Below are 115,343 nucleotides of genomic sequence, written 5' to 3'. Positions count from 1 at the left end.
TGCTTCACCACGGCCCCTTTCGGGCCGTTGCCCACGTGCGTAGCCTTACCCACCGGCAGCCGGAAGGTAGCCACGGCCTGGTGGTTCAACGACAGCACAAACAGCAGCGTGGCTGTGAGCAGCGTGAAGCGCAGGCGAGGGAAAAATGAGGTGATGAAAGCGGACATCGGGGGCGGCAATGGTGACAAATATAGCCAAAGCAGCCGGCCGCCGCAACGCCCGCCAGGTATTCGGCCCACCAACGGCCGACTGCCGGGCCTTTTTGTTCGCTGAGCTGTAGCGCGAAACAGATTTTCGCGCTACGCTGTACGCTGGCCATTTCCAACCAGAGCGGCGGGCCGGAAACGAAAATTGCCCCGGCATTCTCCGCAAAGCGGAGCGCACCAGGGCAATTGAAAAGGGGGAAGCCGGGCTATTTGCGGGCGGGAGCTATTTTGCCTTGCAGGAAGCCTACCAACACTTCCAGACCCTTATCAAAATGCCGGTTGTTGGGGATGATAATGTCCGCGTCCTGTTTGAAGGGCTGAATGTATTTTTCGTAGGTCGGGGCCACGTGGTTAGTGTAGCGGTAGAGCACGTCTTCCAGGTCGTAGCCCCGCTCGTCCCGGTCGCGCACGATGCGGCGCTGCAGTTTCACATGTTCCTGGGCATCGATGTACACCTTCAGGTCGAGCAGCTTGGCCACTTCCTCGAAGTAAAACACGAAAATACCTTCCACTACCACAATCGGGGCGGGCCGGAACACCAGCTCCTTGGGCACCACGTTCGGGTTGTTGAACGTGTACTCGGGGCGGCGCACCTCGCGGCCCTGGCTGATCTGCAGCACATCAGCCGCGTAGGAGGCCGAGTCGATCGACGAGGGCAGGTCGAAGTTGGTGACGCCGTTCAGGTCGATAAACTGATTTTCGCGCGGGTGGTAATAGTTGTCCTGCGAAATCAGACAGATGTCTTCTTCGGGAAACGAGGCCAGCAGGCGGCGCAAAAACGTGGTTTTGCCCGAAGCGCTGCCGCCCGTAATACCGACGATGAAAGGGTGTTGCATGGGGTGGGGAAGTGGCCCGTACCGGCGGGGCCAACCGTGCAAAAGTAAGCAAATGCCCGCTGCGTAAAGTGCTCCAGGGTAATATTGCCGTAATATTCCCCGCAAAGCGGCGCTTACTTCTCCGTTTCCTGCAAAAACGTCACCAGCTGCTCCACCGCCCGCGCCCGGTGGCTCATCGTGTTTTTCCGGCTCAGGGGCATCTGGGCAAATGTTTCGGCGTGGCCGGCGGGCTCAAATATGGGGTCGTAGCCAAAGCCGTCGGCGCCGCGCGGCTCCTCCGTGATGCGGCCCTCCACTGCGCCATCGAACTCGTGCCACGCGCCGGAGGGGAGCACCAGCGCCACCACGGTGCGGAACTGGGCGCTGCGGTCGGAGGCCCCGCGTAGCTCGCGCAGGAGCTTCTGCACGTTGTCGGCGGCCGAGCGCTGGGGGCCGGCATACCGCGCCGAATACACGCCCGGCTCGCCGTGCAGGGCCGTCACTTCCAAGCCGGTATCGTCGGCAAAACAGGCCGTGTGGTAGTGCTCCCACACGTATTCGGCCTTCTGCCGGGCGTTGCCGGCCAGCGTGTCCCGGGTTTCGGGCAGCTCTTCGTAGCAGCCAATGTCGCGCAGGCTCACCAGTTCAATGGAAGCCGGCAGCAGCGCCCGCACTTCGGTCAGCTTGTGCTCATTATTAGTAGCAAAACAGAGGCGCATATGGTGAAATAGTGAGATGGTGAAATGGTGAGTTTTTGTTCTGGTGGCGTTAGTGGCGCAAGTTGAACATCAAACTCACTATTTCACCATCTCACTATTTCACCACCTAGCGAAACATCGACTTAATGCTGCCCCAGGAGCGCTGTACGGCGCTAGGCGTGGGGTTCAGTACGGTGGTGTAGTTCTGGTCGCCGGTGGTGGTGCGCACGGTGAGGCGGTAGGTGAACGGGCCGCCGCTGGTGGTGCCCGCCACTCCGCGGTACACGTTGGTATCCAGGAACTGGTAGCGGCGCTGGGCGGTGGGGGCCACGGTGGTGAGGCGGCCGAAGGAAGGCTCGTTGTTGGCCTTGCGCCAGATTTCGTAGCTGTCGACGCCGGCCTCGTTGGTCACTTCCCAATCTACGCGCACGTTGGTGCCGTCGAAGCTGGCCTGGAAGAGCGTGATGGTAGCGCCCAGGGCCAGGGAAACCCCCAGCAACAGTAGCAATACGGCGGCAAGCGAAGTCTTCCGGACCATCAGTGGGGAGGATAAAAACGAATAACTAATTAGTAAAAAACAAGAACCAAAACTAAACAATTTTCCCTGGCCGTACTAGCAGCGCGCATAAATCTGGAAAAGACGCGCTCAGGTTTTTGAAATCCGCAGCTAACGTGTACTTTTGCAGTCCCTTCCGCAAAATCGGCAGGGCCCGCAGGTTTTAACTCCCCGATCATGAAAAAAGACATCCACCCCGAGTACCGCGAAGTTGTGTTCCAGGATTCGTCCAGCGACTTCAAATTCATCACTCGCTCCACGATGACCTCCAGCGAAACCATCACCATGGAGGACGGCAAGACCTATCCTGTCATCAAGGTGGAAGTTAGCAGCAAGTCGCACCCCTTCTACACAGGCAAAAACGTGTTGCTCGACACCGCCGGCCGCGTGGAGAAGTTCCGCACCCGCTACCAGAAAAAATAGTTGTAAGCCACTGGCTTTCAGCTTTCCAATTCAGGCAAAGCTCCTTTCCGCCCCGGAAGGAGCTTTTGCTTTTTAAGTGGATTCAGTCGGCCGCAATAATTTTTTTCGGCCGCCAAGGCCTGCCAAGGTAACTTCGCGGCCGCAGGTATACTGGCTACCCCAGCCCGCCTGTTTTCTCCAACGCCAACGGCACTCGCGCCCAGCCTTCCTTATGACCGTTCTGCTCTTCGACGACCCGGCCATCCGGCCCAATCTGCTGCCCTTTACCTTCACGCGGCCCGTGGCGGCGCTACGGTGCGGCATTCTCACTATTGCTGAAAAGTGGCAGCATCGCCTCGGCGCAGACGTGCATTACCTCACGGAGCAGTATCTGCAGGCCAAATATCCGGCGGGCAACGTAGCGGGGCCGGCCCTGGTCATCAACGGAGCCGTGTGCCCCGATGAGGTGCTAACCCGGCAGGTACAGGCCCTGCGGCCCGGCGAGGCGCTGCTGGATGGCGAACTGCTGGTAGCGGCCCACCTGGCCGACGCCGCCAACGTGGCCGAGCTGATTCAGGATGGCCTCGCCGACACCCGGCAAGTGGCCGAGCCGGTCACGGTCATCAGCGAGCTGTGGCACCTGTTTCTGCGCAACGGCGCCGAAATCCGCCGCGACTTCGACTTGCTCACCCGCGGTCGGCAGTCGGCGCCCATCGGCGATGCCCACACCATCGTGTATGCCACGGAAAACATCTTCATCGAGCCCGGCGTGAAGATTCGGGCGGCTATTCTCAACGCCGAGGACGGCCCGATTTATCTGGGTAAAAACTCGCAGGTGCACGAGGGAGCCATCATTAAAGGCCCGTTGGCGCTGTGCGAAGGCTCGCACATCAATGCCGGGGCCAAAATGCGCGGCGACAACACCGTGGGGCCGTTCAGCAAAGTGGGCGGCGAAGTGGGCAACAGCATCTTTCTGGGCTACGCCAACAAGGGCCACGACGGCTACTTGGGCAACTCCGTCATTGGGGAGTGGTGCAACCTGGGAGCCGACACGAACACCTCGAACCTGAAGAACAACTACGCGCCGGTCAAAATCTGGAGCCACGCCAAAGGCCGCTTCGTGAGCACCGGCCAGCAGTTCTGCGGCCTGATGCTGGGCGACCACAGCAAGTGCGGCATCAACACCATGTTCAATACCGGCACGGTGGTGGGCGTGGGGGCCAATATCTTCGGGGCCGGTTTTCCGCGCACGTTCATCCCGTCGTTCAGCTGGGGCGGCGCGGCCGGCTTCGAAACCTTCAAGCTGCCGAAAGTGACCGAAGTAGCGGAGCGCGTAATGGCCCGCCGCCAGCTGGCCTACGATGCCACGGAGCAGGCCATCATGCAGCACGTGTTCGACGCTACGGCCAAGGATAGAGTTTGGGAAAAATCAATTAGTAATGAGCAATGATGAATGAGCAGTTTGCAGAGCAGTCGGTCAGCTGCTCATTCGTCATTGCTCCTCATTAATTATTCAGCGGATGCGTTTCTCCGAAATTCCCAACCAAGCCGCCGTCAAGCAGCTGCTGCGGCAGTCGGTGCGGCGGCAGCACGTGGCGCACGCGCAGCTGTTTCGTGGGGCCGAGGGCTCGGCGGCGCTGGCGCTGGCGCTGGCCTACGCTACGTTTCTGAACTGCGAAAACCGCCAGCCCGAGGCCGAGGACTCGTGCGGGAAGTGCGCCAGCTGTCAGAAAACCGACAAGCTGATTCATCCCGACCTGAACTTCATCGTGCCCGTGACGACGACCAAGGCCGTGGCCAAGGAAGCCGTCAGCAGTAAGTTCATGGCCGAGTGGCGCGGCTTCGTGCTCGAAAACCCTTACCAGGGCCTCAACGACTGGATGCAGCACATCGGAGCCGAAAATAAGCAGGGCAGCATCTCGAAGGAAGAAAGCCTGCAACTGCTCAAGCTGGTGTCGCTGAAGGCGTTTGAGGCGCGGTTCAAAATTGTGATTGTCTGGCTGCCCGAGCTGATGCACCCGGCCGCCGCCAACGCCGTGCTCAAGCTGCTGGAAGAGCCACCGGCCGACACCATATTTCTGCTGGTGAGCTTCGCGCCCGAGCAGCTGCTGCCCACCATTATCAGCCGCGTGCAGCCGGTGGTGGTGCGCCCGTATTCCGAAAATGACCTCACCGCCTACCTGCGCGACCAGCATCAGGTGCCCGAAGTGAAAGCCCGGCAGCTGGCTCAGCTGGCCGAAGGCAACCTGGGCTTCGCGCTGGCTGCCCGCACTGCCGCCGGCTCCTCCGACAACGACTATTTCGCCTTCTTCGTGGAGTGGATGCGCCAGTGCTACGGCTACAAAGTAGACAAGCTACTCAGCCAGAGCGACGAGTTTCAGAAGCTGGGCCGCGAAAACCAAAAGGAGTTTCTGCACTACGCGCTGGGCGTGCTGCGCAAAGTGCTGCTGTTCGGCATTGATGCGCAGTTTGTGCCGCACCTGCCCGCGGCCGAGCAGCCGTTCGTGCAGGGGTTCAGCCGCTTCGTGCACCGCCGCAACGCCGACTCGCTCACCACCGAAATCAACGACGCGCACTACCACATCGAGCGCAACGCCAACCCGCGCATGGTGTTCGTGGATATCTCGCTACGCATCGCTGAGCTGCTGCAAATACCCGCCTGAGCGCTGGAAACGTAGAAAATACAGTTTGCTAAACAGCTATAGCTTCTGCTAAAAAGCCTATAGCCGCGCCCGCCGGGTCGGGTATTTGTACCTTTGCCGGGAGCAAACAAAAGCCAATTGCGGCCAATTCGCAAACGCTCCGCCGCTCCGGCTGCTGGCCCGGCCATCTTTTTCTTCACCCTAATCGTCCTGCTACTTCCTTGAAAACTATCCGCATCGGTACTCGTGGCAGCAAGCTGGCGCTGTGGCAAGCCAACCATGTAGCGGCGTGCCTGGCGCACGCCGGCCTGCCCACCGAAATCGTCATCATCACCACCACCGGCGACCTGGTGCTCGACCGTTCGCTGGATAAGATTGGGGCCAAGGGCGTGTTCACCGAGGAGCTGGAGCAGAGCCTGCGTTCGGGCCACATCGATATTGCCGTGCACAGCGCCAAAGACGTGCAAAGTACCATCCCCGATGATCTGGAGCTGCTGGCCTTTATGAAGCGCGAGCGGGTGAACGATGTGATAGTAAGCTACGCGCCCACCCTCGACCTGCACCGCCCCGACCTCGTGCTGGGCACCAGCAGCACCCGCCGCAAGGCCATGCTGAAGCGCTACTACCCCAATGCCACCACTGCCGAGGCCCGCGGCAACCTGCAGACGCGCCTGCGCAAGCTGGAAGAAGGGCAATACCACGGCCTGGTGCTGGCCTACGCCGGCGTACACCGCATGAACTACGATTCGCTGATCCGCTACATTCTGCCCGAAACGCAGTTTGTGCCCGCCACCGGGCAGGGCAGCGTGGCCATTGAGTGCGCCCGCAGCCTCGAGCCGGAGCTGAAATTCGATCTGCGCCGTACCCTCGACCACCCAGCTACGCACCTGTGCCTGCTGGCCGAGCGCGCCTTTTTGCGCACCATGGAAGGCGGGTGCAGCATTCCGTCGTTTGCCCTGGCCAAGCTGCATCCCGATGGCTTTCTGCAACTCCACGGCGGCCTCATCAGCCTTGATGGCCAGCAGTACATCGAGGAAAAGATAATTACTTCCGACTCCCGGCAGGCCGAAGCCATTGGGGTGAAGGTGGCCGAAAACGTGCTCAGTCGCGGCGGAACCGAGATTCTGGCGGCCATCCGCAGCCACCGCGACGAGGAATAGCACTGCGGAGCAACCCCGAATAGCGTGCCCGGCCCGGCTGCTGCGTTGCAGGGCCGGGCTTTTCATGCCGCCGCCCTACTGCTTGGCCTTTGATTTTCTGGCCCCGACCAAAGAAACCGCGTAATTTCGCCCGGCTTCAGTCCTAACTTTATTTTCGCCGATGAAAACTGTTTCCCGCGTTTCGCTGCTGATCTGGGTGTTTTTGCTGCTGACGGTAGCGCAGCTGCACGCCGCCAAAGCGCCCAAAAAGAGCAAGAAAGATGAGGTCGTCACCATCAGCACCTCGCTGGGCGACATCCGCCTGATTCTGTTCGACCAAACCCCGCTGCACAAGGCCAACTTTCTGAAGCTGGCCAAAAGCGGCTTCTATACCGGCACCACGTTTCACCGCATCATCCAGAACTTTATGGTGCAGGGCGGCGATGCCAACTCCAAAGACACCGACCCCACCAACGACGGTCAGGGCCAGCCCAACGAAGCCACCATTCCGGCCGAAATTCGGCCCGAGTTGCAGCACAAGTTCGGGGCCGTGGCCGCCGCCCGCCAGGGCGACTTCGTGAACCCGACCCGCGCCAGCAGCGCCACGCAGTTCTACATCGTGCAAAATCACAACGGCACGCCCCATCTCAATGCGGCCTACACCGTTTTCGGGCAGGTAATCAGTGGTCTTGAGGTGGTGGATAAAATTGCCGCGCAGCCCAAAAACGACAGCGACCGGCCCACTACCGACATCAAGATGACGGTGAAAGTAGAGAAGCTGAAGAAGAAGAAGATAACCGCGCTCTACGGCTACAAGTACGAGTAGCGCATGGCCTGCCGCCTCCTCATCACGGGTTCCAATGGCCTGCTGGGCCAGAAACTGGTAGCCCTGCTGCACCAGCACTCCGCCGTGACGCTGATAGCCACCTCCCGCGGCCCCAACAAGTTGGCCGCGCTCTACCCGCACGTGCGCTTCGTGCCGCTCGACGTGACCAGCGCAGAGCAGGTAAACCAGGTGCTGGACCAGGAGCGCCCCACCCACCTGATTCATACCGCCGCCATGACCCAGGTGGACGAGTGTGAGCTGAACCGCGAAGCGTGCTGGCTGCAAAATGTGACGGCCACGCAGCACCTGGTAGCAGCCTGCGCCCGGCTGGCCGTGCACCTCACCCACGTCAGCACCGACTTTATTTTTAGCGGCGAAGAAGGCCCGCTGGCTGAGGAAGCCGTGCCCGCGCCCGTCAATTTCTACGGCGAAAGTAAGCTGGCCGCCGAGCTGCTTGTGCGGGCCAGCCGCGGCCCCTGGGCCATCGTGCGCACGGTGCTGGTCTACGGTACTGCCCACAACTACGGCCGCACCAACATCGTGCAGTGGGTGCGCGACTCGCTGCGGGCTGGCCAGCACATTGAGGTGGTTGATGACCAGTTTCGCACGCCCACGCTGGCCGAAGACTTGGCCCAGGGCTGCTGGCTGGTGGCCCAGCAAAACGCTACTGGCATCTACCACATCAGCAGCAGCGAGCTGCTCACGCCCTACCAGATGGCCCGGCAGGTAGCCGACTATTTCGGGCTGGATCAGACGCTTATCGAGCGGGTAGATGCCAGCACCTTCACGCAGCCGGCGCGGCGGCCGGCCCGCACGGGCTTCATCATCAGCAAGGCGCAGCGCGAACTGGGCTATCAGCCGCATTCCTTTGCCGAAGGCATTGCGCTGCTGGCCCGCCAGACGGAGTCTGCCTGAGTGTTCCGCCGGGAATGGGAGAAACGCAAAAAAACCGCCGGCAGGACCAGCGGTTTTTCACACACCTATTGCAACAACCTTGTGTGGCTTGCTGCCGCGAGCAACTGCGGCCGCGCAAACCCAATTCTCTTTTATTGACTACTGCTTATTACATACCGTTTTCCGGGGCCACCACGCCTACGAGCAGGCCGCCTATTAACACGGCACTGCCGCTGTGCAGGGCCGCTTGCCCCGCCGCGTGTGATACCCACTCGCCATCGATCATCTGAAACCCCAGCGTACTGGCAGCTACTGCCTGATAAGCCGCCATTTCAAGCACTAAGTACTGTAGAGCGTATCCCTGACGACGTTTGACGGAAAGCGGATTCATACTGGTAGCTGCGGAGCAGCTTTTGTAAAGCGACTACGCCTTGTGGAGAGCCGTTTCTTATGACAATATTAGGCGCTAAAAGCAGTGTTGTAAAGGACAGTATTGCTGTAATTGTGACATAGTGAAAAAGCTGCCTAAAACCTGCCTGGTTGCGGCCTAGCGGTGATAAAGAAGCGATTTAAGCTTTTGAAATCGGTTTTTATCGTTTGGGTCAGCTGGAGCTTGCCCAGAAATTCGATCTGCAAGCAAAAAACGTAGCGCTATAGTGCTTTAAGGGCACGCTTTTGTGACGGAGGAATACGGTTAGTGGGCCGGCTCACGGACAGCCAACTGGCGCAACGCGACGGTGGTGCCGATGATGGCCGCGGCGGGCCCTAGCACAAGCCACCAGGCCGTGGGGGCCAGTCGCGCGGCGGCCAGCAGGCGGCCCCAGCTGGCTGTTTCAGGAGGGAGGCCAACCCCCAGGAAAGAAAGTGTGGTTTCCAGTCCGATGAGGGTAGCTACGCTCAGGGGAAAAGTCGCGCTGAGCGTGTGCCAGCAGTTGGGCAAGGCGTGCCGCCACAGAATACGCACCGCCGGCAGCCCCAGCGCCCACCCAGACTCGATGTAGGGCAACGCGCGGATCCGCAGAATTTCGGCGCGCACCAGACGGGCCGGACCGGGCCAGTAGGTGAGCACCAGCACCGCCAGCAGGCCCGGCCAAGAGGGCGGATACAGCGCCGCCAGGGCCAGCACCAGCACCAGTAAGGGAATGGAAGCCAGCAACGCCATAAGCGCCAGCGCCAGCGCATCGAACGGGACGGCTACGGTGCGGCGGTAGCCCCGCCGCCCCAGCAGGGCCACCCCACCCGCCAAACCGGCTGCCACGGCGCTGGCTCCGGCCCAAACTATTGTCGGCGAACCGTGAAAGCCGAGCAGGAAGAGGCCGGTGCCCGCGGCCGCGGCGGCGTAGCTCAGCGGCAGGCGCAGGCCGGTATTGCCCCAAAAACCCGCTATGCCGCCAATCAGCCCGCCCAGTAGCGTGGCCAGCGCGGCGGCCGGCAGGCTGACAAGCAAAGCGGTGCGGGCCCCGAATAGCAGCCCGGCCAGCAGGTCGCGGCCCAGCGGATCGGTGCCCAACCAGTGTGAGCCGGTGAGCGGGGCCTCGGCAATGGCGGTCAGGTCGGTGGTATCGGGAGCGTAGGGCAGGGGCAGCACCGGGGCCAGCAGCGCGGCGAACAGCAGCGCCAGCAGCCAGCCCAGGGCCAGCCACCAGCGCCTGGGGCGGGAGCGAAACGGCCGGCTCATACGGGCAGCCGAATGCGTGGATCGGCCAGGGTATAGAGCCAGTCGGCCAGCAGCTGGCCCAGCAGCCGCACCAGCGCAATGAGCAGCACGCCCCCCAGCAGCACCGGATAATCGTGGGCGGCGGCGGCTTCGGCCAGCAGCCGGCCCATACCGGGCAACGAGTACACCAGCTCCACCACGACCGAACCCGCCACCAGCCCCGGCAGCAGCTCCGTGAGCAGCGTGAGGGCCGGCAGCAGGGCGTTGCGGAGCGCGTGGTGCCGAATCACGAGGGAGTCGGGCAGACCCTTGGCCCGCGCGGTCAGCACGTAGTCGGCCCGCAGTTCGTGGCGCAGGGCCGCATCCAGCGGCACGGCCAGCGCGGGCAAGCTAGCCAGCGTCAGCGTCAGCAAGGGCAAAGCCAGATGGTAGGCCAGCGCCTGGAGCCGAACCGGCCACGGAGCCGCCGCATCTTCGGGGCCCAGCCCATACGCCGGAAACCAGGCCAGCGCATCCGGATTGGCCAGCAGCAGGAGTAGCAGCAGCGCCACCACGAACAGCGGCACCGCATCTACCACGAAAAACAGCCCCAGCAAAAAGCGCCGCCGCCAGCTGGGGCGGCCCAGGTGCGGAGCCACCAGCCAGACCAGACCAATGGAGCACACGGCCGCGCCCACCGTGAGCGGCAGCGTGTAGCGCAACGACTGGCCCAACAGCAGCGTCACCGGCTGCCCGTCCCGAAAGGATACGCCCAGATTGGCATGTACCAGCCGGCGCAGCCATTGATGGTACTGATTTGCCCGCCCGTTCCAGTGCCAGCGCCAGCCCAGGCCGGCGGCGGGAGCCGGGGCCGCCGAAACGTAGAAAAGCGGCCCGGTGAGCCCCAGCCGCCGCTGCTGCAGCTGCCCGGCCTGCCGGCGCTGCACCGGCGAGGCAGTGGTAGCCGACAGGCTGCCCTCAGCTAACCGGCTGGCCGGCGGCCGCTCCTGCGCCCCCGCCCGGCTCAGCAAAAAGATGACGGATATAATGGCCCAGGCTGCCAGCAGCGCCCGTAGCAGCCGATGCAGCAGAAAACGCCCCATGCGCTACGGCCGCACAGCCCCGGCCGGCTGACTTTTGATGGCGGCGGCCTCGTAGCCCGGCCGGATCCCCGTGACGTGCAGATTGGTGAGGCGGCGGGCGGCGGCCAGCCGGTAGCGCAGGAAATAAAGCACCACCAGCGGGCAGTCCTGGCGCAGCACGCGCTGAAACTTGCGGAGCAGCTGCGCCTGCCGGGCTGGGTCTTCCTCCGCGGCAATGGCCTCGATCAGCTGGTCGGTGGTGGCGGTGCCGAACCCGGTGAAATTGCCCCAGCCGGTGCTCTGCGAGTGCAGAATGGGGGCGAAGTTGTACACGAAAGGGTTGCCGCTCAACGATTGCAGATAGATTTCCAGGCGGCCGGCCCGCAGCTGCTGGCTGAACAAAGAGGCTTCCATGGGCCGCGGCTGCACCTGAATACCGATTTTGGCGGCCGCCGCCCGAAATTGCAGGGCTACGGCCTCGTAGGCCGGTTCGCCGGCCCGATAGCTGAACGTGGGTTCGAGGCGTTGCGGGGCGGCCCCGGCCGGGTGGCGCGTCCAGCCCTGGGAGTTGCGGGTCCAGCCGGCCTGAGTTAGTAAGGCCTGGGCTTTTTGCGGGTCGAAGGTGAGCAGCGGCAGGCTGTCGTTGTAGAGCGGGCCGGCCGTGGGGCTCACCAGGCTCACGCTCGGGTAAGCCAGACCTTGCTGGCTGGCCTGAATCAGTCCTGGAATATCGAATAAGTGGCTGAACGCCTGGCGGGTAAGCGCGTCGCGCAGGGCGGGCTGGCGCATATTAAAGCCCGCGGCCAGCATCTCGTACGAGTCGGCGGTGTAGAACGCCAGGTCGCCGGCTTTCTGATTCTGGCGCAGCCGCACAAACTCCTTGGCCGGCATCATGGGGTAAACATCAATATCACCGCGACGCAGGGCCAGTAGGGCCGTTGCATCGTCGGTGATTATCTGATAGTCAAGGGTTTTGGGGTGAGCCCGGAGTTGCGGCGGAGCCGCGGGCACCCGGTCGCCCCACCATTGCTTCTTGCGCTGCAGCAGCACATGGCGGCCGGCCCGCCATTCTTTAAGGACGTAAGGACCGCTGCCCGGCAGGTTTTCCGGATGCCGGCCCAGGTTTTTCTGCGCGTAGCCCCTGGCAAACGCCGTTACAGAAGCGCTGCGGCGGGGGGTTGCCTGGACCGTATCGGCCCGCAGTGCCGCGAGCGAAATGTGCCGCAATTGCCCCCGTGGATCCAGCTGATGCTCGGCCAGAATGGGATAATCGCCGGAAGCCTGCACCAGGTCCGGCGACTTGCCCCGGAAAGCAAGCGTAAACCGCCGCCGGTCCAGCGAATCGAGCTGAATAGACTCAATGAAGGCGAATTGCGCCCGCGCCGCCTCGTTGGGCAGGCCGGGGCAGCTCATCACTTTCAGCGTAAACGCCACGTCGCTGGCCAGTATCGGCTGCCCGTTGTCCCAGGCGGCTTCCGGCCGCAGCCGGTAGGTCACCAGCGTCAGCGAGTCGGTGCGGCGCACGGTGGGCATGGTCTCGGCCAGCCACGGCACAAACTTCTTTTGCGCGTAGTCAACCGTGAGCAGGCTGCAGTGCAGCAGGTTGGTTGTCTCAACGGCCTGGGCGTTGGGGAGCACCAGCGGATCCAGGTTTTCGGGGTCGCGCGCCCACCGAATCCGGACTGTATCAGCGTGGTTGGGGGTAGGCGATGAGCAAACGCTCAAGCCCAGGAGGCAGCCTAAGCCCAGTAAATATCGCTTCATGGAAAGGAAACCGTACAGAAGTAGGGCCCGGGCAAGTTAGCCAAGTTTCTGCAGGATGCCGGAATCTTGCCGGAAGCGCGGCCGCTTTAGATGATGCCGCCGCCCCAGCCGCCGTGGCCCGAGCCGTCGGTGTTGTTGGTAGTGGTGGTGGTAGTAGTAGCAGCAGGCGCAAGCGAGGCGGCGCTGGCAGGAGCAGTGGCGGAAGTATTGAGGCTGGCGATTTGCAGCAGGGCGATGGTGATAAGCTCTAGCATGACGAGGGTTGTTTGTGGTTCAGGTGATTGACTGATACAAAGGTGGGCGGGTGCGGCCCTCGTCGAAAGGCAAGAGTTGTTGTAAACGTGACTTGAATATTTCTAATATTTTTTGTAAAATTCCGTGCTAAAATGTGGCCGTGCGCTCTCTGGTTTCAGTATCGGAGCCGCGAAAATCAATCGAACGCCGACGTAAGCCAGGTATTTGTGACAAATGGCTTGCAAAAAAGATGAAATTTACCCATTGCAAAGGTGGGGGCAAAGCGGGTCAAGAATAAAGGCCACATCCTGTTTTTTTGTGACAGGCTTTTATTCGCTTTATTTAGGCGCCGGATAGCTCAGAATAAGAGCCAGCGTACTTTTTATATGGAGAAACTTAGTAATCTGGCTAAAATTGTGACGGACCGCAGGCTGAAAGAGGCACCATTATTCGACTTTTCTGCCCGCGCCGCCAAACATAAAGACTACCAGCTCATTCAGCTGCTGGAAGCTGACCCGGATAGCACGCAGCTCCAGCTTACCAAGGGCCTGTATGGCAAAGCCAGCCCGGCCAGCCTGATTACCTTCCGCAAGCTTAAGTCGCGGGTGCAGCAGAAGCTGCTCAACCATCTCTACTTCCTGGATCAGGCCGATCCGCGCCACCTGGTTTCGCGGCGCTACGAGCTGCAGTGCCTGAGCCTGTATCATCAGGTGACGGTGCTGTATGGCGAAGGCGAGTATGCGCTGGCCGAACAGCTGCTGCGCAAATGCCTCCGGCAGGCGCTGGACGGCGAATTTACGCAGTATGCCGTGCTGGCCGCCCGCCTGCTCTGCACGCTTTATGCCGATTTGCGCCAGCCCGCCCGCTACAAGGCCATGAGCACCCAGCTGCTCAAGTACCAGCAGCTGCTGCTGCTGGAAGACGAAGCCGGCCAGATATACGGCAGCAGCAAGCTGGCTTTGGCCCACACCGTGCGCACGCGGCGCACGCTGCTGAATGAGATTCCGGCCTACCAGGAAAAGCTGCAGCGCCTCCACGACAAGGCGAAGAGCTTTACCACTTTCAACTACCTGTACCTGATCCGGCTCACCCAGCAGGAGCTGACGGGCAACTACGCCGAGATTATCCGGCTCACCTCGGCCACGGCCCGGCAGGCGGCCCAGGGCAAGCTGAACCGCAAGCGCTTCGACAAGCGCTTCAACAACTACATGAATGCCTATGCGCACCTGCGCAGCAAGCAGGCCGAAAAGGGGTTGGCGCTAGCCGAGGAGTACTTCAAGGACTTTCACCCCTCGTCGGGCAACTGGTTTTTCTTTCTGGAAAACTACGTGCTGCTGGCCCTGCACGCGGGGCAATACGGCAAGGCGCTGCAGCTGCTGGAGCTGGCGCTCAAAAACCCGTATTTCCGCAAGCAGCGGGTGGCGGCGCGGCAGCGCTGGGACCTGTTCCGGGCCTACATTCACTTCGTGCAGCCCGAAGTGTCGCCGTTGCGGCTGCGGCACTTCAACCAGTTCGTGCAGACCCTGCCCGACTACAGCCGCGACAAGCAGGGCTACAACGTGGCCATCCTGATTCTGCAATTCCTGCATTATCTGCGGCAGCAGGATGTAGACGGGCTGCTGTCGCGCCTGGAGGGCTTGCGCAAATATGAGCGCCGGCACCTGCGCGACGCGGCTACGCTCCGCAGTCAGCTGTTTTTCCGGCTGCTGGTGCTCACCGTGAAGGAGCACTTCAATCCTCAGGCCTGCGAGAAAAAGGCGCAGCCCCTGCTAAAGCGCCTGCGCGAAGCGCCCCAGCCCGGCGAGGCCTTTGCCGAGATAGAAATCATCCCGTATGAGGCGCTCTGGCAACTGGCACTGGATATTCTGGCCGCCAACGCGGCGCGGGAGCAAGCCCGGGAAGTGGCCGCCCGCCAGCGAGTTGGCTAAGGAGCGGTTTTGATCTGGCGAAAGAGCCGCCGGAACGCGGATGAGGCGCATATTTGCGCCTCATCCCTGAGCGAAACTTACTTTGCGGCGCGGCCGACAAGACCGTCGCTATGCATCTCGTCTATCCCTCTTTGGTAAGCCAAAAAATCAACTCAAAACAGCTCCCAAGCGCTCTACTTGCGCGAGGCCGAGGGCGTGGCGGCAGTGCCGGGCGTAGGAGCCGTGGCCGCGCTCAGCGCCATGTAGCGCTGAAACTGGGCCGGCGACAGCACCGCCTGAAGCTTGGTGGCGTATTCTTCGCCCACTACCCGCAGCTTGTTCTGGCGCATGGCGGCATCGACGGCATACTGGCGGCTCACCTCATTTTCCTGGGTCAGGCGCTCATACGTGAGCCGGCGCACCTGCACGCTACGGGCATCGTCGAGGGAAATCTGCTGGGCCAGCTTGCGGGTGGCTTCCGCGGCCTGCGCCCGCAGGTCGGGGGCTTGCTGGGCGTGGGCGGCGGTGGTCAGGCTGAAGGCGAGCAGCAGCAGAATAGAAGCTTTATTCATGACAAAAAGGGCAGGAAGGAATACTAATTGGCTAACCTGCGTGCAAATAAAGCAACTTTTTAAACGATAAGTACTGTGTCAAATCGTTTTTCTAGTAATATACTAAGTAAAAATAGGCTGCCTAGCCTTTGATAGATACTACTGGCTCTGCTCAAGGCTGCACCACCAGCACCCGACTCACGCAGTGACTGTCGGGGCAGGGGTCGGGGCCGTTGGCCCGCAGGCTCATGCGCACGGCATAGCGGCCAGGTCGGCGGAAGGTGTGCTGCACGCGGCGGCCATTGGTCACGTAGCCGTCGCGAAAATCCCAGAGCACCACCATATTTTCGCAGGTCGGCAGCTGCGAGTCGACGGCATCGAAGGCCACGGGCTGGCCCACGCGCACGGTATCAGGCATGAGAAAGTTGACTACCGTTTCCTGGGTGAAATCGACGGGAATGACCTTTTGATCGGGGCGCACTTCGCCGGTTTCGTCCTCCACCACGTCGAGGCGTACGAGGTAGCGCTGGCGGGTGGCGTAGCAGTGCGCCACGGTGAGGCCAGTGAGCGTGGTGCCATCGCCCATATCCCAGCGGTAGGTGAGCGGGCCGCTGCCGGAGTCTACGGAGCGGATGGCATCCAGCTCGACGCACAGCTCAACCACGCGCGGCGGCGGGCAGGCCACGCTGAGCGTATCGCCGGCCCGCTGGGCGTGGCCCGGCAGCTGGGCCAGCAGCAGCACGCAGAGCAGCACCAAGCCCGCCCCGCAGCGCCCGAAAAAGGTAGAAAATCCGGATGGTTGCACTTAAAACTTGTTCAGCCGCTGCAGCACGTCGCGCAGGTAGGTCTGCCCGATGGGAATGTGCTTGTTTTCGATGATGATGGTATTGTCTTCGATGGCCTGCACGCGCTTAATGTTCACAATGAAGGAGCGGTGAACGCGGGCGAACAGCGCGGTCGGAAATTTCTCCTCCACGGCCTTCATGGTGCTATACACGATGAGCTTGCTCTGCCCCGTCACGATGTGTACGTAGTCGCCGAGGGCTTCCACGTAGCGCACCTCATCAAAGAGCACCTTCACCAGCCGGGTGTCCACTTTCACGAAGGTGAAATCGGCATCGGCCTCAGTCGGCGCGGTGGCGGGCGTGAGGCGGCTTTCGGCTAGCTCCAGCGCTTTTTGGGCGGCCTGCAGAAACCGCGCATAGCTGACGGGCTTTACCAGATAATCAACCACCGACTGCTCGAAGGCCTGTACCGCGTAGCTCTGGCTGCTGGTGATGAGCACCACCAGCGGCGGATGCTGGAGCGTGCGCAGCAAATCGATGCCGGACATGAGCGGCATTTCCACATCCAGAAACAGCAAATCGACGGGCTGCACGCGCAGCACCTCAGCGGCGGCAATGGCGCTGTCGCAGGTGCCGGTAGAAACTAGAAAAGGCGTGTTGGCAATGCAATTTTCCACAATCTGGATCGAAAGTGGGTCATCGTCAACTACCAGGCAGCGCAACGGAACGGTTGAATTTGGCATAGCGGCAAAGGTATAGGAAGCCTTGGTAAAAGCCAGTAAAGTGACTGGGTGAATATTGCCTGGGAGCAGGGGCGAAATGCCGACCGCCTCAGCCGGTAAATTGCGCAGCCCGTCAGGGTGTGAGGCGTGCCTGGAGCACGGCGCACAGCTGCCGGAGCAGACTGCCGGTGGTGGCTATCTGCTCCGGAAGGTCAGGAGGAAGAGGTTTTTTTTCGCGGAACTGTTCGAGCTGGCCGAGGTGCGCGTGTAGCTGCGGCACACCAAAGTAGGCCACCTGCCCTTTCAGCTTGTGGGCCGTCTGGGCTAGGGCAGTGGTATCAGCGGCGTGGGCGGCAGCTTGCAGCGCCTCGTGCAGCGCGTGAGCCTGGTCCAGAAACGTTGTGATTATCTGCGTGATAAACGCCTCGTTGCCGCCGGCCAACTCTTCCAGCACGGTCCAATCGGGTCGGAAAGGAGCTTCGACGACGGGCTGGGGCGGCACGGCCGCGGACTGCGGCGCAGGCTGCGTCAGGGCGGTGCGGCCGGTGTAGTGGGCCAGGCGGGCGTAGAGCACGGCCGGGTCGAAGGGCTTGGCCAGCGTGTCGTTCATGCCGGCTTCCAGCGCCAGGGCGCGGTCTTCGGGCAGGGCCGAGGCCGTGAGGCCGATGATAGGCAGCCGGCGTGGGTCGGGGAAGTGGGTACGCAGCTGGCGGGTGGCCTCGTAGCCGTCCATTTCCGGCATCTGCACGTCCATCAGCACCGCGTCGAAGGGTTGCTGCCGGGCGGCTTCCACGGCCAGGCGGCCGTTGGCGGCCACGGTCACGGTCACATTCCAGGCCTCCAGGGTTTTGCGGGCCACCAGCTGGTTCAGGTCGTTGTCTTCGGCCACCAGCACGCGCAGGGCCGGCTCGAAGCGGGTGAGCGGGCCGGTGGTTTCGGGGCGCATCAGGGCCGCGTCGGCGGCGTGGTAGGGGATTTCGAAGATGAACTCGGAGCCCCGGCCCAGCTCACTTTCCACCCACAGGCGGCCCTGGTGCAGCGCCACCAGGCTGCGGGCAATGCTCAGACCCAGACCGGTGCCGCCAAACTCGCGGGTGGTGCTGGTATTGGCCTGAGAGAAATCCTCGAAGATGGCTTCCAGCTTATCGGCGGCAATGCCGATGCCGGTATCGACCACGGCAAAGCGCACCAGCGTGGCCCCATCCGGCCCGCCTTCGGCCGCTGATACGCGCACCGTGACCCCGCCGCGGGCCGTGAACTTCAGCGCGTTGCCCACCAGGTTCACCAACACCTGATTCAGCCGCACGGAGTCGCCAAGCACGGCCTCGGGCACGGTGGGGGCTATATCCAAGTGAAAGTACAGGCCCTTGGACTCGGTGGTAAACTGGAACATGCGCTGCACCCGGCGCAGCAGCTCGGGCAGATGAAACGGGGCCTGCTCCAGGGTGAGGCGGCCGGCTTCCATCTTGGAGCTGTCCAGAATATCGTTGATGATGACCAGCAGATTCTGCGACGACGACTGCACGGCCTGCAAGTATTCGAGCTGCTCGGGCGTGGTGCGCGTCTGGCGCAGCAGGTGCGTGAGGCCGATAACGGCGTTCATCGGGGTCCGGATTTCGTGGCTCATGTTGGCCAGAAACTGCGCCTTGGCCTTGCGCGAGGCCTCGGCCGCATCGCGCGCCACCACCAGCTCCGCGTTCATGTGCTCGATGTCGGCGTTGCGCTGGCGCAGCTCGGCAGTTCGCTCGCGCACGGTGGTTTCGAGCTGGCGCTGCTGCCGGCGCAGCGTGGCTTCGCGGGCCCGCATGAGCAGATACCCGGCCGCCCCGGCCATCAGCAGCGCCAGCGCCCCAAACCACCCGGTGCGCCAGAAAGGCGTGGCAATGCCAAACGCCGCCCGCGCCGGCCCCGACCACGCGCCCCGCTCGCCCAGCCGCGCCCGCGCCTCAAATACGTAGGAGCCCGCATCGAGCCGCGGAAACTGAGCCTCGGCCACGGCGCTGGGCGTGCTCCAGGCCTCCTGGTAGCCGCGCAGCCGATACTGGTACTGCACCGCCCCGGCCCGCGCCAGACTGATGCCGCGAAACCGGAACGCCAGCCGGTGCCGCGTGGCCGCAAGCTGCCCCAGCTGCGCCACCGGGCGGCGCGCATCGTCTACATCCGCGCCCGTCAGCACGGCGGTGGGCACGGCGGGCGCGGCCGGCCACTGGCGCGGGTCCACGCGCAGCACGCCGGTGCGGGTGCGCACCCACAGCAGCCCCCGCGCCGAATCCGGGGCCAGCTGGGGCAGGCAGCCCCGCACCAGCGGGTTGTCGGGGGCGGACAGCGCGGCCACGCGGCCGGTGGCCGGCTGCAGGGCACTCAGCTGATTCTGGTGCACGATGAGCAGGTAGTCAGCTGCTGGCCGGGCGGCCGGGCGGGTGGGCACCCGGAACGGAGCCAGTGCGTAGCAGTAGTTGGAAGGCAGGCCCTGGGCGGTGGTATACTGACGGAAGCGGCCATTAGCATAGCCGTAGAGCCCCGCCCCCTCGGTCCCGATCCAGACGCGGCCGGCGGGGTCGGTGGCCAGGGCGGTGGCATTCAGGCCGCCGCGCCCGAGGCGGAAGTGCCGGAAGCGACCCTGCTCCCACACTGCCAGCCCGGTGCCGTGCGTGGCCACCCACACGCGCCCGGCCGCATCGGCCAGCAGGGCATAAATGGCGTTGTGCAGCAGCCCGTTGGCAGTGGTGAAGTGCTGCGCGGGGCCGGCCGCGGCGGCGGGCTGCCGGTACACGCCATCGGTGGCAGTGCCCACCCACAGCGCCGCCGGGGTGCGGATGGCGGCCGTGACGGGGGCCGGCAGGCGCAGCGCGGCGGCGGCCCGCCGCAGGGCGTTAGGGCCGGCATTTACCGTGGCCCACAGGCGGCCGTCCGCGTCGGGGAAAAAGGTAATATGCTGGTCAGAAACGCGCCACAGGCCCTGGCCGGCGGTGCCCAGCCAGAGGTTGCCCTCGCGGTCAGCCAGGAAGCAGCTTAGCTCGGTGTGGGCCGGCAATTGGGCCTGGTAGCGCTGGCGTAGGCGGCGCAGGGCGGCCGTATCGGGAGCAGCGGCGGGGCCGGCGGGGAGCGGGGCGGGACCGAAGCGCTGCCCCTGCCACCCCGACCGGCGGCCCTGCGGATGGTCGGCCCAGAGGCGACCGGCGGCATCTTCGCCGAGGCGCGTCACGAAGTTATCGGCCAGGCCCTGGCGGGTGGTGAAGAGCACGAAAGCGGTGCCGTCGTAGCGCACCAGGCCCTCGGCGGTGCCTAGCCAAAGGTAACCGGCGCGGTCCTGGTGCAGGGCGTAGATGAAGGTTTGGGGCAGACCTTCGGCTGCCCCAAACGGCTTCAGAAACTGCCGCCCCGGTCCCGATTGGGCCGCACCCGGCCGGGGCAGCATAAGCAGCAGGGCCAGCAGGCCGCGAATGAGCAGGGTGGAAGGAAGGGGCAGCACAAAAATGCCAAAAGGTGAAGGCCGCGAAAAGCCCAGGCCCGGCAAGATAGCCCGCGGGCACTGGTTCAGCGCGGTTTGCACCGGCAACCCCGCCAAATCCTCGGTGAACCGGGCCGAATGCCGGATTACCGCTAACCTCAACTATGGCCGTGGATAAGCGTACCTTTCCTGAGTTCCGGCCCGTGCCGGGGCCGTTGGCCGCCCGGTCCGCGCCTTCTGCTCCTGCTTCTTCGCGCCTCCGCCATGCCCGCCCCCGCTGCCCCGTTTCCACCCGATGCCGTGCCCGATGAGCTGCTGCGCACGCTGCTGGACGTTCTGCCGACGGCAGTGCAGCTCTGGCGGCCGCTGTATGCACTGGCCGGTGGCGAGTTAGTGGATTTCAGCCTGGAATACCTCAACCCCGCCGGCCAGCAGCAGCGCCGGCTGCCGGGCCGCACGCTGCTCAGCTTCTTTGCGCCGCTGCAGGCCCCGGTCATTCTAGCGCGATGCCGGCAGGCCTTCGAAACCAACACCGCCGCCCACCACGACTTCGCCGACCCGGCCGCCGGGGCTGATAGGCGGTGCCAGCTCGTGGCCCGGCGCAGCGGCCCGCTGCTGGTGGTCAGCCTCACCTCTCACGCGGCCCGCCCCGACCCGCGCGGGGAGCTGGCCGGCAGTGCCGTGGCCGAGGTGGAGCTGGGTGAGCTGCGGCGGGCGTTCGAGCAGGCCCCGGTGGGGTTTGCCGTGCTGCGGGGCCCGCGCTACGTCATTGAGCTGGCCAACCCGACCGTGTGCACCATGTGGGGCCGCTCCCAGGCCCAGGCGCTGCACACGCCCTTATTTGAGCTGCTGCCCGAGGTGGCCGGACAGGGCTTCGAGGAGCTGATGGATGGGGTGCTGGCCACGGGTGTGCCCTTTGTAGCCCACGAGCTGCCTTCGTTCATCGACCGGCAGGGCCGCCGCCAGACCGTATACTGGAGCTTCGTGTATCATCCGTTGCGCGAGGCCGATGGGCGCATCACGGGGATAATTATGGTGGCTACCGACGTGAGCGAGCCGGTGGAAGCCCGCCGGCAGGTGCAGCACCTGAACGATGCCCTGGCCGCTACCAACGAGGAGCTGCGCGTGGCCAACGAGGAGGGCCTGGCCAACTACGCCGAGCTGCGAGAGTCGCAGCAGCAGCTGCTGATACTGGCCCAGGAGCTGGAGGCCCGCGTGCAGGACCGCACCGCCCAGCTGCTGGCGGCCCGCACCGGGGCCGAGCAGCAGCGCACCCGCCTAGAGCGCCTGTTTATGGCCGCGCCGGCCGCCATCTGCATTCTCAGTGGCCCCGAGCTGGTGTATGAGCTGGTGAACCCTGGCTATCAGGAGCTGTTTGCCGGCCGCGAGCTGCTGGGCCGCCGCCTGGCCGAGGCGTTTCCGGAACTCGCGGGCCACGACGTGCTCCATACGTTCCGGCGGGTGTATGAAACCGGCCGCACCAACCGGGAAGAAAACCTGCTGATTCCGTTTCTGAACCCCACCAGCGGCCAGCTGCAAGACCGCTACTTCAACTTCATTCAGCAGGCCCGCTTCGATGAGCACGGCTGCATCGACGGCGTGGTGGTGTTTGGCTACGAGGTGACCGAGCAGGTGGAAGCCCGCCAGGAAATAGAGCAGCAGCGCCAGGTGCTGCACTCGCTGTTTATGGAGGCCCCTATTCCCATCGTGATTCTGGCCGGCCCTGAGATGGTGTACCAGCTGGTCAATCCGGCATATCAGCAGCTGTTTCCAGGCCGCGAGCTGCTGGGCAAAGCCCTAATGGATGCCCTGCCCGAGCTGGCCGACAGCCCCATTCCGGCCCTGCTGCGCCAAGTGTACGGCACCGGCACCACCGCCACCGCCCAGGAGCTGCCCGTGCGGCTGGCCCGTCACCACGGCGGCCCCCTGGAAAACATCTACTGGACCTTCACCTGCCAGGCCCGCCGCGACGCGCACGGGGCAGTGGATGGCGTGCTGATCTTCGCCCACGACATGACCGACCAGGTGCGGGCCCGGCAGGGGGTGCTGGAAAGCGAGGAAAAAGCCCGCCGCCCTGGCCACCGCCAACAGCGAGCTGGGCCTGGCCAACACCCAGCTAACGCGCACCAACGTGGACCTGGATACCTTCGTCTACACCGCCTCACACGACCTGAAAGCGCCCATCACCAACATCGAAGGGCTGCTTAGCGAGCTGCTGCAAGAGCTGCCCCCGCCCACTCGGGTGGGCGAGGTGAGCCACATTCTGGCCCTGATGCAGGACTCCGTGGACCGCTTCAAGCTCACCATCGGGCACCTCACCAGCAGCGGGGCCAGGTCCAGGCGCACGTCGCGGACGATGGCGGCCAGCGCGGTGGCGCTGGCCGCCATCGTCCGCGACGTGCGCCTGGACCTGGCCCCGCTGCTGGCCCGCACGGCCGGGCAGCTCACGGTAGAGGTGCAGGACTGCGCCACGCTCACGTTTTCCGAGAAAAACCTGCGCTCGGTGGTCTATAACCTGCTCAGCAACGCCCTGAAGTACCACCATCCGGCGCGGGTGCCGCGGGTCAGCATCCGGTGCCGGGCCCAGGAGCAGTACTGGGCCCTGGAAGTGCAGGACAACGGTCTGGGCGTGCCCCTGAGCCCCGAGCGGCCGCTGTTTGCCCTGTTTCAGCGCTTCCATACCCACGTCGAGGGCTCGGGCGTGGGGCTGTATATGGTGAAGAAGATGCTGGAAAACGCCGGCGGCCGCATCGAGGTGCAGAGCCAGCTCGGGGTGGGCTCCACGTTCACGGCCTATTTCCGGCGCTGAGAAGTGGTCTGACGCGGCCCGCTTTTACTTGCCCGTCACCTTGAATTCGGTGCGGCGGTTGAGCTGGCGGCCGCCTTTGGTAGTGTTCGGGGCCACGGGCTGGTTGTCGCCGTAGCCGGCGAAGGTGAGGCGGGCTTTGTCGGTGCCTTTGGCTACGAGGTAATCCACCACGGCTTTGGCGCGGCGCTGGCTGAGGTCTTTGTTGTAGGCGGCGTTGCCCACGTTGTCGGTGTGGCCGGATATTTCCAGGCGCAGGGCCGGGGTTTCGACCAGCAGCTTCTGCAGGCGCTCCAGCTCGGCGGTGCTTTCCTTGCGCAGCGTAGCCTTGTCGAAGTCGAAGAAAATGTTGTTGAGCACCACCTTCACGCCCACGTCGAGCTTCTTGAGGGCAATGTCCTTGATGACTTCCGAATAGGCCGCGCCGGCCGGCACGTCGAAGTTCTCGGAGTGAAACAGGTAGCCTTCCTGCCGCACCACAATGCCGTAGTTCACGCCCGAGGGCAGCGAAACCAGGTAGCGGCCCGACTGCGCATTGGAGCGGAAGGAGGCAATCAGCTCGTTGCGGGAATTGTCGACTACGTCGATGGTGGCTTCCAGGGGCTGCTTCGAGGCTTCATCGGTCACCACACCCTTCAGAATGGTAACCTGGGCGGTGGCAATGGCCACGGGCGGCGCGAGCTGGGTTTCCTTCACCGGCTGAATGCGCGAGGCCAGCAGCTGGTCTTCCTGGCTGAGCATGGGCTGCTTTTCGGCTCCCAGAAACGTAATCTGGTAGATGTCCTTCGAGCCCAGCCCATCATCCCGGAACGAGGAATAATAGCCGTGGCGGCCCGAGGCCGAAATCACGAAAAACACGTCGTCGTCGGGGGTGTTGATGGGCCAGCCCAGATTTTCGGGCGTGCTCCACTTGCCGTTCTCAAACACCGATTTGAAGATGTCGTAGCCGCCCATCGAGTTGTGGCCTTCCGAGCTGAAATACATCGTCTTGCCATCGGGGTGCAGGAAAACGCCCTCCTCGCCGTAGGGCGTGTTAATGACGGAGCCCAGATTCACGGCCGGGCCGCGGCCCTCAATTTCCACCTTGTAGATGTCGCGGCTGCCGAGGCCGCCGGGCTTGTCGCTCACGAAGTAGAGCGTGCGCCCATCGGGCGTGTAGGCCGCCGACGACTCGTGGCTTTTGCCGGTGTTGATGCGGCCGCCCATCTTCTGGGGCTTGCGCCAGGCCACCCCGCGCAGGTCCGACTCGTCCAGGTCGCCGCCGTTGTCTTCCGAATACACCAGCATCCGCTGGCCGTCGGGGGCCAGGCCCACGGTGGCATCGTGGCCGTCGGTGTTCACCGGGGCCCCCAGGTTGCGCGCCGCCGACCACTGGCCGTTGCTGCCGCGGGTGCTCTGATAAATGTCCTCGAAAAAGCCGCCGGTTTCGGGGTCGCGCTGCTTGCCGGTGGAGTTGTCGCGGCGCGAGGTGAACAGCATCACCGACTCATCGGCCGAAATCACCGGCCCGTAGTCGGCGTAGGCCGAGTTCACGGCCGGCCCGGCGTTGTCGATGAAGGCGCGCACGGGGCGGGCCATCAGCTCGCGGCCGTTTTCGCACTCCTTTATCTTGCGCTGAATGGCGGCCACCTGGGCGGCGGCGTTTTTGCCGCTGGTGGCCGGCGTGGCAGCCTTGTATTCGGCAATGGCCTCGGTCCACTTGGCGTTCAGCTGCAGGCCCCGGCCCAGGTAATAATGGATGTTGGGGTCCACGTCGGCATTGAGCTGGTAGGCTTTCTGCAGATAAGTGAGGGCGCGGGGCTTGAAGCCGGAGTGCAGGTAGGAGTTGCCGATGCGCAGGTTGAGGCGGGCGTTGTTGGGGTTAAACTTCTGGGCCGCCAGATAGTGGGGCAGGGCCTGCTCGTAGCGCGGCGGGTCGAGGTCGTACCACTCGTCGCCGAGCTTTATTTCGCGCTGAGCTTCTTTCAGGCCGTCCTTGTCGGAGCCAAACTGGTCCTTGCTGAACTCCACGTTTTGCCCATTGGCCAGAATGGCCCACAGCAGCGTGCCCAGCAGAAAAAGGATGCGTAAGAGAGTTTGCATCGGGAGAGAGGCGTAGATAAAAGTTTAAGTAAGAACGTCATGCCGAGCGAAGCCGAGGTATCTCGCGTGCTGACGTCTGATTGCTAATTCAGCGAAGCGGTAGAGGTCCTTCGCTGGGCTCAGGATGACAGTTGGTTTGGCAACGTCAGCACGCGAGATGCCTCGGCTTCGCTCGGCATGACGTTCTTTTTCGCCTGACGGTCTGATGACACGGTCTTACTCGCTGCCGCAGCCGGAGGCGGCGGCGTAGCTGGAGCCGGCTTCCAGGCCCAGCTCGGCGGCTTTGCGCCAATCCTGGCAGGCCTGGTCGTCGCGAAGCATTTCGCGGGCGTGGCCGCGGTTCAGGTAGGCTTCGGCGTACTGCGGGTTCAGGGCAATGGCTTTGGAGGCATCGGCGGCGGCTTTTGGGTAGTCTTCCAGCTTGAGGTAGGCAGCGGCGCGGTTGTTCCAGGCATAGGCGTACTGGTCGTTCAGCTCAATGGCTTTGCTAAAATCTTCCACCGCGCCCTTGTAGTCGGCGGCCTCGTAGCGGGCCGCGCCGCGGTTGGTGTAGGCGGTGGGGTTGTCGGTTTTTTTGGCCAGGTAGTCGTTGTAGTCGGCCAGGGCACCTTTAGGGTCGTTGGCGCGGCGGCGGGCGGCAGCGCGGTTCAGCAGGGCCGGCAGCAGGTCGGGCTGCAGGCTCAGGGCCTTGGTGTAGTCCTGCACGGCGGCCGGGAAGTCGCCGAGCTGTCGCTCGGCGCTGGCGCGGTCGTGGTAGGCGTAGGCGTAGTTGGGGTCGGCTTTCACGGCCGCGTCAAAATCGGCTTTAGCGGCCTTGTAATCGGCTTTTTCGAAGCGCAGCGCCCCGCGGTAGTACCAGGCCGGGGCGTAGTCGGGCTTGGCCTCCGTTACGTGGCCGTAGTCCTGCTCGGCTTCCGGCTTCTGGCCCAATGCCTCTTTGGCTTGCCCGCGCCCGAAGTAGGCCGTATAGCCGTTGGGGTCGAGCTTGATGGCCTGATCGTAGTCCTGCACGGCGGGCTGGTAGTCCTTCAGCTCGTAGCGGGTGGTGGCGCGGTTGTAGTAGGCTTTGGCAAAATCGGGCCGCAGGGCCAGGGCCTTGTCGAAATCCTGGAGGGCGGCGCGGTAGTTTTTGCCGTTGTACTTGGTCACGCCGCTGTTATAGAGCTTTTCGGCCTGCTGGGCGGGGGGCAGCGTGCTGGCCCGCACGGTATCTACCTGGGCCTGGGCAGCGGCCGCCGTCAGGCACAGCGCCCCCGCGAGAGTAAAAATTTTCAGCATAGCGGGTAGGGGTTGGACTTCGATGAGCTAAATGTAATTTTATTTGCGGAAAGGCCGCTGCAATGCCGGAAATTTATACCGTATTGGTATTTTAGCAATGAGCGGAAAAGCTGCATACTCGGCCGGGTAGTAGCCCGTCCGGCCCGTGGCTAGCCAGCCGGCCCACCGGGCCGGCTTCCCCGCAAATACAAAGCCACTCCGCCGCAAACCAGAACGCCGCGTTTGGGGTTAGGCAGAGGCAAGCGCCGGAGTTTGCGTATTTTTGCGTCGCCCGCGGGCTCCATTCCTGATTTTTCTCTTTCTCAGTCATTTTACGACCCTTTCGCCAATGGCCTCTTACCCAGAATACATGGTAGCGCCGATCCGGCAAGACCTCACGGATGCCGGCTTCGAGCAGCTCATGACCCCCGAAGAAGTTGACTCCGTGCTCAATGCCCAGAGCGGCACGGTGCTGCTGGCCGTCAACTCGGTGTGCGGCTGCGCCGCCGCCAAGGCTCGCCCGGCCCTGAAGCTGGCCGTTTCCAGCTCCGATAAGAAGCCCGCCAAGCTGGTAACCGTATTCGCCGGCATGGAAACCGACGCCGTAGCCCAGGCCCGCCAGCACATGCTGCCTTATCCGCCCTCCTCGCCCAGCATCGCCCTGTTTAAAGACGGTGAGCTGGTCCACGTCATCGAGCGTCACCACATCGAAGGCAACGACATGATGCGCATTGTGGACAACCTGCAGGGTGCGTTTGAGGAGTACTGCTAGGTTTTAGTTGTCAGTTGCTAGTTGTCAGTTGTTAGTTTCTTTAGCGCACTGATAAGTACAGCTACAAACAAAAAGGCCCGAAGCTGATGCTTCGGGCCTTTTTGTTTGTAGCTGCCAGAACAACCTGACAACTGGCAACTAACAACTGACAACTAAATCAAAGCCCCAACGACTTGAAGAAAGCGTCCTGGTTGGGCTCGCGGCCGAGGAAGTTTTTCACCAGCTGGTACTCGTCGTCGGTGCCGCCTTTGGCTAAGATCAGGTCGCGGTAGCGCAGGCCGGTTTTTTGGTCCATCACGCCGTTTTTCTCGAATACTGAGAACATATCTTCGGCGTACACCTTCGACCACATGTAGCCGTAGTAGCCGGCGGCGTAGCCGGTGAGGTGGCCGAAAGAGGCCTGCATGTTCGTGCCGTCAAGGTAGGCGAAAGGCGTCAGCTGGTTCTGCAGCTTCTTAAGCACGTCGGTGGTGGTTTCCGCGCCGTTCGGGTCGAACTTGTCGTGCAGCGTCATATCCAGCGTGCCATACAGGATCTGGTTTGAAGCGGCCAGGCCGGAGCCCACGTTGCGGGCGGCCTGCATCTTATCGTAGAGCGGCTTGGGCAGCACTTCGCCGGTCTGGTAGTGCTTGGCGAAAGTCTTCAGCGCGTCGTAGTTCCAGGCCCAGTTCTCCAGAATCTGCGACGGCGCCTCCACGAAGTCGCGCTTCACGCTGGTGCCCGACTGGCTGCTCAGCTCGGCCGTCGTCACCAGGTTGTGCATCACGTGGCCGAACTCGTGGAAGAACGTCACCGCCTGCGAGTGGCTCATCAAAGCCGGCTTGCCGGGCGTGGGGGCGTTGAAGTTGCACAGCAGCACGGCCGTGGGCAGCTGGTAGCCCTTGCTGGTCTGCTTGCCCGATTGCACGCCGAAGCAGGCCGCGTGGGTGTACTTATTCTCGCGCGGAAACAGGTCGAGGTAGAAGCGCCCGATCAGCTTGCCGTCGCGCTGCACCTCAAACATGCGGGCATCCTTGTGCCACACCGAGGCGTCTTTCACCTCGTTGAATTTCAGCCCGAACAGCTGCTGCGTGGTGTTGAAAAGGCCTTCCACCACGTGGTTCACCTCAAAATACTCCTTCACCTTTTCCGCGTCGAGCTGGTACTTATCCTTCATCAGGATATTGCTGTAAAAGCTGGTTTCCCAGGGCGACAGCGCCTTTACGCTTGGGTCTTTCAGGTAGGCGCGCTTCACTACCAGCAATTCCTCCAGATCCTGCTGGCTTTTCTGCTTCACGCGGTCTACCAGCTTGGTTTCGAAGGCCCACACCGTTTCCGGGTTTTTGGCCATGCGCGAGCTGGTCTGGTAGGCGGCGTAGGTTTTGTAGCCCAGCAGTTGGGCCTTTTTTTGCCGCTCAATCAGGATTTGCTTCAGCACGTCGAGGTTGGTGTCGGCGGCGCGGTTGTTATACAGCACATACAGCTGCTTGCGCAGCGGCTCCGACTCGGCGTACTTCATAAAGGTGCCGTAGCTGGGCCCATCCACGCCAATGCGGTAAGCATCCCCGACCTTGGTGCGGCTCTTCACGAAGTCGTCGGGCAGGCCCTTCATATCGGCCGCGCTTACCATCATAAAGCTCTGGTCCTTGGCAATGTTGGCCCCGAAGGCCAGGCTCAGGTCCCCGATTTTGTCGTTCAGCTTCTGCAGCTCCTTGCGCTTTTCGGGCGTGAGGGCAAAGCCGTTGCGCTCGTAGTCCTCAATGGTTTCGGTGAGGAATTTCTTGTGCGCTCCGGTCAGAGCCTGGGCTTCCTTGGTTTTGGAATAGTCCTTCACGGCCCGGTAGAGCTTCTCATCCAGCGCCAACTCGTTGCCATACTTGCTGATCTGGGCCAGGGCCTTCTGGGCCTGGTTGCGGATGGTGGAGTCGGGGCTGGCATTGAACAGAATGCTGATGGGCCCCGCCACCCGGTCCACCCCGTCGCTAAGGTTGTCGAAGGCTACCATCGTGTTGGCGAAGGTGCGCTTGCCGGCCGGCACGTTGTAGACGGCATTCAGCGCGGCTTTGGTGTTGGTCACCATCGTGGCCGTGGCCTGCTGCACGTCGGCTTTGGTGGCTTTGCCGAAGGCAATGGGCTGGTTGAAAGCCGGCAGCAGCGGATTGTCGGCCGCCGCCGCGCTCAGCATCGCCGACAGGCCGACCAGCAGCGTAAGACCCGCCCGTGTGGGGGTAAAAGAAGTCTGAAAGGACATAAAAAGGGATTAGGTGAAGTCGCTCCGAAGATAGGCTTTCCGGCGAAAACGTTTTGATTATCCCGGCTGAGGCGGCAAAAGCAGCCCGCCCGCAAACGCCACGAGGCGGCCCCGAAAGGGCCGCCTCGCGGTCGAAAATCAGTGAAATCAGCGCCTGATCAGCGGAATTCGTGGTCTAGTTGGCGTACTCGCTCAGGAACTTGATGCGCATCAGGCGCAGGTCCTCTTCCGTGTAGTCCTCGTCGCCCAGCTCTTTCAGGGCCACGGCAATGTTGTCGGTGCTGGCCTGCAGGAAGTACTCGGTAATTTCCGCCTGCCGGTCGTGGTCGAGCACGCCGTTGATGTAGTAGTCGAGGTTGAGCTTGGTGCCGGAGTAGCAGATGTGCTCAATTTCTTCCATCAGCTCGCGCATGTCGATGCCCTTGGAAGAAGCAATTTCCTCCAAGTCCATCTTCTTGTCGATCTGCTGAATGATGTAGATCTTGATTTTGGACTTGTTTACCGCCGACTTCACCACCACGTCGGCCGCCGTGATGATGTCGTTGTCCTCCACATACTTCTGAATCAGGGCCAGAAACGGCTGCCCGAACTTCTGCGCCTTGCCCGAGCCCACGCCCCCGATGTGGGCCAGGTCGTCCATCTTGGTTGGGAAGGTGGTGGCCATCTCCTTCAGGCTCGGGTCCTGAAATAGCACGTAGGGCGGCAGGTTCTTGTCCTTCGCAATCTTCTTGCGCAGCCCCTTCAGCATCTCAAACAGGGCCTCGTCGTGGCCGGCCGCCTGCTGCACTTCCTCCTGTTCCTGTTCTTCTTTCACCTCTTCCTCGTAGTTGTGGTCTTTGGTGAGCTTAATAGAGTGAGGATTGTCGATAAAGTCAAGCCCCTTGCGCGTGATTTTTACTACCCCGAAGTTTTCGATGTCTTTTTCCAGCATGCCGCTCAGCAGCACCTGCCGCAGCACCGAGTGCCAGAACTGCGCGTCGTGGGCCTTGCCCAGGCCATACACGGGCAGCGCGTTGTGGCCGTAGCTTTCCACGTGGGCATTGTTCATGCCCATCAGCACCGTGCCGATGTGGTCGAGGCCGAAGCGCTCCTCGGTCTGCACCACGGCTTTCAGGGCCATGTGCACCTCGTCTTTGCCCTCGAAGCGCTCTTTGGGGTGCTTGCAGTTGTCGCAAAAGCCGCAGTCTTTCTCGAAATGCTCGCCGAAGTAGTGCAGCAGCTGCTTGCGCCGGCACACGGCCGAGTCGGCGTAGTTGGCCATTTCCTGCAAGAGCAGCTTGCCGTTGTCGCGCTCGGTTACGGGCTTGTCCTTGTTGAATTTCTCCAGCTTCACGATGTCGTCGTAGCTGTAGAACATCAGGCAGTTGCCCTCCAGGCCATCACGGCCGCCGCGGCCGGTTTCCTGGTAGTAGCCTTCTATGCTCTTGGGCGTGTCGTAGTGAATTACGAAGCGCACGTCGGGCTTGTCGATGCCCATGCCGAAGGCGATGGTGGCCACTATCACGTCGCAGTCCTCGTTTAGAAACGCGTCCTGGTTGGCCATGCGCACCTGCGGGTCGAGGCCGGCGTGGTAGGGCAGGGCGCGCACGTCGTTCACGCGCAGCAGCTCAGCAATTTCCTCCACCTTCTTGCGGCTCAGGCAGTACACGATGCCCGCCTTGCCCTTGTGCTGCTTCACGTACTGAATCAGCTGCTTCTTGGTGTTGTGCTTGGGCCGGACTTCGTAATACAGGTTGGTGCGGTTGAACGACGTCTTGAACACCGACGCGTCGTCCATCTGCAGGTTTTTCTGGATGTCGAGCTGCACCTTGGGCGTGGCCGTGGCCGTGAGGGCAATAACGGGCAGCTGCCCGATATTGTCGATGATGCCGCGGATGCGCCGGTACTCAGGCCGGAAATCGTGGCCCCATTCTGAGATGCAGTGGGCCTCGTCGATGGCCACGAAGCTGATGGTGGCTTTCTGCAGAAAGTCGATGGTATCGTCCTTGGTCAGGCTCTCGGGGGCCACGTAGAGCAGCTTCACCTCGCCGCTGATTACGTCGCGCTTCACCCGGTTTATCTCCGCCTTGGTCAAGGTCGAGTTCAGAAACTGGGCATTCACGCCGAAAGCATTCAGCTGATCGACCTGATTTTTCATCAGGGCAATCAGGGGGGAAATAACGATGGCGGTGCCGGGCAGGATGAGGGCCGGGAGCTGGTAGCACAACGACTTACCCGCGCCCGTGGGCATTATCACGAAGGTGTTGTGGCCTTCGATGACGTTCTGAATGATGGCCTCCTGGGTGCCCCGGAACTGACCGTACCCAAAAACTTCCTTTAACTTGCCCTTCAGATCAGCCTCTTGCAGGATGGCTTGGTTTTCGGCTGGCATCGACATTCTCACTTGCTCTATTGGGTTGCAGACTTGAGCATCAGCCCCGCCGGGGATGACTACTCAATCTATACAAATTTAGATTGAAACCGCAGAACGACATCATCTCGATTGCAAAAAAAGTGCTTCTCGAAGAAGCAGAAGCCGTTCGGGGCGTGGCTACGGCCATTGCTCAAACTCCGGATTTTGCACAATGCGTAGCTGTCATACTCTCATTACGGGGTCGGGTGGTGGTCACCGGCATCGGCAAGAGCGCCCACATTGCGGGCAAGATGGTGGCTACCCTCAACTCAACGGGTACGCCAGCGCTGTTTATGCACGCCGCCGATGCCATTCATGGCGACCTGGGCATGATTCAACCGGAAGATTTTGTCATTGCCATCAGCAAGAGCGGCGACACCCCGGAAATAAAAGTGCTGGTACCACTGCTCAAGCGCAAGGGCGTGCCACTGGCGGCGCTGGTCAGCAACGCCGACTCGTACCTGGGCGTGCAGGCCGACTATGTGCTGCACGCCCCCGTGACGCGTGAGGCCTGCCCCCACAACCTGGCCCCCACCACCAGCACCACCGCCGCCCTGGCCCTGGGCGATGCGCTGGCCGTATGCCTGCTCGAATCGCGCGAGTTCACCTCCGCCGACTTTGCCCGCCTGCACCCCGGCGGCACGCTGGGCAAGAAGCTCTACCTGAAAGTGGGCGATTTGAGCCGCCAGAACCAGGCTCCGCAGGTACTGGAAGACGCGCCACTGAAAGACATCATCCTCGAAATATCGGGCAAGCGCCTCGGAGCAACGGCCGTGCTCAGCCTGGCCGATGGCGGGCTGCTGGGCATCATCACCGATGGCGACCTGCGCCGGATGCTCACCAACTTCACCCGCCTGGAAGCCGTGCAGGCCCGCGACATTCTCACGCCCGGCCCCGTCACCATCGATGTAGATGACTTCGCCGCCGAAGCCCTCGTGCGGATGCAGGACCGCAACATCACCCAACTCATCGTGACTGAAAACGGCCGCTTCAGTGGCTTCATTCACCTGCACGACCTGCTGCGCGAAGGACTGGTGTAAGGGCAGCGTTAAAATGGGGAAAGGCACTGTCATCCTGAGCTTGCGAAGAACCTCTACTGCAATGGTAATCCCTGGGGCAACGAAGCGGGAGAGGTCCTTCGCAGGCTCAGGATGACAGCCAGTAAAAAAAACTCGCACCAGTACCACCGGCACTTCGCCGACAAAAATTACATATTAGCAGAATCGAATCTTGGCAACTCTTCCTCACGCCGCTCCGGCCCTACAAACTATGGAACAAAATACGTACCTCGTCGTGATGGCGGGCGGCATCGGGAGCCGCTTCTGGCCTTTCAGCCGCACCACGCTGCCCAAGCAGTTCCATGATGTGATGGGCGTGGGCCGCTCCATGCTGCAGCTCACGGTCGAGCGGTTTCAGGGCATCTGCCCGCCCGAAAACGTGTTTGTGGTAACCAACCGCGACTATACCGATCTGGTGCAGCAGCACCTGCCCACGCTGCCCGTCGATCAGATTCTGGGCGAGCCCATCGGCCGCAATACCGCGCCCTGCATTGCTTACGCCAGCTACCGCATCGCGCAGCGCGACCCCAAAGCCGTCATCATCGTAACGCCCGCTGACCACGCGGTGCTGCGCGAGGTGGAGTTTCAGCGCATTATCATGCAGGCCGTGGCGGCGGCCCGCGACCATGAGATTCTCATCACGCTCGGCATTCAGCCCTCACGCCCCGATACCGGCTACGGCTACATTCAGTATATCGACGCGGAGAAGAAAGGGATGCTGCCCGACGGCCTGAAGAAGGTAAAAACCTTCACTGAGAAGCCGAATCTGGAGCTGGCCGAAATGTTTCTGGACAGCGGCGACTTCCTCTGGAACTCGGGTCTGTTTGTGTGGCGGGCCGATGCCATTATTCACGCCTTCCATCAGTACCTGGGCGATATTGCCGAAGTATTTGACGAAGGCACCGCTCAGCTGGGCACGCCCGCCGAGGCCGAGTTTATCACCCAGGCCTACACCCGCTGCCGCAACATCAGCATCGACTACGGCGTGATGGAAAAGGCCGATAACGTGTACGTGCTGCCTGCCGACTTCGGCTGGAGCGACCTGGGCACCTGGGACTCGCTGCACCGCATGGGCCACCACGACGCGGACAACAACGTGGTGGACGGCGACGCGCTACTCTACGACACCCGCGAGTGCGTCATCAAAACCCCCGCCGACCGCCTCGTGGTGGTGCAGGGCCTCGAAGGCTACATCATTGCCGAATACGACAACGTGCTGCTCATCTGCAAGCGCACGGAGGAGCAGCGCGTGAAGGAATTCGTGGCCGATGTAAAGTCGAAGAAGGGCCACGGATATAATTAAGCCCGCCGACGACTCAAAACACCTAAAAGGGCCGCTGCGCACTGCGCAGCGGCCCTTTTTTGGCAATGATCATGTCGTCAGCAGGGAGTTAAAACGCGTAAATAGCGTTGAGCCGGACACTGAGGTTGCGAAGGTAAGTGGGCGTGCGGAGGCTGTTTGGGTAAGGCTCTCCGGTGCGGCGGTCAGCATACGTTTCCGTATTAGTGCCGCGACCAACTTCGTGATACACCTCCGGATTCAGGTAGAAGTGATTAAGCATTCTGACTTTGGCCCCGAGCCCGGGCGCGATGCCAAACCCGTTGGATTTCACGCGCACATCGGTGTCCAGGCAGCCGCACAAGCCGCCGGTGAGGTTACCTTCCGAGGCGTAGCGGCGGTAGTAGACATCAGAGAAAACGTAGAGCCACGGGGCACGGGCGAAAGGCGCGTACTGCCCGCCAACTTTGAGCTTCGCCTCCTGGCCTTTCGATTCCCCTACCAAGCAGTCGGCGCAGTTCTCGGAGTCGACTGCCTGGGTATTGGTGGTGTAGTTGATGCTGGTGCGCAGGGCAAACCGGTTCAGATTGTAGCGGAACAAGACTCCAGAAAGCCACTGGGTTTTATCGTTGCTGTAGGTGTTGTAAAAGGAGTTTTGGGACGAAACGAAGGGAGAGTGGTTCACAACATCTAGGCCCACTTCAAATAGGTGAGGCGTATCCTGAGCGTGCGCGGCGCTGCCCAGCAGAACGAGCAAGATGACTGGAAGCGTAGTGTTTTTCATAAGCCGAATTCTGAAAGATAGTGTGGGGATAATATAAGGAGCCGCATCTTCCTGGGCGTAGTTGCAAGCTGCCCAAAATTTAGCTTAAGAACGACGGGGCCTGCGAGAAAATAGGCGCAAAAAAGCCCGCGGGAACCAGTTCCTGCGGGCTCTTCCAAAAAATTACTGCAGTTAAGCGCCGGCCCGCAGCCGCTGGCGCAGCACTTCAAACAGCATGATGCCGCTGGCCACCGACACGTTCAGCGAGCCGATCTGGCCGGCCATTGGGATGCGGAGCTTGTGGTCGGCGAGCTTGAGGTATTCGGGCGAGATGCCGTCTTCCTCGCTGCCCATGAGCACGGCCACGGGGCCGGTCAGGTCCACGGAGCCGGCTTCGAGGCTGGCATCGGCCTTCTCGGTGCAGGCCACCACCGTCACGCCCGACTGCTGCAGAAACGTGATGGTTTCCTTCAGATTCGGCTCGCGGCACACCGGAATGATGTTCAGAGCGCCGGCCGAGGTTTTCAGCGCGTCGCCGTTGATCTGGGCGGCGCCGCGGCTGGGCACCACAATGGCGTGCACGCCCATACACTCGGCGTTGCGGGCAATGGAGCCGAAGTTGCGCACGTCGGTGATGCGGTCGAGCAGGAGCAGGAGCGGGGTTTTTCCCTCCTCATACAGGCCGGCCAGAATGTTGTCGAGCGGCTGGTAGTCAATCGGCGACACGAAAGCCACCGCGCCCTGGTGGTTTTTGCGCGTCAGGTCGTTCAGCTTCTCAATGGGCACCAGCGACACGGGCACGTTGGCGGCCTTGGCCAGCTCCGTGATTTCCTGGGTCATGCTGTTCTTGGTGCCGCGCAGCAGATAGATTTTCTCCAGCGTGCGGGCCGCGTTCAGCGCCTCCTGAATGGGGCGCAGGCCGAAAAGCATGTCAATGCTGCGGTCGGCGGCGGGGCGATGGGGGTAGCGCGGCTTGCCGCTGTCGGGGCCGACAGGGCGGCCTTCCCGGCCTTCGCCGCGGGGCGCGGCAGGGCGCTCGTCCCGGTCGCGGTGCTGGGGCACGGGGCGGTTTTCAGAATCGAAATACGTGCGGCGCTCTTTCAGCGGGCGGTCGGGGCGGTCAGTGCTTTTCTCCATTGCTCCACGGCGGCATACCAAAGCAGCTCGTGCTCGGGGCGGCGCACCAATTCATAGTGTTCGGGGGCAAAGGTACTCGGTTTGGGCCGGAACGTGTACGTGGCCGTGCCGCGCTCAGTGCCCCGGTACACCCAGCGCTCCTCCGTGGCCGTGCGGTACACCGCTTCCGGCGGCCCCAGCACCACATACAGCAGCCCCCGGTCCGTCATCCAGCCGGCTTTGTGGGCCGAAAACAGCCGGTTGGCATCGGCCACGCGGCCATAGTAGGTGCGAATCAGTTGGCGGGCCACGGGCTGATTGTCGCGGGCGATGCTGAGCCAGAAATCATCCACGGCGTGCTTGGGATTGGGCGCGTTGTAGAGCTTCTGGCGCTCCGCGGAAGTAGTCAGGTAGATGAGCGGGCGAATCAGGTCGTCGGCCGTTTTCAGCGCCGGAAACTCGTTTTCCTCCACCAGCAGCGCCAGCGGACGGGGCGCATCGCCCACCCGCAGCGCATACAGCCCCGGCCGGCGCAGCCGCAGCTCCTGCCCGGCCCGAAAAAACAGCGAATCGAGCAGCCCAAGGGTGCGGGGGGCGGGCGGCTGCGTGGCGGGGTCGGCCATGGGCGGCAGGGCGGCGGCAAAGCCGGCCGTGGAATACAGCTTGGCCGTCACCGGCTGCTCCGACCCGTAGCTGTCCACCCGCACGGCCTCGCCGCTATGGATAAACGGGCGCAGCAGCGGGTCGCCCACCGAATCGGTGAGGATGAACGCGCGGCCCAGGCGCTCAGGCGTGAGCAGCAGCCACGCGCCATCGGGGCCGGCTGCAGCTTCGTCGGCGGGGCCGCAGTGCAGGCTCAGTACCTGGCCGGGCCGCAGCCGGGCGGCGGGCAGCGAGAATTCGACCCAGCTGGCCGCCCCCGCCGGCCGGATGCGGCGGCCAAGGCGGGGCACGGTATCCTGCCAGAGCGGGCGCTTGGCCTCGTAGCCGGCCCAGGCGGCCAGGCGCAACGGGTGGCCGCGCCGCAGCACGCTGCCATCGGCGAAGCGCACGTAGAAATGCAGGCTGTCGGCCTCACGGCGGGTATCGAGCTGCAGGCGGCGCTGGGCCGCGTAGAGCCCGGCAAAGTCGCGGCGCTGGGCAGCGGCCGGGCGGGGCGCCCATAGGAGCAGCAATAGCAAGAAGAGCAGGGGAGTTTTCACGAGGGCAGCGCACGTTAGGCAATGTTGGGCGCTGGTATTGAACGTAGGAGCCGCCCGTTTCGGGTGTCTGCCCCGCTGGTTGACCGCCAACACCGCCCCGGATTTTGGCCGCCGCCGGGCGCGTGCCGGTTGCTGCCCGGCCACGTCCCTGCCCCGCTCCGCCGGGGGCCTCCAAAACCTCGCCGGGTGCTCTCCGAATGACGGCCCGAGCCTCCGAAATGCCGCCGGGCCCTTCCCACTCCCCGGCGCGCCCTTCCGAAGCCCCGGCGCGAGCCTCCGGAACGTCAGCGCGAGCAATTGGCGGGGTGGCGGAATGGCTTTTTGAGGCTCTGAAAGCGGTTTTTGAGGTTGAGGCACGCCGCGCCGGGCCAGGCAGCCGGGGAGGCAGCAAAACAGCCGCCCCCAAGCGGGAGCGGCTGTCGGCAATCTAAAACGCAACTCGGCCGTTACTGGCGCGGGTAGTACTGATTGAGTAGGTCATAGGCTTTTTTGGCGCGGGCCTGGTCGCCTACCTGCTCGGCGGCGCGGTACACGCTCTGCAAAGCCGCCAGGTTGGCCTGCACTTCCATATCGAACAGAGCGCTGTTATGGGTGCTGTAGTAGGCCAGGGCCTGCTGGGCGCGGTTGGTCATGGTGTCCATCACCTCGTTGGCGCGGGCTTTTTCGCCCACCTGCACCAGCGGCACCACAAACTGCGGGCTCGAATAGTCGTAGGGAATGGACTTGTCGGGCATCACCGCAAAGGCCTTGTCCATGATCTGCTTGGCTTTGGCCTTGTTGCCCTCGGCCAGATAGGTATCGGTGAGGCGCGAGAACTGGCGGCGGTAGTTGCTGGGGAAGCGCAGGTTGTTTTCGTCGTAGAAAATGTCGGCGCGGTCCAGATTGCGGTACACGAACTTGTTCATCATATTTTCAAACATGATGTCCTGGGCCACGTAGCCATCGTCCTGGCTGCGCGGGTCGTAGTTCGGGTCGCGGGCGGGCAAGATGCGGTACGCCAGGCCTTCGAGCTGGAAGTACGGCTGCAGGTTCATGTAGTCGTCGGAGTTGACGGTGGTGGAGAAGTACACCGGGCGCTTCCAGTTGTTGGTGGCCAGCATGTCCAGAATCACCAGGTTTTTTTTCTCGATGGCGCCCTTGCCCATATCCCACTCCATGCGCGAGACGAGCTGCTTGCGGCGGTCTTTCGGGATGATGCCAAGCTTTTCCACGGCCGCCGTATCAACCGGCAGGAAAAACTTGCGCGTGGGGAACGAGAGCATCGAGCGGCCGCTCTGGGTTTGCACCTGCAACAGCGGGCTGTCCTGATCCACAAGCTGCACGAACTCCTTCAGGTTCACCTCCTGCACCGCCGGATTCTCCACGTAGGGCAGGTAATCGTTGGTGCCCTGGGCGTAGTCGTCGGAACTCATCGAAATCGGCAGCGGGGCCGACTTATAGGAGTCGCGCTTCATCTGGTTGATGTACCAGTCGGTGTTCAGGTAGCTGAGCACGGCCACGCGCACGTCGGTGCGAATGCCTTCCACTTCCTGAGCGTACCAGAGCGGGAAGGTGTCGTTGTCGCCGTTGGTGAATAGAATGGCGTTCGGGGCGCAGCTGTTGAGCAGGTTTTTGGCCGAATCGACGGAGTTGTAGCGGTCGGAGCGGTTGTGGTCGTCCCAGCCCTGAGTCAGCATCAGGCCGGGAGCCAGCAGGGCCAGCGCCGTGGCCGCCCCGGCGCGGGCCGAGTCTGCTTTCAAAATTGCCTTTAGCAAATCGGCCAGCCCCAGCACACCCAGGCCAATCCAGATGGCAAAGGCGAACGTGCCGCCCGTGAAGGTGTAGTCCCGCTCGCGGGGCTCGATGGGCGGCTGGTTCAGGTAGATAACAATGGCCAGCCCCGTGAACAGGAACAGCAGCCCCACCACAAAGGCATTGCGGCCGTCGCGCCGGGCTTGGTAAAACAGGCCCAGCAAGCCCAGAATCAGCGGAATGGCGAAGAAATTGTTGCGGGCGGGGCTGTCGGCGATGCGCTCGGGCAGGCCGGCTTTGCCGCCGTCCCAGGGCCATACCACGCCGGCCTGCTGAATGTCGCTTTCGCGGCCCACGTAATTCCACAGGAAGTAGCGCCAGTACATGTGCCCGATCTGGTACTTAAACAGAAAGCTCAGGTTCTGGCCCATTGTGGGCTTCACGCCTTCCTGAATATCCACCCACTTCTTGTAGTTGTAGAGGTGGCTCGGGTCGGGGCTATAGATGCGCGGGAGCAGCATTTTGTCCTCGTCACGGTAGATGGTTTCCAGCTTGCGCTCGGCCACCACGTACTTGTCGCCCTTGCGCACGTAGCGCGGCGCGCCCTCCTTCTGGTCGATGGGCTCGGCGTTGAACTGCGGCCCATACAGCAGGGGCCGGTCGCCGTACTGCTCACGCTTGAGGTAGCTCACGAAGGAAAGCACATCCTCGGGGTTGTTTTCGTTGATGGTGGGGTGGTAGCTGCTCCGGATCGGCACGATGAGGTACGACGAGTAGCCGATCAGAATGAACACCAGGCACAACATGGCCGTGTTCACGAGGCGGTTCTGGTTGCGGAACGAGTAGCGGAAGCCAAACCAGATCAGGCTGATGAACAGCACCAGGAAAATGACCAGGCCGAAATTGAACGGTAGCCCCACACTGTTCACGAAAAACACCTCAAACCCGCCTGCCAATGACGGTAGCCCCGGAATGATGCCGGCCAGAATCAGGCCCACAATCAGGCTGCTGATGGCCAGCGTGAACACGCCGCCCCACAGCGTCGGGTTGGGGTGGCGACGGTAGTAATAAATAAAGCCCAGGGCCGGAATGGCCAGCAAGTTCAGCAAGTGAACCCCGATGCTGAGGCCCAGCACCAGGGCAATCAAAATCAGCCATTTGTCGGAATCCGGCTCGTCGGCGCGGTTTTCCCACTTCATCATAATCCAGACCACGGCCGCCGTGCACAGCGCCGACATGGCGTATACCTCGGCCTCCACGGCATTGAACCAGAACGAATCAGAGAAGGCGAAAGACAGGGCCCCCACGGCCCCAGCGCCCAGAATCAGCAGCGTCTGGCCCATAGTCGGTTCGGCCAGGCGGTCGTCCTGCAGGCCGGGCTGGTTCAGCACCAGCTTCTTGGCCAGCATCGTGATGGTCCAGAACAGAAACAGCACCGTGAACGAGCTGCTCAGGGCCGAGAGCATGTTAATCAGCACCGAAACCTTGGTGACATCGCCGAAGGAAAACAGCGAAAACAGGCGGCCCAGCAGCAGAAAAGTAGGGGCCCCCGGCGGATGCGGCACCAGCAGCTTATAGGAGCAGGCAATGAACTCGCCACAGTCCCAGAAGCTGGCCGTGGGCTCCAGCGTAAGCAGATAAGTGAGGGTGGCGACGGCAAAAACCAGCCAGCCCACCAGGTTATTCAGGCTTTTGTAACTACGCATACTTTGCTTGGGAGTAGGAGCAGGCGCAAGGCCCACCCGCCGATGCACGAGGGGTTAGTCAGAAAATGAAATCAGTGAAGGGCCAAAAGTAGGCAATAAATCCGGCCGTGCCGCACCCATTCAAACGGAGAAATGGCCCGTTCTCAGGCATAGGACACGAAAAAAGCAGCCGGGGTGCACGGCTGCTTTTTCGGGCAAAGTAAAATAGAGTCTGGGGTCAGTTCTGCAGCACCAGGCGCTTGGTGGTCACCAGCTTGTCGTTGGCCAGCAGACTGTAGAAGTAGATGCCGGCCGGCAGATCCGCCAGGTTTACCGCCACGGCTGCGCCGTTCGTCTCCGGCTTCAGCACCACCGTGCGCACCTCGCGCCCGATCAGGTTGCTCAGGCGCAGCTTATACGTCTGCCCGGCCTTCTGGCCCAGCGAGACCATCACCACGCCCTTGCTTGGGTTCGGATACAGGCTGAAAAGAGCCGCAGGCTTGGCCTCGTCGGCCGCCGTGGCCGTGGCTATGATAAACGACCCTACCATACCCTCCCAGGCGTTGGTGGAGGTGTTGAAAAAAGCGTGGGCTGTGCAGTGGTATTTCACCGTTGCCGGCTGCGCGTTGGCCGGAATGGTTATGGAATTAAGCGTGCTGGCCGAATTCATGGCAAAAGGTGCAAACTCGTTGTTGTCGGCCACGGTAGGGTGGTTGCCGGCCTGCCACTGCCAGCGCACGATGTCGCCGGGCCGCACCGTCGGAATCTGGGGCGACGACGAATAGAAGTTGTTGCCCACCGTGATGGTGACCGTAGCCGCCAGCGCCGAAAACTGAATGAGCATCAGGGCCCATACCAACAAAATACGAGTAGAGATTTTCATGACATTCAGTCGTTGAAGCAACCACCAGAACGGCAGTTTGAGTTAGCGAAACAAGCAGCGCAAGCCGCAACCGGCTGATGCGGCTGAAACTGGAGCGGCAGCCCTGACCCAGACAAGCACCGTGCCCGAATCCGGCCGCCTGGTTAGAAGCACAGATGCGGTTTCAGACCCGAAAGTTGCGCGAGGGTTTAAGGGCTGCCCGCTCTACGCCGTCACATTCGGCCGCCAGCCGGGAATGGTTGCCGCCGCCGAACAAATATTTTTCTTAATGAATATAGCGAATTTCCTGCAAACCAAACGTGCGCAGCTGACCCTCAATTTCCACGGCCAGCCGGCCGGTTTCATCTACACCCACAATCTGGCCCGCGGTGCGCACGCCTTCTATCTCGTAGTAGTGGCGCTGCTGATAGCGGTACAGGGCCTGCAAATAGTCGTAGCGGAGCTGCGAGACGCGGCCGGACCGCAGCTGCAGGTAGCGACGCTCCAGGCATTCGAGCAGGCGTACGGCCTGCGTGGGCAGCGCGTAGGGGCGGCCCGTGAGCCACGCCAGCGAGGTGGCCGTGGGCATTCCAAACTCCCGCTGATTCACGTTCAGCCCAATTCCGACCACGCTATATTGAATCTTCGGGCCGCTCAGCGTGTTTTCGATTAGGATTCCTCCCAGCTTCTGGCTGCCGTAAAAAATATCATTGGGCCACTTCACCCGCAGGGCCGCATCGGGACCCAGCAGGCCCGTGGCCCAGTCGAGCACGCCCAGCGCCACGGCCTGACTGAGCTGGAACTGATCGGCGGCGGCCAGGAATGTGGGCCTCCAGATCACCGACAGCGTGAGGTTTTCGCCGGGCACGGCTTCCCAACGGTTGCCGCGCTGCCCGCGCCCGGCCGTCTGTTTGTCGGTAATGATGGTGCAGCCGTCGGTGGCGCTGTTTTTGACAATAAGGGCCTGCGCCTCGGCATTGGTCGAGGCACATTCGGGCAACCAAATGATTTGCTGGCCCGTGAAGAGCGTTTGGGGGGATAGTGCCTCCACGTGTTTTTCTTACTTTGTGACTTCAAACCTAACAATACCCTATGAAAAGTACCCTGGTTCGGCAGGATTCAGACAGATTGGCAGACATCGTAGTACGAGGGATGCAGGAAAAAAAAGCTGTTGACATCGTTGTACTCAATTTAAAGGAACTCAAAAACGCGGTAGCCGATTATTTCGTCATCTGCTCCGCGTCTTCCGATACCCAGATCGATGCCATTGCCCGCTCGGTCGAAGAAGAAGTGGAAAAGCTGACGGGCCAGAGCCCCTGGCAGACGGAAGGCCGCATGCACCGCGAATGGGTGCTGCTGGACTACGTGGACGTAGTGGTGCATATTTTTCTGCGCGACCGGCGGCAGTTTTATGCCTTGGAAGAGTTGTGGGGCGATGCCGAAATCAATTATATCACGGAAGAAACGGCCGTTGTATAAAGTAAAGCGGGCCTGAGTTCGTTTTAACAATTACGTGGGCGGCGTGTTCCGCCTTTGTTTTTCGTTCACTAACTCCTTTTCATGCCAGATACAACGCCCAAGAAGAAGAAACCCATTCTGCCTACGCCCGCCCCGCGGCCCAGTATGCAGATGTGGGTGCTGGCCGGGCTGGTGGTGTTCATCTTCGGGATGCTCTTCATCAACCGCAGCAGCTCCAGCATTGAAATCAATCAGCAGCGCTTCAAGCAGATGCTGCTCGCCGGCGACGTGCGCGACGTGACGCTCATCAACGACCGGCTGGTAGAGGTAATGCTCAAGCCGGAAGCCGCTAAAAACGAGAAGTATAGCTCCGAGCTGACCCGCCGCGGTCCGCTCTCCATCGATGCCGGCCCGCAGTACAGCTTCCGGGTAGTCGATGGTAAAACCTTCAAGGAAGACCTCGACAAGATGCAGGCCACGCTGCCGGAAACGCAGCAGGTCGGCCTCAACATCGACTCACGCCAGGGCTACGGCGACCTCATCGGCACCTGGGGCTTCATGATCCTGGTGATGGTGGGCTTCTGGTTCCTATTGCGCCGCATGAGTGGCGGCGCGGGTGGCCCCGGCGGCCAGATTTTCAACATCGGCAAGAGCCGCGCGGCGCTTTTTGAGGGCGGCGACAAGGTTAAAATCACGTTTAAGGACGTGGCCGGGCTGGAAGAAGCCAAAGAGGAAGTAGAGGAAATCGTAGAATTTCTGAAAAACCCCTCTAAGTTCACCGTGCTTGGCGGCAAGATTCCGAAGGGCGCTTTGCTCGTTGGGCCTCCCGGTACGGGCAAAACCCTGATGGCGAAGGCTGTAGCCGGCGAAGCCGACGTGCCGTTCTTCTCGCTGTCGGGCTCCGACTTCGTGGAAATGTTCGTGGGTGTGGGTGCGGCGCGGGTGCGCGACTTGTTCAAGCAGGCCAAAGCCAAAGCGCCTTGTATCATCTTCATCGATGAAATTGATGCCATTGGCCGTAGCCGCTCTCGGGGCAATATGCCCGGGGGCAATGATGAGCGCGAAAACACGCTCAACTCACTGCTGGTGGAAATGGACGGCTTCGGCACCGATTCCGGCGTTATCATTCTGGCCGCCACCAACCGGCCCGATACCCTCGACTCGGCCTTGCTGCGGCCCGGCCGCTTCGACCGCCAGATCAGCATCGACAAGCCTGACATCAACGGCCGCACCCAAATTTTCGACGTACACCTGAAGCCCCTCACGCTGGGGCCTGATGTGGATGCCCGCAAGCTGGCCGCCCAGACGCCCGGCTTCGCCGGCGCCGAAATTGCCAACGTCTGCAACGAAGCCGCCCTCATTGCCGCCCGCCGCGACAAGAAGATGGTGACGATGCAAGACTTCACCGACGCCGTAGACCGTGTTATCGGGGGCCTGGAGAAAAAAAACAAGATCATTTCGCCCGGCGAAAAGCGTATTGTGGCCTACCACGAGGCCGGCCACGCCATTGCGGGCTGGTTCCTGGAGCACGCCGATCCGTTGGTGAAGGTGAGCATCGTGCCCCGCGGGGTAGCGGCCTTGGGCTACGCACAGTATCTGCCTCGCGAGCAGTTCCTGTACAACACCGAGCAATTGACCGACGAAATGTGCATGGCCCTCGGCGGTCGTGCCGCCGAGGAGCTGGTGTTCGGCAAAATTTCCACCGGGGCCTTGTCAGATCTGGAGCGCATCACCAAGATGGCCTACAGCATCGTGACGATGTATGGCATGAACGACAAGCTGGGTAATATCTCGTTCTATGACTCGAAAGGGCAGAATGAGTATGGTTTCTCAAAGCCGTATTCGGAAGCCACGTCGCAGATGATTGACGAGGAAGTGCGCACCATTGTGGCCAACGCCTACACCCGCACCAAGGAGCTGCTCACCGAGCGCCGCCATGAGCTGGAAGTGGTAGCCAAGGAATTGTTGGAAAAGGAAGTACTGCTGCAGGAAGACCTGACCCGTCTGGTGGGCAAGCGTCCGCACGACACGCAGACCAGCTATCAGGCCCACATGGCCGGCACCGACCGTAGCGAAACCCTGAGCGAGTTGAAGCAGGAACACCCAGTGCCCCTCAGCAACGATCTGCCGGAAAATAACTTACCCGGCATGAGCGACGGCGGCACTGACTCCAACCGCTCGGATGTGCCTTACGGCAACGCGGCGGCCCCGATTGGCTAAGCTTATTGCTTGAAATATAAAAAAGGCCAGCCAGTGTGGCTGGCTTTTTTTTGGTGTGATATGTAATGGAAAATCGTTGTCCGATAACCCATTGAGTTACGGCCAGTAGTAGGTGCCTGTCATTGCCTTATATTTGCCCATTATGGCCGAATCTTCCCGCGACCTTGTTCTCCGCCGCATCCGTGAGGCCCTGCGGCAGCCAGCGCCCCAGCCGGCAGCCCCCGATTTCGCGGGCCCGGTGTTTGCGCCTGCCACCGACGAGCTAGCCGTGGCGTTTGCCGAAAGCTTCGTGCGCAGCGGCGGCGTATTCTACTACTGCACTTCCGAGGAGCATTTCTACGACCAGCTTTTTACCTACAAAAAGGAGAAAAGCCTCGACAGCCTCTACGTGTGGGAGCCGGAGCTGAAAAAGCTGCTCCACGCCGGCGGTATCGGCTTTGTGAGCGATGAAACCGGCTGGCTTGACCACGCCGACGCGGGCCTGACTACCTGCGAGGCCCTGGTGGCCCGCACCGGCAGCGTGCTGGTGAGTGCGGCCAGCGCCAGCGGCCGCCGCCTCAGCATATACCCCGATCAGCACCTGGTGCTGGCCCGCACCTCCCAGATTGTGGCCGACATCGGCGACGGGCTGCGCACGGTGCAGCAGCGCTACGGCGACAAGCTGCCCTCCATGATTTCCTTGACCACCGGCCCGAGCCGCACGGCCGACATTGAGAAAACGCTGGTGCTCGGTGCCCACGGCCCGCGCAGCATCGTGTTGTTTTTACTGGATGACGAAGACGCGCTTGAAGCAACTGCCTGACCTCGCGCTGCCGCCCGGCCGCCGGGTGTATTTCGCGTCCGATTTCCATCTGGGGGCTCCCGACGCGGCCAGCTCGGCGGAGCGGGAGCGCAAAATCGTGCGGTGGCTGGACCAGATTGCGCCCGATGCGGCGGCCGTGTACCTGGTGGGCGATATTTTCGACTTCTGGTTTGAGTACAAGCACGCCATTCCGCGGGGCTTCGTGCGGCTGCAGGGCAAGCTGGCCGAGCTGACGGACGCGGGCATTCCGGTCAGCTTTTTCACCGGCAACCACGATATGTGGATGTTCGACTACTTCACCAAAGAACTGAACATTCCGATTCTGCGCGAGCCGGTAAGCCAGCGCATCGGGCCGCAGCTGTTCCATATCGGGCACGGCGACGGGCTGGGGCCGAAGGATCATACCTACAAGGTACTGAAGCAGATTTTCGCTTCGCCGGTGGCGCAGTGGTTGTTTGCGCGGCTGCACCCCAACTTCGGTATCGGGCTGGCCAATGCCTGGAGCCGCCGCAGCCGCATCCAGAATGCCGTGGCCGATGAGCAGTATTTCGGCGATGATGAGTGGCTGCTGGTGTACTGCCGCGAGTTGGAGCAGCGCCACCACCACGACTACTACGTGTTCGGCCACCGCCACCTGCCGCTCGATGTGCCCGTGGGGCCTGGCAGCCGCTACCTGAACCTGGGCGAGTGGGTCAATTATTGCTCCTACGCCGTATACGATGGACATGACCTGGCTTTGCGGCACTTTGAGCAGCGGTAGAATTCTGAATTCTGAATTAAGAATGATGAATTGGGGGCGGAAGCTTTTGCTGCTGACGTTGCTAACCAACTTCTACTCACTACTCACCGTGGCCCAGACGACGGTGCCGGCGGCGGGCTCCGTGGCTCCGGCTTCCAAAGTCGCGCCGGTTGCTTCCACACCGCTGGATGCCAAAAATCCTGGTGCGGCCGTGGTGCCTGATGCCAACGGCTGGACGCTGGTGCGCACTATTGCGCTACGCCAGCCCGGCGCGGCTTCGCTTGACCGGCGCGGCAATCTGTATGTGGCCGATGAGCAGGACAACATTCATCAGTACGGGGCCGATGGGCAGCAGCTGAACGTGTACTCGCCGCCCCAGCCCGGCCACACGGCTCAGATTGAGGCCTGGAACACGTCCAAAATCCTGGTTTTCTACGACGACCGCCAGCAGGTACTGCTGCTCGACCGGTTCATGGCCCCCATCACCCAGGTGCGCCTCACCGACTTTATGGACGGCCAGATCCGGACCGCTACGCTGGCCCCCGACGACCGGCTCTGGCTGTTCAACGAAAGCGACCTGACGCTGCGCCAATTCGACCCCACGCCCCAGCGCCTCACCCTCAGCACCCCGCTCGACCTGATTATTGGCCGCTCCAAACCCGATTTTAGCTTCCTGCGCCAGTACCAGAACAACCTCTACCTGCTCGACCGCACCAGCGGCGTGTTTGTGTTTGATAATCTGGGCAACTACCGCAAAAAGCTGCCCTTCACCGGCCTGAGCACCATCGGCTTCCGCGGCGACGAGCTGTATTACTTAACGGAGGGCAAAGTCAGTTTCTTCCACCTCTACACCCTCGCTGAGCGCACGCTGCCGCTTGCTGTGGCCGGGGTGCGGCAGGTGCTGCTGGGCGAACAGTACGCCTACCTGCTCACGACTGCCGGGATTCTGGTGTATAAGATGTGAGGCCTGAGCGGACCGAGTACACTTTCTTTTATCTTTAGCAGATCAGGAAAAGCCCTGCGCTTTGCCGTTTCTTCTAATGTTCGGGTACATGCTGCGTCTTCGCCGGTTGGGTTCTTTTGCGCACTTTGTGGCCGCGCTTGCCATCAGCTTTGCGGGGTTGCCGGGCAGCCAAAGTCTGGCCCAGACACTAGAAAAAGCCCTGCCCGCCGACAAAGTGGCTCCTGTCCTGCGCCGGATGGCCACTACTGATGCCCGCCCGCAAACAGTGCGGGTGCTGGTGCCAAACCGGGGAGCGTTTGAAACCTGGGCCCGGCAAAACCTCCCGGCGCTGACCATTTCGCCCAACCCCGCAGCCGCCGATATTCTCACGCTCACGGGCCTCACGGCTGCGCAGCTGCCAGTGCTGGCGGCCTGCCCGTGGGTGCAGTATATAGATGGGCCCAACCGCCCTGCCCACGACGAGCGCCAGCTCAACCAGGCCGACCTCGCGGTGAACAGCGTGGCGCCGCTGCACCGTCGCTACCCCGCGCTGGCCGGGCAGGGCCTGACGGTATCGGTGAAGGAAAACCCGCTCGACATCACGGATATTGACTTTCGGGGCCGGCTGGTAGCGGCTGACCCCGCCGCCATTGTCCTCTCGACGCACGCTACTACTATGGCCACGCTTATTGCGGGCGGCGGCAACTCGGCCCCGGCGGGCCGCGGCGTGGCCTGGCAGGCCCGCATCGCCAGTGCCAGCTACGCCAACCTGCTGCCCGACGACGGAGCGCAGCTGCAGCAGCGCGGCGTGAGCGTGCAGAACCATTCCTACGGCACCAGCATCGAAAACTACTACGGCCTCGAAACCCGGGCCTACGACGCGCAAACCCGCCAATATCCCGCGTTGCTGCATGTGTTTTCGTCGGGCAATTCCGGTACTCAGGCCAGCCCCACGGGCCTATACCAGGGGCTGCCGGCCGTGGCCAACCTGACCGGGCAGTTTAAGCAGTCGAAAAATACGCTGAGCGTAGGTGCCACCAATGCGCTGGGGGAGGTGGCCGCCGGCAGCTCACGCGGACCCGCCTACGACGGCCGCGTGAAGCCCGAGCTGGTAGCCTTCGGCGACGACGGCTCCTCCGACGCGGCGGCGCTGGTATCGGGCATCAGCCTGCTGGTGCAGCAGGCCTACCGCGAGCAGAATGGCGGCCTGCTGCCACCATCGGCACTGGTGAAGGCTGCCCTGCTCACCAGCGCCGACGACACCGGCCGCCCCGAAGTGGATTTCGTGGCCGGCTTCGGGCAGGCCGACGCGCTGGGGGCCGTGCGCACGGTGCTCGACCGCCGCTACTTTCAGGGTACAGTAAGGCAGGGGCAAACCGTGCCGTTTACGCTGGTAGTGCCGCCCGGCACCCAGCAGCTCCGGCTGACGCTAACCTGGACCGACCCGGAAGCCGCTGCTAATGCTGCCACAGCCCTGGTCAACGACCTGGATGTGATGCTGGCCGGCAGCGGCGGCCCCTGGCTGCCCTGGACGCTAAGCTCTTACCCGCACCCCGACTCACTGGCCCTGCCCGCCCGCCGCCGCCCCGACCACCTCAACAACGCCGAGCAGATTACGCTGATGGCCCCCGCGCCCGGCACGTATCAGATTCTGGTGCGCGGCTATGCCGTGACGGCCGGCCCGCAGGCATTCAGCATCGCCTATGAATTGAACAGCGGCTTTGAGTGGCTCACGCCAAACCGGCTGGGCAACGTGCGCCCCGGCCAACTCAACCGGCTGCGCTGGCAGTGGGCGGGGCCGGCCGCTACCGGGCAGCTTCAGTACCGGCCCCAGGGCAGCGCCGCGTGGCGGCCCGTGGCAGCCGTGCCGCTGGTTGCCCGCACCTTTGCCTGGCTAGCCCCCGACACTACCACGCTGGCCCAGCTGCGCATGGTGACTCCCACCGGCACGTTCGTGTCCGATACGGTTGCGCTGGCCCGGCCGCTGCCGCTCAGCATCGGCTATAATTGCCCCGACGAAACCCTGCTCTACTGGCCGCGGGTGCCCGGAGCCACCCAGTACCAGCTCTACCGCCTGGGTGCCACGCAGCTGGAGCCCCTGCTGCTCACCTCCGATACCCTGCAGCTTTTAGCCGGCAGCGCCCGCGCCGCGCCTTATTATTATGCCGTAGCGCCCGTATTCCGCGGCCAGCTGGCCGAGCGCGGCTCCACCATCACGCTGGATCCGGCAGGGGCCGACTGCTACGTGCGCAGCTTCCTGCCCCGGCAGCCCGTGGCCGACACCGTGCAGCTGCTGGTGGAGCTGGGCAGCACGTTCCGGCTCCAACAGCTCCGGTTGCAGCGCCTGAGCCAAGGCACCTGGCGCACCGTGCTCACCCAGCGCCCGGTAGCACAGCTTCAGTTCACGCTCACCGATTCGGAGGCGGAGCCGGGCTACAACCAGTACCGACTGGAGCTACAGGACAGCGGGGGCCGCCTGTTTTACAGTAAGGTGGAGTCCGTGTTTCGGGTGCGTCGTGAGGGAATTCTGGTGTTTCCGGTGCCGGTGGCCGCCGGTGCGCCGCTTAGTGTGGTCGGCCCGGTGGGCACCACGCTCGAGCTGAACCTCTACGATAATCTGGGCCGGTGGCTGCGGCAGGGCACTTTCGCGGGCTTCATCAACCAGCTTCCCACGCAGGGGCTGCGGCCGGGCACGTATCTGCTGCACTGCCAGCTGGCCGGCGGCCCGCGGATAGTGCGCCGCATTATGATCCTGTAATGGATGATTCAGTAATGATACTAACAAGGCTTGCTGCGCACGCGCAGTCGCTCGGCTGTGCTGAGCGACGACTACGCTTTGAGCAGCTGTGCTGCGAATTGCTCCGCGCCGCCTGAACGAGCAATACCGAACCCAAACGGCGCGGGACGCTCGCGGCATAGCCGCTCCGGTGTAGTTGTCACTCGGCCCTGCCGAGCGACTGCGCGTAAGCCCTATAGTGCAATAAGACCTACCCGTCGGGCAGATTTGGCGGCCTATAGCTTTAAAGTCGCCGAACAAGCATCGATACGCCCCAACCGCTTTACAACCCCCCACCCACGAAAAACCCCTGGCTCCAACAGGAACCAGGGGTTTTGTTTGTTTGGCTTAGGAAAGCCCGACAGCCTTAGTACACGTAGTTGAGGGCCGTTTGGTCGTTGGCCGTGAACGGACGGTCGCCGGTCGAGCCGATGCAGGCCAGCATCCAGGAGTTCGGGTCGGCGCCGGAAGGCGTGCCGGGGATGAGGATGGCTCCTACGCTGCTGGCACCTTCGTTGGAGTAAGCACCACCGCAGCTATACGCCCGGTTGAAATAGTCGGTGTGGCGGAAGCCGATGCAGTGGCCCATCTCGTGCGCCATGATAGTGGCCACGTTGTTGATGCTGCGGCTGCCAATTACGCTCGGAGCCAGCTTGAAGCCAGGGGCCGGGTTGCCATTGGAAGGGAAGCCCCCCGACTGACCGAGCACGCCCGGACCCAGGTTGGCCGAATACGTGATGGGCAGATCAGCGGTGCCCGAAGTGATGCGACGCATCGTGATGCGCAGGCCCAGTGCGTTGTAGCGACGAATGGCTTCGTCGGCAGCCTGCACGTAGCCGCTCGGAAACTGGCTCGATACACTCACGGTCAGCACCCGCGGCAGACCGCCTACCAGGTTGGTGGTGCGGTACTGCTCATCCTGGCCCACGCGTACCAGCGAGTGGTCGGGCTTGCTGCTCAGCATCTCGTTGGTAAGCAAAATATCACCTTCCACCACTACACCCCCGTCTACTTTACGGGCATCCGAGGTGCCGAAGCCCAGCTGGCGAATCTGGCTCAGCGTGTCTTCCGACAGCTGCTCCGTAGTCTTGATTTCTTCTTTCTTCTGGCACGAAGAAAGCATTGATACCGAACAGGCGCAGATGGCCACCGCAGACAGGAGTTTATTTATTTTCATGGGTTTTGTTGGGTTGGAAAGAGGTTGGTTGGTGAGAGAGTGATGAATTATGTGCAAAAGGTAGGCGCTTATATTGTGAATGTCAATGACCATCTCGAATTAAATTATCAAAATGACAAAATTATAGTCAATACGTTGCCTTTAAAGTGGAATTGGCTTCAATTGGGTATAAATATGAAATTATATATTTTCAATTCTTATTCCTTGATGTGGTAGGTGCGGCCTAGCCAGCGGCCCGCTTTGCCATCGGCTCGTTCTGGTGCCACCGTATTACTATCCGCCCTGCGCTACAATCAACTGTAGCATTTCGCGGGTTAATGTGTGGTAGACCCAGTAAGTAGAAACTCGCGCGACTCGTGGCGCAACGGATTCCTGCGCTACTTCCGTCGATACCCCAACCTGGAAACAGCGCTAACCTGCGGCCCGCTCCGGCTGCCCGACGGGTGAGGATCGGTGCCGGACCTTAAATTCCTATCTTTGTTCATAACCGATTCCGTGCGGATTTTTCCGCTTCACTATATATCCTCCCCAAGCCGTGGCTTGCACTTCCTGTTCCTCCGGTGGGGGCTGTTCTACTACTGCCAAGGGCTGCGGCTCGAAAGGCAGCTGTAGCAGCGGCTGCACCCGCCTCAATGTATTCGACTGGCTCCAGGATGTGGAGCTGCCCAGCGACTTCCAGGGCTTCGACATGGTTGAAATCCGCTTCAAAGGCGGCCGCAAAGACTTCTATCGCAACAGCAGCCGCCTGCCGCTCGTCACCGGCGATGCGGTGGTGGTGGATGCCGGCAGCAACGGCTGGCACCTCGGCCACGTCTCGCTGAAGGGCGAGCTGGTGCGTCTGCAGATGAAAAAGAAGAAGGTTCCCACCGACTCCAAAGACATCCGCAACATTCTGCGCGTGGCCACCCCGCAGGATACTGAGCGCTGGGAAGCCGTGCGCGACCTGGAAACCGGCACCATGTTCCGGGCCCGCTCGGTGGTGGAAGAACTGCGCCTGAAAATGAAGCTCTCCGACGTGGAGTACCAGGCCGACCGCACCCGCGCCACGTTCTTCTACTCGGCCGAAGACCGGGTGGACTTTCGTGACCTGATCAAGCGCCTCGCCGACGAGTTTCGGGTGCGGGTGGAGATGCGCCAGATTTCGTTGCGCCACGAGGCCGGCCGCCTGGGCGGCATCGGCTCCTGCGGGCGCGAGCTGTGCTGCTCCACCTGGCTCACCGATTTTAAAAGCGTGAGCACTACCGCCGCCCGCTACCAGAACCTGAGCCTGAACCCGGCCAAGCTCTCGGGCCAGTGCGGCCGCCTCAAGTGCTGCCTCAACTACGAGCTGGATACCTACCTCGATGCCCTGAAAGACATCCCGCAGGTGCAGCGCCCCCTCATTACGGAGAAGGGCGATGCCTTTCTGCAGAAAACTGACATCTTCAAGAAGCGCATGTGGTTTGCCCTCAAGGGCGACAACAACTGGGTGATGCTGAGCACGGAGCGCGTGCGGGAAGTGCAGGAGCTAAACAAAAAAGGCGAGAAGCCCGAAAGTCTGCTGGCCCCAGTGAAGGAAGAGGAGCGCGAGCCCGAGGTTTCGGCCCACGTAGAAGGCAACCTCGACCGCCTCGACGACAAGATAAAAGCCGGCAAGCGCGTGAAGCGCAAGAAAAAGCCCGGCACCCGCGAAGGCCGCGCCGACGACGCCACCGGCGTGGCTCCGCTGGCCGGGTCCGCCACCGAGCGTCCCGAGCGCCCCGCCCGGTCGGGCCGCCCAACCGGCAATGCTCCGAAAGCGCCCGCCGCTCCGGCCGAAGCCGGCGCACCGGATGCCGGCGCTGCCGCCGAGGAAGCCCGCCGCCCCCGCGGGGCCGCCGCCCGCCCCATGAATCGCCGCAACAACCGCGGCGGCCGGAGCGAAGGAGGCCGCACCGAAGGGCGCGGTGAAGGCCGCCGCGCCGATGCGCCCCGTCCCGAAGGCACCCCGGAAGCCCGGCCGCCGCGTGGCGAAGGCCGGCCGCCCCGCGCGGCCAACCCCCCGGCGGGTGGCGAGAATCCGGCCCGCTCGGGCGGCGAAGGCAGCTCGGAGCGCGGCAGCCGCGGCGGCCGCTCATCGTCGTCGCGGCGCGGCGGCTGGCCCCGGCCCGAAGGCGGCGCAGCTCCTTCGGCCCCATCAGCTCCTTCAGCTTCGTAAGGTATGCGCCCGCTGTTTCGTTTGTTGCCGGCGTTGAGCCTGCTGCTCGCCCTGGCCGCCTGCGACCCCGCGCAGGTATATGAGAAGAATACCGACCTCGATGAAAACGTGTGGGCCGTGCAGGTGAAGCCCGCCTTCGAGTTCACCATCACGGATACCACGCAGCGCTACGATGTGTATTTCAACATCCGCAACGCCTCGATGTACGGCTACTACAATCTGTATGTGAAGCACACGCTGACCGGTCCCGACGGCAAGCCGCTTTCGAAGCTGCTGCACCAGATGCTGCTGATGGACCCGCAGACCGGCGAGCCCAGCGGCAGCGGCACCGGCGATATTTACGACCACCAGTTTCTGGCCCTGCCACGCCAGCAGTTTCGCCAGCCGGGCACCTACAAGATTATGCTGGAGCAGTACATGCGCCAGGATCAGCTGCCCGGCATCATGGCCGTGGGCGTGCGGGTGGCGAAGGCCGCTCCATAGAATTCGCGCAAGCACAAAAAAACCTCCCCGGCCGTAGTCGGGGAGGTTTTTTTGTGCCCGGCCGACTCGTACAGAGTCGGGGACGAGGGAATGCGAAAGCTAGTTTACCAGACGCACGCTAACGGCATTGAGGCCTTTTTTGCCTTCCTGCACTTCGAATTCAACTTTGTCGGCATCGCGCACGGGCTGCATGAGGCCGGTAGCGTGCACGAAAATGTCCTCACCGCCGCCGTCGGGGGTGATGAAGCCAAAGCCTTTGGTTTCATTGAAAAATTTGATGGTACCGGTGCTCATACAACTGCTTGATGGGAGTGAAAGGATGGAGTAAAGGTATATTTATTTTCCACTTGCCAAGGCCGGGAAATCGAAAATTGCCAGCGCACGACTTCTGCTGGTGGGGTAGCACGCCTTGATTTGCCGAATCGGCTCTGCTAAAGCTCCGTGCCGGATGAGCCTGGCGGTCTACTTGGCCCGGCCGAAAAACAACAAAGCCCCGGCCGGAGCCAGGGCTTTGGGCAATGAGTAAGCGGCGGCAGCCAACTGCGCTTAAATGCGCTCCACCTTCACGGCGTTGAGGCCTTTCTTGCCTTCGATAACTTCAAACGATACCCGGTCATTCTCCCGGATTTCGTGAATCAGCCCGGTCTGGTGTACGAAGATATCCTGGTTGTCGTCGTCCTGAACGATGAAGCCGAAGCCCTTGGACTCATTAAAGAATTTTACTTTGCCCGTTTTCATAGCGTGCTTTTGCGGTCGTAATTCTGACCTATTAGGGTGAAAGAATGCAGTAAAACTACTACCGTTTTTCTAACTGCGCGCAACCCGCGCCGGAATTTAAAGCGGGTGCCGCTTCGGGGCGCTACGGGCGGAGAGCCGCAAAAAAGCCGCCGCGCCGGACCGGCAAAACCGGCGCGCAAACCGGACTGGCTGGCCCGGAAAGGCATTGTACAGGATTCTGGCAGAAAAAAACAATGCTTACTCGGGCGCGTATAATTTGGGCACTTGAGCATTTGTTTTTCACCATTCCTCACCATCCCACCATCACTCCTATGAAAAACGAAGAGAGAAATTCCGCGAATCAGGATCAGGGCCATGGCACTGCCAAATCGAATGGCAGCGCGGGCTCCGCTATGCCCATGAGCAGCAGCGCATCGGAATCAGGAATGGGCAGCTCGGCCCGGCCTGGGGTTTCGAGCGAAACGCTGGCAGCCTCGGAAGCAAGTATGGGCCAGGGGGCCGTGGGTGGTGGGAACGCCGGGACCGAAAACCGCCCCGCCAACCCAGGCGAGTTGAAAGCCGGGACTTCGGCCAGCAGCAAAGCTAGCAGCGCGGGGGCTTCTAAAACCAGCAGTAGCAGCAGCAAAAAGAGCACTTCGGCACCGGCCGGAACTAAAGCCACGGGCAGCAAAACCAGCGGCTCGGCCCGCAAAGGCAACAACCCCGTAGCCAGCAGCGACGACCGCAACTCTTACGGCGGCAACTTCGGCAACAGCACCCAAGGCAGCTACCAGGACCACGACCGCCAGGAAAACCAGCGGAGCGGTGCGGCCCGCGGCGAGTTTGGCAGCCAGGGCTACGGCAATACGCAGGGCGGCTACGGCAACCAATACCGCGAAACCCCTGGCCGCGGCGACGGCCACTACGGCCACGACCAGCAGTATGGCGGCGAGCAGTATGGCGGTGGCAGCTACGGCCAGCACAACTCTTACCGCAACTACGACGGCCGCCCAGAACACTACCAAGGCGGCCAAAACCAGCAGGACTACGGCCGCGGCCAGGGCAGCTGGACCAGTCAGGGGCCCTATAACCAGCCCGGCCAGCGCCCCGACTACGGCCACTCGCCGGGCAGCTATGGCCCACCGCAGGGCGGCGGCTACCAGAACCGCAGCGACTTTGGCTCGGGCAACCAGCAGTACAACGCGGGCCGGCCGGACGACTACCGCAGCCAGGGTTATGGCAACCAGGGCGGCTACGGCAACGACCAGAACGCCTATGGCGGCCGGCAGCCATACAATCAGAATCAGGACCGCTACAGCGGTAGCAGCTACCAGAACGACAACGGCTCGCGCCAGGGCCGCGGCAGTGGCTACAGCAACGACTACGGCAACTCGTCGGGCGGCTCGCACTACGGCAACAGCCGCGGCTATGAAGCTGACCGCAGCGGCTTCGGCGGCAGCCACCGCAACCAGGACGACGACTACCGCCCTTCGCAGGGCCAGGGTGGCTACAGCGGCCAGAATGCCGGCCGCGGCAACGACTACGGCCAGCGCGGCGGCCTGAATGACTACGCGCAGCGCGGCGCTAACCCCGAGGACGACCGCCGCTACCGCGCCGGCTCTTCCAGCCGCGAGGAGGACCGCAACTACGGCGGCCGGCAGGAAGGGCGCGGCACCAGCGGCTCCGGCAATGGTTGGGGCGACTACGGCGGCAGCTCACGGGAAGGCTTCGGCTCGCGCGGCGGCTCCTACAACGACGAGTACGATTCCTCCGACCGCAACGCCCGCGGCGGCTCCGCTTCGCGCGGCGACTACAACAGCCAGGACCGCAGCCAGAACTACGGCTCCGACCGCCGCAATCAATATCGACCTAACGACGACGACAGCGACTACGGCTCCTCGCCCCGCCGCAACCGCGGCCGCGACGATGACGACCGTCGCTAGGATGTACGGTTTGCCATTTTGAAGTGAAAAAAGGCTTCCCGATCAACGGGAAGCCTTTTTTGTTTCAGTAGAAAGCCCTGGCAGGCTAGGTGGCCGGCGCGGCCTGAAACTGCTGGCGGTAGTCTTTGGCAAACTGCTCGATGCTGCGGGCCGGGCAGCCCGTGAGCTGCTCTACCACGGGCGAAAGGCCAGCGGCGTGGCCGTTTTTGCTGATGTGGTTCAGCTCCAGCAAACTGTCGCGGAGCCAGGCGGGGGCCTGGGCCATAGCCTGTGCGGCGGCCTGCTCGGGCACATCTACATAGCTGACGGAGCGGCCGGTGGCCTGGCTGAGCGCGGCAGCAACATCAGTACCGCCCACAGCGGCCGGGCCGGAGAGGAAATACGCTTTGCCCTGATGCTCGGCCACCGGGCTGCTCAGAATGGCAGCGGCGGTGGCGGCAATGTCGCGGGCATCGATGTAGTTGACTTTAGCCTCGCCGAGCGGCAGATATAGCTTGCCTTCGGTCCGGATGGCCTCGCCATTATACGTCAGGAAGTTCTGCATAAAGCTGCCGGGGCGCAGCAGCGTGTAGGGCAGTCCGCTTTGCTCCAGATACTGCTCCATCTCGCGGTGCCAGCGGCCCAGCTGAATGCCGGGCTCTGCCTCGGCCCCGGCGGCCGAAAGCTTCACCACCTGCTGCACGCCGGCCTGCTTGGCCGCATCAATGATGCGCTTGCCGATGGCCACCTGATCTTCGCTGAACGGCGTAATCATAAACACGCGGTCGGTGCCGGTTAGGGCTACGTGCAGGCTCTCGGGCCGGGCGTACTCTATCTCGACCAGCTGCACCTCGGGGTTGAGCTGCTTGAGCCGCTCGCCCTTGATGAGCGAATGCACGCCGGCCCGCACCACAAGGCCGCGGTTGGCCAGGGCCTTCACCAGCTCGGAGCCCACGGTGCCCGTAGCTCCGGTTACCAGAATCGTTTGCGCCATTGGAAAGAAGATTTAGGGAAGATGAGTTATGTATTGAGAAGCGTAAGAGAGACTTAGCCAAGACCCTCCATCTACTTGCGGCCGGCCTTGTAGAGCTTGCCTTTTTCGTTGCTGAAAACAAAGTCGTGATTATTCACAAAAACGACAGCTTCGGCCTGGCCGCTGGAAGGAATGGGCAGGCAACTTTTAGCACCGTCGAACAGCTTGCGGCCCGGCAGCCGCTCAATCAGGTACACGTGGCCGTAGCCGAGCAGGGCCACGCGCTGCCCATCGGGGCTGATGTCGGCGGCCGTTATCCAGGTGTTGATACGGATGCTGTCGGCGAGGCGGGCCGTGTAGCTGCCGGGGCGGGCGGGCAGCACGTATTGCTTCACCCAGTGGCCCTCGCCCCGGTTTTTGGTGAACAAATACAGGCTGTCCTGCCAGAAGTAGAAGGCCTCGCAGTCGAAGTTGCGGCGGGGCTTTTTGGGCGGAAATGCGTGCTGATCGGGGTAGCGAAACCGAATGGTATCCACCTGCTTGAAATCGGGGCTGGCGAGGCGGTAGATGCTCAGGTTGCGGCGCTTGTTCTGGTTGTTGCCGAAGTCGCCGATGTAGAGGTTTCCGGCCGGGTCGCGGGCCAGGTCTTCCCAGTCCATGTTGGTGAGCGGGGCCAGGTTCACGGTCCGGAGCAGGTCGCCCTGCTGGGTGATGTGGTAGAGCATGGCCGTGTTGCCGCCGTCGCCGTGGGTCCAGAGGTCGTCTTCGGTGCCGGTCAACTCAAGGCCTGAGCTTTCCACCACTTTTTCCTTGTCGAGGCGGCCAATGAGCTTGATGTCGTAGGCCTGGCTCACCTTGTCGAAGTTGCCGCGGCCGTCGTCGGCGGCGCAGCCGCACAGCACCGACTGCAGAAACACCAGCACCGGAAAAAGCTTGTCGCGCAACAGAAACAGCATATGAAAGTGACTTAAAGAGGCATTTGACCCGGCAACCCGTAGTTTGGGCCGCCGCCTGGCTCTTGGCCGTGCATACGCAACCCGTCGCGGCGGGGCTAAAAAAAACGGCTGCCGCCGGTCTGATCCGGCTTGCGCTGAAGTGGATAAATCCTAAATTGCTGGACTTAACCTGCTTCTAATCAGTCTGCTTTATGATGTTTCGCTACGTTTTGGGGTTGCTGCTGACCCTGGCCAGCAGCTTTCAGGTCCGGGCCCAGGTGCCGGCAACGGCGGTCCAGTCCGATTCTATCCAGCGCGTAGCGCCGATTCTGGCAGCCAAGCCCACCGGAGCAACTCCGTTGGTGAGGCGGACAATAGCTCCCGTGGTGCTGCGCGTGGGCATTCCGCTCACGCTGATTGGAGTGAGCTACTGGGGGCGCGAGCAGAAGCTGATCCGGATGGCCCGGCTGGAAATCCGGGAGGAGGCACTGCAGACGTTTCCCACCTTTCGCACCCGCCTCGACGACTACACGCGCCGCGTGCCCATGGTGGCGGCCTACGCCCTGCATCTGGCCGGCGTGAAGCCGGCCCGCGGCGCGGTGCCTTTCTCGCTTATCTATCTGGCCGCCCACCAGCTCAATGCCGGCGTGACCAGCAACCTCAAGCGCATCTGCCGCGAGCCGCGCCCCGACAACCCCACCGATTTCAGCTCCTTTCCCTCGTCGCATACCAGCGAGGCTTTTATGGCCGCCACGCTGCTGCACGAGCAGTTCGGCAAAACCAACCCCTGGATCAGCGTGGGCGGCTACGCGGTGGCTACTGCCACCGGGGCCATGCGCATTCTGCACAACAAGCACTGGATTACGGACGTGGTGGCCGGCGCCGGCATTGGGTTCTTGTCGGCCGAGGCTGTGTGGCGGGCCTACCCATATGCGGCCCGGCTGCTGCCCGCCAAGGTAGCCGAAAAGCTGCTGCTGATGCCCACTTATGCGCCCGGCGGTGCCGCAGGCATGGTGATGGCCGTGAAGCTGTAGCGCGGGCGCAAGGCCTCAGCCTCAAAACCGCAGATACGGTCGGAGCTTTTCCAGCGTGGCGGCATCCAGAATCCGGATCTGGCGCAGGTCGTCGGGCTGGCGGAAGGGGCCGTGCTGCTGGCGGAAAGCCACTACCACGCGGGCCAACCGCTTGCCCATATACGGGTGCGTCTGTAGGGCTTCAAACGGCGCATTGTTCACATCCAGCCCCGCCGGGGTAAAGCCGGGCGTCACAAACGTGTACTTGCGCAGGCTGTCCACCAGGTCCGGCGCGTCGCGCAGGCTATAGATTTCGCTTAGCTGCCCAGGGCCCAGAAAGCCGCCCAGCCGCTGCCGATATTCCACCACCCGCGCCGAAAGCCCGCGCCCGATGCCGCGAATCTGCATCAATTGCGTCGTGTCGGCCGTGTTCAGGTTGAAGGCGGCCAGGTGCGTGGGCTTGCGCGGAAATTTGCCGGGCGGCTTCGGGCCGAATTCTTTACCCGCATAGCGGCTGCCGGCATAAGCGGCGTAGTCGCGCGGTGGGCGGGCGGCGCGGGGCGGCAGCTGGTCGGGCAGCTGCATATAAGGCGCCAGGCGGGCGTATACTGAGTCGGGCAGCCCGTAGGTGCGCTTTATCTGGGCTTTGGCTTTGAAACCGCCGATAACGTCGCGGAAATGCACGAGGCGCTTGGCCACGTAGGCCGGCAGGCCGCGGGCCTCCCAGTCGGGGGCCGAAAGGGCATTGGGGTCGAAGGGAGCCAGCGCCACCTGCGGCACGGCCGGGCGGCGGGCATACGGCCGGCGCGGGTAGCGCGAAACGTATACGCGCGGCTGCCGCTGGGCCGCCAGCGCCGTAGCCAGCTGGTCGAGCTGCCGTTGGTCGGGCGCGGGGTCGTAGGCCGGCAGCGCGGGGCGCAGCAGCCACGGGGCTGCCAGCCAGAACAGCAGTAGCAGAAAAAGGAAAACGAAGCCGGAGGTTTCGCGGCGCGAGAAGCCAAAATGCCGGCGCAGGTAGCGCCGCCAGCCGGACGGCCTTTTGTTAACGGGGATATTCTGCACGATAATTCTAATTAGCTCTGCTAGATAGAGAAGCCGTGCAGTAATTCAAAGTGCTACCATCTATTTGCGCCTGCTGTTATATAATCGACTGTCATCCTGAGCAGAGCGAAGGACCTTCCTCCGTTAAGTGAAGAGGCTTTTGAAATGAGCAAAGCCCATTACCGTTGCAGCGGTAAAGGGCTTTGGGCGTTGAAAGGAGTTTTGCAGTGCAGAAAGAGGAAGGTCCTTCGCGGGGCTCAGGATGACAGGCGGCGCAGAGGACAAACTACACGCAGCCCTTCCACCCGGCCCTTACCGCCGGATTTTCACATCCACATCGTACTGATATTTCGGCGGGCCGCCGAGCGGAATGGCGAAGAAGGGCAGGGCCACGTCGTATTGGTCGGTGACGTAGAAAACCAGGTCGTTGGCGGCTTTGGAAATGGAGGTGAGCTGCAGATCCAGCGACAGGCCCTGCTCCTTGGCCGTGATAGGGTGTACGCTCTGCGCCCACACGTTATCGGCGCTGACGGTAGCCTTGTGGCCGTTTTTGGCGACGCTGAAAATCTTCAGCGTCGCGTCGCCGTCGAGGTCGAAGTTGCTTTGCCGGATGCTGACCACCCGGTCATTCACGAACGGGTAGAGGTGGGTGCGGGCCTGGCGCTGGGGCGAGAGGCGGAAGGCGTATTCGTAGGTGAAGGCGTTGCCGCCTTCCACCGCAATGTTCTGGGTGGGACTGGTGCTCAGGAAGTAGCGGTACAGGTTGCCGTCGTCGCCGGTTTTGCCCTGGGCAATGAGCTTGAACACGTGGCCCTGAAACTCGGGCACCAGCTCGCCCTCCAGCGGATTGAGCGGCCCGAAGGTGAACCACTTGCCATCGTAGGTGGCCTCGCTGCCGAACGTCTGCTGCTTGAGCAGCGTGCCCGAGCGGTACTTGCCGGTGGGCTGATTGGTGCGGGCATCGGGGCCGCTGTGCGCGCCGGGGCCGCCATACAGGCTGAAATCGGTGGTGGTGTTCCAGCCAAATTTGGCTTCGTCGAGCTGGCCGCCGCAGTCGGGGTCATACACGCGGATGTACACGGCCTGGCGGTTGCCGCTCGGAATCAGGAAAAAGAAGGTTTGGGTGTGGTCGTCATCACCCCAGCTTTGGTCGCCCTGCGCGCCGAAGGTAACCAGGGAAGCAATGTTTTCGCCGGGGTTGGGCACGGCCTGGGCATGGGCTCCGAAAAACGGATAAAAGGCGGCCAGCAGCAGCGCTACCAGCCAGAATCGGGGATAAAGCATGGCGGCAAGATACCGGGAATCCGGGGGAAAATGATTGCCAAATCGGCACGTAATTGCCAAGAAACCAGCCAGAGCGCGTAATATTACGGCTGGTTGCCCGCCCTATCTTCCGCGCCGCCATCGTTATGAGCCAAACCGCCCCCCGCACCACCGAATTTCTGGACCAGCTTGCCGCCGAGCTGCGGGCCTTGCGCGAGCTGACCGCGCAGCGCTTCCGCCCCCTTTCCGACGACCAGCTCAACCGCCGCCCGGCCCCCGGCAAGTGGAGCATCGGGCAGTGCCTGGAGCATCTGAATATCATCGGCGGCCACGTGCTGCCCGTGATGGCGCGCAAGCTCAAGCAGGCGCAGGAAAGCGGCAGCAAACCCGCCGAAACCGTGAAAACGGGCTTCATTGGCCGCAAGCTGATTGTGGCCATGCAAACGCCGGCCAGCGAAAAACCCCTGCAGTCGCCGCAGCAGTACGCGCCCAGCGGCAGCCGCCTGCCGCGCACCGTGGTGGAGGTATTCAGCCGCCAGCTCGACGAGCTGGCCAACCTGGTGGAGCAGGCGCGCACCGTGAATGCCAACGGCATCCGCATTCCCAACCCCGTCATTCCTCTGCTCTACCTGCGCCTCACCGACCAGCTGGAGTTGCTGGTGGTGCACCTGAAGCGCCACGTGCAGCAAGCCGAGCGCGTGCTCGATGGCGTGGGCATGGTGATTGACTAGCGCCGGCTGAGGCTGCACAAGCATAAGAAACCGTTGTCCTCCTCCGTTGGTAAAGCACCAATAGAGGAGGACAACGGCGTTTAGAGGCAGCGGCAGAATCCGTCCGCATTTTGCTGCCGCCCCGGCCGCGCTGTGGAATTCTGCCCGCCAGGGCATCTGAATTTTGCCTTCCTTGCCACCCCACCCGAATCTGCCGTATGCGTCCCTTCCTGCTGAGCTTACTCGCCCTGCTGATGCTGTTTTCCACTGGTTCTTCGCAGTCCTCACCGCCCAACCCCGGCGGGCCCGACCCCCGGAAGTGGAAGCAGATTGATGCCCTGCTGAAGAAAAACCAGACTGCCTCGGCCGGCAAGCTGGTAGAGGAAATCTACCTGGCCGCCCGCCAGCAGCAGGATGCGCCGGAGTACCTCCGGGCGGTGCTGTATAAGCTGCGCCTGCTGCAGGCCAAGGAAGAAGAAGCCGACGAAAAGGCCATTGGCCTGCTCGAAACCGACCTGAAGACGGCCCGCTTCCCGGCCCGCCCCATTCTGCATAGCCTGCTGGGCCAGCTCTACGCCCGCTACTACCAGCAGCACCGCTACCAGCTCTACGACCGCACCCGCGCCGCCGCCCCCGACTCCGCCGATGCCAGCGCCAACGACCTGCGCACCTGGGACGCGGCCCGCCTCGGCAGCGCCGTGGTGCGGCACTATCGGGCCTCGCTGCAGGATGAGCCCAAGCGCCAGCAGCAGCTCCGGCTGGCCGCGCTGGGCTACTCCGTGGCGGGCGGCGATGTCGAAGGCCGCCAGCTGCGCCCCACGCTCTACGACCTGCTGGCTCACCGCGCCATCGACGACCTGCAGAATGAAGAATTTTATATCACCCGGCCCGGCGCGCAGTTTCAGCTCACCGCGCCGGCCCTGTTCGGCTCGGCCCGCGAGTTTGCCGCGCTGCCGCTAAGCGCCCCCGCCGCCGACTCGCTCAACAGCCGCTTCCATGCTTTGCAGGCGCTGCAGCAGCTTACCCAATTCCGACTACTGGATGCGAAAAACCGCCCCGCCCTGGCCGCCGTGGACCTGAAGCGCGTCGATTTTCTGCGGCAGCAGGGCGCTTCTACAGCCCGGCTGAATTATATAACCACGCTGGAGCGCCTGGCCGCCGACTATGCCGACTTGCCCATCGGCACCGAATTTGGGGCCCGGCTGGCCGAAGAATATAAAGGCAACGACCCCAGCAAGGCTGTAGAGCTGGCCAAAGACGCCGAAAGCCGCTTTCCCAACTCGCGCGGAGCGAAAATGGCCCGCCGGGTGCGTGAGGAAATCGAGCAGGCTAATGTGGGCTTCGGGGCCGATGCGGTGGTGCTGCCCAACCGGGCGTGGCGACTGGAGGCCACGGCCCGTAACGTGAAAACGCTGCACCTGTGGGCCTACCGGCTCACGCTGGCCGAGTGGCAGCGCTACTCCGATTCGCAGGAGCGGCAGCAGGTGCCCTTTGAGCGGCGCTACGCCCGCGCCCTGGCTGCCACCCCGGCTGCCACCTGGAGCCTGCCGGTGCCGCCGCCCGCCGCGCCCTACCGGCCGCAGCAGGTGGTAGGGGCAGGGCCTGCTCTGCCTGTGGGGCACTACCTGCTGCTGCTGAGCAACCGAGCCGATAACCCGACCAAAAACCAGCCCGGCAGCGCCACCAGCTACGGCGTGCTGGCCGTGAGCGAGCTGAGCGCCCTGACCCATTTCGACGAGCGCGCCCGCCTGAACAATGTGCTGCTGCTGCACCGCCAGAGCGGCGCGCTGCTCACCGACGCACAGGTGCTGCCCACCTATGCGCGCTACGACCCAGTGACGCGCAAAATCAGCCACCGTGCCGGCCCCGCCCAGCAGCCCGATGCCCAGGGCGAGCTGCACTTCCCGGCCCCCGCGCCCGAAAACGCGGACATCAGCGCGGGCCGCGAATACCTCGACTGGATTCGCATCGTGCGCGGCCCCGATACCATGCAGCTTGGCGGCTTCGGTCGCTACCATTCGGCCTACTACGAGCCCCGGGAGCAGGCCCAGACGCGCACGTTTCTGTTTACCGACCGCGCCATCTACCGTCCCGGCCAAACGCTGTATTTCAAGGGCATTTTGACCGAAAGCCTGCGGGGCAAAGCCCACGTGCTGGCCCGCCAGTCCGGCAGCGTGCGGCTGGTGGACGTGAACGGGCAAACCGTGCAGACGCTGCCCTACACCAGCTCCGGTTTCGGCAGCTTTCACGGCTCGTTTGTGTTGCCCACCAGTCTGCTGAACGGCGAAATGAGCCTGCAAACCGACCACGGCAGCATCAGCTTCGCGGTGGAAGACTACAAGCGGCCCACGTTTGCCGTCACCTTTGAGCCCGTGGCGGGCACGCCCGAGCTGGGCAAAGAGCTAGTGTTGCGCGGCCGGGCCGTGGCCTACGCCGGCCAGCCCGTGGATGGGGCCCGCGTGAACTACCGCGTGGTACGCCGCGTGCTGCTGCCCCTGTTCAGCTACGGCGGCCGCGGCGGCTACGGCAAAATGGGCCCCGGCCGGCCGCTGGGGCCGGGCGAAACCGAAATTGCCCACGGCACTGCCCAGACCGATGCTGAGGGCCGGTTCAGCATCCGCTTCGTGGCCGCGCCGGGCGAGGCTGCCGATGGCTACCGCTGGCAGCCCGGCCACCAGTTTGAGGCCACCGCCGACGTGACCGACGCTGCCGGCGAAACCCGCACCGGCGTCCAGGCCGTGGTGCTGGGCAATCAGCCGGTGCAGCTGCAGCTGGTGCTGCCTACTATGCTTGATCGGCAAAAGCTGCCGCCCGTGCAGCTGCTGAGCACCGGCGCTACCGGCCAGCCGCGCCCCGTGGCGGGCACGCTACGCCTGTTTTCGCTCACGCCCAAGCCCCAGCCCGCCGGCGTGCCGGAGAATATTCCCGCTAATGACGACAGTCAGGAATTCGACCAAAAGCTACTGCGCGAGCTGCCCTTCGACACCGAAAAAAACACCCGCCTGCCCGAGCTGAGCGCCCTGCTGGCCACGCTGCCCACCGGCCGCTACGAGCTGCAGGCCCGCGCCGCCACCGCCGATTCGGCCCAGGCCGCGCAGCGCTTCACACTCTACGATTCGCAGGCCGCTACCATTCCCTACGCCACGCCCGACTGGTTTGTGAGTTTGCAGGATTCCGTGGCGCCCGGTCAGTCGGCCACCGTGCTGGTAGGCAGCCGCCACGCCGGGGCCCGCGTGCTGGTGGAGGTGGAAGCCGGCAGCCGGCTGCTGCGCAAAGAATGGCTTACGCTGGCCGCCAATGAGCAGCGCCGCGTGGTAGTGCCGGCCGATACGGCCGGCCTGGCCACGCCGCTTTTCGTGCATACCACCCAGGTCCGCGACAACCGCATCTACCGCCACACGGCCACGGTGCAGGTGGCCGCGCCGCCCGCGCCGCTGCGTCTGAGCATCGCCACGTTCCGCGACAAGCTGCTGCCCGGCCAGAAGGAAACCTGGCGCATCACCATCCGGCAGGCCGATGGCAAACCCGCCGCCGCCGAGCTGCTGGCCACGCTTTATGACCAGTCGCTGGACGCTTTCCGGCCGCACTTTTTTGAGGCGCTGGCGTTTGGCGGCAGCTACTATCCGCCTCGTTTCGGCTGGCAGGGCGAGTTTGGCGCACTCGTGCCGCGGGTGCTGTTTCTGATGAAGCTAAGCCCGTACCCGGCCGAAATTGCCTGGCCGCAGCTCAATACCTGGGGCGCGTTTGGCCAGTACTACGGCTACGGCGGGGGCCTGGAAATGGCTGACCAGTCGGGTTTGCAGGGAGTAAGGGTGACCCAAGCTGTACAGGGGAAAGCCACTGGGATGAGTGTTCATCTTAGAGGCGCGCGCAGCAAAATGGCGGCCCCGATGATAGAAATGGCCTCCGCCACGGTGCAAAGTAACACCGATAATGCCGCGGACGCGCAGGGGCTGGAAGGCAAAGCCCCCGCCGCCGGCCCGCCCGACCTCTCGCTGGTGCCGGCCCGCCAGGATTTCCGCGAAACGGCCTTCTGGCTGCCCGATTTGCGCACCAATGCCCAGGGCGAAACCGTGCTCGAATTCCAAATGCCCGAGGCCGTGACGCGCTGGCAGCTGCTGGCCCTGGCCCACGATCTGCGCCTGCACAGCGGCCTGCTCCGCCGCGACCTGGTGACGCAAAAGCAGCTCCAGGTGACGCCCAACGCCCCGCGCTTCTTCCGCGAAGGCGACCAGCTCACCTTCTCGGCCAAGCTCAGCAACCTAACTGCGGACCCCATGCAGGGCACCGCCCAGCTGCTGCTCTTCGATGCCCGCACCCAGCAGCCCATCGATAGTCGCGTGCTGAAAAGCGCGGCCCAGCTGAAATTCGATCTGAGCGCCAACCAAAGCCAGGCCCTGAGCTGGAACCTGAGCATCCCGGAAACCGCCGAAGGCCAGGTGCCGCTCGAAGCCATTACCTACCGCGTGGTGGCGCGGGGAGAGTTTTCAGGGAAGGAGAAAAAGGAGCGGAGCAAGCAGCGCCGCCAGAACAAAGCAACAACTGACAACCAACAACTAACAACTATCGAAGACGGCGAGGAAAACACGCTGCCGGTGCTGCCCAACCGCATGCTCATCACCGAAAGCCTGCCGCTGCCCATCGTGGGGCCGGCTACGCGGGAGTTTGCGCTGGAGAAGCTTGTCAGCACTACTTCGGCCACGCGGCGCAACTATTCGCTCACGCTGGAAATGACCGAAAACCCCGCCTGGTACGCCGTGCAGGCCCTGCCTTATTTGATGGAGTATCCGTACCAGGGCTCCGAGCAGATCTTCAGCCGGCTGTATGCCAACATGCTGTCGGCGAAGATTCTGCAGAGCAACCCGCGCCTGAAAGCCGTGCTGGCCGAGTGGCAGCGGGCCGCCGCCAGCGGTGATAAAACTGCCCTCACCAGCAAGCTGGAGCAGAACCAAGAGCTGAAAAGCTTGCTGCTGCAGGAAACGCCCTGGGTGCGCGATGCCCAATCGGAGACGGAGCGGATGCGGCGGCTGGGCGAGCTGTTCGACGAAGCGCGCGGACGCGCCGAAATTGCCCGCGCCTTACAGCAGCTCACCCTGCTGCAGGCCCCGAACGGCGCTTTCCCGTGGTTCGACAAAATGCCCGATGACCGCTACATCACCCAGGTCATCGTGGCCGGCTTTGGCAAGCTGCGCCGGCTCGGGGCATTCGATGCTTTGCAGGATCAGAAAGCCCGCCCTCTGCTCGAAAATGCCCTGCGCTACCTCGACGAGCAGCTGCAGAACGACTACGCCGAGCTGCGCCGCCAAAAGGGCGCGGACCTGAAAAAAGACCACCTCGTTGACCTCCACATTCAGGCCCTGTACGCCCGCAGCTTCTGGCCTCAGCAGCCCGTGGCGAAGGCGGCGCAGCCCGCGCTGGCCTACTATCAGCAGCAGGCCGCCACGTTCTGGCCCAACCGTACGCGCTACCTGCAGGCCCAATTGGCGCTGGCCCTGCACCGGCAGAAAGCGGCGCCGGCCGCGGTGAAAGATATCCTTACGGCCCTCAGCGAAAACGCTCTGCACAGCCCCGAGCTGGGCATGTACTGGAAAGATGTGCGCGGCGGCTACTACTGGCGCGAAGCCCCCACCGAAACCCAGGCCACGCTCATCGAGGCATTCGACGAAATCAATAACGACCAGAAAGCGGTGGATGAGATGAAGCTCTGGCTGCTCAAGCAGAAGCAAACCCAGAGCTGGGCCAGCACCCGCGCCACCGCCGATGCCTGCTACGCCCTGCTGCTGCGCGGCTCCGACTGGCTCCGGCCAGTTCAGCCTATCAAGGTGTCAGTAGGAGGCAAAGCCGTGGTGCCCACCACCCAGCAGGCCGGCACCGGCTACTTCAAAACGACCTGGGTGGCCGCCGAAATCAAGGCCGCGCAGGGCCGCGTGACGGTGCAGAAAACCGATGCCGGCGTGGCCTGGGGCGCCTTGTACTGGCAGTATTTCGAGCAGATTGATAAAATAACGCCCGCCGCCACGCCCGTGCAGCTGGAGCGCCAGCTCTACCGCGAGCAGCGCACTGCCGGCGGCCCCGTGCTGGAGCCTCTCACCGCCGCCGCACCCCTAAAAGTGGGCGACGTGCTGGTGGTGCGCCTCGTGCTGCGCGCCGACCGCGACCTGGAGTACGTGCATCTCAAAGACCAGCGCGCCGCCGGCCTGGAGCTGATCGGCCAGACCTCGGGCTACCGCTACCAGAGCGGCCTGGGCTATTACGAGAGCCCCCGCGACGCGGCCACCAACTTCTTCATCGGCTTCTTTCCCAAAGGCACGCACACCTTCGAATACCGGCTGCGGGCCACCCAGGGCGGTAATTTCTCGGGCGGCCTGAGCCAGATTCAGTGCCTGTATGCGCCGGAATTCGAAGCGCACTCGGCCGGTACGCGGGTGCAAATCAGCGCGCTAGGGGAGAAATAGGAAAAAGCTGGATTTTTCAGATTGCAGGCTTGCCTCAGGCCGCTGAAAACGGCTTTGGCACGGCCGAACAAAAACGGGGGCTTGCGAGCTGCGCCGGCTGGCCGTAATTTTGCGGCTTCCGAGTTTTTGAAACGATGTCAATGCGAAGCCTTTATGTAGTTGTTGGGTTGCTGCTGAGCAGCGCCCCGTGTGTTGCGCAAAGTGCCAGAAATACCTCCGAGCCCAGAGCAGCAGTGGCAGTGCCCGTCACCAAGCTGCCCGGCGAAGAAAAGCTCTCGGCGCGGGAGCGGGCCGAGCGGGATTTTCTGATGCCCGTGCGCCGCAAGCAGGCCGCCGCCCTCAAAGCTTCCCACGACGAAGCCATTGAGCAGGCCACCGCCCAGGCCTCCTTCATCGGCCCCGAAGAAGCCAAGCCCGAGGAAACCGCCGCCCCGGCCGCCAAAGCCGCCCCGCACCGCACGTATCATCGCCGCCGCACCACGCACCACCGCGCTACTTCTTCGGCCCACAAGCGCAAAACAACCAGCAAATCCGGCGCAGCCAAGAAGAAAGTGGTACACAAGAAGCGCCGCCGGTAAAAGCCAGCATACGGCTATTTTAGCGTTGCAAGAAAGCCGCGTAGCGGCGACAGGTTTGTAGTAGGGAAACCGGTAGAGAAGGAAAAGCCGCATAGCGGTGACAGAAATGCCCGAACGGCTCTGTCACCGCTACGCGGCTTTTGAATTGTTTTAGGCACAATTCTCTACAAACCTGCCGCCGCGCTGCGGCTGTTATACCGCACGCTGGCGCTACTCGTTTGTCTCCAGGTCACCTAGCAACTCGTCTGCATCAGTGGGCTGGGCCCCGTAGCGCGGAGTGCGGGGCGTGGGCAGGCGGCGGGGCTCTGCGGCCCCCAGGCGCAGGCCGTAGCCGAGCTGCACGGCGGCGTAGGAGCCACGGCTGCTGGCCACAAAGCTGCCCTGCTGCAGGGTGCCGGTATCGTCGAGGAAATCGGCCTGGGTAGAGCGGATTTCGCTGAACCGGCGCAGGCCACGCTGGTAGGTGGCCGTGAGCAGCAAGGATTGGCGTGGGCTCAGTTCGAAGTGTAGCAGCGCTTCCAGGCCGGCCATGGGCGTGCCGCCGCTTTGGGTTTCGGTGACGGCAATAAGGGGCCGGGTTGTAGTGGGGCGGGTGTCGGCGGCGGTGTGCCAGAGCGGGCCATTGTGCTGGTAGGCGTTGTATAGCGGCAGGGCGTAGGAGCCGGTAAGGGCCACGTCCATTGCCCAGCGCGGCCCCGGCATCCATACGTCGTAGAGCACGGCCCGCACTCCGTATTGATACAGTGCTTCGCTGCCGATGCTGGTTCCCCGGCTGCTGTTTTCGACGCGGTAAGTGAATCCCCGGGGCAGCCCAGTGATGCGCTGTTCCAGCCCCAGACCCAGCCAGGGGCGCACGGGCAGCGTCAGGCGCAGCGCGGCACCAACATGGAACCCGGACCATATCTGAAAATTATCGGGCAAGTTGTGCCGCGTCAGCGCGGCGCGGCTTAGCACTGGCCCGCCACTCAGGCTCAGTTCAGGGCCGCGCTGGGCGTGAGCGGGCGCGAAGCCGACAGACAACAAAAAACCGCAGCCCCAGAGTCCGCGGTTAAAAGAATAAGTACCAAAAGTAGAAATAGCCATGCCGCCTTAACGCGGCGCACACGGGCTAAATTGTGCCTGGCCTACGTGTTTTGAGGCATCAGGCGCACCACCAGGCCGTCCATGCGCTCGGTGAGGCGAATCTGGCAGGAGAGGCGGCTGCCCTGGCTCATCACGGGCAGACTTTCCAGCATGGCCAGCTCATCGTCGGAGGGCTCGGGCAGCTCGGGGCCGGCCAGCACCTCTACGTGGCAGGTGCCGCACAGCGCCATACCGCCGCAGGTAGCCTGAATATCGTAGCCATCGGCTTTCAACAATTCCATCAGACTCAGCCCCATATCGGTTGGCCCTGTCACCTCGCGCCGGTGGCCGGGCGCTTCCTCCACATACACGCGTACTTCGTCAGTCATCTTGCTTAGCTTCAAGCCACAAGCTATAAGCCGCAAGCTGCAAACGTCCTGACTAAGTTGAACGAGCTTGCAGCTTGCGGCTTATAGCTTGCCGCTACTTTTAAAGAGTGGGCACCCCGTTCACGGTGGTGTATTTGAGCACGTATTTCTTATCGGGGTTGATGTGCTTGAAAGCGCCCTGGGCCATGAGGGCCGCCTCGTGGAAGCCGCACAGAATCAGCTTCAGCTTGCCCGGATACGTGTTGATGTCGCCGATGGCGAAAATGCCGGGCTCCGACGTGGAGTAGTCCAGCGTGTTCACCTTCACCGCGTCGTCTTCCAGCTCCAGCCCCCACTCGCCGATGGGGCCGAGCTTGGGCGTGAGGCCGAACAGCGGAATAAACGAATCGACCGGCAGGCTCTCGGTTTCGCCGCCGTTGGCCGTGATGGTGACGGCCTCCAGGCTGCCGTTGCCGTGCACGTGGGTCACGTTGCTGCTCAGCACCAGGCGCACTTTGCCGGCATCGTGCAGGGCTTTCACCTTTTCGGCTGAGTCAGCGGCCCCGCGGAACGTGGTGCCGCGGTGCACCAGCGTCACTTCCTTGGCCACGTCGGCCAGAAAGATGGTCCAGTCGAGGGCTGAGTCGCCGCCGCCGGCAATGACGAGGCGCTGGTCGCGGAAGGTTTCGGGGTCGCGCACCATGTAGTACACGCCCTTGCCGGCCTCGTACGTGTCGAGGCTGTCGATGGCGGGCTTGCGGGGCTCAAACGAGCCCAGGCCGCCGGCAATGGCAATGGCCTTGCACAGAATCTCGGTGCCGTCGGCGGTGGTGAGGGAAAACGTGCCGTCGTCGAGCTTACGGAAGTGCTCGACCCGCTCGCCCAGCGTGAAAGTAGGGTGGAAGGGCTCAATCTGGCGCATCAGGTTGCGCACCAGGTCGCCGGCCAGAATGTCGGGGAAGCCGGGAATGTCATAAATCGGCTTCTTGGGATAAATCTCGGAAAGCTGCCCGCCCACCTGCGGCAAAGCATCTACCACGTGGCAACGCAGCTTCAACAAACCAGCCTCAAAAACGGCGAAAAGTCCTACCGGCCCGGCGCCGATAATGCAGATATCAGTGGAAATCGAATTGGTCATGCAGAAAACAAAAAATGAGCAGCCCGTGGCCGCAGGTTTAACAGCAAACCCGCCCGAAACGTTGGCTGCCCCACCGGATTTAGCAGTCAAAAGCCGGACTAAATCACCCTGGGAACGGACTTTGCAGCCGGAAAACCCGGCCGCGGCGCAAAGATACAAACAAGCCCGCTACGTTTTGGGGCAGTCTGGCCGCCACCAGCGCCGGGTGGCTCGGCACCAGTAGCGGCCAAACTGCCGCCTCGCCTACAGCAGCTCCGGGGCAGCCAGCTCGGCGGGCAGCGCCAGCAGCACCTGCTGCAGCAGGGCAGTCAGCTCGGCCACGGCGGCCGGCACGCGGGGCGCGGGGGGGCCGGCCGTCAGCAGCTCCAGCTCCGCTACCAGCGGCAGGGCGCGGCTGATGCCGAAGGCAATCAGGTTGGGCTTGATGTAGTGCACCAGCCGCGCCAGCTCGGCGTGGTCGGCGGCGGCGGCGGCAGCCTGCAGGCCGGCCAGCGTGGTGGGCACGTTGTGCAGAAAGGAGCGCACCAGCGTCTGCACGAACGACTGCTTGCCCCGCGCCAGCGCCTGCAGCTGGGCCAGATCGTAGAGCGGGGCGGCGGGCTTCAGCAGCCGCACCAGCTTCTCAAACAGCTGGTTTTCGTCGAAGGGCTTGGCCACGCAGTCGTTCATGCCGGCGGCCAGGTACTGCTCGGCATCCGACAAAAAAGCGTTGGCCGTGAGGGCCACGATGGGCACGGCGGCCCGCACGGGGTCGGGGTGCTGGCGGATGGCGGCGGTCACGGCCATGCCGTTCATGCCGGGCAGCTGAATATCCATCAGCACCAGATCGTAGGGGGCTTGCTCAAACTTGCGCAGGGCCGCGGGGCCGTCTTCGGCCTCATCCAGCACCACGCCCCATTCTTCGAGCAGCAGGCGGGCCACCACGCGGTTTATCTCGTTGTCTTCCACCAGCAGCACCTGGCGGCCGCGCAGCGCCCCGGTATCGTAGGCGGCCGTGGGGATTTCCTGGGCGAGGGCGGTGGCGCGGGGCAGGCTCAGGCAAAAAGCAAAGGTGCTGCCCTGGCCCGGCACGCTGGTCACGCTGAGCGTGCCGCCCATCTGCTGAATCAGGGCCTTGCTGATGCTCAGGCCCAGGCCGGTGCCGCCAAAGTTGCGGGCCGTATCGGCATAGGCCTGGGTGAAGTTCTCGAAGATGTGCTCCAGCTTTTCCGGCGCAATGCCAATGCCGGTATCCGTGACCCGAAACTCGACGGTAAGCTCTTCGGCGGTTTCGGCCAGCAGTTCGCCCACCACCGTTACGCTGCCGCCCACCGGCGTAAACTTGATGGCATTGCTGACCAGATTAATCAGAATCTGGTTGAGGCGGTGCGCATCGCCCAGCACCCACGGGTAGGGGCAGCTGTCGCGCAGGGGCGTGCCCTCAAAGCGAAGGCCTTTTTCCATTGCTTGCAAAGCCAGCGGCTGCACAGCCTGCCCCATCGAGTCGCAGAGGTTGAACGACTCAATGTTCAGCTCCAGCTTGCCGGAGCTGATCTTGGCCATATCCAGCACGTCGTTGATGACGGTGAGCAGGTGCTGGCCCGACGAGCGAATGATGCCCACCAGCTCGCGCTGCTGCGGGTTGAGCGCCGTTTTGTCGAGGCGGGCGGCCATGCCCAGCACGCCGTTCAGGGGCGTGCGGATTTCGTGGCTCATGTTGGCCAGAAAATTAGTGCGGGCGCGGGCCGCATCTTCGGCCGCCCGCTTGGCCTGCCGCAGGGCTCGCTCGCCCTCAATGCGCTCCGAAATATCGTGCGAGTGCACAATGACAAAGGGCTTCTGGTTGGCTTCGCGCACCAACACGCTGTGGTAGAGCAAGTAATGAATTCTGTCGGAGTCCTGGGGCTGCACGCGCTGCACACCCTGCTCTTCGCCCACGCGCCCGATGCGCTCCAGGTATTCGGCAAAGCCGGGCTGGTCTTCGGCGGGCATCACCGAAGCCATGTTGCGGCCGGCCAGCTCCTGCTCCGAGTAGCCCAGCAGGTTGGTCAGGGCCGGGTTCAGGCTGAGCACCGTGCCATCGAGGGCGTGGGTGCAAATCATGGCCTGGGTGTAGTGCTGCAGGTCACGGTAGCGCTTTTCGCGGTCGAGCAGCGCCTGCTGAATCTGCTTCAGATCCGTGACGTCCACCATGTAGATGCTCACGTAGCCTTCGTCATTATTGGGCACCAGGCACGTATTAAAGTAGCGTCCCTGCGAGTGCAGCTCAATGCGGCTGGTTTCGCCGCTGTCCAGAGCCTGCGTGGTCAAATCGTGCAGGCGGGCGCGAATCTGCTGCAGCTCGTCGGCCGGCACTTCCGAGGCGAGGCGCTCGGCCGCCGCGTTGGCATACAGGCGCTGCCGCTCCCGGCCGTAGCGCAGCACCGGGTTCGGATTCTGCTCCGGAAAGCGCGCCAGCGCGTGCAGCGCTTCCTGTGTGCGGTTGCGCTCGGTCACGTCGCAATAATGTACCAGTCTGAGCTGGTTCCCGTGGGCATCGGTGTGCGAAATGAAGTCCAGTTCCAGCGTGCGCCCGTCGAGCAGCGGCATCGCCACTTTGTAGTTCGGATCGGGATTTTGCTGTCCGTTGGCGGCGGCCGCCGCTGCCCGAAACGCGGCCGGATCAGTCAACTGCGCCGCTACCAGCGGGAGCAGCTCGGCGCTGGCCATGCCGACTAACCCGGCCGCGGGCAGCGGCAGCCCCAGCAGCCGGCAGTAGGCATCGTTGACGAGCACCACCCGGTCGTTTTCATCCAGCAGCAGCAGGCCATTGGGCAGCGAGCTGAGCAGGATATTCAGGTAGGTCTGGGTGGCGGCCGGCGGGGCTTGCCCGGCGGCCGCCAGCGCGGTGCGCAGGGCTAGAATCTCGTGGTGGGCCGCCGCCAGCGTGGGCGGCAGAGCGGGTGAAGCGGAAGGCAGGGAAAGATCGGACATAAGGAAGCACAAAGGTACAAAACCGGCCCCGGCCGGTGGCAGTGGCCCCGCCGGAGCGCTGTCGGCTGCTGCTGCTGGTTTTGGGCAGGGAATTCTTGGGAGTTGGGCGCTACAGCGCCGGAAAATCAGGCTTTTAAAAGCGCCCGGCGCTGCCAGGCGCGCAAGTCGTCGGCGGTGTCGATATCCTGCAGGGCCGGCAGCTGCGCGACGCGCAGGCCCAGCCGGTCGGCATCGGCCAGGGTGGCCGCCAGCACGGCCGCGGTGCTCCAGGGCTTATTCTCGAATACGTCGCGCACCAAAGTCCGCATCCCCAGAAGGTAATAGCCGCCGTCGAGGGCCGGGCCCAGCACCAGGTCGTGGTGGGCCAGCGCCGCGAAGGCGGCGCTGAGGTGGGCCGTGGTCAACTCGGGGCAGTCGGTGCCGATGATGACGGCGGCGGTGGCCCCGGCCCGAAATGCGGCGGCGAAGGCCTGGTGCATTCGCTCGCCCAGCTCGCCGGCGGGCTGCGGGCATTGCGCGTAGCCCGTCCAGTCGTCGAATGCGGCTTCGGCGGCCAGCGGCTGGCCGGCCAGCCACAAGGTTTTGGTGGCGGCCACGCCATCGGTGGCGGTGCGGGTGCGGGCCAGCAGCTCGCGGTACACGCGCAGCGCCTCGGCCGGCCCCACGGTGTGGGCCAGGCGGGTTTTGACCTGGCCCAGCTCGGGGTGGCGGGCAAAAATGAGAAGGTGTTCAGCCATCGGCCAGCAAGCAGCTAAGCAATAAGTTAGAGAATCAGGCTACCGTGCCGCCGCAGCTGGAGCCCGCGCCGGCCGTGCAGCCGTAGCAGTGCTGATTGACCACAATGGCGCGTTGGCTCAGGGCGGCGGCATCGAAGTCGCGGATGTGCTGGATGGGGCTGGCCACGTGCAGGTCGAGCATCTGGTTGAAGTCGCAGTCGTAGAGGCCGCCGTCCCAGCCCACGGAAATCGTGGTGCGGCACATCACGCCCGCCGCCGCCGCCGGGTTGAAGGCCGTAACGAGCTTTTCCATGTAGCCCGCGTAGTTGCCCGACTCAATCAGATAGTCCAGGTAGCGGCTCACGGGAATGTTGGTGATGGCAAACAGCTCATTGAACACAATGCCATGATCTTTGAGCAAAACCCGCTTAAACTGGTCCTGCAGCCCCTTCTGGCCGCCGGGCAGAAACGCCCCGGACGGATTGAAAACCAGATTGAGCACCAGGCCGGAGCCCTCCTGGCCATAGCCCACGGCGTTGAGCATCTTCAGGGCCCGCACCGAATCCTCGAACACGCCATCGCCGCGCTGGCTGTCGGTTTTGGCGGCGCTGTAGAAGGGCAGCGAGCTGACCACCTCCACGTTGTGCAGCCGGAAAAACTCGGGCAGGTCGTAGTATTTTTTGTTGGCCACAATGATGGTCAGGTTGCAGCGCACCAGCACTTTGCGCCCCAGCTTGCTGATTTCTTCCACGAACCAGCGGAAGTCCGGGTTCATCTCCGGAGCCCCCCCGGTCAGGTCCACCACCGGAATATCGGTCTGCGCCAGCGCGTCGAGGCAGTACTGCATCGTCTGGCGGGTCATGATTTCCTTGCGGTCGGGGCCCGCATCCACGTGGCAGTGCCGGCACACCTGGTTGCACATCTTGCCCACGTTGATCTGCAGCACACCGGGCGCTACGGGCACGAGCGGAAACAGGCCCGCGCCCCGTAGCTTTTCGTGAAACGGCGGCAGGCGCAGCGTATCGACCACTTCCTGGCGGAGCACGGTCAGTTGAAAGGCCGAATCAGCCAGCTCGTGGCCGGTGGATTTGAGGGATTTTATCATCAGCTTTAGAGAACAGGCAGCACCGGGAGTTGGTTGCAGGAGGAAGACGTACGGGAACGAGCGACAAGCCGATTTACTGGCTTGCTCATTCATAAAAATGCCGCAGGCGGCGCGTGGTGGTCAGCACGATCCAGTCGCCGAGCCGGGGCAGGTAGGTATGAATCAGTACGATAAGCCGCCCCAGGGTCGAGATGACCGTGCGCTGCCGGCGGCGGCGGATGTGGTCCAGAATAATGGCCGCCACCTCGGCCTGCGACTTCTGCCAGCGCGGCGGCCGGTGCGCGATGGGCACGGGCTGCCCCGCCGCATCCAGCACGCGCTTGTCCGGGTCGTTTTGGGTGAAGCCGATGTGCACCACCCCGAAGTGAATGCCGGTGTGGGCCAGCTCCAGCCGCAGCGTGTGCGCCAGGTTGGCCACGGCCGCCTTGCCGGCGCAATAGGCCGAGCCGCTGGGCATTCCGTTCAGGGCAGAAATAGAGGAGATGAACGTGACGCTGCCCCGCGCCCGCGTCAGGTGGGGCAGGGCGGCTTTCAGCGGATACACCGTGCCGTACACGTTGCTGTCGAGCACCTGCCGGAACACCTCGGGCCGCATATCAGCGAAGTAGGCGCGCTGCGAGATGCTGGCATTGGTGACCAGAATATCGAGCTGCCCGAACGCCTCAAGGGCCGCCGCAATCAACTCCTCACAGGCCGCGTAGTCCGTTACGTCGGCCACGCAGCTGGTTACGGCGAAGCCGGCCGCCTCAAACTCCTGCCGGGTCTGGGCCAGGCGCTGGGCATTGCGGCCGTTGAGCACCACGGCCGCGCCCTGCCGGCACAGCGCCCGCGCCGTCTCGCGCCCGATACCCGATTCGGACCCGGTTACCAACGCCACTTTGCCCGCAAACGCGTCCCGGCCCGCCTCCGCAAAGGGGCCGGGCCGAACCTGTCCGGGGCTGAGGACCGGAGCCGGCCGGGGTTGGGCGTCAGGCATAGTGATGCGCTTTAAACCAGTGAAAAGCCTCCGTGATGGCCTGCTCCAGGTCCGTTTGGGGCAGGCTCAGCTCGGCGCGGGCTTTCTGCGCGCTGAAGTAGTGCCCGTCGTTGGCCACCGCCACCATAGCGGAGTTGAGCCGAGCCGGGCGGCCGGTAGTTCGCGCTTTCGCGTCGCAGGCCGCGCCATACAGGCGGGCCAGCACCGGGGGCAGCAGCAGGCTCGGGGGGCGCACGCCCATCAGGCGAGCCATCAGCGCAAAAGCGTCGCGGTAGCTGAGGTTCTGGTTGCCCAGAATGTAGGATTCGCCAACGCGACCCTGGGTGAGAGCATTGACTGTGGCGACGGCCACATCCCGGACGTGCACGTAGTTTTTGCCACCGGCCGGGTAGCCCGGCAGCCGCCCGTGGTACAGCTCCAGCAGCAGAGCATTGGAGGTGGGGCGGGCATCGCCGGGGCCAAGCATAAACGTGGGATGCACCAGCACGGCGGGCAGCTGCTCCTGCGCCACGGCCCGCAGCACGCGCCCAGTGGCGGCCCGCTTGCTGTCCATGTAGTCTAGGCCGTAGCGCTGGCCGCTGAAGGGCCGGGTTTCGTTGCCGGGGTGCTGGCGGCTGCCAAACCCGAAGACGTTGGCCGTGCCCACGTACACCAGCCGGCTGATGCCGGCCTGCCGGGCCAGCTGCAGCACCGTGGCGGTGCCGCCGTCATTCACGGCCCACACCGCCGGGTCGCGGGCCGGATTTACCTGCGCCAGGGCCGCGGCGTGAAGGATGGCCCCGCAGCCATTGGCGCAGCCGGCCACGCTGGCGGGCCGCGTAATATCGCCTTCCCACACCTCAATAGGAAGCGAGGAAAGGGGCGGCAGCGGCGGGTTGGGAGTTGGCGAGTGGGGGCGCACCAGCGCCCGCACCGGGTAGCCCCGTGCCAGTAGCTGCTGCACGAGGTGGCGGCCCAGAAAGCCGTTGGCACCGGTCACAAGCACGCGGGGCAGCATCAGCGGTAGTTGAGCATTGCCTTGTAGGTGCGGGCAATGCGGGCGGGCGCTACCTTCAGGAAAAACAGCGCGAAAGCCGTCAGATTGGCCACCTGCACCCGCAGCCAGCCGTTGGTTTCGTACTTGCGGGCCGACACTAGTACGTCTTTGGGCACGATCAGGAAGCGGGCGTACTGCCGGATGCGCCGGATCATGTCGAAATCCTCCATGATGCAATACTGCTCGTCGAAGCCCCGCAGGCGCTGAAACAGGGCGCGTGTGATAAACAGGGTTTGGTCGCCGCCCCGACTCATGAGGCCCCGGAAGCGGGTGCCGTAGCTGTTGAGCCGCAGCAGCGGATGCCGCGACGCGAAGCGGAAGCGGTAGCAGCCCGCCTCGAAGCCCCCGGCCACCGCTTCCCGGATGGTGCTGACGTACTCGGGATGAATGCTTACATCGGCGTGCACGAAATACAGAATTTCGCCCGCTGCCTGCCGGGCCCCGTAGTTCATTTGGGCCGCCCGGCCGGGCTGGGGGGCGCAGAGCACCGTAGCGCCGGCCTGCCGGGCCAGGTCGGCCGTGCCGTCGGGACTGCCCGCATCTACCACCAGTATTTCTACCTGTTGCGGCGCGGCATATTGGCGCAGCTCCCGCACCAGCCCGCCAATGCTGGCGGCTTCGTTGTAGGTAGGAATGATGATACTGAGCGTCGTCATGAGGCAGGCAGAAGCAGGGAAAGTACCGGATTCACCGTTTTGGCGCAGCTGGTGCAGGTGCCACCGATAAGGCTTGGGCCGGAAGCAAGGACATCAAGGCTGCGGTAGCGCGGTATGATTCTCGATATCTTACGACAAGATACCGGCGGGGAGTTTGCGCTGGTCAAATCTTTCCTGCGGGGGCCGTACGTATAGCTGGACTAGGCGGCGGTCTGGGTGACTTCGTGGCTGGTACATACGCCGGACGGGAAGCCGGTATCCTGCTTTTTTACCGCTAACTACTTAAAAACAACCCTGCCCATGTCCCTCTTTTCTTTGCCCACTCTGTTTTTAACTGTAGTGGCCCTCAGCGCCGGAGCCCCACCCACGCGGCCCACAGCAATGGCCCCACGACCCACGCCACTGGTGGTCGCCGCAGTCGACCACGGCGCTTTTGATAAGCTGCTGAAAAAGTACGTCAACCCGAAAGGGCTCGTGAACTACAAGGCCTGGAAAGCCGACCAGGCGGCGTTCAACCAATACCTGGCGCTGCTGAGCAAAAACCCGCCCGCGGCCGGCTGGAGCCGCCCAGAGCAGATTGCCTACTGGATAAACGCTTACAATGCCTACACCATTCGGCTGGTGCTGGACCACTACCCGGTGCAGAGTATCAAGGACATCGGCACCAAAATCCAGATTCCGTTCGTGACCACGCCCTGGGCCGCTAAGTTCTTCGCCATCGGCGGCGAGAAAATGAGCCTGGACAACATTGAGCACGGCACGTTGCGCAAAAAGTACGACGACCCGCGGATTCATTTCGCGCTGGTGTGCGCCTCCATCAGCTGCCCGCGCCTGCGCAACGAGGCCTATACGGCTGCCCGGCTAGAAAGCCAGCTCGACGACCAGGGCCGCGAGTTTCTGAACAACCCGGCCAAGAACAAGCCCGGCAAAGCCGCCGCCCAGCTCTCCAAGTACTTCGACTGGTACAAAGGCGACTGGACCAGCAATGGCCAGACGGTGGTGAGCTGGGTGAACAGATACGCGGCCACCAAAATGGACCCGAATACCAAAATCAGCTACCTCGATTACAACTGGCAGCTCAATGAGCAGTAAGCCCGCGCCGCGGCCGGGCTCCGGCATGCTGGTGGGGTAGAGTCGATACGTTCTGCCTTGATTTTCCTGTGTTTTTCGTCCGGCGCCCCCTCTCCTTTTCGGAGAGGGGGCGGGGGGTGAGGCGTAACGCGAGAACGAGCCAGCATCTATAAACTTTGGGCCGCCTCTGCCCGGCCACCACATTTGCTGCCGCTTCAAAAGGAAGGTGACAAAAATCATGGGTCGGGCTTGGAGCTGCGCATAAGGTTTGCCAGTCAGCGCGCAGTTCTTTAGCCGGGGGCGTAGCTAGGCCGGCCGGTTCTGAATCTGCTAAACCCACTACTAGCCAACGCTTCCGCATGGAGTATCATCTGGCCCCGCTGGCGGACGTAGCGCAGGCGCTGCAGACCGCCCCCACCGGTCTCGACGCGGCTACGGCCCGGCAGCGGCTGGCCGAACACGGCCCCAACCAGCTGATCGATGCGCGCCGCAAAAGCGTGTGGCAGTTGCTGCTGCACCAGCTGGCCGACGTGATGATTCTGGTGCTGCTGGCGGCGGCCGGCGTGTCGGTGCTGGTGGGCGAGGCCCGCTCGGCCTACGTGATTCTGGCCATCGTGGTGCTCAACGCCGTGATTGGGTTTGTGCAGGAATATCGGGCCGACCAAGCCATGGAAGCCCTGCGGCAAATGGCGGCCAGCCACGCCCGCGTGCTGCGCGACGGCCAGCCCGCCACCGTGCCCACCGCCGAGCTGGTGCCCGGCGACGTGGTGCTGCTCGAAGCCGGCAACATAATTCCGGCCGACGTGCGCTTCCTGGAAACGCACGCGCTGCGGGTAGACGAGTCGTCATTGACCGGCGAGTCGGCCAACGCGGAGAAGAGCCCGGCGGCGCTGCCCAGCGGCGACTACCCGCTCGGCGACCGGCTCAACCTGGGCTACAAGGGTACGGCCGTGACCAACGGCCGCGCCACGGCCTACGTGGTGGCCACGGGCATGCACACCGAGCTGGGCCGCATTGCCACCCTCATCCAGACGGCCGAGGTGATAACGCCCCTGCAGAAGCGGCTGGCCACGCTGGGTCGGCGGCTGTCGGTGGCGGCCGTGGGCATCGGGGGGCTGTTTTTCGCACTGGGCTGGCTGCGGGGCGAGCCGTGGGAAAACCTGCTGCTGGTGTCCATCTCGCTGGCTATTGCGGCCCTGCCCGAGGCCCTGCCGGCGCTGGTCAGCGTGTCGTTGGCACTGGGCGCGGGCCGGCTGATGAAAAGCCAGGCACTGGTGCGCAAGCTGCCGGCCGTGGAAACCCTGGGCTCGGTCACCTACATCTGCACCGACAAAACCGGCACCCTCACCTGCAACCAGATGACGGTGGAGAACCTTTACGAAGTGCCGGCCGCGCTGCCCGCCCTGGACGGCCGCAACCTGCTGCTCGCGGCCCTAGCCCTGAACACCGATACCACCCGCGACGCCGCCGGCCACTGGCTGGGCGACTCTACCGAAGTGGCTCTGGCCCGGTATGCCGAAGAGCAGGAATACGGCCGCACCGCCCTTGAGCGGCAGTTTCCGCGCCTGGCTGAGCTGCCCTTCGACTCGCAGCGCAAGTGCATGACCACCCTGCACCAGACCGCGCAGGGTGTGCTGGTGCTCACCAAAGGCAGTGCCGGCAGCCTGCTGGAGCGGCTGGCGGCCGGCCAGCACGCCGCCGTGCCCGACCTGACCCGGCGCGTGGATGAGCAGGCCGCCCAGGGCTACCGGGTGCTGGCCTTCGGGGCCCGGCTGCTGCCCGCCCTGCCCACCAACCTCACGCCCGCCGCCGTAGAAACCGGCCTCACTTTCCTAGGCTTCGCCAGCCTGCTCGACCCGCCCCGCGAAGCCGCCCGCCAGGCCGTGGCCGAGTGCCGGGCCGCCGGCATCATCCCGGTCATGATTACCGGTGACCATAAGCTTACTGCCCAGGCCATTGCCCGGAAGCTGGGCATTATTTCGTCGGATGATGATGTGGTGCTGACCGGCCCGGAGCTGGCGGCCCTGGCCGAGCCGGCCTTTGCCGCGCTGGTGCCGCGGGTGCGCGTGTACGCCCGCGTCGATCCGGCACAGAAGCTGCGCATTATCAGCGCCCTGCAGGCCCGGCACCAGTACGTAGCCATGACGGGCGACGGAGTAAACGACGCGCCGGCTCTCAAAAACGCCGATATCGGCATTGCCATGGGCAGCAGCGGCACCGAGGTGGCCAAGGAAGCGGCGGCCCTGATTCTGCTCGACGACGACTTTGCCACCATCGTGGAAGCCGTGCGCCACGGCCGCCGCATCTTCGACAACATCCTCAAGTTTATCCGCTACATCCTGGCCGGTAGCGCGGGCGAAATCGGGGCGCTGTTTCTGGCTCCGCTGCTGGGGTTGCCGGTGCCGCTGCTGGCCATTCACGTGCTCTGGATCAACCTGGTAACCGACGGCCTGCCGGGCCTGGCCCTGGCCTACGAGCCCTCCGAGCCAAACAGCATGCGCCGCCCGCCCATCGACCCGCGCCAGACCATCTTCGCCGACGGGCTGGGCTGGTTTATTCTCGCCGTGGGCTTGCTCATCGCGGGCCTCACTGTCGGAATGCAGGCCTGGGCCATTGGGCGGGGGCTGCCGCGCTGGCAAACGATGGCCTTCACTGTGCTGTGTTTCAGCCAGCTGGGTTTGTCGCTGGCCATCCGCTCGCGCCGGGAGTCGGTTTTCAGCATTGGGCTGCTCTCCAACAAAGCCCTGCTGGGAGCCGTGGTGCTGACGGTGGTCCTGCACCTGCTCATTGTGTACACGCCTTTCTTCAACCGCCTTTTCCACACTCAGCCGCTCACGCTGGCCGAGCTGGGCCTCACGGTGGTCGTGTCCAGCCTCGTGTTCTGGAGCGTGGAGCTGCACAAGCTCATCGGGCGGCACCGGGCCGGGCCGCGGGTGCCAGCGGGATAAAATTCATAATAGGGATTATTGGCTGGGTGTCGGAACCTTGCGGTATCTTAACCGGGGCCACCGCTCCCCGCCGGGCGGCGGCGCTCCATCTTCTTTTTTTTATTTCGACTATGCAAGTCACCGTATTCAGCACCCTGGCCTTCGAACGGCCTTTCCTGACCCGTGCCAACGCCGGCCGCCACACGCTGCACCTGGTGGAAGACCGCCTCACGGCCGATACCGTGGCTTTGGCGCAAGGCTCGCAGGCCGTAGGCGTTTTTGCCCCCGACGACCTGTCGGCCCCAGTGCTGGAGCAGCTTGCTGCCCTGGGCGTACGCGCCGTGGCTGTGCGCTCGGCCGGCACCGACAACGTAGACCTGCCCGCCGCCCGCCGCCTGGGCCTGCGCGTGGCCAACGTGCCCGAATACTCGCCCTACGCCATTGCCGAGCACGCCGTGACCCTGATGCTGGCCCTGTGCCGCCACCTGCGCCAGGCCGACCGCCAGCTGCGCCAGAATGATTTCTGCCTCGATGAGCTGATTGGGTTCGACCTGCACGGCAAAACGGTGGGCATCGTGGGCGTGGGGCGTATTGGGGCCGTGGTGGCTCGCATCCTGCACGGTTTCGGCTGCATACTGCTGGGCACTGATGTGCAGCCGAACGAGGAGCTGACCCGCACGTATGGCCTGCGCTACGTGGCGCTGCCCGAGCTGTGCGCCCAGGCCGACATCATTAGTGTGCATACGCCCCTCAACGCCCAGACCCACCACCTGATCGACGGCCCGCTGCTGAGCCGGATGAAGCGCGGGGTGCTGCTGGTGAACACCGGCCGCGGCGGCGTGCTCGACACCGAGGCTGCCCTGCTCGCCCTCGACTCGGGCCAGCTGGGCTACCTCGGCCTCGATGTATATGAGCGCGAAAAGGGCCTGTTCTTCGGCGACCATAGCGCCGAGCCCCTGCGCGACCCCACCTACGCCCGGCTGCTCACCTACCCGAACGTATTTCTGACCGGCCACCAGGCTTACCTTACCCGCGAGGCCCTCACCAACATTGCCGAGGCCACCCTGGCCAGCCTCGATGCCTGGGCCGCCGGGCAGCCGGCCCCACACGAGCTGTAAGCCGCCGCGGCTTCTTTTCGCTCCGCTCCAAACCACATCATCTACCAAAGCCAGTAGCTGCCGCCTGTTCCTGTAACTAGTGGCTTTTCGTTGTTGATGAGGTAGTTGCAGATTGGGCAGTAGCAGTAGTGGCTTGTTTGAACTCAGCCAGAGCAGTAGCATACGCCCTTCCGATAGGAATTGCCTGCCCCTCCAGCATTACTTCCGTGCTCGATACGGACCTGATGTGCTGCCTGGCCACCAGATACGACTTGTGCACCCGCAGAAAGCAGCCGGCCGGTAGCCATTCGGCCACCTTGCCGATAGAGCCTTTCACCAAGTGCTTTCCCGTCGGGGTATATAGAATGGTATAGTCTTTAAGCCCTTGCGCGTACCGAATGGCGGCCACCGGCAGCCGCATCCACTCGCCCCCGGTTTTAATCACCACTTCCTCGGCCGTACTCTCCGCTGACGCGGGCAGCGCACTTGGCTCCTGCATAGGTTCGCGAGTTGGCAGCCGCCGGGCTACCAAATGCGTGAGCAGCAGATACCAGCCCGTCACCAGCAGGTTATAAGGCAGATTCCGCCACAGACCCGCCCGTTCCTGGTCGCCAATGACAAAGCCAAACAGGTAGTGGTCGTAGGCGCTCTGGGTCAGTAGGTAGGCTCCCACTGCCACACTTAGGACCAGCGCATAGCACCCGTAGTGCCGCCGCGCCAGCAGCCGGGGCACCAACACGCTGTTATGCCCGTAGCAGAGCAGAAGCAATAACCCCACCCGCACCCCCGCGCAGGCCACGAAGTGCGGCAGACCGGCTTTCTGAATCAGGTAGGTCCGCTCGTAGAGAAACAGCAGCGTGATAGCGGCCCACAGCACCAGCGACGACTGCCGAAGCAGGCTACCTGGGTGCAGCCCCCGCAGACGGGCAATAGCTGCGCCTGCAAAGCGTAAATGAAAGGTTGTTAAGATCATATGCCTGCTCTTTACGACCAACGACCACCTTTTGCGACGAACGCCGCCGCCGGCTTGCTCTACTTTTTTGGTCGTTGCTCTACTTTTTGCCTCCTGAATATAGCGCCTGCCGTGCTTTGTGGAAAAGCCCTGCCCATGCTCCCTATTCGTTTGTTGCTCGTTAGTTGGCTGGCCCTCGCCCCGGCCTGTCAGTCTGCCTCCCAAGATACCGCTCCGCCTGTCGGTACGCCCGCGACGGCGGCAAGTGAGCCGCCCACCTGCGACTGCTGCGTGTTCAACGAGCGCCGCCCTACTTCCTGGCGCACCCGCATTGCCCCCGATACGGCTGCGGGCACGCCGCTGCGCATCACGGGCACCGTGTACGAATCGGACGGCCGCACGCCGGCTCCCAACGTGGCCATGTACTTTTATCAGACCAACGCCCGAGGCCGCTACGCCAAGCTCGGCACCGAGCCCCCAACGTCTCATGCGTGGTGGCACGGCTACAGCCGCGGCTGGCTCCGCACCGATGTCCAGGGCCGCTACGAGCTGCGCACCGTCAAGCCCGGACCTTACCCCGGCAGAACCATTCCGGCGCACATCCATTTCTACGTGAAGGCTCCATCCCAACGGCAGTGCTACTACCTCAGCGACTTTGTGTTTGCCGGCGACCCGTTTCTGACGGAATCATATTGGGCCAAGCTGGAGCAGTCCGATGGCTTCCCGCGCTACGGCGGCGTGGCACTGACGCTGCACCAGGATACGCTGGTTGGGCAGCGCGACATACGCCTGCTGCCGCAATTCGACCGCAGGCCCACCCAATCCGGGCTGCTCGTCGGCCAGGAGTGTCCTTCGTTTCAGCCCTGGCATGTGTGGGGGCCCGACGAAGGCAAGCGCACCTGCCCCATGTGCGCCTACGGCAGCGGGGAGGGGGTACTAATCTGGACTCGCTCCGTCACGTCCGATACGCTCAGGCGAATGGCTCGTTATTGGGAAAGCCAGCTTCAGCGGCGGGGCCCCCGGCCGCTCCGGGCTTTCATCATTTATACCAACCCCGAGCGGAAGCCCGCCGCGGCGGTGCGGCAGCTGCTGGAGCGCTTCGCCCGGCAGGCCCGGCTCCGGGAGGTTGCCGTGGTGTACGTTCCTGCTCCTGATGATAATGAATCGGCCTTCCTCTACAGCATCAACCCCGCCGTTACCATCACCGTCTTGGGCTACAAGCAGCGCCAGATAGTGAGCCGATTCATTGATCCAGCCGCCACCGACCGAGAGCTACAGGCGCACCTGTTTTCCCTGAAATAGCAGCCCAAGCTTCTACCCGTAGCAATGCTCACCAAAAAAACGGCCGGTGTGAACCAGCGTCGGGCCTCAAACTACCGCCTGAGTTTTGCTAAGCGGCCAGCAGCACTTGGCAAACTGCCGGCATGGCGGCAACGGCCCTTACAGTCTCCTCATGCCAGACGCGCCGCATCTCCTAATGCCGGAGGGCTTAAATATTCCTGGCGTAGGCTGTCTGAATTCGGGTATGCTTCATTGCTATGCCCTATAGCAGGCTAAAAGCCCCGACCTGCTTAGGTCGGGGCTTTTTCGTTTACAGCAACCGGGCCCGGACCCAGGGCTGAAATTTCTTTTCCAACCAGTAGGCCGCAGCTGAAGTCGCCACCAAGTACACGATGTAGCGCAACGAATATGTCAGGGCCGTTCCCTGGTAGAGAGTGAACCGATCAAACAGAAACCGGATCGGGTAGTGCACCAGGTATAGGCCGTAGGACAGCGCCCCCGTGGCCAGCAGCTTGTCGACAACCGGACGGGTCAGGCGCTCCAGCGGCAACTGAAACACGTACAGGGCCAGAGCAATCAGGTAGAAGACCTCAGAAAGCAGCCAGAGCTCTTTATCTCCCTCAATTGGATGACGTACCAGATGAATGAAGGTCAGGCTAGGCGCTAGAATCAGGGCCCCGATGGCGAGTTGCGCCCCCGGGAAGGTCTTGCGGGTAAAGACAAAGACAATCAGCAGGCAGAAAGGCAGGTATGCATAATCTTCAAACTCAATAATGCGCTGGTACCACGTGCCCGTTGTAGCTGGAAAATTCAGCGTGCCCCCAAATAGCGCCGCTGTTGTCCTCTGCAGCGGCACGAGCACCACATTGAACTTGCCAATGGCCAGTAGCAGAAAAATGGAACTGAGCATGAGTGCCGCTGGCCGGGGACCGGGAGCCACGGGCAGATATTGCGCCAAACAGAGGCCCATTAGCCAGTAACTGAAGCCAAAGGCATAGGACGAAAGCAGCGGGCTGCCAAAGGAGGGGTACAGCACGGCGCTGACTACACCCAGCAGCGTGGCGGCCAGCAGTAGCAGCAGTGGATTGAGATGGTAGAGCGAAATCGGGATGAACAACAGGTAAAACAGCACCTCAAAGTTGAGCGACCAGATGGGCTCGTTTTCCAGAATGACAGGGGAAAACAGGACCTGGCCAAAGGTGAAGTTGCTCAGCAGCGTGCCGGCCGAATAGGAATGCGTAGCGACCAGCAAGGTGAGCACCATGCATATCAGGTAGATGGGCACCAACCGCACCAAGCGCTTGCGCAGGTACAGCACGATGCTGGCGGGCGTAATGGGGGTATCCATGTAGGCCAAGCCGATAACATAGCCTGATAGAATAAAGAAGATCAGTACACTCAGGTGGCCGGGAGGCGTATAAGCGGCAGCACCTGTCGGCTTGAAACTCGGGTCGACGTAGTGAAAGAACACCACCAAGAAAGCCGCAATGCCGCGCAATGCTTCTAGATTTGCATCTATATTTCGGGCCGGTGAGACACCTGCAAATGGCGTGTATTTCTCGATGAAAGGACTCATTCGGTTGTGAATTCGCCTGTGATAGTACAAATAAGCTCGGCTCTAGATTCGCCAGCAGCCAGCAGTATGTATAAATGCTGTTTTATACAATTATCGCCGATGTTGCCCACAATAATTAAAAAAAGAACTCACTGTATTATAAATATATGATTTTTAAGATACTTAAGAAATGGAGTAGTGCCGTACTAGATTGGTGGAAAAATGCTGTGCGTGAGGGTGATTCGGGATTCCCTGATCCTCCTTACCCTGCAAATAGCTGGGACGAATTCCCTCCCGAGTATCGTCCACCTGGCTGGAAGGAAGAGGAAGACAAACAGAGCTAGGTTGCTGAAAGTCTCAGCACGGTATTCTCCGAGATACAAAATAGCCTTGCAACTAGTCAGGACTATTGATCTAAGGTATAGGTATATAGTCTGCTACCACCAAAAGGACTACGAAGGCCTTAGCAGCGTCACCTGGTGAGCCAAAGTGCTGGCCTTGGCTCACCGTGAGCTGGTAAGTGGTGGCGCACTGGCCGCTCTAAGAGGCTATGCCCCACTAGATAGTTCCCTCATTACGCCCAGTGGTTGGGTAAGCCATAGCCGGCGGTTGCCAGAATTTGAGCAGTATGGCCAGATTAGCGTATTTATGAGTTGGCCCGCTGGCTTTCTTCAACTCAGAGAATTCTCATTAACATACGACCAGGATAGAATACTCCTCGCCGGTTTCAAATTCGGCAGTAGGCGCACCGATGTAGCGCAGCTTTTATGTTATGATAAACGTAAAAAGAATAGAAGGGGAGCCGGCCGGCGCACACCGCGTCGCACATCAAAAACAAAAAACCCTCTCTGCAGCTTGCAAAGAGGGTTTTTCATGTACTCTGTGGTCGTGTAAGGAGTCGAACCTTAAACCTTCTGATTCGTAGTCAGATGCTCTATCCAATTGAGCTACACAACCATCTTTTCCGTTTTGGAGATGCAAAGATAGGAGCAAAGCTTTCAGCTATACAAGCCCGGAAGCGAATTTGCCCGCAAAAATCTTCCTGAAACGACGCAAGCGGCTGAAAGTCAGTTTTAATTTTTTTCGCTGTTTCCGGCGCTCCGGCCCAGAGCGCGCTTCAGGGCCCGGTCGAAAATGTAGTAGAGGCCGAAAAGCGACACCACGACCAGCCCCAGGAGCAGTAGCTTGCCGGCAGTGCCGGTGTCGGGGTTGCGCAATAGCGTGACTACATCCTGAGCCTTGGTGCCCAGCCAGTAGAAAAACAGGCTGCGTGGCAGCATGCCCACCACGCTGCCCAACAGAAACCGCCGCCGGTCGATGCGCATTACGGCCAGCACGAACGTCATCAGGGCGAAGGGCAGCACCGGGGAAATGCGCGTGAGGATGATGAGCTGCAGGCTTTCGGACTTCAGCTCCCGCATCACGGCTTCGGCCTTGGGAAAATGGTGCAGAAAGGCAGTCATCTTGCCGTGGTCGAGACGGGAGGCGACGGTGTAGCCCACCAGCGCGGCCAGCGCGTAGGCCAGCACCATGCCCGGCAAGCCGGCCCAGCCCAGGTAGAAGCCCGTGGCCAACGCCACGAACGTGGTGGGGGTGAGGGCAAAGGCCATAGTGAAGGCAATGACCACAAAATACAGCAGCGCCTGCCCCAATGACAGATTTTGCAGCAGCGCCTGGTTGCTGTAGAGCATATACGACAGCGACGAGCTGCCCACCACCGGCATGGCCACCAGCAGCAGCATGGAAAGCAGGGTAGAGGCGTTTTTCTGGAAAAGCTCTTTCAGGAACGTCATGGGCAGCCTTAAAACAAACGGGTCGGCTGGAAGCAGCCGACCCGAAGGTAGAACGAAAGTAGGGGCGGAAAGGCTACACTTCCTCTTTTGCTTCCGTAGAAGTTTCGGCCTCCAGAGCCAACTGGGGCTCCTGCTCCTGCGGGGCCGCGCTTCTGCTAAAGAAGCGGCGAATGGCCGACCCGATAGCGGCCAAGAACACCAGAATTACTTTCCAGAACTTGAGCAGCGTCAGCAAAATCACTTTGCCAAATTTGAGGAGCAACCCAATCAGGCCCACTTTGGCCAGCACCTTGCCCGCTACCAGGCCGCCAATGGTATAAGCGGCCACCTCGTCCATGCTGGGGTTGAAGTCGCCGTACTGCAGGCCTTTTGCGAAGCTGATGCCGGCAATGAGGCCCGGAATGCTCCGGCGCACCTCGCCCAGCTGGGCCGGCGCGCCCACGGCATTCAGCACCAGCACGCCCTTACGGCCCAGCAGGCGCAGGTTGTAGTTCATCACGTAGTCGGGGTCGTCGCCAAATTGGGCTTCTTTGGCCCAATGCAGGGCTTTTTTGTCCTTGTCGTAGTAGGGCTTGGCGGCCCAGCCAATGAGCTTGATAGGCTGGTAGCCGGCATCGATGCGCTCCTGGTTGCCCTCTTCCACATCCGACTTCATCTCCGTGAGCAACTCATCGTAGTTGATTTTGTCGGCATCATCGTCTTTCACGTAGCCGACCTTTTCGTATTCCACGATGAAGGCCCAGCTGTCTTTGTCGAGCGGGCCTTTGGCTTGGGGGAAGAGCATACCCAACGATGTGCCGTCGGGGTTGCGCCAGTATTTGGTGAGCACCCGCTCGCTCTGGGCAGCGTCGAGGTAGCGAAAGCCGGCGGGCACGCTGATGGTGCCTACCCCGTCGGGTAGCTGGATGGTGCCGGTCTGGTAGTGCAGGGCCGCCTGCATGGAGTCGATGCGGGCTTGGTACAAGGCGGCCGAATCAACAGGGGTGGGGGCCGCTTGCGCAACGAGGCCCAGGCCCAGCAGGGCCCACAAGAGTAGGAGTTGTTTCAAAAAAATAAGTAGTTGAGTGTGAATAAGATTTTGTCACCAAGATAGCGGTTCCGGCGCTCCCATCCCAGCCGGATTGTATTCTCAAAAAACTTTTGTCTGTCTGGGGTGCTTACCTTTGGTGGTGCCCCTGGGCCATTCCTGCCTACTTTTCTGCTCCCGCAAAAAATCTCTTATGAAATTCGGAACCAAAGCCATTCATGCCGGCGTGCACCCGGACCCCTCCACCGGGGCCATTATGACGCCCATCTTCCAGACCTCGACCTATGTGCAACGCTCGCCCGGCGACCACAAGGGCTTTGAGTATTCGCGCACCCACAACCCCACCCGCACCCAGCTGCAGGATGCGCTGGCGGCACTCGACAACGGCAAGCACGGCCTGGCCTTCGCCTCCGGCATGGCCGCCATCGACTGCATCGTGAAGCTGCTGCAGCCCGGCGACGAGGTGATTTCGACCAACGACCTCTACGGCGGCTCCTACCGGCTCTTTACCAAAGTATACGCCACCTACGGCATCAAATTCCACTTTGTGCCCATGCACGACATGACGGCCGTGCAGGCCGCCGTGACCGAGCGCACCAAGCTCATCTGGGTCGAAACGCCCACTAACCCACTGCTGAACGTCATCGACATTGCCGCCGCTTCGGCCGTGGCCAAAAAAGCCGGCGCTTTGCTGGTTGTCGATAACACTTTCGCTACGCCCTACCTGCAAACCCCGCTGGCGTTGGGCGCCGACATGGTGATGTATTCGCTGACCAAATACATGGCCGGCCACTCCGATACGGTGATGGGCGCCGTGGTAGTGAACAATGATGAGCTGCACGAGCGGCTGAGCTTTTTCCAGAATGCCTGCGGCGGCACGCCCGGCCCCCAGGACTGCTTCCTGGTGCTGCGCGGCCTCAAAACCCTGCACATCCGCATGCAGCGCCACTGCGAAAACGGCCGCCAGGTGGCCGAATACCTCAAGGCCCACCCCAAAGTGGACAAAGTGTACTGGCCCGGCTTCCCCGACCACCCCAACCATGAAATTGCCGCCCGGCAGATGAACGACTTCGGCGGCATGATTTCCTTCGTGCTGAAGGGCGACCGGAAAGAGGACGCCGTGGCCACGCTGGAGAAATTCCAACTGTTCTCTTTGGCCGAGAGCTTAGGCGGCGTGGAAAGCCTTTCGGGCCACCCTGCCACCATGACGCACGCCAGCATCCCGGCCGAGCAGCGCCGCACCGCCGGCCTCTCCGACTCGCTCATCCGCCTGAGCGTGGGCATTGAGGATGCCGAAGATCTGATTGAGGATCTGAAGCAGGCTATTGGGTAATGCGGGACTGCTGATGTCCAGCGTTGGCACGCCCTTCAGCCAAACCGGCCCGATTTGGTGCTGCTACAGTTGAGTCAGCAGGTAAAACTATCGGGTTCAATACAGCCAAAAGCCGTCCGCTCAGCCTTGAGCGGACGGCTTTTCTGTTGGTGACTGGCTCGAGCAAAGCCTTAAAAGCAGCCAGTAGCCGCGTGGGGCGCCTACTTTCGGATACTCAACTACTTATTTATTCGCGCAGCAAACGAAGCCGCTGCCGGCCATCAGGGGTGCGGGCCAGGTAGAGGCCAGGCGCGAGCGAGGCCGCCGGGCGCCATACCACGGTGCCATTGGCCTGGCTGGTGAGCTTCGCCACTATTCTGCCCAGATTATCTGTAATCTGAATCTGTTGCGGGCCGGAAGAATACAGCTGGAATCGGACCTGCTCCCGGAAGGGCATTGGGTACGCGGCCAGCTCCAGGCCCGGCTGCGGCGGGTGCGCGGCCAGCACCTGGCTGCCAACCAGGAACGTGAGCGTCTGGGCTTCGATGCCGTTTGTGGGGCAGGCATTGTCGCTCACCGCCACCGGAATGGTGTAGCGGCCCGGCGGCAGCGTGGCGGGCACCTGCCAGCTGAGGCGGGCCTGCGTGGCCGAAAGCGTCTGAAACGTAACGCCCGGAATGGTAGCAGCCGCGTCGCTGGCGAAGCGTAGCGTCTGGCCGGCATCCTGGTCGGTGGCATTTAGCGTGAGTGAAAGGCTTTGGCCAGGGCTCACGCGAATAAGCTGGCCCACGGGCTGCGACGCCGTGCCGGCCGTGAGCGTAGTGAACGTGGGGTTGCGGTTGCCGGCGTTGGTCGAAACCGGGTAGGTAAGGTCGCGCATCACGCTGCCGATTTTCAGCCATTGGCTATTGATGCGCCGATACTCATCAACCCGTACTACCACATTGAAGATGCCCAGCGTCAGGCTGAAGGGAATCGTGAACAGCTCACCAGTGGCGGGCCGAATATCGAAATGAGGCGATGCCACTCCCGGAATGGGCCGGGGACACGGATCGGCCGTGCTGGCGGCTAAGGGCGCGGCCAGCCGGTACACCAGCGAGTCGCCGTCGGCATCGAAGGCGGCGAAGCTGTAGCGGTGAAACTGGCTGCCGCAGATATAGGGCAGGCGGCTGGAGGTGAAGACCGGAGAGGTGTTGGGCAGCGCCCGCGCGGCGGCGGAGTTATTCAGCTCGGCATCCGCATACAAGCCATAGTTGGCGGAGTTGGTCAGGTTCATAATGCCCTGCGTGCGGTTTTCCTCAGCAATGCTGAGCGCCCAGGAACCCGGATACAGCCTCACCTCGGCCGAAAATACCTGCAGCTCGACGGAAGAAGCGCCCGAGCAGCGCACGTAGGCCAGCTGCGTCGTGCTCATGCGGGTTAGCGTGGCCGTAAAGCTGCCGGGGTCGGCGGCGGTGCAGCCGTTTTTGCGGCAATACAGTGGAATGGTCTGCCCGAAGTCGACCGTGGTGGAGCCGCTGATATCCCGGTAGAGGCGGGCCGTCACGTAGTAACGAAAGTCGTTCGGATTGGAATTCGGCACTGGCACGTAGCTTATTTCAGCCCCCACAATGTGCGTGGCACTGGCTTGCAGCGTCGTCGTCAGAATAAACAGCCCCAGCAGCGTTAGGGCACGAAGAATAGACATCGGTAATCGGTTAAAAAGTAAAAGAAATAGTAGCAAGAACCTACTTGCCGCCCGTGGTCGAGTTCGAGTCCAGAATCTTGAGCAGTTCGTCGAGCTTGGGGGTCAGAATGATTTCGGTGCGGCGGTTCAGGGCCTTGTTCTGGGGCGAGTCGTTCTGGGCCACCGGCACATACTGCGAGCGGCCCGAAGCCGTGACGCGCTGGGGCTGCACGCCGCCGGCGGTGAGCAGGCGGGCAATTTCGGTGGCCCGCAGCACGCTCAGGTCCCAGTTGTCCTGCATGGCGCCGGCCGGGCGGCTGAAGGCCACGTTGTCGGTGTGGCCTTCCACCACCACGTTCACGTCGGGCTGGGTTTTGAGCACCGTGGCCAGCTGCTGCAGCGCCTGCTGGCCCTTGGGGTCCACTTTCGTGGAGCCCGACTTGAACAGCAGCTGCTCCGACAGCGACACGTACACCTTGCCGTCCTTCATCTTCACCTGCAGATCGGTGCCCTGGAAGCCGCGCAACGCGTTGCTTACGCTGTTGCGCAGGTCGTTCACGGCCTTGTCCTTGTCGGCCAGGGCCTGGGTCAGCTCGGCCAGCTTTGCCTCGCGGGTTTTCAGGTCGGCGTTCAGCTTATCAATTTCGGTGCGATTCTTTTTCAGCGAGGCGTCCAGCTCGCCCAGTTCGGCCTCGCGGCGGGCCAAGTCCTTAGCCACCTTATTATAGTCGGCTGATTTATCGGCCATGGCGCGGTCGGAGTTCTTGAGCAGCTTGTCGTAGCTATCCGTGAGCTGGGTGTAGAGCGTGCGAGTGCGGCGCAGGGCGTTGCCGTTCTGGGTCGAGTCGGCCATCAGGCGCTTGTTGTTCAGGCGCAGCTCGGTCAGCTCGTCGGTGGCTTTTTTCAGCTCCGTCACGGCCAGGCGCTGCTGGCGCTCGGCTTCGGCCTTGCCCTGCTCGGTGGCGGTCTGGCGGGCCCGCAGGTCGTCGTATTTCTTGGAGGCTACGCAGCCCGGCAGCACCGTGGCCGCCGTCAGCGCGGCCGTGGCCATGAACAGGATAGATTGTTTTTTCACGAAATACACGGGTTGAAAAAGCGAAGGAGTGGCGGCAGGCCCGAGGCGGCCCACCAACCGGCGGCAAGGTAGCGCCCCGCCGCCGCAACTTGCAACCAAAGCCCCGCCAACGCACCGATTTTCAACCTATATTTGCTCACCTTTCCGGCTGCTTTTTTCATCCACCACTCCCGAATGGCTTGCTCCACTGCTCCCCACCCGGCCCCGGTTTTGCTATTGCGCCGCAGGGGCACGCGGCGCAAGGCCAGCGGGTTTTACCGCCGAATCCGGCCGTCACGCTGGCTTGAGTTGATTGAAAATTGAGAATTAAAAGATTAAGAATTCCTGCCCAAAAATGGCGTTCCAATTCCTGGAAAAACGATTTGTGCTGATTTCTTGATTGCGCTGATTCCCGATTTTTAATTTTTACCTCTCAATTTTTAACTGAATAAAATGTCTTGGTTTAAGCGCGTAGAAAAAGGCATCGTCACGCCGACGGAGCAGAAGAAGGAAACCCCGGACGGGCTGTGGTATAAGTGCCCCGAGTGCAAAACCGTGGCCACCATGGCCGAACACAAGCGCCTGCTCTACACCTGCGCCAAGTGCAACCACCACGACCGCATCGACTCGGCCGAGTACTTCGAAATCCTGTTCGATGGCGGTGAATTCACGGAGCTGGACGCGGCGCTGACCTCCGGCGACCCACTACGCTTCGTCGATACCAAAGCCTATCCGCAGCGCTTGGCAGCTACCCAGAAAGCTACCGGCCTAACCGATGCCGTGCGCTCGGCCCACGGCCAGCTCCACGGCCAGGACCTGGTGGTGGCCTGCATGGATTTCAAGTTCATCGGCGGCTCGATGGGCTCGGTGGTGGGCGAGAAGATTGCCCGCGCCATCGACTACGCCCGCCAGCACCGCATTCCGTTCCTGATGATTTCCAAATCGGGGGGGGCGCGCATGATGGAAGCCGGCTACTCGCTGATGCAGATGGCCAAGACCTCGGCCCGGCTGGCCATGCTTTCCGAAGCTGGCATCCCCTACATCTCCATGCTCACCGACCCCACCACGGGCGGCGTCACGGCCTCGTTCGCCATGCTCGGCGACTTCAACATTGCCGAGCCCGGCGCGCTAATCGGCTTTGCCGGGCCGCGCGTTATCAAGGAAACCATCGGCAAGGATTTGCCGAAAGACTTCCAGAGCGCCGAATTTGTGCTGGAGCACGGCTTCCTCGATTTTATCGTGGACCGCAAGCAGCTCAAGCAGCAACTCGCTGATTTGCTGACGATGCTGCAGCCCGCCGCCATTGCCGCCCCCGAGACGGCCCCGGCCCGGCGGCACCAGTAATCAGGGCCGCCGCATTTCCGGCAGGCTTTTTGGAAAAGCCCATCAACCGCGCAGCTGGTGCGGTTGGTGGGCTTTGTGCTGTTCTTCGCCGAAAGTAGCGGCCTCTTTCTCAAATGGGTATAGCCCGCAGGCTATATTTGGCAAACATTTTGGCGGAAAGTTCAGTAAGAACCCCCAAAACCCAATTCAGCTCTCTCTTTTCCCTTTCACTAATTTCATTCTGATGAAATCTCCCAAATCATTGCTCTCCCTGTTCATGGCGATGACCCTGTTCTTCGGGTCGTGCGCTACTACCCGCAACCCCAACATTCCGGATGCCAACGGCACCGGTCCGCGCAAGACGGGCATGAGCAAAACGGCGAAAGGTGGCCTGATTGGTGCCGGAGCCGGTGCGGCGGCTGGCGCAGTGCTGGGCCGCGTTATTGGCGGCAAGTCGGGTACGGCAGCGGGCGCTATCATCGGGGCGGCCGTGGGTGGCACCGGCGGCGCGCTGATTGGTCGCAAAATGGATAAGCAGGCCGAAGATCTGCAGCGCGACATGCAGAACGCCAAAGTGGAGCGCGTGGGCGAAGGCATTAAAATCACCTTCGACTCGGGCATTCTCTTCGATACCAACAAAGCAGATCTGCGTCCGGCTTCCATGACGGAAATCCAGAAGATGGCCGCCGTGCTGCAGAAATACCCCGACACGAACGTGCTGATTGAAGGCCACACGGATAACTCCGGTTCGGATGCCATCAACCAGCCGCTGTCGGAGCGCCGGGCCCAGGCCGTGGCCAACTATACCACCAGCCAGGGCGTAGACGCCTCGCGCGTAACGGCCACCGGCTATGGCTCGACCCAGCCCGTAGCCGACAACACTACGGTGGAAGGCAAGCAGGCCAACCGTCGGGTGGAAGTTGCCATCTATGCTAATGAAAAGATGAAGAAAGCGGCCGAGCAAGGCCGTCTGTAAGACCCCCTAGGCTCGCAGCTTTCCAGAAAAGACCGCGCTTCGTAGCGCGGTCTTTTTTTGGGAGCGAAAGCCGGCCGGAAGTACTGGCAGCCAGCTGCCCGGCAAGATGATTTGCTGGCTATCTGGCCACTTATCTGTTGGGTGAAGACAGGTGTTGGTACTAAAAAGCTTGCTCAAAAAGAGCCATTTACGGCTCATAAACAAAGATTTTATTACTTTTTTGCCGCCATCCACCGTTTTGGCAAGGTGGTTGCAAATTACCTCTCAGCGGCCTGGGTGCGGCCATCTGAAAACTCTCCCCTAGCTTAGCGCCGCAACCCACAGCTCACACATAGACCAAACCCTTAAAAGAAACCCCAATGAAAAACCTCCGTTCGTATTTCGTCGCTCTGCTGGCAGTTCTGTTGCTCGGCTCAAACTTCGCCGAAGCGCAAACGACTACCACTACCACTACTACCACCAAGAAGCCTTGGAGCAAAACCGCTAAGGGTGCCCTGATCGGGGCTGGCGGCGGGGCCGTGGTAGGTGGCGTGCTGGGCCGCGTGATTGGCGGCAAAAACAGCACCGCCGGTGGTGCCATCATTGGTGCGGCCGTAGGCGGTGGCGCTGGTGCCCTCATCGGCCGCCGCATGGATAAGCAGGCGGCTGAGTTGAAGCGTGAAATGGCCGGTGCCCGCGTAGAGCGGGTTGGCGAAGGCATCAAGATTACCTTCGACTCGGGTCTGCTGTTCGCCAAGAACTCGGCTGCCCTGACTGCTTCGGCCCAGGAGAACATTGCTGATCTGGCCAAAACCCTCATCAAGTACAACGACACCAACGTGCTGGTAGAAGGCCACACCGATACCAGCGGCTCCGATGCCATCAACGACCCACTGTCGCAGCGCCGGGCTCAGGCTGTGGCCAACTATGCGCAGGGCCAGGGTGTAGACGCTTCCCGCTTCACCGTGACGGGCTATGGCTCGAAGCAGCCGGTAGCCGACAACTCGACCGAAGCCGGCCGGATTGCCAACCGTCGGGTGGAAGTGGCCATCTATGCCAACGAGAAGCTGAAGAAGGCTGCTGAGAAAGGCACCATCTAAGCCTCGCATTTGCGAAGTAAAAAAGCGGCTTCCGTGGTGGGAGCCGCTTTTTTTGTGCCTCTGGAAGCCGGAAAAGTAGGTTTCGGCCGTCGTGGCGCAACCCACTACCGCACCCGGCGGTACACCGGGGCATGAGCGCCCCCACCACCGACACGCCGCTGAGCCCGGAACAGAAAACCTGGCAAAACCATCAGATTCTACACGAGTTCTACGGCCCGCTGCCGCTGGAGCCGCGCCGCGCGCCCATGCGCGAGCTTATTTCTACGCTGCTCTCGCACCGCACCACCCACGCCGACGAGGAGCTGGCCTACGACCGGATGCTGGAAGAATTTGGCGACTGGGAGGGCGTGCTGGCTGCGCCCGTGGCGGCGCTGGCTCATGCCATCCGCACCACCCGCTGGCCCGATACGCAGGCCCCGCGCATTCAGGAGATTCTGCGGCGCATCAAGGCCGAGCAGGGCGCTTTCACGCTGGATTTTCTGGCCGACTGGCCCGTGGAGCAAGGGCTGGCGTGGCTGACGGATATGCCCGGCATCGGGCTAAAAACGGCTTCGCTGGTGTTGCTGTTCAACTTCCAGAAGCCCGTGCTGCCCGTGGATACGCACGTACACCGGGTGGCACAGCGTGTGGGCATGATCGGGCCGAAAACCTCGGTGGAAAAGGCCCATCAGGTGCTGCTGGCCCAGCTGCCGAAGGATGCGGTGATACTGCTTAACTTTCACAAGCACAACTACTGGCACGGGCAGCACATCTGCTTTTTCACCAAGCCCGACTGCGCCCGCTGCCCGCTCAAGAGCTTCTGCAACTACTATCTCGAGCATTACGGGCCGCCCACGCCCGCGGCGCTGGCCGCCACGCCCACGCATTGGCAGCGGGAGTGGGGCGTGCTGCTGCACTAAGCCAAGTCCCTTATTGCAGGCTCCCGATTTTAGCGCTCAACTCATCCACGAACGGGTGCAGGTAAGTCGGAATGTTGTTCTTCTGCGTGTCGATGAGCCAGAATTTGCGCTGGCCGTTGTCATACAGCTCCACGTAGTAGCCGCCGCCGTCGGCGAAGTCGGGCTGGCCGATGATGCCGACGGGCTGGGTGCGCAGCTGGGCCGGAATCTGCTGGGGCAGGGTTTGCACCTGCTGATACTGAGCGGGGCTTTTTAAAGCGTACACGCCGTCGTAGGGCGCGTCGGAGGCCGGATACTTATCCTGGGTATCCTCGTAAAGCTGGCCCGCGGCGTTGTCGATTTTGAAAATCTCAATGCAGCTTTCGCCCCGGCAAAAGCCATGATACCAGCCAAAAACCAGGTAATCCTGGGTTGGTTCCACTTTTTCCTGTTTGCAGCTACCGAGGCCGGCCAGTAGTAGGGTGCTCAGCAGCAGCGGTTTGAAGAAAGACATGGCCGTGGTTTTGTGAGGTTAGGTGTAGGAATGAGTCCTGAACGCTGATGGGGGTTGCATCGTGCGTCGGGCCAGTCTGCTGCGCCGGCTGTTGTTGTCTATCTTTACCCGTACTTATGCGCCTCGTTCGTCATCCGGTTCTGTGCAATTACTACGTCACCTACCGGTGCAATGCGCGGTGCTCCTTCTGCGATATCTGGGAAAAACCCTCGCCCTACATCACCCTCGAAGATGTGGAGCGGAATCTGCGCGACCTGAAGCGCCTGGGCGTGAGCGTGGTGGATTTCACCGGCGGCGAGCCGCTGCTGCACCGCCAGATTCATGAGTTTGTGGGGCTGGCGCACGATATGGGCTTCATTACCACGCTCACCACCAACTGCCTGCTTTACCCCAAATACGCGGAAAAGCTGCGCGGCAAGGTCGATATGCTGCACTTCTCCCTGGACTCTTCGGAGAAGGAAGTACACGACAAGGGCCGGGGCGTGGCCTGCTACGATTTCGTGCTCGAAAGCATTCGGGTGGCCAAAGAGCTGGGCGAGCGGCCCGATATCCTGTTCACGGTATTCCGCGAAAACCTGGCCGACCTAGAGGCCGTGTACCGCGACATTGCCCGGCCCAACGGCCTGGTGCTCATCCTGAACCCGGCCTTCGAATACAACACTGTGGAAACCGGCGAGCAGCTCACGACCGCCGAGCTGGACTACCTTTCGGCCTTCGGCAAGCGCAAGGGCGTGTATCTGAACGAGGCTTTTATTCAGCTGCGCAAAGACGGCGGCAACCACATAGCCGCGCCCGTGTGCCGGGCGGCCAGCACCACGCTGGTCATTTCGCCCTCCAACGAGCTGGTGCTGCCCTGCTACCACCTGGGCGAGCAGAAATTCCCCATCGACGGCCAGCTGTTCAACCTCTACCACTCGCCCGAAGTAGGCCGCTTGGTGGCGCTGGAGGGCCGCCTGCCCCAGTGCGAGGGCTGCACTATCAACTGCTACATGCAGCCCAGCTTCGCGGTGGAAGTGAACAAATATTTCTGGCAAGCCCTGCCCAGCACGCTACGCTATAACCTGAACAAAGGCACCTGGAAGCGGATGCTCGTAAGGTGAGATGGTGAAATAGTGAGATGGTGAGTTTTGATGTTCAAGCTGCGCCATTTGCGCCACATGCGCAAGCCGAACGTCAAACTCACCATCTCGCTATTTCACTATCTCACCACTTACCACCTGCTGCAGCGCCTCGGGCTGTTGGGTGCCGAGCAGCACGCGGTGGCCGTTTTTCAGCTCCAGCTGAAGGCCATAGGAGCCAGATACGTTGTAGGCGTAGTTGCTGGTCGAAAATCCTTTGATGCCCCAGCCGCCGTATTCGCCCAGCGGGGAATATTTGCGGACATGGGCGCTTTTCACGTCGGCCCAGGCCAGCCGCCGCCAGCCCATGGGGTAGAGGCGGTAGGAAATGCCTTCGGCATCGAAATGGGTTTCGAGCCGGAGCAGGGCAAATACGCCGGCCGTGAGCAGGGCGGGCACCAGCAATACCACCCATTTGAGGCCAGTAGGAGCGGGCAGCGCCCGGAGCCCTAGAAAAAACGCCAGCCCCAGCGCCAGCGGAATAGCCAGCGCCAGCCACCACCACGGCCGCCAGAAATCCTGACGCTCAGAAAACAAGGCTGGTAGGGTAGGGGCGTTGGCGGAAGGCATAGCGGCTAAAGAGAAGGACCGGAAAATGGAAAAGCGCCTAATATTAGGCGTTCTTTGGCTATTCTTCCTCACCATCTGCTCATCTGGCTATGCCCGCCCTTATTCTGCCCGTCCACGGTATTTTGCCCCAGCTCGGCCCCGGCTGCTTTGTGGCCGACAACGCCACCATCATCGGCGACGTGACGCTGGGCCGCGACTGCACCGTATGGTTTAACGCCGTGATTCGCGGCGACGTGAACCACATCCGCATCGGCGACCAGACCAACATTCAGGACGGCGCGGTGCTGCATTGCACCTACCAGAAAGCCGCTACCACCATCGGCTCCCGCGTCAGCATCGGGCACCGGGCCATTGTGCATGGCTGCACCGTGGAAGATGAAGTGCTCATCGGTATGGGGGCCATTGTGATGGACAACGCCGTGGTGGGTCGGGGCTGCATCATCGCGGCCGGCGCGGTAGTGCTCGAAAACACCGTTTGTGAGCCCGGCTACCTCTACGCCGGCATTCCAGCCCGCAAGATAAAGCCCGTGACGGCGGAGCAGGCCGCCGGCCTGCTCCGCACCGCCGAAAACTACGTGACTTACGCCAGCTGGCTAAAGCCGTAGCTGCTGCCCGGCGCCCTACACTGGGCAGCGTAGCCAGCCGGCCGCCCGAAGTATATCAAGTCCATTAGCAATAAGAATCCCTGCCGTATGCACTACGGCAGGGATTCTTATTGCTAATGGACTTTGCCTAAAGCCTACATATTCAGGGCTTCGTCGGTGGCGGCTTCGCGCTCTTCGGAAGTCGTCAGGCGCACCTGAACCAGCTCTACCACGCGGCGGGAGCGTTTCAGCACCCGAAACTCATAGTGGTCGAGCACGGCTACGTCGCCTACTTCCGGAATACTGCCGTAAATCACGTTCAGCAGGCCACCAACGGTTTCGTAGTCGCCGCCTTCGGGCAGCGGGAAGGGCAGGTATTCGTTGGCGTCGGGAATAGAGGTGGAGGTGTTGACGCGGTATTCGGTTTCCGAAACCTTCTCCACCACCGGCACCTCGTTGTCGTACTCGTCCTGAATTTCGCCCACCAGCTCCTCGATAATGTCCTCAATGGTCACGATGCCCGAAACGCCCCCAAACTCGTCGGAGACGATGGCAATGTGCATGTGCTTGCGCTGAAACTGGCGCAGCAGCCGGTTGATTTTCTTGGTTTCGGGCACGAAATAGGCGGGCCGCATGATCTTGGGCAGCACGATGGGCTCATTACGGCGAATGATCTGCAGCAAGTCCTTCACGTAGAGGATGCCCACGATATTGTCGATAGAATCCTCGTAGACCGGCACCCGCGAGTAGCCTTCGCTGTACACGGTTTCGAGCACCTGCTCCTGGGGCGCGTGTACGTCGATGGCCGCAATTTTGGTGCGGGGCACCATAATCTGCTTCACCATCCGGTCGTTGAATTGAAATACGTTTTCAATCAGCTCGTGCTCCGAATCCTGAATCTCGCCGCTCTGCTTGCCCTGATCGAGCAGCAGGCGCAGCTCTTCGGCCGTATGAATCTCGGAGCCGTGGGTTGACTGCACGCCGAACAAACCCAACAGCATGTTAGAGAGCTTATTGAGCAGCCAGATGGCCGGAAACGTGATGATGTAGAAGAAGCGTAGCGGGGCGGCCACCAGCAGCGTAGTGGCCTCGGGCTTCTGAATGGCCAGCACCTTAGGCGCCTGCTCACCAATGACGATGTGCAGCACCGTGATGATAGCGAAGGAAATCGGAATGGCAATCTGATGGGCCAGCTCGGTGGTCACGTTCAGATGAAGCTGATGCACCAGCGCCAGAATGACGGAAGCCACCACGCTTTCCCCGATCCAGCCCAGCGCCAGCGACGCCAGCGTGATGCCCAGCTGCGTAGCCGACAGGTAGGCATCCAGGTTGTGGAGCATGCTCTGGGTGAGGCGGGCCAGGCGGTTGCCTTCCTGCGCGCGTAAGTCGATCTGGGAGAGCCGCACCTTAACGAGCGCAAACTCGGCTGCCACGAAAAATCCGTTCAGCAAAACCAGCAGAACGGTGAAAACAATATTTAAGACCATAGGTTCGGAGGCTTCGGCTCGGACGGCACAGCTTCCTTTATCCTTCAAAAGTACGGGATTTCGCCCAAGCGGTTCCTTCGGCGCTGCAAATAGCCCGCGGCCGTAGCCCGAATCGGGGCCGGGCGGCGGCCGGGTGCATTAAGTTTGTGACACTTCCTGCCGTACTTTGTTTGATTTTGAACCCCATCATTGGCCTTCCGCTGCTTCATGTTCGCTTCTAAAAAAAACATTTTACTCGTTCTGCTCCTGCTGCTTTCCGGAGCCGCGTGGGCGCAGGTACTCACGCCCACCAAGCTCAGCGCCGCGCTCAGTAAGTCAGCAGCCAAAGCCGGCGAGGAAGTAGAGTTGGTCATAAATGCCCGCATCGATACCAACTGGCACCTCTACGCCACCGATTTCGACCCCGACCTTGGCCCTACTGTGTTCACGCTCAGCTTCGCCAAAAGCCCCGCCTACGAGCTGGTGGGCAAGCCCAAGTCCATTGGCACGAAGAAAAAGTTTGATGAAGTTTTCAAAGGCGACATCACCTATTTTGAAAAAACCGGCCAGATCCGGCAGCGCATCCGCCTGCTGCAGCCTGGCCCGCTTACCATCCGGGCCGAAGCCGAATACCAAACTTGCACCGACGTGGACGGCCGCTGCGTGCCCGGCTCCGAAACCCTGACCTTCGGCCCCCTGGACGTAACGGGGACTGCCGTTGTGGCATCGGCCGCCGCCGCAGTTTCGAGTACGGCTTCGGGCTCTGCTGGCGCAGCAGGCGCTACCCCCGTGCCGGCCGCTGCTGCTACTCCGGCTGCCGCTGCCGCCCCGGTCACTGCTGCTCCCGGCTTGGCAGCCCAACCGGCCGATACCGCTGCCACCCAAAGCCTTGACGCCAACGCCCCGCCGGCCGTGGCGGCAGTTCCGGCGGCCCCGGCCCCGGCCACTACCGTAGCAGCGGCTGGGCCGGCTGCTGCCCCGGAAAGCGGCGGGCTCTGGAGCTTCGGCTTCCTGGCTTTTCTCTCCGGGCTGGCTGCCCTGCTCACGCCCTGCGTGTTCCCGATGGTGCCCATGACCGTTTCCTTCTTCACCGGCAGCTCCGATACGCGCCGGCAGGGTATCCTCAAAGCCTTGGTCTATGGCTTATCTATTATTCTGATTTACACCATTATCGGCGTGATAGTGGCCCGGCTGCTGGGCGAGGATGGCCCCAACTTTATGGCCACGCACTGGCTGCCCAACCTGATTTTCTTCGTGGTGTTCGTGGTGTTCGGGCTGTCGTTTCTGGGCTTGTTTGAAATCACGCTGCCGCACGCGCTGGTAAACAAAGCCGACGCGCAGGCCGACAAAGGCGGCTGGCTGGGCGTGTTCTTTATGGCTTTCACGCTGGTGCTGGTGTCGTTCAGCTGCACCGGACCCATTGTGGCCACGGTGCTGGGGCTGGCGGCTCGCGGCCAGACCATTATGCCGGTCGTCGGGATGCTGGGCTTCTCGCTGGCGTTTGCGCTGCCCTTCACGCTGTTTGCCATCTTTCCTTCCTGGCTCAAAAGCCTGCCCCGCTCGGGCGGCTGGCTCAATACGGTGAAGGTGGTGCTGGGCTTCATCGAGCTGATGCTGGCCCTCAAGTTCCTGAGCATGGCTGACCTGGCCTACCACTGGAACCTGCTCCCCCGCGACCTATATATTGTGCTCTGGATTACGCTTTCCGGCTTGCTGGGGCTGTATCTGCTGGGCAAGTACAAGCTCTCGCACGACAGCGACCTGGGCCACCTCAGCGTGGGCCGGCTGCTGATGGCGGTGCTGGCCTTCAGCTTTATGGTGTATCTGGTGCCGGGCCTGTTTGGGGCGCCGCTGCCGCTGCTGGCCGGCTATCTGCCCCCGCAGAGCAACCACGATTTTTCGCTGAGTAACGCCAATGCCGCCCAACCGGTGCGCAGCACGCTCTGCGAGGCTCCGCGCTACGCCGACTTCCTGGAGCTGCCCCACGGCCTGCAGGGCTACTTCGACCTGGAGCAGGCCCGGCGCTGCGCCAAGGCCCAGCGCAAGCCCATCTTCATCGATTTTACGGGCCATGCCTGCGTAAACTGCCGCAAGATGGAAGCCACCGTGTGGAGCGATCCGCAAGTGCTCCGGCACCTGCGCGAAAACTACGTGGTAGTGGCCCTCTACGTAGACGACAAGGCCGCGCTGCCGCAGCAGGAGTGGTATACCTCGGCCCGCGACAACCAGCAGAAAACCACGTTAGGCAAGAAAAACGCCGACCTGCAGGTGACGCGCTACGGCGTGAACGCGCAGCCCTACTACGTGCTGCTCGACCCGGAAGAGGCTACCGGCAAGCCGCTGGTGACCCCACTGGCCTACGAGCCCTCGGTGGCCGAGTTTGTGAAGTTTCTGGAGGCGGGCCTGCGGGAATACCGCCAGCAGGGCAACCCCGTGACGGTCCGGGCGCTGAAGTAGCACGTTTCAAGGCCCTAACGAGCAAGCCAGGCACCCACCGGCCGCACAACGATTTGTGACCGGGCCTGCAATTACTGGCCGGAATTGGCGTTCTTTGCGCAAAATTAGCGCTGGAAGCCAGAAGCGGGCGAGTGAAGATTCCCTATGCAGTATCCTGACCAAGACCCAAAAAAAGGCTGCACCCACCCAGATGCAGCCTCTTATAGAAGGACTGTACCCACCCAGATACAGTCGCTCAGCAATAAGAACGTACCCACCCAGATACGTTCCCGTTTTCCCCTCCTCACATTATCCATCCAAAGCTGTAGAAGAAGGGTTCGAACCTTCACGGTGCAGTTAGCCGGCCGCCGGACCAGTTTCTCCCGAATCACCACCCTCGAGAGAGGAGGGTATGTCTGCCAGTTCCATCATCCTACAAGGTAGTCCCATACCGGTTGCATAGGATTATGACAAATGTAGCATACAGGCTGAAGTAATAAAATATCTTCAGATATTTGTAGTAAAATTTACATTCTTTTTAATTCAATAGGCCTATTGTTTTAATATAGGCAATTCAAGTACTTCAAAATGGCTCGGAATTACGAACTTGATGACACCGACCGGAAAATACTGGCCCTTCTGATAGAGGACGCCAAGATTCCGTACACGGAAGTAGCGCGAAAAGTGAATGTTTCGGGCGGTACAGTACACGTGCGCATGGCCCGGCTGGAGGAGCTAGGCATCGTGAAAGGCGCTACGCTCAAGATGGACTACCCGAAGCTGGGCTACGGGGTCAGCGCTTTTCTGGGAATCTACCTGCTCAAAAGCTCGGTGTATAAGAGCGTGGCCGATCAGCTGCGCGAAATACCGGAGGTGGTCAGCATTCATTTCACTACCGGGGCCTATGGCGTGTTCGCGCAGCTCGTGTGCCGCGACACCCAGCACCTGCGCGACGTGCTTTATCACCGCGTGCAGCTCATTGAAGGCATCGAGCGCACCGAAACGCTCATCTCGCTGGAAGAAACCCTGAACCGCCCGATTCAGCTGGATTAGCCGCGCCCGCAGCTTTGTGGAGTCTGCCAAAACGACTTTTTCGCGCCGCGGGAGAGTCGTTTTTCGTTGCGCTGGTCTTGGCGGTGCATAGAGGGTGACGCGGGGGATATGGTATTTTTAGGCCAACGACCGGGCATAGTATTGTCTGGAGGTAGGTAATTCAGTATCTTTCCTAGACTGACTCCTATTTGCCCAGCGTCCTATGAAAGCATGTCTTGTTGTGCTCTGCGTTTTTCTGGCTCTGGCTCTGGCGACGGCCGCGCACGGCCAGACCATGCCCGCGGTCTACCTGAATGCGCACGACGAGGAAACTGTGCCCGACAGCGCCACGCACTACCGCCTGATAGAGCGCAAAGGCGAAAGCGGCTACGCCATGCGCGAGTATTCACTCGCGGGCACGCTGCTGCTGCGCGGCACGCTTTCTTCCATCGAGCCGGCCGTGCGCAACGGAATGCTGACCTGGTATCACCCGAATGGAGCCAAGGCCGGTCAGGTGCATTATCAGGATGATGAGGCTGATGGGGTATATGTGTCGTGGTATGAGGATGGGCACGTAAGCCAGCGCGGCGAATATGCCGACGGGCAGCGCGTGGGCCGCTGGCTCAGCGTGCACCGCAACGGTCAGAAACGCTCCCGCGGCGACTACATAGCCGGCCAGCAGCATGGCGAATGGCGCTATTACTACGACACGGGCCAAGCCAGCGCCATCGAGCACCTCGACCGGGGCCGCAGTCTGGGCGTCACGTTCTTCAACACCGACGGTACGCTCTACAAAGGGCTGCCGCACCGACGGCTGGCGGCGCAGTTTCCGGGCGGCGAAGCGGCACTGCTTCAGTATCTGGCCCGCAGCACGGTGTATCCGAAAGCGGCCCGCCGCAAGAATATCACGGGCAAGGTGTACGTGTCGTACACGGTGGGCGAAGATGGCCGGGTGGGGCAGGTGCGCGTAGTGCGGGGCGTATCGGCGGAGGTGGATACGGAGGCGCGGCGGGTGGTGGGCTCGTTGCCGGCGTTCCGGCCGGGCCGCGAATACAACGTGCCCACGGCCATGACCTACACGCTGCCCATCATGTTTGCGCCCAATTTCAAGCTTTTCGGCGGCGTGAAAGCCACCCAGACGCCGCCCTCCGAGGCCCGCGCCGGCAACCCGGACGAAACGTACTGAGCCTGTTTGCCGTGTCGTTCTGTTCCGCTGATTAAACCTTGGGCCGTTGGTGCGCTCCAAGAGGAAAATAGGTCCAACCCATTTTCCCCAGTCCCATGAAAACTTCCCTGTTTGCCTGCGCCGCCGCGCTGAGCCTGCTGGCCAGCACCGCCGCGTTTTCCCAAGTCGCGCCCCGCGCTAATGACCAGGCCCGCATCCGGCAGGGGGTGCGCTCCGGCCAACTCACCCGTGCCGAGGCGGCTCGTGCCCAGGCACAGCAGGCCGATGCCCGCCACGCCCGCCAGGCCGCCCGCGCCGATGGCGTAGTAACCCCCGCCGAGCGCCGTGTGGTGCGCCACGAAGAAAAGCAGGCCGACCGGGTGCTCTACCGCCAGAAACACGACGGTCAGACCCGCAAAATCCGGTAGCAAAGATGGCCTCTGGCCGATTTTACCGCACACCAAAAAGCCCCGCTCTTGCTGAAAGAGCGGGGCTTTTTGAAATTTTATGCGGCAAGCTAAGCTGTTACCTGAGCGTCGAGCTTCTGGGCCAGTACGTGCTTGGGTACGGCACCTACCTGCTTATCAACCACTTGGCCATTCTTGAACACGAGCAGCGTAGGAATGCTGCGGATGCCAAACTTGGCGGAGGTCTGCGGGTTGGAGTCCACATCCACTTTGCCGATAACGACGCGGCCTTCGTATTCGCCGGCCAGCTCTTCTACTACCGGACCCACCATGCGGCACGGGCCGCACCATTCGGCCCAGAAATCCACGAGCACGGGCTTATCGGAATTGATGATCTGGTCGAAATTGGCATCGGTAATTTCGATGGCTTTGTGTCCCATAACAGTAGGGGGTTTGTTTGTTGAGTTATCCGTTCACTTACGTGCATCGGGGCCGCAAGGTAGCAGATTGCGAGTTCAACAAGACGCGGGCCGGAAAGTTCATTCAGGACAGAGTGGCAGAAGTGGGACCAGAACCGCACTGTGAGCCCATCTAGCTCAGTTGTAGTTGAAAGCGGATGCCGCAAAACCTCCGCTTGTACGCGAAAGAATCTGTGGCATCAGCCCGTGAGCTTCTTCGGCAAGCACGAAATGATAGCCTATTGCCACCGAATCAAATCAACTGGCAAGCGTCGATTTCCATCTCGCGCATCTTGCGGATGAACTCCTTGGGCTCGATGCGGTAGCGGCGCGAGTAGGTATCGACGGCCAGGTGCTCGTGGGGCTCGGCAAACTTGATTTCCAGCTTTTTGGAGCCCGCGCAGCCTTCCACGGCTTCCATGAAGCGGTCCATGAAGGGTTCCGTGATGGTGCGCAGGTCTAGCTGCACGCGCACGCCGTTGGCGAGCTTTTCGGCCACGTTGAAGAGCGGCTCCATGGTCATGATTTTGAACTCGAACTGGTCGGAGTCGCGGAAGCGCTGGGCGTACTTGCCGCGGATGAACATGGGCGGCACCTGCTCCTTGTCGTAGTTGCGCGGGTTGATGAGGGCCGAGAACTTAGAGTAGTCGTCGCGGAACAACGCCAGGTTGAGGCTGCTTTCGTAGTCTTCCACGTTGAAGCTCACGAAGGGCTGGCCGGTTTTGGTGGTCTTGAACAGCACGTTGGAAATCAGGCCGGCCACCGTAATGTCGCGGTTTTTGTAGCTCTCAATTTTGTCGAGGCCGCAGGTGCAGTAGGAGTCGATTTCCAGCTTGAAGTCGTCCAAGGGGTGGCCGGAGAGGTAGAAGCCAACCACTTCCTTTTCGCGGCGCAGCTTCTCGGTAGGGCTCCAGGGTTCCATGTCCTGGATTTTGGGCATTGGGATGGCCATTTCGCCGCCGCCCCCGCCGAAGAGGCTCTGCTGCGCCGATTCCTTGGCCGCCTGGTGCTGCTGGCCCACTTTCATGGCCTTCTCGATGACGTTCTGGTCGCCGGTGGGGGCTTCGATGAACTGGCGGCGGTGGTAGCGCTCAAACGAGTCGAAGGCGCCGGCCTGGGCCATGCTCTCGAAGGTTTTCTTGTTCACGGCCCGCAGGTTCACGCGGCGCGAGAAGTCGAAGATGTCGCCGTAGGGCCCGTTTTTGTCGCGCTCCGTCACGATTTCCTCCACGGCCGCCTCGCCCGCACCCTTCACGGCCGCCATCCCGAAACGAATCTGGCCCTGGCTGTTCACGTTGAACTTCAGGATGGATTCGTTGACATCGGGCCCGAGCACGGCTACGCCCTGCTTGCGGGCTTCCTCAATGAAGAAGGTCACCTTCTTGATGTCGCCCATGTTGTTGGTGAGCACGGCGGCCATGTATTCGGCGGGGTAGTGGGCCTTGAGGTAGCCGGTCTGGTAGGCCACCACCGAGTAGGCGGCGGAGTGGGAGCGGTTGAAACCGTAGGCCGCAAACTTCTCCATCACGTCGAACACCTCGTTGGCCTTTTTGGCCTTGATGCCGTGCAGCTTCTCGGCGCCCGCGCAGAACTTCTCCCGCTCCAGAGCCATCTTCTTCATGTCCTTTTTGCCCATGGCCCGGCGCAGCAAGTCGGCGCCGCCGAGCGAGTAGCCGGCCAGGATCTGGGCCGTCTGCATGATCTGCTCCTGGTACACCATGATGCCCTGGGAGTAGTTCAGGATGGGTTCGAGCAGCTCGTGGGGGTAGTCCACGGTTTCGCGGCCGTGCTTGCGGTTGATGAAGTTCGGGATGAACTGCATCGGGCCCGGCCGGTAGAGGGCGTTCATGGCAATCAGGTCCTCGATGTTGGTGGGCTTGAGGTCCTTGAGGTACATGCGCATGCCCTCGCTCTCGAACTGGAACGTGCCGATGGTGTCGCCGCGCTGGTACAGCTCGTAGGTTTTCTGGTCGTCAATCGGAATCTCGTCGATGTCGATTTTGACGCCGTGGTTGCGCTCAATCAGGTTGATGGCATCGACAATGATGGTCAGGGTTTTGAGGCCCAGAAAGTCCATCTTCAGCATGCCGGCACTCTCAATCACCTTGCCGTCGAACTGCGTGATAAGCAGGTCCGAGTCTTTGGACGTGGAGACGGGAATGTACTTGGTGATGTCGTCGGGGGCGATGATGACGCCGGCGGCGTGGATGCCGGTGTTGCGCACCGAGCCTTCCAGCTTCTCAGCGAGACGCAGAATCTGGCCGCGCAGGTTGTCGGGCGCGTCGTCGCGCCGGATCATATCCAACTCCTGGTTTTCGGCAAAGGCCTTCTGTAGTGTGGTGCCCACCTGGTCGGGCACCATTTTCACCAGGTCGTTGGCGACGGGCAGCGGCAGCTCCATAGCCCGGGAAACGTCCTTGATGCTGGATTTGGCGGCCATGGTACCGAAGGTGATAATCTGGGCCACCTGGGTTTTGCCGTATTTGTCCACCACGTAGTCAATCACGCGCTGGCGGTTCACGTCGTCGAAGTCAATGTCGATATCGGGCATGGACACGCGCTCCGGGTTCAGGAAACGCTCGAACAGCAGACTGTACTTAATCGGGTCGATGTTGGTGATGCCGATGCAGTAGGCCACGGCCGAGCCGGCGGCCGAGCCCCGGCCCGGCCCCACGGCCACGCCGATGTTGCGGCCGTGGTTGATGAAGTCCTGGGTGATGAGGAAGTAGCCAGCGAAGCCCATGGTCTCAATCACGCGCAGCTCGTAGTCCAGGCGCTCTTCGATTTCGGGTGTGCGCTCGGAGTAGCGCGCTTTCGGGCCTTCGAAGGCGCCCTTGAACGTGAGGTGGCGCAGAAAGGCGTCGGCGGTGGGGTGTTCGGGGGGCAGCGGGAAGTTGGGCAGCAGAATGTCGCGCTGCAGCACCGGCGGCGTGATTTTATCAACGATTTCGTTGGTGTTGTCCACGCTTTCCGGCACGTCGCTGAACAGCGCGTTCATCTCCGCCTGGTTCTTGAAGTAGAACTGGTCGTTGGCGAAGCCGAAGCGGGCGCGCGGCTTGGGGGCCTGGGCTTCCTCGTCGATGCGCTGGAGCTGGCGGCGGATAACCGAATCCTGGCTGGAGAGGTGGCGCAGGTTGTCGAGGTGGTCGTAGTGAACCTTGTTGTCCTGGGAAATCAGGCGGAAATACTGCGTCTGGAAGTCGCCGACCGGGATGCTGTGCTCTTCGCCGGTGTTCACGCACAGCAGAATATCGTGCGGTGCGAAGTCGGTCTGCTCGACATAGTGCGAGTCGTTGGTGCAGATGACCTTGACGTTGTACTTCTTCGCCAAACCCAGCAGCACTTGGTTGACGTCTTCCTGGCTTTTGCCGGTGCCGTCGAAGTTCATCAGCCCGTGGCGCTGAATTTCGATGTAGTAGTCGTCCTCGAACACGTCGAGCCACCACTTCAGCAGCTCCTCGGCCTTGGCCTCACTCTCAAACAGAATGGCCTGCGGAATCTCGGCGCCGATGCAGCAGCTGGTGGCAATCAGGCCTTTGTGGTACTTGAGCAGAATCTCCTTATCGATGCGCGGGAACTTGCTGTACACGCCCTCGATAAAGCTCATGGAGCAGAGCTTGCTCAGGTTGTGGTAGCCGGCCTGGTCCTTGGCCAGCAGCAGTTGGTGGTAGCGCTTGTCCCGCTCGCCCTTCTCGCGGCTGAAGGTTTTTTTGTGGCGGTCTTCCACCATGTAGAACTCGCAGCCCACGATGGGCTTCACGTTGTACTTGTTGGCTTCGGCCACAAAGTTGAACGCCCCGAACATGTTGCCGTGGTCGGTGAGGGCCACGGCCGGCATGCCGTCGGCCTGGGCCTTTTTCATCAGGGCCGAAATGCTGGCCTGACCATCGAGCAGAGAATATTGGGTGTGGGAGTGCAGGTGCGAGAAGACGGGCATGGCGGCGGGCTTTGGATACTCTAATCAAGTAAAGATACAGCGAGCCGGCCGAGGTTCGTTCGCTTGCTTGTTAGCGAATTTGCGGCTATGGCGGGCGAGTTTGTGAGCGGCTAAGGCTGTTTTTGCGAGCAGGTTTAGCTTTCGGCAACAGCCAATGCAAGGAAGGCAGCAGGCCCAAAACCGAGGCAGCTCCGCCTTCTTCGGCCCGACAGCCCGGATTACCTGGGCAGATCCACTGCCGAGTTTGAACTACTTACCTTGCCAAGCGTTAACTGAACAGTATTGGCCCCAAAGGCCAGCCGCCCGCGGGGTGCCCTGCTGCCCGGTCCGCGTTGCCTTCCCACTTGATTCTGCCCATCAGCAGCCGTCAGGCGAGTGTGCCAGAATATTCACCAGTAGTGGGCAACGAAAAAAGCCCGGCCTTCCTCCCCATGAAATTCCTAACTGCCTCCACCGACCCGGTTTATACCGCCGTCGAGAATCCTTCCCGCGCGGATTTATTTATTCTGAAGTTTTTGCAGGATAAGCGGGATTTGCCGTTTGCCTACCTCACGCTGCAAATCAGCGCCACGCTGCTGCCGCTGGCGGCGGCGCTGTTTGTGCCGGCCCTCACGGGCTGGGCGTGGTGGGCGGTACTGGCCGTGTACCTATTCTTGAGCAATGCCCGCTTCAAGGGGCCGTTTGGGCTGATGCTGCACTGCACCTCGCACCGCATTCTGTTCAAGCAGAAATACGGGTTCATGAATAAGTACATTCCGTGGGTGATTGGGCCGTTGTTCGGCCAAACGCCGGAGTCGTACTTCACCCACCACATGGGCATGCATCACCCCGAAAACAACCTGCCCGACGACGAAAGCTCCACCATGTTCTACCAGCGCGACTCTTGGCGGAGCTTTCTGCGCTACCTCGGCGACTTCTTTCTGCTGGGCATCCCGAAGCTGGTGCTGTACTTCAACCGCAAGCAGAAAACCACCCTGCGCAGCCGCCTGCTGCGCGGCGAGCTGCTCTACATTGGCGTTACGCTGGCGCTGTGCTTCGTGAATCTGCCCGCGGCGCTGGCCGTGTTCGTGCTGCCGGTAATTTTGTCGCGGGTGGTGATGATGCTGGGCAACTGGAGCCAGCATGCTTTCATCAATGCCCACACGCCCGACAACTGCTATACCAATAGCGTGACCTGCATCAATACCAACTACAACCACAAGTGCTGGAACGACGGCTACCACATCAGCCACCACCTCAAGCCCGCCCTGCACTGGACCGACCACCCCAACCACTTCCGCCAAAACCTGGACCAGTACGCCAAAAACGACGCCATCGTATTCGACGGCATTCACTTCCTGCACATCTTCGTGTACCTGATGACCCGGCGCTACGACCTGCTAGCCAAGAACTTCGTGAACTTAGGTGAGCGGTATCACAACGATGCCGAGGTGATTGAGCTGTTGAAAGCCCGCACCCTGCGCATCCGCCGGCCCGTGCTGGTGGCGCAGGCCGCGTAGCAGCCGGTTCGCAGAAAATCATTACCCATAGAAAAGGGCCGCCCAAACCGGGCGGCCCTTTTCTGTGACTACAGCATTACAGCAGCCTATTTGGCAGGCTTAATGAGCAGGACTTCACCGGGCTTCACGTTGAAATCGGCTTTGTTGTTCCACTCCATAATCTGCTTGATGGTGACGCCGTATTTGCGCGAAATGCCATACATCGACTCGCCCACGGCCACTTTGTGGCGC

The 115,343-nt window shown here is 62.2% G+C and carries 92 protein-coding genes and 1 tRNA gene (2 of these 93 only partly in view); 41 read left to right on the top strand and 52 right to left on the bottom strand.

Annotated features, from left to right (window positions below; all coding sequences use genetic code 11):
- The 4 genes from BUB62_RS04600 to BUB62_RS04585 all read right to left on the bottom strand — a co-directional run.
- A protein-coding gene (locus tag BUB62_RS04600; RefSeq protein ID WP_073106761.1) for a hypothetical protein crosses the window boundary here: on the bottom strand, positions 1-167 show its start. The gene continues 199 nt to the left of window position 1, outside the view; the window shows 167 of its 366 coding nt (coding positions 1-167); it begins with the start codon at positions 165-167; its stop codon lies beyond the left edge, outside the window.
- Positions 168-412: 245 nt separating this feature from the next.
- Positions 413-1,042, bottom strand: coding sequence for a uridine kinase family protein (locus BUB62_RS04595; RefSeq protein ID WP_073106759.1), 630 nt, complete (start codon positions 1,040-1,042; stop codon positions 413-415).
- Between the two features lie 113 nt (positions 1,043-1,155).
- Complete coding sequence (gene rdgB, locus BUB62_RS04590; protein WP_073106756.1) at positions 1,156-1,740, bottom strand: RdgB/HAM1 family non-canonical purine NTP pyrophosphatase; 585 nt, start codon at positions 1,738-1,740, stop codon at positions 1,156-1,158.
- A 106-nt stretch (positions 1,741-1,846) separates the two neighbouring features.
- Positions 1,847-2,257 (bottom strand): hypothetical protein, encoded by a 411-nt coding sequence (locus BUB62_RS04585; RefSeq protein WP_073106753.1) that lies wholly within the window; start codon positions 2,255-2,257, stop codon positions 1,847-1,849.
- Between the two features lie 195 nt (positions 2,258-2,452).
- Between BUB62_RS04585 and BUB62_RS04580 the strand changes: the two genes are divergently transcribed.
- From BUB62_RS04580 to BUB62_RS04555, 6 genes are all read left to right on the top strand, one after another.
- Positions 2,453-2,698, top strand: a complete 246-nt coding sequence (locus tag BUB62_RS04580; protein WP_073106751.1) for a type B 50S ribosomal protein L31 — start codon at positions 2,453-2,455, stop codon at positions 2,696-2,698.
- A 211-nt stretch (positions 2,699-2,909) separates the two neighbouring features.
- Positions 2,910-4,127: a GlmU family protein gene (locus BUB62_RS04575; RefSeq protein WP_073106748.1), complete on the top strand. Its 1,218-nt coding sequence runs from the start codon at positions 2,910-2,912 to the stop codon at positions 4,125-4,127.
- A gap of 70 nt (positions 4,128-4,197) precedes the next feature.
- Positions 4,198-5,340: a DNA polymerase III subunit gene (locus BUB62_RS04570; RefSeq protein ID WP_073106745.1), complete on the top strand. Its 1,143-nt coding sequence runs from the start codon at positions 4,198-4,200 to the stop codon at positions 5,338-5,340.
- Between the two features lie 200 nt (positions 5,341-5,540).
- On the top strand, positions 5,541-6,479 hold the full coding sequence (hemC, locus tag BUB62_RS04565) for a hydroxymethylbilane synthase (RefSeq protein ID WP_073106742.1): 939 nt from the start codon (positions 5,541-5,543) through the stop codon (positions 6,477-6,479).
- Positions 6,480-6,639: 160 nt separating this feature from the next.
- Positions 6,640-7,284, top strand: a complete 645-nt coding sequence (locus BUB62_RS04560; RefSeq protein ID WP_084538826.1) for a peptidylprolyl isomerase — start codon at positions 6,640-6,642, stop codon at positions 7,282-7,284.
- 3 nt (positions 7,285-7,287) lie between these two features.
- Positions 7,288-8,199: an SDR family oxidoreductase gene (locus BUB62_RS04555; RefSeq protein WP_073106739.1), complete on the top strand. Its 912-nt coding sequence runs from the start codon at positions 7,288-7,290 to the stop codon at positions 8,197-8,199.
- Between the two features lie 148 nt (positions 8,200-8,347).
- Here the strand turns inward: BUB62_RS04555 and BUB62_RS04550 are convergent, their stop codons facing one another.
- The 5 genes from BUB62_RS04550 to BUB62_RS19265 all read right to left on the bottom strand — a co-directional run bounded on the left by BUB62_RS04550 (position 8,348) and on the right by BUB62_RS19265 (position 12,914).
- Complete coding sequence (locus tag BUB62_RS04550) at positions 8,348-8,569, bottom strand: hypothetical protein (RefSeq protein WP_073106736.1); 222 nt, start codon at positions 8,567-8,569, stop codon at positions 8,348-8,350.
- A 303-nt stretch (positions 8,570-8,872) separates the two neighbouring features.
- Positions 8,873-9,856 carry an ABC transporter permease gene (locus BUB62_RS04545; protein ID WP_073106733.1) on the bottom strand — a complete coding sequence of 328 codons (984 nt, stop codon included), beginning with the start codon at positions 9,854-9,856 and terminating at the stop codon, positions 8,873-8,875.
- Positions 9,853-10,917 carry an ABC transporter permease gene (locus BUB62_RS04540; RefSeq protein ID WP_073106730.1) on the bottom strand — a complete coding sequence of 355 codons (1,065 nt, stop codon included), beginning with the start codon at positions 10,915-10,917 and terminating at the stop codon, positions 9,853-9,855. The genes BUB62_RS04545 and BUB62_RS04540 overlap by 4 nt, the downstream gene beginning before the upstream one ends.
- Positions 10,918-10,920: 3 nt before the next feature.
- Complete coding sequence (locus tag BUB62_RS04535) at positions 10,921-12,660, bottom strand: ABC transporter substrate-binding protein (RefSeq protein ID WP_084538825.1); 1,740 nt, start codon at positions 12,658-12,660, stop codon at positions 10,921-10,923.
- A gap of 86 nt (positions 12,661-12,746) precedes the next feature.
- Positions 12,747-12,914, bottom strand: a complete 168-nt coding sequence (locus tag BUB62_RS19265) for a hypothetical protein (RefSeq protein ID WP_159437405.1) — start codon at positions 12,912-12,914, stop codon at positions 12,747-12,749.
- A 366-nt stretch (positions 12,915-13,280) separates the two neighbouring features.
- On the opposite strand from BUB62_RS19265, the gene BUB62_RS04530 reads away from it, so the two are divergent.
- Positions 13,281-14,822: a hypothetical protein gene (locus tag BUB62_RS04530; protein WP_073106726.1), complete on the top strand. Its 1,542-nt coding sequence runs from the start codon at positions 13,281-13,283 to the stop codon at positions 14,820-14,822.
- Between the two features lie 173 nt (positions 14,823-14,995).
- Here the strand turns inward: BUB62_RS04530 and BUB62_RS04525 are convergent, their stop codons facing one another.
- The 4 genes from BUB62_RS04525 to BUB62_RS04510 all read right to left on the bottom strand — a co-directional run bounded on the left by BUB62_RS04525 (position 14,996) and on the right by BUB62_RS04510 (position 20,331).
- The gene (locus BUB62_RS04525; protein ID WP_073106723.1) at positions 14,996-15,373 is read right to left on the bottom strand and encodes a hypothetical protein; all 378 of its coding nucleotides are present in this window, start codon (positions 15,371-15,373) and stop codon (positions 14,996-14,998) included.
- A gap of 151 nt (positions 15,374-15,524) precedes the next feature.
- Positions 15,525-16,157, bottom strand: a complete 633-nt coding sequence (locus tag BUB62_RS04520) for a PKD domain-containing protein (protein WP_143164028.1) — start codon at positions 16,155-16,157, stop codon at positions 15,525-15,527.
- A complete protein-coding gene (locus tag BUB62_RS04515) occupies positions 16,158-16,880 on the bottom strand; it encodes a LytR/AlgR family response regulator transcription factor (RefSeq protein WP_073106719.1) in 723 nt (240 codons plus the stop codon).
- 112 nt (positions 16,881-16,992) lie between these two features.
- Positions 16,993-20,331, bottom strand: a complete 3,339-nt coding sequence (locus tag BUB62_RS04510; RefSeq protein ID WP_143164027.1) for a hybrid sensor histidine kinase/response regulator — start codon at positions 20,329-20,331, stop codon at positions 16,993-16,995.
- A gap of 243 nt (positions 20,332-20,574) precedes the next feature.
- On the opposite strand from BUB62_RS04510, the gene BUB62_RS04505 reads away from it, so the two are divergent.
- On the top strand, positions 20,575-22,518 hold the full coding sequence (locus BUB62_RS04505; RefSeq protein WP_073106713.1) for a PAS domain-containing protein: 1,944 nt from the start codon (positions 20,575-20,577) through the stop codon (positions 22,516-22,518).
- A complete protein-coding gene (locus tag BUB62_RS04500) occupies positions 22,442-23,119 on the top strand; it encodes a sensor histidine kinase (protein WP_073106710.1) in 678 nt (225 codons plus the stop codon). The genes BUB62_RS04505 and BUB62_RS04500 overlap by 77 nt, the downstream gene beginning before the upstream one ends.
- 24 nt (positions 23,120-23,143) lie before the next feature.
- Here the strand turns inward: BUB62_RS04500 and BUB62_RS04495 are convergent, their stop codons facing one another.
- Both BUB62_RS04495 and BUB62_RS04490 read right to left on the bottom strand, forming a co-directional pair.
- Positions 23,144-25,198 (bottom strand): OmpA family protein, encoded by a 2,055-nt coding sequence (locus BUB62_RS04495; protein ID WP_073106707.1) that lies wholly within the window; start codon positions 25,196-25,198, stop codon positions 23,144-23,146.
- 216 nt (positions 25,199-25,414) lie between these two features.
- Positions 25,415-26,476, bottom strand: a complete 1,062-nt coding sequence (locus tag BUB62_RS04490; RefSeq protein ID WP_073106702.1) for a tetratricopeptide repeat protein — start codon at positions 26,474-26,476, stop codon at positions 25,415-25,417.
- A gap of 328 nt (positions 26,477-26,804) precedes the next feature.
- Here BUB62_RS04490 and BUB62_RS04485 point away from each other — a divergent pair, with 328 nt between their 5' ends.
- Entirely contained in the window at positions 26,805-27,227 is a 423-nt protein-coding gene (locus tag BUB62_RS04485) for a BrxA/BrxB family bacilliredoxin (RefSeq protein ID WP_073106700.1), read from the top strand.
- Between the two features lie 157 nt (positions 27,228-27,384).
- Here BUB62_RS04485 and BUB62_RS04480 read toward each other — a convergent pair whose 3' ends face one another.
- Positions 27,385-29,457 (bottom strand): M3 family metallopeptidase, encoded by a 2,073-nt coding sequence (locus BUB62_RS04480; protein WP_073106698.1) that lies wholly within the window; start codon positions 29,455-29,457, stop codon positions 27,385-27,387.
- Positions 29,458-29,632: 175 nt separating this feature from the next.
- Positions 29,633-31,828, bottom strand: coding sequence for a DNA helicase RecQ (gene recQ, locus BUB62_RS04475; RefSeq protein WP_073106695.1), 2,196 nt, complete (start codon positions 31,826-31,828; stop codon positions 29,633-29,635).
- 83 nt (positions 31,829-31,911) lie between these two features.
- Here recQ and BUB62_RS04470 point away from each other — a divergent pair, with 83 nt between their 5' ends.
- On the top strand, positions 31,912-32,889 hold the full coding sequence (locus BUB62_RS04470; protein ID WP_073106692.1) for a KpsF/GutQ family sugar-phosphate isomerase: 978 nt from the start codon (positions 31,912-31,914) through the stop codon (positions 32,887-32,889).
- Positions 32,890-33,118: 229 nt separating this feature from the next.
- The gene (locus tag BUB62_RS04465) at positions 33,119-34,210 is read left to right on the top strand and encodes a mannose-1-phosphate guanylyltransferase (protein WP_073106690.1); all 1,092 of its coding nucleotides are present in this window, start codon (positions 33,119-33,121) and stop codon (positions 34,208-34,210) included.
- A gap of 88 nt (positions 34,211-34,298) precedes the next feature.
- Here the strand turns inward: BUB62_RS04465 and BUB62_RS04460 are convergent, their stop codons facing one another.
- From BUB62_RS04460 to BUB62_RS04435, 6 genes are all read right to left on the bottom strand, one after another.
- Entirely contained in the window at positions 34,299-34,970 is a 672-nt protein-coding gene (locus BUB62_RS04460; protein WP_073106687.1) for a hypothetical protein, read from the bottom strand.
- Between the two features lie 171 nt (positions 34,971-35,141).
- Complete coding sequence (gene rlmB, locus BUB62_RS04455; protein ID WP_317041374.1) at positions 35,142-36,086, bottom strand: 23S rRNA (guanosine(2251)-2'-O)-methyltransferase RlmB; 945 nt, start codon at positions 36,084-36,086, stop codon at positions 35,142-35,144.
- On the bottom strand, positions 36,050-37,267 hold the full coding sequence (locus BUB62_RS04450; protein ID WP_143164026.1) for a GWxTD domain-containing protein: 1,218 nt from the start codon (positions 37,265-37,267) through the stop codon (positions 36,050-36,052). Before BUB62_RS04450 ends, rlmB begins: the two co-directional genes overlap by 37 nt.
- Positions 37,268-37,713: 446 nt before the next feature.
- Positions 37,714-40,704 carry a glycosyltransferase family 117 protein gene (locus BUB62_RS04445; protein WP_073106681.1) on the bottom strand — a complete coding sequence of 997 codons (2,991 nt, stop codon included), beginning with the start codon at positions 40,702-40,704 and terminating at the stop codon, positions 37,714-37,716.
- 217 nt (positions 40,705-40,921) lie between these two features.
- Positions 40,922-41,566 carry a T9SS type A sorting domain-containing protein gene (locus tag BUB62_RS04440; RefSeq protein WP_084538824.1) on the bottom strand — a complete coding sequence of 215 codons (645 nt, stop codon included), beginning with the start codon at positions 41,564-41,566 and terminating at the stop codon, positions 40,922-40,924.
- 265 nt (positions 41,567-41,831) lie between these two features.
- The gene (locus BUB62_RS04435; RefSeq protein WP_234988628.1) at positions 41,832-42,545 is read right to left on the bottom strand and encodes a biotin--[acetyl-CoA-carboxylase] ligase; all 714 of its coding nucleotides are present in this window, start codon (positions 42,543-42,545) and stop codon (positions 41,832-41,834) included.
- Positions 42,546-42,637: 92 nt separating this feature from the next.
- On the opposite strand from BUB62_RS04435, the gene rsfS reads away from it, so the two are divergent.
- The 6 genes from rsfS (at position 42,638) to BUB62_RS04405 (ending at position 50,465) form a co-directional block, all read left to right on the top strand.
- Positions 42,638-43,024, top strand: coding sequence for a ribosome silencing factor (gene rsfS / locus BUB62_RS04430; RefSeq protein WP_073106672.1), 387 nt, complete (start codon positions 42,638-42,640; stop codon positions 43,022-43,024).
- An 81-nt stretch (positions 43,025-43,105) separates the two neighbouring features.
- Positions 43,106-45,223, top strand: coding sequence for an ATP-dependent zinc metalloprotease FtsH (gene ftsH, locus BUB62_RS04425; protein WP_073106669.1), 2,118 nt, complete (start codon positions 43,106-43,108; stop codon positions 45,221-45,223).
- A 142-nt stretch (positions 45,224-45,365) separates the two neighbouring features.
- Entirely contained in the window at positions 45,366-46,025 is a 660-nt protein-coding gene (locus tag BUB62_RS04420; protein ID WP_073106666.1) for a LutC/YkgG family protein, read from the top strand.
- Entirely contained in the window at positions 45,994-46,785 is a 792-nt protein-coding gene (locus tag BUB62_RS04415) for a UDP-2,3-diacylglucosamine diphosphatase (protein WP_073106663.1), read from the top strand. Before BUB62_RS04420 ends, BUB62_RS04415 begins: the two co-directional genes overlap by 32 nt.
- A gap of 46 nt (positions 46,786-46,831) precedes the next feature.
- Positions 46,832-47,728, top strand: coding sequence for a hypothetical protein (locus BUB62_RS04410; RefSeq protein ID WP_159437404.1), 897 nt, complete (start codon positions 46,832-46,834; stop codon positions 47,726-47,728).
- An 88-nt stretch (positions 47,729-47,816) separates the two neighbouring features.
- The gene (locus BUB62_RS04405; protein ID WP_159437403.1) at positions 47,817-50,465 is read left to right on the top strand and encodes a S8 family serine peptidase; all 2,649 of its coding nucleotides are present in this window, start codon (positions 47,817-47,819) and stop codon (positions 50,463-50,465) included.
- Positions 50,466-50,850: 385 nt separating this feature from the next.
- On the opposite strand, the gene BUB62_RS04400 is transcribed toward BUB62_RS04405, so the two are convergent.
- Entirely contained in the window at positions 50,851-51,606 is a 756-nt protein-coding gene (locus BUB62_RS04400) for a M57 family metalloprotease (RefSeq protein WP_234988627.1), read from the bottom strand.
- Between the two features lie 589 nt (positions 51,607-52,195).
- Here BUB62_RS04400 and BUB62_RS04390 point away from each other — a divergent pair.
- Together BUB62_RS04390 and BUB62_RS04385 are read left to right on the top strand one after the other, a co-directional pair.
- Positions 52,196-53,836 carry a PSP1 domain-containing protein gene (locus tag BUB62_RS04390; RefSeq protein ID WP_317041373.1) on the top strand — a complete coding sequence of 547 codons (1,641 nt, stop codon included), beginning with the start codon at positions 52,196-52,198 and terminating at the stop codon, positions 53,834-53,836.
- Positions 53,837-53,839: 3 nt separating this feature from the next.
- Positions 53,840-54,319 carry a gliding motility lipoprotein GldH gene (locus BUB62_RS04385; protein WP_073106649.1) on the top strand — a complete coding sequence of 160 codons (480 nt, stop codon included), beginning with the start codon at positions 53,840-53,842 and terminating at the stop codon, positions 54,317-54,319.
- A gap of 99 nt (positions 54,320-54,418) precedes the next feature.
- On the opposite strand, the gene BUB62_RS04380 is transcribed toward BUB62_RS04385, so the two are convergent.
- Both BUB62_RS04380 and BUB62_RS04375 read right to left on the bottom strand, forming a co-directional pair.
- Positions 54,419-54,613, bottom strand: a complete 195-nt coding sequence (locus tag BUB62_RS04380; protein ID WP_073106647.1) for a cold-shock protein — start codon at positions 54,611-54,613, stop codon at positions 54,419-54,421.
- Positions 54,614-54,865: 252 nt separating this feature from the next.
- Complete coding sequence (locus BUB62_RS04375) at positions 54,866-55,057, bottom strand: cold-shock protein (RefSeq protein ID WP_073106644.1); 192 nt, start codon at positions 55,055-55,057, stop codon at positions 54,866-54,868.
- Positions 55,058-55,368: 311 nt separating this feature from the next.
- Here BUB62_RS04375 and BUB62_RS04370 point away from each other — a divergent pair, with 311 nt between their 5' ends.
- Positions 55,369-56,979, top strand: coding sequence for a hypothetical protein (locus BUB62_RS04370; protein ID WP_143164023.1), 1,611 nt, complete (start codon positions 55,369-55,371; stop codon positions 56,977-56,979).
- 85 nt (positions 56,980-57,064) lie between these two features.
- Here the strand turns inward: BUB62_RS04370 and BUB62_RS04365 are convergent, their stop codons facing one another.
- Both BUB62_RS04365 and BUB62_RS04360 read right to left on the bottom strand, forming a co-directional pair.
- Positions 57,065-57,952 carry an SDR family oxidoreductase gene (locus tag BUB62_RS04365; RefSeq protein ID WP_073106639.1) on the bottom strand — a complete coding sequence of 296 codons (888 nt, stop codon included), beginning with the start codon at positions 57,950-57,952 and terminating at the stop codon, positions 57,065-57,067.
- Positions 57,953-58,023: 71 nt separating this feature from the next.
- Entirely contained in the window at positions 58,024-58,887 is an 864-nt protein-coding gene (locus tag BUB62_RS04360) for a hypothetical protein (protein WP_073106637.1), read from the bottom strand.
- Between the two features lie 191 nt (positions 58,888-59,078).
- Between BUB62_RS04360 and BUB62_RS04355 the strand changes: the two genes are divergently transcribed.
- The gene (locus BUB62_RS04355) at positions 59,079-59,900 is read left to right on the top strand and encodes a phosphatase PAP2 family protein (RefSeq protein WP_073106636.1); all 822 of its coding nucleotides are present in this window, start codon (positions 59,079-59,081) and stop codon (positions 59,898-59,900) included.
- Positions 59,901-59,921: 21 nt separating this feature from the next.
- Here BUB62_RS04355 and BUB62_RS04350 read toward each other — a convergent pair whose 3' ends face one another.
- Together BUB62_RS04350 and BUB62_RS04345 are read right to left on the bottom strand one after the other, a co-directional pair.
- Positions 59,922-60,941 carry a ComEA family DNA-binding protein gene (locus BUB62_RS04350; RefSeq protein ID WP_084538822.1) on the bottom strand — a complete coding sequence of 340 codons (1,020 nt, stop codon included), beginning with the start codon at positions 60,939-60,941 and terminating at the stop codon, positions 59,922-59,924.
- Between the two features lie 291 nt (positions 60,942-61,232).
- Complete coding sequence (locus tag BUB62_RS04345; RefSeq protein WP_073106633.1) at positions 61,233-62,204, bottom strand: hypothetical protein; 972 nt, start codon at positions 62,202-62,204, stop codon at positions 61,233-61,235.
- A 125-nt stretch (positions 62,205-62,329) separates the two neighbouring features.
- Here BUB62_RS04345 and BUB62_RS04340 point away from each other — a divergent pair, with 125 nt between their 5' ends.
- From BUB62_RS04340 to BUB62_RS04330, 3 genes are all read left to right on the top strand, one after another.
- Positions 62,330-62,914 carry a DinB family protein gene (locus BUB62_RS04340; RefSeq protein WP_073106632.1) on the top strand — a complete coding sequence of 195 codons (585 nt, stop codon included), beginning with the start codon at positions 62,330-62,332 and terminating at the stop codon, positions 62,912-62,914.
- Positions 62,915-63,111: 197 nt separating this feature from the next.
- The gene (locus BUB62_RS04335) at positions 63,112-69,348 is read left to right on the top strand and encodes an alpha-2-macroglobulin family protein (protein WP_073106630.1); all 6,237 of its coding nucleotides are present in this window, start codon (positions 63,112-63,114) and stop codon (positions 69,346-69,348) included.
- A gap of 233 nt (positions 69,349-69,581) precedes the next feature.
- Entirely contained in the window at positions 69,582-69,926 is a 345-nt protein-coding gene (locus tag BUB62_RS04330) for a hypothetical protein (protein ID WP_143164022.1), read from the top strand.
- A 210-nt stretch (positions 69,927-70,136) separates the two neighbouring features.
- Here the strand turns inward: BUB62_RS04330 and BUB62_RS04325 are convergent, their stop codons facing one another.
- The 9 genes from BUB62_RS04325 to BUB62_RS04285 form a co-directional block, all read right to left on the bottom strand.
- A complete protein-coding gene (locus BUB62_RS04325) occupies positions 70,137-70,946 on the bottom strand; it encodes a hypothetical protein (protein ID WP_073106627.1) in 810 nt (269 codons plus the stop codon).
- Positions 70,947-71,050: 104 nt separating this feature from the next.
- Complete coding sequence (locus BUB62_RS04320) at positions 71,051-71,377, bottom strand: 2Fe-2S iron-sulfur cluster-binding protein (protein WP_073107310.1); 327 nt, start codon at positions 71,375-71,377, stop codon at positions 71,051-71,053.
- Between the two features lie 100 nt (positions 71,378-71,477).
- Complete coding sequence (locus BUB62_RS04315; protein WP_073106624.1) at positions 71,478-72,494, bottom strand: NAD(P)/FAD-dependent oxidoreductase; 1,017 nt, start codon at positions 72,492-72,494, stop codon at positions 71,478-71,480.
- A 243-nt stretch (positions 72,495-72,737) separates the two neighbouring features.
- The gene (locus BUB62_RS04310) at positions 72,738-75,446 is read right to left on the bottom strand and encodes an ATP-binding protein (RefSeq protein ID WP_073106623.1); all 2,709 of its coding nucleotides are present in this window, start codon (positions 75,444-75,446) and stop codon (positions 72,738-72,740) included.
- 125 nt (positions 75,447-75,571) lie between these two features.
- Positions 75,572-76,183: a TIGR04282 family arsenosugar biosynthesis glycosyltransferase gene (locus tag BUB62_RS04305; protein WP_073106620.1), complete on the bottom strand. Its 612-nt coding sequence runs from the start codon at positions 76,181-76,183 to the stop codon at positions 75,572-75,574.
- Positions 76,184-76,217: 34 nt separating this feature from the next.
- Positions 76,218-77,264: an arsenosugar biosynthesis radical SAM (seleno)protein ArsS gene (gene arsS / locus BUB62_RS04300; RefSeq protein WP_073107307.1), complete on the bottom strand. Its 1,047-nt coding sequence runs from the start codon at positions 77,262-77,264 to the stop codon at positions 76,218-76,220.
- Positions 77,265-77,352: 88 nt separating this feature from the next.
- Complete coding sequence (locus tag BUB62_RS04295; RefSeq protein ID WP_073106619.1) at positions 77,353-78,243, bottom strand: SDR family oxidoreductase; 891 nt, start codon at positions 78,241-78,243, stop codon at positions 77,353-77,355.
- Complete coding sequence (locus BUB62_RS04290; protein WP_073106616.1) at positions 78,236-79,240, bottom strand: NAD-dependent epimerase/dehydratase family protein; 1,005 nt, start codon at positions 79,238-79,240, stop codon at positions 78,236-78,238. Before BUB62_RS04290 ends, BUB62_RS04295 begins: the two co-directional genes overlap by 8 nt.
- Positions 79,240-79,935 carry a TIGR04283 family arsenosugar biosynthesis glycosyltransferase gene (locus BUB62_RS04285; RefSeq protein WP_073106615.1) on the bottom strand — a complete coding sequence of 232 codons (696 nt, stop codon included), beginning with the start codon at positions 79,933-79,935 and terminating at the stop codon, positions 79,240-79,242. The genes BUB62_RS04290 and BUB62_RS04285 overlap by 1 nt, the downstream gene beginning before the upstream one ends.
- A 300-nt stretch (positions 79,936-80,235) precedes the next feature.
- Here BUB62_RS04285 and BUB62_RS04280 point away from each other — a divergent pair, with 300 nt between their 5' ends.
- The 3 genes from BUB62_RS04280 to BUB62_RS04270 all read left to right on the top strand — a co-directional run bounded on the left by BUB62_RS04280 (position 80,236) and on the right by BUB62_RS04270 (position 85,051).
- Positions 80,236-81,027: a DUF547 domain-containing protein gene (locus BUB62_RS04280; protein WP_084538821.1), complete on the top strand. Its 792-nt coding sequence runs from the start codon at positions 80,236-80,238 to the stop codon at positions 81,025-81,027.
- 338 nt (positions 81,028-81,365) lie between these two features.
- Positions 81,366-83,954, top strand: coding sequence for a cation-translocating P-type ATPase (locus tag BUB62_RS04275; RefSeq protein WP_073106611.1), 2,589 nt, complete (start codon positions 81,366-81,368; stop codon positions 83,952-83,954).
- A gap of 110 nt (positions 83,955-84,064) precedes the next feature.
- Complete coding sequence (locus tag BUB62_RS04270; protein WP_073106610.1) at positions 84,065-85,051, top strand: 2-hydroxyacid dehydrogenase; 987 nt, start codon at positions 84,065-84,067, stop codon at positions 85,049-85,051.
- A gap of 76 nt (positions 85,052-85,127) precedes the next feature.
- Here BUB62_RS04270 and BUB62_RS04265 read toward each other — a convergent pair whose 3' ends face one another.
- Entirely contained in the window at positions 85,128-86,003 is an 876-nt protein-coding gene (locus tag BUB62_RS04265) for a LytR/AlgR family response regulator transcription factor (protein WP_084538820.1), read from the bottom strand.
- A gap of 135 nt (positions 86,004-86,138) precedes the next feature.
- Here BUB62_RS04265 and BUB62_RS04260 point away from each other — a divergent pair, with 135 nt between their 5' ends.
- On the top strand, positions 86,139-87,284 hold the full coding sequence (locus BUB62_RS04260; RefSeq protein ID WP_159437402.1) for a dioxygenase family protein: 1,146 nt from the start codon (positions 86,139-86,141) through the stop codon (positions 87,282-87,284).
- Between the two features lie 289 nt (positions 87,285-87,573).
- Here BUB62_RS04260 and BUB62_RS04255 read toward each other — a convergent pair whose 3' ends face one another.
- From BUB62_RS04255 to BUB62_RS04240, 4 genes are all read right to left on the bottom strand, one after another.
- Positions 87,574-88,839 carry an acyltransferase family protein gene (locus BUB62_RS04255; protein WP_084538818.1) on the bottom strand — a complete coding sequence of 422 codons (1,266 nt, stop codon included), beginning with the start codon at positions 88,837-88,839 and terminating at the stop codon, positions 87,574-87,576.
- Between the two features lie 862 nt (positions 88,840-89,701).
- A tRNA-Arg gene (locus BUB62_RS04250) sits at positions 89,702-89,775 on the bottom strand.
- A 116-nt stretch (positions 89,776-89,891) separates the two neighbouring features.
- On the bottom strand, positions 89,892-90,611 hold the full coding sequence (locus BUB62_RS04245; RefSeq protein WP_084538817.1) for a TVP38/TMEM64 family protein: 720 nt from the start codon (positions 90,609-90,611) through the stop codon (positions 89,892-89,894).
- Positions 90,612-90,684: 73 nt separating this feature from the next.
- Entirely contained in the window at positions 90,685-91,659 is a 975-nt protein-coding gene (locus tag BUB62_RS04240; RefSeq protein WP_143164021.1) for a DUF2167 domain-containing protein, read from the bottom strand.
- A gap of 172 nt (positions 91,660-91,831) precedes the next feature.
- Here BUB62_RS04240 and BUB62_RS04235 point away from each other — a divergent pair, with 172 nt between their 5' ends.
- Positions 91,832-92,971, top strand: coding sequence for a cystathionine gamma-synthase (locus BUB62_RS04235; protein ID WP_073106599.1), 1,140 nt, complete (start codon positions 91,832-91,834; stop codon positions 92,969-92,971).
- 226 nt (positions 92,972-93,197) lie between these two features.
- Here the strand turns inward: BUB62_RS04235 and BUB62_RS04230 are convergent, their stop codons facing one another.
- Positions 93,198-94,637, bottom strand: coding sequence for a T9SS type A sorting domain-containing protein (locus BUB62_RS04230; RefSeq protein WP_073106596.1), 1,440 nt, complete (start codon positions 94,635-94,637; stop codon positions 93,198-93,200).
- A 40-nt stretch (positions 94,638-94,677) separates the two neighbouring features.
- Positions 94,678-95,691 (bottom strand): OmpA family protein, encoded by a 1,014-nt coding sequence (locus tag BUB62_RS04225; RefSeq protein WP_234988626.1) that lies wholly within the window; start codon positions 95,689-95,691, stop codon positions 94,678-94,680.
- Between the two features lie 432 nt (positions 95,692-96,123).
- Here BUB62_RS04225 and accD point away from each other — a divergent pair, with 432 nt between their 5' ends.
- From accD to BUB62_RS04205, 4 genes are all read left to right on the top strand, one after another.
- Positions 96,124-97,014 carry an acetyl-CoA carboxylase, carboxyltransferase subunit beta gene (gene accD / locus BUB62_RS04220; RefSeq protein ID WP_073106595.1) on the top strand — a complete coding sequence of 297 codons (891 nt, stop codon included), beginning with the start codon at positions 96,124-96,126 and terminating at the stop codon, positions 97,012-97,014.
- Positions 97,015-97,237: 223 nt separating this feature from the next.
- A complete protein-coding gene (locus BUB62_RS04215) occupies positions 97,238-97,969 on the top strand; it encodes a YiaD family glycine zipper/OmpA-like lipoprotein (RefSeq protein ID WP_234988625.1) in 732 nt (243 codons plus the stop codon).
- A gap of 359 nt (positions 97,970-98,328) precedes the next feature.
- The gene (locus BUB62_RS04210) at positions 98,329-99,048 is read left to right on the top strand and encodes a YiaD family glycine zipper/OmpA-like lipoprotein (RefSeq protein WP_073106594.1); all 720 of its coding nucleotides are present in this window, start codon (positions 98,329-98,331) and stop codon (positions 99,046-99,048) included.
- Positions 99,049-99,179: 131 nt separating this feature from the next.
- Positions 99,180-99,947: an endonuclease III domain-containing protein gene (locus tag BUB62_RS04205; protein WP_073106593.1), complete on the top strand. Its 768-nt coding sequence runs from the start codon at positions 99,180-99,182 to the stop codon at positions 99,945-99,947.
- A 10-nt stretch (positions 99,948-99,957) separates the two neighbouring features.
- Here BUB62_RS04205 and BUB62_RS04200 read toward each other — a convergent pair whose 3' ends face one another.
- The gene (locus BUB62_RS04200) at positions 99,958-100,440 is read right to left on the bottom strand and encodes a hypothetical protein (protein WP_073106591.1); all 483 of its coding nucleotides are present in this window, start codon (positions 100,438-100,440) and stop codon (positions 99,958-99,960) included.
- A gap of 116 nt (positions 100,441-100,556) precedes the next feature.
- Here BUB62_RS04200 and BUB62_RS04195 point away from each other — a divergent pair, with 116 nt between their 5' ends.
- Positions 100,557-101,540: a radical SAM protein gene (locus BUB62_RS04195; protein WP_073106589.1), complete on the top strand. Its 984-nt coding sequence runs from the start codon at positions 100,557-100,559 to the stop codon at positions 101,538-101,540.
- 90 nt (positions 101,541-101,630) lie between these two features.
- On the opposite strand, the gene BUB62_RS04190 is transcribed toward BUB62_RS04195, so the two are convergent.
- Positions 101,631-102,128, bottom strand: a complete 498-nt coding sequence (locus BUB62_RS04190) for a hypothetical protein (protein ID WP_073106587.1) — start codon at positions 102,126-102,128, stop codon at positions 101,631-101,633.
- Positions 102,129-102,217: 89 nt separating this feature from the next.
- Between BUB62_RS04190 and BUB62_RS04185 the strand changes: the two genes are divergently transcribed.
- Positions 102,218-102,733, top strand: a complete 516-nt coding sequence (locus tag BUB62_RS04185; protein ID WP_073106585.1) for a gamma carbonic anhydrase family protein — start codon at positions 102,218-102,220, stop codon at positions 102,731-102,733.
- Positions 102,734-102,867: 134 nt separating this feature from the next.
- Here the strand turns inward: BUB62_RS04185 and BUB62_RS04180 are convergent, their stop codons facing one another.
- Entirely contained in the window at positions 102,868-104,199 is a 1,332-nt protein-coding gene (locus tag BUB62_RS04180; RefSeq protein WP_073106582.1) for a hemolysin family protein, read from the bottom strand.
- Positions 104,200-104,406: 207 nt separating this feature from the next.
- Here BUB62_RS04180 and BUB62_RS04175 point away from each other — a divergent pair, with 207 nt between their 5' ends.
- The 4 genes from BUB62_RS04175 to BUB62_RS04160 all read left to right on the top strand — a co-directional run bounded on the left by BUB62_RS04175 (position 104,407) and on the right by BUB62_RS04160 (position 109,239).
- Positions 104,407-106,635 (top strand): protein-disulfide reductase DsbD family protein, encoded by a 2,229-nt coding sequence (locus BUB62_RS04175; RefSeq protein WP_073107298.1) that lies wholly within the window; start codon positions 104,407-104,409, stop codon positions 106,633-106,635.
- Between the two features lie 567 nt (positions 106,636-107,202).
- Positions 107,203-107,667 (top strand): winged helix-turn-helix transcriptional regulator, encoded by a 465-nt coding sequence (locus BUB62_RS04170; RefSeq protein WP_073106579.1) that lies wholly within the window; start codon positions 107,203-107,205, stop codon positions 107,665-107,667.
- A gap of 202 nt (positions 107,668-107,869) precedes the next feature.
- Positions 107,870-108,832, top strand: coding sequence for a TonB family protein (locus BUB62_RS04165; protein WP_084538816.1), 963 nt, complete (start codon positions 107,870-107,872; stop codon positions 108,830-108,832).
- Between the two features lie 95 nt (positions 108,833-108,927).
- Positions 108,928-109,239 (top strand): hypothetical protein, encoded by a 312-nt coding sequence (locus BUB62_RS04160; RefSeq protein WP_073106573.1) that lies wholly within the window; start codon positions 108,928-108,930, stop codon positions 109,237-109,239.
- Between the two features lie 89 nt (positions 109,240-109,328).
- Here BUB62_RS04160 and trxA read toward each other — a convergent pair whose 3' ends face one another.
- Both trxA and dnaE read right to left on the bottom strand, forming a co-directional pair.
- Positions 109,329-109,658, bottom strand: a complete 330-nt coding sequence (gene trxA, locus BUB62_RS04155; RefSeq protein ID WP_073106571.1) for a thioredoxin — start codon at positions 109,656-109,658, stop codon at positions 109,329-109,331.
- 271 nt (positions 109,659-109,929) lie between these two features.
- Positions 109,930-113,613: a DNA polymerase III subunit alpha gene (dnaE, locus tag BUB62_RS04150; protein WP_073106569.1), complete on the bottom strand. Its 3,684-nt coding sequence runs from the start codon at positions 113,611-113,613 to the stop codon at positions 109,930-109,932.
- A gap of 431 nt (positions 113,614-114,044) precedes the next feature.
- On the opposite strand from dnaE, the gene BUB62_RS04145 reads away from it, so the two are divergent.
- A complete protein-coding gene (locus BUB62_RS04145; protein WP_073107295.1) occupies positions 114,045-115,112 on the top strand; it encodes a fatty acid desaturase family protein in 1,068 nt (355 codons plus the stop codon).
- 86 nt (positions 115,113-115,198) lie between these two features.
- On the opposite strand, the gene BUB62_RS04140 is transcribed toward BUB62_RS04145, so the two are convergent.
- On the bottom strand, positions 115,199-115,343 hold the final stretch of the coding sequence (locus BUB62_RS04140) for a LysM peptidoglycan-binding domain-containing protein (RefSeq protein ID WP_073106566.1). The gene runs 2,129 nt beyond the window's last position; only the last 145 of its 2,274 coding nucleotides appear in the window; its start codon lies off the right edge, out of view; the stop codon is at positions 115,199-115,201.

The sequence above is a fragment of the Hymenobacter daecheongensis DSM 21074 genome (assembly GCF_900141805.1).
GTDB lineage: Bacteria > Bacteroidota > Bacteroidia > Cytophagales > Hymenobacteraceae > Hymenobacter > Hymenobacter daecheongensis.
Note: the sequence above shows the minus strand (reverse complement) of the source record. Positions and strands in the feature narration are given on the sequence as shown.

What these genes read in the sequence shown, in the direction of transcription:
- BUB62_RS04595 (WP_073106759.1), bottom strand. Translation starts at nt 1,042, where the DNA reads ATGCAACACCCTTTCATCGTCGGTATTACGGGCGGCAGCGCTTCGGGC.
- rdgB (WP_073106756.1), bottom strand. Translation starts at nt 1,740, where the DNA reads ATGCGCCTCTGTTTTGCTACTAATAATGAGCACAAGCTGACCGAAGTG.
- BUB62_RS04585 (WP_073106753.1), bottom strand. Translation starts at nt 2,257, where the DNA reads ATGGTCCGGAAGACTTCGCTTGCCGCCGTATTGCTACTGTTGCTGGGG.
- BUB62_RS04580 (WP_073106751.1), top strand. Translation starts at nt 2,453, where the DNA reads ATGAAAAAAGACATCCACCCCGAGTACCGCGAAGTTGTGTTCCAGGAT.
- BUB62_RS04575 (WP_073106748.1), top strand. Translation starts at nt 2,910, where the DNA reads ATGACCGTTCTGCTCTTCGACGACCCGGCCATCCGGCCCAATCTGCTG.
- BUB62_RS04570 (WP_073106745.1), top strand. Translation starts at nt 4,198, where the DNA reads ATGCGTTTCTCCGAAATTCCCAACCAAGCCGCCGTCAAGCAGCTGCTG.
- BUB62_RS04560 (WP_084538826.1), top strand. Translation starts at nt 6,640, where the DNA reads ATGAAAACTGTTTCCCGCGTTTCGCTGCTGATCTGGGTGTTTTTGCTG.
- BUB62_RS04555 (WP_073106739.1), top strand. Translation starts at nt 7,288, where the DNA reads ATGGCCTGCCGCCTCCTCATCACGGGTTCCAATGGCCTGCTGGGCCAG.
- BUB62_RS04550 (WP_073106736.1), bottom strand. Translation starts at nt 8,569, where the DNA reads ATGAATCCGCTTTCCGTCAAACGTCGTCAGGGATACGCTCTACAGTAC.
- BUB62_RS04545 (WP_073106733.1), bottom strand. Translation starts at nt 9,856, where the DNA reads ATGAGCCGGCCGTTTCGCTCCCGCCCCAGGCGCTGGTGGCTGGCCCTG.
- BUB62_RS04540 (WP_073106730.1), bottom strand. Translation starts at nt 10,917, where the DNA reads ATGGGGCGTTTTCTGCTGCATCGGCTGCTACGGGCGCTGCTGGCAGCC.
- BUB62_RS04535 (WP_084538825.1), bottom strand. Translation starts at nt 12,660, where the DNA reads ATGAAGCGATATTTACTGGGCTTAGGCTGCCTCCTGGGCTTGAGCGTT.
- BUB62_RS19265 (WP_159437405.1), bottom strand. Translation starts at nt 12,914, where the DNA reads ATGCTAGAGCTTATCACCATCGCCCTGCTGCAAATCGCCAGCCTCAAT.
- BUB62_RS04530 (WP_073106726.1), top strand. Translation starts at nt 13,281, where the DNA reads ATGGAGAAACTTAGTAATCTGGCTAAAATTGTGACGGACCGCAGGCTG.
- BUB62_RS04525 (WP_073106723.1), bottom strand. Translation starts at nt 15,373, where the DNA reads ATGAATAAAGCTTCTATTCTGCTGCTGCTCGCCTTCAGCCTGACCACC.
- BUB62_RS04515 (WP_073106719.1), bottom strand. Translation starts at nt 16,880, where the DNA reads ATGCCAAATTCAACCGTTCCGTTGCGCTGCCTGGTAGTTGACGATGAC.
- BUB62_RS04505 (WP_073106713.1), top strand. Translation starts at nt 20,575, where the DNA reads ATGCCCGCCCCCGCTGCCCCGTTTCCACCCGATGCCGTGCCCGATGAG.
- BUB62_RS04495 (WP_073106707.1), bottom strand. Translation starts at nt 25,198, where the DNA reads ATGCAAACTCTCTTACGCATCCTTTTTCTGCTGGGCACGCTGCTGTGG.
- BUB62_RS04490 (WP_073106702.1), bottom strand. Translation starts at nt 26,476, where the DNA reads ATGCTGAAAATTTTTACTCTCGCGGGGGCGCTGTGCCTGACGGCGGCC.
- BUB62_RS04485 (WP_073106700.1), top strand. Translation starts at nt 26,805, where the DNA reads ATGGCCTCTTACCCAGAATACATGGTAGCGCCGATCCGGCAAGACCTC.
- BUB62_RS04480 (WP_073106698.1), bottom strand. Translation starts at nt 29,457, where the DNA reads ATGTCCTTTCAGACTTCTTTTACCCCCACACGGGCGGGTCTTACGCTG.
- recQ (WP_073106695.1), bottom strand. Translation starts at nt 31,828, where the DNA reads ATGCCAGCCGAAAACCAAGCCATCCTGCAAGAGGCTGATCTGAAGGGC.
- BUB62_RS04465 (WP_073106690.1), top strand. Translation starts at nt 33,119, where the DNA reads ATGGAACAAAATACGTACCTCGTCGTGATGGCGGGCGGCATCGGGAGC.
- BUB62_RS04460 (WP_073106687.1), bottom strand. Translation starts at nt 34,970, where the DNA reads ATGAAAAACACTACGCTTCCAGTCATCTTGCTCGTTCTGCTGGGCAGC.
- rlmB (WP_317041374.1), bottom strand. Translation starts at nt 36,086, where the DNA reads ATGGAGAAAAGCACTGACCGCCCCGACCGCCCGCTGAAAGAGCGCCGC.
- BUB62_RS04445 (WP_073106681.1), bottom strand. Translation starts at nt 40,704, where the DNA reads ATGCGTAGTTACAAAAGCCTGAATAACCTGGTGGGCTGGCTGGTTTTT.
- BUB62_RS04440 (WP_084538824.1), bottom strand. Translation starts at nt 41,566, where the DNA reads ATGAAAATCTCTACTCGTATTTTGTTGGTATGGGCCCTGATGCTCATT.
- rsfS (WP_073106672.1), top strand. Translation starts at nt 42,638, where the DNA reads ATGAAAAGTACCCTGGTTCGGCAGGATTCAGACAGATTGGCAGACATC.
- ftsH (WP_073106669.1), top strand. Translation starts at nt 43,106, where the DNA reads ATGCCAGATACAACGCCCAAGAAGAAGAAACCCATTCTGCCTACGCCC.
- BUB62_RS04420 (WP_073106666.1), top strand. Translation starts at nt 45,366, where the DNA reads ATGGCCGAATCTTCCCGCGACCTTGTTCTCCGCCGCATCCGTGAGGCC.
- BUB62_RS04415 (WP_073106663.1), top strand. Translation starts at nt 45,994, where the DNA reads ATGACGAAGACGCGCTTGAAGCAACTGCCTGACCTCGCGCTGCCGCCC.
- BUB62_RS04405 (WP_159437403.1), top strand. Translation starts at nt 47,817, where the DNA reads ATGCTGCGTCTTCGCCGGTTGGGTTCTTTTGCGCACTTTGTGGCCGCG.
- BUB62_RS04400 (WP_234988627.1), bottom strand. Translation starts at nt 51,606, where the DNA reads ATGCTTTCTTCGTGCCAGAAGAAAGAAGAAATCAAGACTACGGAGCAG.
- BUB62_RS04385 (WP_073106649.1), top strand. Translation starts at nt 53,840, where the DNA reads ATGCGCCCGCTGTTTCGTTTGTTGCCGGCGTTGAGCCTGCTGCTCGCC.
- BUB62_RS04380 (WP_073106647.1), bottom strand. Translation starts at nt 54,613, where the DNA reads ATGAGCACCGGTACCATCAAATTTTTCAATGAAACCAAAGGCTTTGGC.
- BUB62_RS04375 (WP_073106644.1), bottom strand. Translation starts at nt 55,057, where the DNA reads ATGAAAACGGGCAAAGTAAAATTCTTTAATGAGTCCAAGGGCTTCGGC.
- BUB62_RS04370 (WP_143164023.1), top strand. Translation starts at nt 55,369, where the DNA reads ATGAAAAACGAAGAGAGAAATTCCGCGAATCAGGATCAGGGCCATGGC.
- BUB62_RS04365 (WP_073106639.1), bottom strand. Translation starts at nt 57,952, where the DNA reads ATGGCGCAAACGATTCTGGTAACCGGAGCTACGGGCACCGTGGGCTCC.
- BUB62_RS04360 (WP_073106637.1), bottom strand. Translation starts at nt 58,887, where the DNA reads ATGCTGTTTCTGTTGCGCGACAAGCTTTTTCCGGTGCTGGTGTTTCTG.
- BUB62_RS04355 (WP_073106636.1), top strand. Translation starts at nt 59,079, where the DNA reads ATGATGTTTCGCTACGTTTTGGGGTTGCTGCTGACCCTGGCCAGCAGC.
- BUB62_RS04345 (WP_073106633.1), bottom strand. Translation starts at nt 62,204, where the DNA reads ATGCTTTATCCCCGATTCTGGCTGGTAGCGCTGCTGCTGGCCGCCTTT.
- BUB62_RS04340 (WP_073106632.1), top strand. Translation starts at nt 62,330, where the DNA reads ATGAGCCAAACCGCCCCCCGCACCACCGAATTTCTGGACCAGCTTGCC.
- BUB62_RS04335 (WP_073106630.1), top strand. Translation starts at nt 63,112, where the DNA reads ATGCGTCCCTTCCTGCTGAGCTTACTCGCCCTGCTGATGCTGTTTTCC.
- BUB62_RS04320 (WP_073107310.1), bottom strand. Translation starts at nt 71,377, where the DNA reads ATGACTGACGAAGTACGCGTGTATGTGGAGGAAGCGCCCGGCCACCGG.
- BUB62_RS04315 (WP_073106624.1), bottom strand. Translation starts at nt 72,494, where the DNA reads ATGACCAATTCGATTTCCACTGATATCTGCATTATCGGCGCCGGGCCG.
- BUB62_RS04310 (WP_073106623.1), bottom strand. Translation starts at nt 75,446, where the DNA reads ATGTCCGATCTTTCCCTGCCTTCCGCTTCACCCGCTCTGCCGCCCACG.
- BUB62_RS04305 (WP_073106620.1), bottom strand. Translation starts at nt 76,183, where the DNA reads ATGGCTGAACACCTTCTCATTTTTGCCCGCCACCCCGAGCTGGGCCAG.
- BUB62_RS04295 (WP_073106619.1), bottom strand. Translation starts at nt 78,243, where the DNA reads ATGCCTGACGCCCAACCCCGGCCGGCTCCGGTCCTCAGCCCCGGACAG.
- BUB62_RS04290 (WP_073106616.1), bottom strand. Translation starts at nt 79,240, where the DNA reads ATGCTGCCCCGCGTGCTTGTGACCGGTGCCAACGGCTTTCTGGGCCGC.
- BUB62_RS04285 (WP_073106615.1), bottom strand. Translation starts at nt 79,935, where the DNA reads ATGACGACGCTCAGTATCATCATTCCTACCTACAACGAAGCCGCCAGC.
- BUB62_RS04280 (WP_084538821.1), top strand. Translation starts at nt 80,236, where the DNA reads ATGTCCCTCTTTTCTTTGCCCACTCTGTTTTTAACTGTAGTGGCCCTC.
- BUB62_RS04275 (WP_073106611.1), top strand. Translation starts at nt 81,366, where the DNA reads ATGGAGTATCATCTGGCCCCGCTGGCGGACGTAGCGCAGGCGCTGCAG.
- BUB62_RS04270 (WP_073106610.1), top strand. Translation starts at nt 84,065, where the DNA reads ATGCAAGTCACCGTATTCAGCACCCTGGCCTTCGAACGGCCTTTCCTG.
- BUB62_RS04265 (WP_084538820.1), bottom strand. Translation starts at nt 86,003, where the DNA reads ATGATCTTAACAACCTTTCATTTACGCTTTGCAGGCGCAGCTATTGCC.
- BUB62_RS04260 (WP_159437402.1), top strand. Translation starts at nt 86,139, where the DNA reads ATGCTCCCTATTCGTTTGTTGCTCGTTAGTTGGCTGGCCCTCGCCCCG.
- BUB62_RS04255 (WP_084538818.1), bottom strand. Translation starts at nt 88,839, where the DNA reads ATGAGTCCTTTCATCGAGAAATACACGCCATTTGCAGGTGTCTCACCG.
- BUB62_RS04245 (WP_084538817.1), bottom strand. Translation starts at nt 90,611, where the DNA reads ATGACGTTCCTGAAAGAGCTTTTCCAGAAAAACGCCTCTACCCTGCTT.
- BUB62_RS04235 (WP_073106599.1), top strand. Translation starts at nt 91,832, where the DNA reads ATGAAATTCGGAACCAAAGCCATTCATGCCGGCGTGCACCCGGACCCC.
- BUB62_RS04230 (WP_073106596.1), bottom strand. Translation starts at nt 94,637, where the DNA reads ATGTCTATTCTTCGTGCCCTAACGCTGCTGGGGCTGTTTATTCTGACG.
- accD (WP_073106595.1), top strand. Translation starts at nt 96,124, where the DNA reads ATGTCTTGGTTTAAGCGCGTAGAAAAAGGCATCGTCACGCCGACGGAG.
- BUB62_RS04215 (WP_234988625.1), top strand. Translation starts at nt 97,238, where the DNA reads ATGAAATCTCCCAAATCATTGCTCTCCCTGTTCATGGCGATGACCCTG.
- BUB62_RS04210 (WP_073106594.1), top strand. Translation starts at nt 98,329, where the DNA reads ATGAAAAACCTCCGTTCGTATTTCGTCGCTCTGCTGGCAGTTCTGTTG.
- BUB62_RS04205 (WP_073106593.1), top strand. Translation starts at nt 99,180, where the DNA reads ATGAGCGCCCCCACCACCGACACGCCGCTGAGCCCGGAACAGAAAACC.
- BUB62_RS04200 (WP_073106591.1), bottom strand. Translation starts at nt 100,440, where the DNA reads ATGTCTTTCTTCAAACCGCTGCTGCTGAGCACCCTACTACTGGCCGGC.
- BUB62_RS04195 (WP_073106589.1), top strand. Translation starts at nt 100,557, where the DNA reads ATGCGCCTCGTTCGTCATCCGGTTCTGTGCAATTACTACGTCACCTAC.
- BUB62_RS04190 (WP_073106587.1), bottom strand. Translation starts at nt 102,128, where the DNA reads ATGCCTTCCGCCAACGCCCCTACCCTACCAGCCTTGTTTTCTGAGCGT.
- BUB62_RS04185 (WP_073106585.1), top strand. Translation starts at nt 102,218, where the DNA reads ATGCCCGCCCTTATTCTGCCCGTCCACGGTATTTTGCCCCAGCTCGGC.
- BUB62_RS04180 (WP_073106582.1), bottom strand. Translation starts at nt 104,199, where the DNA reads ATGGTCTTAAATATTGTTTTCACCGTTCTGCTGGTTTTGCTGAACGGA.
- BUB62_RS04175 (WP_073107298.1), top strand. Translation starts at nt 104,407, where the DNA reads ATGTTCGCTTCTAAAAAAAACATTTTACTCGTTCTGCTCCTGCTGCTT.
- BUB62_RS04170 (WP_073106579.1), top strand. Translation starts at nt 107,203, where the DNA reads ATGGCTCGGAATTACGAACTTGATGACACCGACCGGAAAATACTGGCC.
- BUB62_RS04165 (WP_084538816.1), top strand. Translation starts at nt 107,870, where the DNA reads ATGAAAGCATGTCTTGTTGTGCTCTGCGTTTTTCTGGCTCTGGCTCTG.
- BUB62_RS04160 (WP_073106573.1), top strand. Translation starts at nt 108,928, where the DNA reads ATGAAAACTTCCCTGTTTGCCTGCGCCGCCGCGCTGAGCCTGCTGGCC.
- trxA (WP_073106571.1), bottom strand. Translation starts at nt 109,658, where the DNA reads ATGGGACACAAAGCCATCGAAATTACCGATGCCAATTTCGACCAGATC.
- dnaE (WP_073106569.1), bottom strand. Translation starts at nt 113,613, where the DNA reads ATGCCCGTCTTCTCGCACCTGCACTCCCACACCCAATATTCTCTGCTC.
- BUB62_RS04145 (WP_073107295.1), top strand. Translation starts at nt 114,045, where the DNA reads ATGAAATTCCTAACTGCCTCCACCGACCCGGTTTATACCGCCGTCGAG.